General features: G+C 68.9%; 84 protein-coding genes and 2 tRNA genes (1 of these 86 only partly in view). 37 read left to right on the plus strand and 49 right to left on the minus strand.

Annotated elements, in window-relative coordinates; translation table 11 throughout:
- The 5 genes from Q8K84_RS05030 to sdhC all read right to left on the minus strand — a co-directional run.
- Positions 1 to 424, minus strand: the start of a protein-coding gene (locus Q8K84_RS05030; RefSeq protein ID WP_305281437.1) for an NAD(P)/FAD-dependent oxidoreductase. The gene continues 806 nt to the left of window position 1, outside the view; the window shows 424 of its 1,230 coding nt (coding positions 1–424); the start codon lies at positions 422 to 424; the stop codon falls past the left edge of the window.
- Between the two features lie 61 nt (positions 425 to 485).
- Entirely contained in the window at positions 486 to 1,268 is a 783-nt protein-coding gene (locus Q8K84_RS05035; protein ID WP_305281438.1) for a succinate dehydrogenase iron-sulfur subunit, read from the minus strand.
- 96 nt (positions 1,269 to 1,364) lie between these two features.
- Entirely contained in the window at positions 1,365 to 3,152 is a 1,788-nt protein-coding gene (gene sdhA / locus Q8K84_RS05040; protein WP_305281440.1) for a succinate dehydrogenase flavoprotein subunit, read from the minus strand.
- Between the two features lie 2 nt (positions 3,153 to 3,154).
- Positions 3,155 to 3,547: a succinate dehydrogenase, hydrophobic membrane anchor protein gene (gene sdhD, locus Q8K84_RS05045; protein WP_305281442.1), complete on the minus strand. Its 393-nt coding sequence runs from the start codon at positions 3,545 to 3,547 to the stop codon at positions 3,155 to 3,157.
- A 2-nt stretch (positions 3,548 to 3,549) separates the two neighbouring features.
- The gene (gene sdhC, locus Q8K84_RS05050; protein WP_305281444.1) at positions 3,550 to 3,957 is read right to left on the minus strand and encodes a succinate dehydrogenase, cytochrome b556 subunit; all 408 of its coding nucleotides are present in this window, start codon (positions 3,955 to 3,957) and stop codon (positions 3,550 to 3,552) included.
- A gap of 187 nt (positions 3,958 to 4,144) precedes the next feature.
- Here sdhC and Q8K84_RS05055 point away from each other — a divergent pair, with 187 nt between their 5' ends.
- A complete protein-coding gene (locus Q8K84_RS05055) occupies positions 4,145 to 5,032 on the plus strand; it encodes a LysR substrate-binding domain-containing protein (RefSeq protein ID WP_305281446.1) in 888 nt (295 codons plus the stop codon).
- Here the strand turns inward: Q8K84_RS05055 and zapE are convergent.
- From zapE to Q8K84_RS05070, 3 genes are all read right to left on the minus strand, one after another.
- Positions 5,029 to 6,144 carry a cell division protein ZapE gene (gene zapE, locus Q8K84_RS05060; RefSeq protein ID WP_305281448.1) on the minus strand — a complete coding sequence of 372 codons (1,116 nt, stop codon included), beginning with the start codon at positions 6,142 to 6,144 and terminating at the stop codon, positions 5,029 to 5,031. The two genes, Q8K84_RS05055 and zapE, sit on opposite strands and share 4 nt — an antisense overlap.
- A 69-nt stretch (positions 6,145 to 6,213) precedes the next feature.
- Entirely contained in the window at positions 6,214 to 6,942 is a 729-nt protein-coding gene (locus tag Q8K84_RS05065; protein ID WP_305281450.1) for a hypothetical protein, read from the minus strand.
- 57 nt (positions 6,943 to 6,999) lie between these two features.
- Positions 7,000 to 8,511 (minus strand): CoA-acylating methylmalonate-semialdehyde dehydrogenase, encoded by a 1,512-nt coding sequence (locus tag Q8K84_RS05070; RefSeq protein ID WP_305281452.1) that lies wholly within the window; start codon positions 8,509 to 8,511, stop codon positions 7,000 to 7,002.
- 78 nt (positions 8,512 to 8,589) lie between these two features.
- Between Q8K84_RS05070 and Q8K84_RS05075 the strand changes: the two genes are divergently transcribed.
- From Q8K84_RS05075 to Q8K84_RS05125, 12 genes are all read left to right on the plus strand, one after another.
- Positions 8,590 to 9,465: a GNAT family N-acetyltransferase gene (locus Q8K84_RS05075; protein WP_305281453.1), complete on the plus strand. Its 876-nt coding sequence runs from the start codon at positions 8,590 to 8,592 to the stop codon at positions 9,463 to 9,465.
- Complete coding sequence (gene tsaE / locus Q8K84_RS05080) at positions 9,462 to 9,923, plus strand: tRNA (adenosine(37)-N6)-threonylcarbamoyltransferase complex ATPase subunit type 1 TsaE (protein WP_305281456.1); 462 nt, start codon at positions 9,462 to 9,464, stop codon at positions 9,921 to 9,923. The genes Q8K84_RS05075 and tsaE overlap by 4 nt, the downstream gene beginning before the upstream one ends.
- On the plus strand, positions 9,889 to 11,001 hold the full coding sequence (gene amgK / locus Q8K84_RS05085; protein WP_305281457.1) for an N-acetylmuramate/N-acetylglucosamine kinase AmgK: 1,113 nt from the start codon (positions 9,889 to 9,891) through the stop codon (positions 10,999 to 11,001). Before tsaE ends, amgK begins: the two co-directional genes overlap by 35 nt.
- Complete coding sequence (locus Q8K84_RS05090; protein ID WP_370867834.1) at positions 10,998 to 11,732, plus strand: nucleotidyltransferase family protein; 735 nt, start codon at positions 10,998 to 11,000, stop codon at positions 11,730 to 11,732. Before amgK ends, Q8K84_RS05090 begins: the two co-directional genes overlap by 4 nt.
- Positions 11,729 to 14,758 carry a double-strand break repair protein AddB gene (addB, locus tag Q8K84_RS05095; RefSeq protein WP_305281458.1) on the plus strand — a complete coding sequence of 1,010 codons (3,030 nt, stop codon included), beginning with the start codon at positions 11,729 to 11,731 and terminating at the stop codon, positions 14,756 to 14,758. Before Q8K84_RS05090 ends, addB begins: the two co-directional genes overlap by 4 nt.
- Positions 14,755 to 18,252, plus strand: a complete 3,498-nt coding sequence (addA, locus tag Q8K84_RS05100; protein ID WP_305281459.1) for a double-strand break repair helicase AddA — start codon at positions 14,755 to 14,757, stop codon at positions 18,250 to 18,252. The genes addB and addA overlap by 4 nt, the downstream gene beginning before the upstream one ends.
- Before the next feature lie 80 nt (positions 18,253 to 18,332).
- Positions 18,333 to 18,668 (plus strand): thioredoxin, encoded by a 336-nt coding sequence (gene trxA, locus Q8K84_RS05105; RefSeq protein WP_305281460.1) that lies wholly within the window; start codon positions 18,333 to 18,335, stop codon positions 18,666 to 18,668.
- A gap of 686 nt (positions 18,669 to 19,354) precedes the next feature.
- Positions 19,355 to 19,564 carry a TauD/TfdA family dioxygenase gene (locus Q8K84_RS17380; RefSeq protein ID WP_370867835.1) on the plus strand — a complete coding sequence of 70 codons (210 nt, stop codon included), beginning with the start codon at positions 19,355 to 19,357 and terminating at the stop codon, positions 19,562 to 19,564.
- On the plus strand, positions 19,548 to 20,507 hold the full coding sequence (locus tag Q8K84_RS05110) for a hypothetical protein (protein ID WP_305281461.1): 960 nt from the start codon (positions 19,548 to 19,550) through the stop codon (positions 20,505 to 20,507). Before Q8K84_RS17380 ends, Q8K84_RS05110 begins: the two co-directional genes overlap by 17 nt.
- 129 nt (positions 20,508 to 20,636) lie before the next feature.
- Positions 20,637 to 21,614 (plus strand): nitronate monooxygenase family protein, encoded by a 978-nt coding sequence (locus tag Q8K84_RS05115; RefSeq protein WP_305281463.1) that lies wholly within the window; start codon positions 20,637 to 20,639, stop codon positions 21,612 to 21,614.
- Positions 21,615 to 21,690: 76 nt separating this feature from the next.
- Complete coding sequence (locus Q8K84_RS05120) at positions 21,691 to 21,933, plus strand: DUF5961 family protein (protein WP_305281465.1); 243 nt, start codon at positions 21,691 to 21,693, stop codon at positions 21,931 to 21,933.
- 164 nt (positions 21,934 to 22,097) lie between these two features.
- Positions 22,098 to 22,499 carry a GFA family protein gene (locus Q8K84_RS05125; protein ID WP_305281467.1) on the plus strand — a complete coding sequence of 134 codons (402 nt, stop codon included), beginning with the start codon at positions 22,098 to 22,100 and terminating at the stop codon, positions 22,497 to 22,499.
- Positions 22,500 to 22,521: 22 nt separating this feature from the next.
- On the opposite strand, the gene Q8K84_RS05130 is transcribed toward Q8K84_RS05125, so the two are convergent.
- From Q8K84_RS05130 to aroA, 11 genes are all read right to left on the minus strand, one after another.
- Positions 22,522 to 22,851, minus strand: a complete 330-nt coding sequence (locus Q8K84_RS05130; protein WP_305281468.1) for a hypothetical protein — start codon at positions 22,849 to 22,851, stop codon at positions 22,522 to 22,524.
- A 60-nt stretch (positions 22,852 to 22,911) separates the two neighbouring features.
- Positions 22,912 to 24,231, minus strand: a complete 1,320-nt coding sequence (locus Q8K84_RS05135) for a folylpolyglutamate synthase/dihydrofolate synthase family protein (protein WP_305281470.1) — start codon at positions 24,229 to 24,231, stop codon at positions 22,912 to 22,914.
- Positions 24,232 to 24,273: 42 nt separating this feature from the next.
- Positions 24,274 to 25,197: an acetyl-CoA carboxylase, carboxyltransferase subunit beta gene (gene accD / locus Q8K84_RS05140; RefSeq protein ID WP_305281472.1), complete on the minus strand. Its 924-nt coding sequence runs from the start codon at positions 25,195 to 25,197 to the stop codon at positions 24,274 to 24,276.
- Between the two features lie 10 nt (positions 25,198 to 25,207).
- Positions 25,208 to 26,041 (minus strand): tryptophan synthase subunit alpha, encoded by an 834-nt coding sequence (gene trpA / locus Q8K84_RS05145; RefSeq protein WP_305281564.1) that lies wholly within the window; start codon positions 26,039 to 26,041, stop codon positions 25,208 to 25,210.
- Positions 26,038 to 27,279 carry a tryptophan synthase subunit beta gene (trpB, locus tag Q8K84_RS05150; protein ID WP_305281474.1) on the minus strand — a complete coding sequence of 414 codons (1,242 nt, stop codon included), beginning with the start codon at positions 27,277 to 27,279 and terminating at the stop codon, positions 26,038 to 26,040. Before trpB ends, trpA begins: the two co-directional genes overlap by 4 nt.
- Positions 27,280 to 27,307: 28 nt before the next feature.
- On the minus strand, positions 27,308 to 27,958 hold the full coding sequence (locus Q8K84_RS05155; protein WP_305281475.1) for a phosphoribosylanthranilate isomerase: 651 nt from the start codon (positions 27,956 to 27,958) through the stop codon (positions 27,308 to 27,310).
- A 51-nt stretch (positions 27,959 to 28,009) separates the two neighbouring features.
- On the minus strand, positions 28,010 to 28,456 hold the full coding sequence (gene mscL, locus Q8K84_RS05160) for a large-conductance mechanosensitive channel protein MscL (RefSeq protein ID WP_305281476.1): 447 nt from the start codon (positions 28,454 to 28,456) through the stop codon (positions 28,010 to 28,012).
- A gap of 51 nt (positions 28,457 to 28,507) precedes the next feature.
- Positions 28,508 to 28,789, minus strand: a complete 282-nt coding sequence (locus tag Q8K84_RS05165) for an integration host factor subunit beta (protein ID WP_304753884.1) — start codon at positions 28,787 to 28,789, stop codon at positions 28,508 to 28,510.
- A gap of 163 nt (positions 28,790 to 28,952) precedes the next feature.
- Complete coding sequence (rpsA, locus tag Q8K84_RS05170) at positions 28,953 to 30,665, minus strand: 30S ribosomal protein S1 (RefSeq protein ID WP_305281478.1); 1,713 nt, start codon at positions 30,663 to 30,665, stop codon at positions 28,953 to 28,955.
- Between the two features lie 195 nt (positions 30,666 to 30,860).
- On the minus strand, positions 30,861 to 31,508 hold the full coding sequence (gene cmk / locus Q8K84_RS05175; protein ID WP_305281480.1) for a (d)CMP kinase: 648 nt from the start codon (positions 31,506 to 31,508) through the stop codon (positions 30,861 to 30,863).
- Positions 31,505 to 32,851 (minus strand): 3-phosphoshikimate 1-carboxyvinyltransferase, encoded by a 1,347-nt coding sequence (aroA, locus tag Q8K84_RS05180; protein ID WP_305281565.1) that lies wholly within the window; start codon positions 32,849 to 32,851, stop codon positions 31,505 to 31,507. Before aroA ends, cmk begins: the two co-directional genes overlap by 4 nt.
- Positions 32,852 to 32,970: 119 nt before the next feature.
- Between aroA and Q8K84_RS05185 the strand changes: the two genes are divergently transcribed.
- Positions 32,971 to 33,441 (plus strand): TIGR02300 family protein, encoded by a 471-nt coding sequence (locus tag Q8K84_RS05185; protein WP_305281481.1) that lies wholly within the window; start codon positions 32,971 to 32,973, stop codon positions 33,439 to 33,441.
- A gap of 105 nt (positions 33,442 to 33,546) precedes the next feature.
- Positions 33,547 to 33,622 (plus strand) — tRNA-Ala (locus Q8K84_RS05190).
- An 81-nt stretch (positions 33,623 to 33,703) separates the two neighbouring features.
- On the opposite strand, the gene Q8K84_RS05195 is transcribed toward Q8K84_RS05190, so the two are convergent.
- Entirely contained in the window at positions 33,704 to 34,864 is a 1,161-nt protein-coding gene (locus Q8K84_RS05195) for a hypothetical protein (RefSeq protein ID WP_305281482.1), read from the minus strand.
- A gap of 362 nt (positions 34,865 to 35,226) precedes the next feature.
- On the opposite strand from Q8K84_RS05195, the gene Q8K84_RS05200 reads away from it, so the two are divergent.
- Positions 35,227 to 35,649 (plus strand): Hsp20 family protein, encoded by a 423-nt coding sequence (locus Q8K84_RS05200; protein ID WP_305281483.1) that lies wholly within the window; start codon positions 35,227 to 35,229, stop codon positions 35,647 to 35,649.
- 123 nt (positions 35,650 to 35,772) lie between these two features.
- Positions 35,773 to 36,030 carry a DUF1150 family protein gene (locus Q8K84_RS05205; protein ID WP_305281484.1) on the plus strand — a complete coding sequence of 86 codons (258 nt, stop codon included), beginning with the start codon at positions 35,773 to 35,775 and terminating at the stop codon, positions 36,028 to 36,030.
- 59 nt (positions 36,031 to 36,089) lie between these two features.
- Here the strand turns inward: Q8K84_RS05205 and Q8K84_RS05210 are convergent, their stop codons facing one another.
- From Q8K84_RS05210 to Q8K84_RS05220, 3 genes are all read right to left on the minus strand, one after another.
- On the minus strand, positions 36,090 to 36,554 hold the full coding sequence (locus Q8K84_RS05210) for a PTS sugar transporter subunit IIA (RefSeq protein ID WP_305281485.1): 465 nt from the start codon (positions 36,552 to 36,554) through the stop codon (positions 36,090 to 36,092).
- A gap of 75 nt (positions 36,555 to 36,629) precedes the next feature.
- A complete protein-coding gene (gene hpf / locus Q8K84_RS05215; protein ID WP_305281486.1) occupies positions 36,630 to 37,265 on the minus strand; it encodes a ribosome hibernation-promoting factor, HPF/YfiA family in 636 nt (211 codons plus the stop codon).
- Between the two features lie 41 nt (positions 37,266 to 37,306).
- On the minus strand, positions 37,307 to 37,897 hold the full coding sequence (locus Q8K84_RS05220) for an exopolysaccharide biosynthesis protein (RefSeq protein ID WP_305281487.1): 591 nt from the start codon (positions 37,895 to 37,897) through the stop codon (positions 37,307 to 37,309).
- A gap of 331 nt (positions 37,898 to 38,228) precedes the next feature.
- On the opposite strand from Q8K84_RS05220, the gene Q8K84_RS05225 reads away from it, so the two are divergent.
- Entirely contained in the window at positions 38,229 to 39,311 is a 1,083-nt protein-coding gene (locus tag Q8K84_RS05225) for an aspartate-semialdehyde dehydrogenase (RefSeq protein WP_305281488.1), read from the plus strand.
- Here the strand turns inward: Q8K84_RS05225 and rpoN are convergent.
- Positions 39,308 to 40,810, minus strand: coding sequence for an RNA polymerase factor sigma-54 (gene rpoN / locus Q8K84_RS05230; RefSeq protein ID WP_305281489.1), 1,503 nt, complete (start codon positions 40,808 to 40,810; stop codon positions 39,308 to 39,310). The two genes, Q8K84_RS05225 and rpoN, sit on opposite strands and share 4 nt — an antisense overlap.
- 168 nt (positions 40,811 to 40,978) lie before the next feature.
- On the opposite strand from rpoN, the gene Q8K84_RS05235 reads away from it, so the two are divergent.
- The gene (locus Q8K84_RS05235) at positions 40,979 to 42,262 is read left to right on the plus strand and encodes an O-acetylhomoserine aminocarboxypropyltransferase (protein WP_305281490.1); all 1,284 of its coding nucleotides are present in this window, start codon (positions 40,979 to 40,981) and stop codon (positions 42,260 to 42,262) included.
- Positions 42,263 to 42,407: 145 nt separating this feature from the next.
- On the opposite strand, the gene lptB is transcribed toward Q8K84_RS05235, so the two are convergent.
- The 5 genes from lptB to Q8K84_RS05260 all read right to left on the minus strand — a co-directional run bounded on the left by lptB (position 42,408) and on the right by Q8K84_RS05260 (position 45,228).
- On the minus strand, positions 42,408 to 43,175 hold the full coding sequence (lptB, locus tag Q8K84_RS05240) for an LPS export ABC transporter ATP-binding protein (RefSeq protein WP_305281491.1): 768 nt from the start codon (positions 43,173 to 43,175) through the stop codon (positions 42,408 to 42,410).
- Between the two features lie 10 nt (positions 43,176 to 43,185).
- Positions 43,186 to 43,764, minus strand: a complete 579-nt coding sequence (locus tag Q8K84_RS05245; protein WP_305281492.1) for an LptA/OstA family protein — start codon at positions 43,762 to 43,764, stop codon at positions 43,186 to 43,188.
- A gap of 20 nt (positions 43,765 to 43,784) precedes the next feature.
- Positions 43,785 to 44,414, minus strand: a complete 630-nt coding sequence (gene lptC / locus Q8K84_RS05250) for an LPS export ABC transporter periplasmic protein LptC (RefSeq protein ID WP_305281494.1) — start codon at positions 44,412 to 44,414, stop codon at positions 43,785 to 43,787.
- 8 nt (positions 44,415 to 44,422) lie between these two features.
- Entirely contained in the window at positions 44,423 to 45,040 is a 618-nt protein-coding gene (locus Q8K84_RS05255; RefSeq protein WP_305281496.1) for a ribonuclease D, read from the minus strand.
- 101 nt (positions 45,041 to 45,141) lie between these two features.
- Positions 45,142 to 45,228, minus strand: a tRNA-Leu gene (locus Q8K84_RS05260).
- Positions 45,229 to 45,379: 151 nt separating this feature from the next.
- Here Q8K84_RS05260 and Q8K84_RS05265 point away from each other — a divergent pair.
- Positions 45,380 to 46,360, plus strand: a complete 981-nt coding sequence (locus tag Q8K84_RS05265; protein WP_305281498.1) for a complex I NDUFA9 subunit family protein — start codon at positions 45,380 to 45,382, stop codon at positions 46,358 to 46,360.
- On the opposite strand, the gene Q8K84_RS05270 is transcribed toward Q8K84_RS05265, so the two are convergent.
- Positions 46,312 to 47,487: a citrate synthase gene (locus tag Q8K84_RS05270; protein ID WP_305281499.1), complete on the minus strand. Its 1,176-nt coding sequence runs from the start codon at positions 47,485 to 47,487 to the stop codon at positions 46,312 to 46,314. The genes Q8K84_RS05265 and Q8K84_RS05270 overlap by 49 nt on opposite strands.
- 88 nt (positions 47,488 to 47,575) lie before the next feature.
- Here Q8K84_RS05270 and Q8K84_RS05275 point away from each other — a divergent pair, with 88 nt between their 5' ends.
- From Q8K84_RS05275 to queG, 4 genes are all read left to right on the plus strand, one after another.
- Positions 47,576 to 48,682 carry a citrate synthase/methylcitrate synthase gene (locus tag Q8K84_RS05275; protein WP_305281501.1) on the plus strand — a complete coding sequence of 369 codons (1,107 nt, stop codon included), beginning with the start codon at positions 47,576 to 47,578 and terminating at the stop codon, positions 48,680 to 48,682.
- A 70-nt stretch (positions 48,683 to 48,752) separates the two neighbouring features.
- The gene (locus tag Q8K84_RS05280; RefSeq protein WP_305281503.1) at positions 48,753 to 49,697 is read left to right on the plus strand and encodes a cation diffusion facilitator family transporter; all 945 of its coding nucleotides are present in this window, start codon (positions 48,753 to 48,755) and stop codon (positions 49,695 to 49,697) included.
- Positions 49,698 to 49,814: 117 nt separating this feature from the next.
- The gene (locus Q8K84_RS05285; RefSeq protein ID WP_305281505.1) at positions 49,815 to 50,501 is read left to right on the plus strand and encodes a glutathione S-transferase family protein; all 687 of its coding nucleotides are present in this window, start codon (positions 49,815 to 49,817) and stop codon (positions 50,499 to 50,501) included.
- Complete coding sequence (gene queG / locus Q8K84_RS05290) at positions 50,482 to 51,615, plus strand: tRNA epoxyqueuosine(34) reductase QueG (RefSeq protein ID WP_305281507.1); 1,134 nt, start codon at positions 50,482 to 50,484, stop codon at positions 51,613 to 51,615. Before Q8K84_RS05285 ends, queG begins: the two co-directional genes overlap by 20 nt.
- Before the next feature lie 7 nt (positions 51,616 to 51,622).
- Here queG and Q8K84_RS05295 read toward each other — a convergent pair whose 3' ends face one another.
- Genes Q8K84_RS05295 through rfbC form a run of 3 tightly spaced genes read right to left on the minus strand, consistent with a single transcriptional unit; the run spans position 51,623 to position 53,893 of the window.
- The gene (locus Q8K84_RS05295) at positions 51,623 to 52,441 is read right to left on the minus strand and encodes a crotonase/enoyl-CoA hydratase family protein (RefSeq protein ID WP_305281509.1); all 819 of its coding nucleotides are present in this window, start codon (positions 52,439 to 52,441) and stop codon (positions 51,623 to 51,625) included.
- A gap of 58 nt (positions 52,442 to 52,499) precedes the next feature.
- Positions 52,500 to 53,336 (minus strand): acyl-CoA thioesterase II, encoded by an 837-nt coding sequence (locus Q8K84_RS05300; protein WP_305281511.1) that lies wholly within the window; start codon positions 53,334 to 53,336, stop codon positions 52,500 to 52,502.
- On the minus strand, positions 53,336 to 53,893 hold the full coding sequence (gene rfbC / locus Q8K84_RS05305; RefSeq protein ID WP_305281513.1) for a dTDP-4-dehydrorhamnose 3,5-epimerase: 558 nt from the start codon (positions 53,891 to 53,893) through the stop codon (positions 53,336 to 53,338). The genes Q8K84_RS05300 and rfbC overlap by 1 nt, the downstream gene beginning before the upstream one ends.
- A 36-nt stretch (positions 53,894 to 53,929) precedes the next feature.
- Between rfbC and Q8K84_RS05310 the strand changes: the two genes are divergently transcribed.
- On the plus strand, positions 53,930 to 54,967 hold the full coding sequence (locus Q8K84_RS05310) for a glycosyltransferase family 2 protein (RefSeq protein ID WP_305281515.1): 1,038 nt from the start codon (positions 53,930 to 53,932) through the stop codon (positions 54,965 to 54,967).
- Here the strand turns inward: Q8K84_RS05310 and argE are convergent.
- The 5 genes from argE to Q8K84_RS05335 all read right to left on the minus strand — a co-directional run bounded on the left by argE (position 54,927) and on the right by Q8K84_RS05335 (position 61,139).
- A complete protein-coding gene (gene argE / locus Q8K84_RS05315; protein ID WP_305281517.1) occupies positions 54,927 to 56,105 on the minus strand; it encodes an acetylornithine deacetylase in 1,179 nt (392 codons plus the stop codon). The two genes, Q8K84_RS05310 and argE, sit on opposite strands and share 41 nt — an antisense overlap.
- Before the next feature lie 193 nt (positions 56,106 to 56,298).
- Positions 56,299 to 56,781 carry an FKBP-type peptidyl-prolyl cis-trans isomerase gene (locus Q8K84_RS05320; protein WP_305281518.1) on the minus strand — a complete coding sequence of 161 codons (483 nt, stop codon included), beginning with the start codon at positions 56,779 to 56,781 and terminating at the stop codon, positions 56,299 to 56,301.
- A gap of 39 nt (positions 56,782 to 56,820) precedes the next feature.
- On the minus strand, positions 56,821 to 58,029 hold the full coding sequence (locus tag Q8K84_RS05325; protein ID WP_305281519.1) for a threonine ammonia-lyase: 1,209 nt from the start codon (positions 58,027 to 58,029) through the stop codon (positions 56,821 to 56,823).
- 82 nt (positions 58,030 to 58,111) lie between these two features.
- Complete coding sequence (locus Q8K84_RS05330) at positions 58,112 to 59,221, minus strand: GNAT family N-acetyltransferase (RefSeq protein WP_305281521.1); 1,110 nt, start codon at positions 59,219 to 59,221, stop codon at positions 58,112 to 58,114.
- A gap of 82 nt (positions 59,222 to 59,303) precedes the next feature.
- Positions 59,304 to 61,139, minus strand: a complete 1,836-nt coding sequence (locus Q8K84_RS05335) for a dipeptide ABC transporter ATP-binding protein (RefSeq protein WP_305281523.1) — start codon at positions 61,137 to 61,139, stop codon at positions 59,304 to 59,306.
- 112 nt (positions 61,140 to 61,251) lie between these two features.
- On the opposite strand from Q8K84_RS05335, the gene Q8K84_RS05340 reads away from it, so the two are divergent.
- Positions 61,252 to 61,782 (plus strand): HAD family hydrolase, encoded by a 531-nt coding sequence (locus tag Q8K84_RS05340; RefSeq protein ID WP_305281524.1) that lies wholly within the window; start codon positions 61,252 to 61,254, stop codon positions 61,780 to 61,782.
- A gap of 7 nt (positions 61,783 to 61,789) precedes the next feature.
- Here the strand turns inward: Q8K84_RS05340 and Q8K84_RS05345 are convergent, their stop codons facing one another.
- Entirely contained in the window at positions 61,790 to 63,412 is a 1,623-nt protein-coding gene (locus tag Q8K84_RS05345; protein WP_305281525.1) for a cisplatin damage response ATP-dependent DNA ligase, read from the minus strand.
- A 92-nt stretch (positions 63,413 to 63,504) separates the two neighbouring features.
- Between Q8K84_RS05345 and Q8K84_RS05350 the strand changes: the two genes are divergently transcribed.
- Complete coding sequence (locus tag Q8K84_RS05350) at positions 63,505 to 63,771, plus strand: DUF3892 domain-containing protein (protein WP_305281526.1); 267 nt, start codon at positions 63,505 to 63,507, stop codon at positions 63,769 to 63,771.
- Between the two features lie 11 nt (positions 63,772 to 63,782).
- On the opposite strand, the gene Q8K84_RS05355 is transcribed toward Q8K84_RS05350, so the two are convergent.
- The gene (locus Q8K84_RS05355; RefSeq protein WP_305281527.1) at positions 63,783 to 64,793 is read right to left on the minus strand and encodes a ligase-associated DNA damage response exonuclease; all 1,011 of its coding nucleotides are present in this window, start codon (positions 64,791 to 64,793) and stop codon (positions 63,783 to 63,785) included.
- A 374-nt stretch (positions 64,794 to 65,167) separates the two neighbouring features.
- On the opposite strand from Q8K84_RS05355, the gene Q8K84_RS05360 reads away from it, so the two are divergent.
- The 3 genes from Q8K84_RS05360 to Q8K84_RS05370 all read left to right on the plus strand — a co-directional run bounded on the left by Q8K84_RS05360 (position 65,168) and on the right by Q8K84_RS05370 (position 67,804).
- Positions 65,168 to 65,623, plus strand: a complete 456-nt coding sequence (locus Q8K84_RS05360) for a PaaI family thioesterase (RefSeq protein ID WP_305281529.1) — start codon at positions 65,168 to 65,170, stop codon at positions 65,621 to 65,623.
- Positions 65,620 to 66,045, plus strand: coding sequence for a PaaI family thioesterase (locus Q8K84_RS05365; RefSeq protein WP_305281531.1), 426 nt, complete (start codon positions 65,620 to 65,622; stop codon positions 66,043 to 66,045). Before Q8K84_RS05360 ends, Q8K84_RS05365 begins: the two co-directional genes overlap by 4 nt.
- Before the next feature lie 76 nt (positions 66,046 to 66,121).
- The gene (locus Q8K84_RS05370) at positions 66,122 to 67,804 is read left to right on the plus strand and encodes a lysine--tRNA ligase (RefSeq protein ID WP_305281533.1); all 1,683 of its coding nucleotides are present in this window, start codon (positions 66,122 to 66,124) and stop codon (positions 67,802 to 67,804) included.
- A gap of 133 nt (positions 67,805 to 67,937) precedes the next feature.
- Here Q8K84_RS05370 and Q8K84_RS05375 read toward each other — a convergent pair whose 3' ends face one another.
- A complete protein-coding gene (locus Q8K84_RS05375; RefSeq protein WP_305281535.1) occupies positions 67,938 to 70,394 on the minus strand; it encodes a zinc-dependent metalloprotease in 2,457 nt (818 codons plus the stop codon).
- A 202-nt stretch (positions 70,395 to 70,596) separates the two neighbouring features.
- On the opposite strand from Q8K84_RS05375, the gene Q8K84_RS05380 reads away from it, so the two are divergent.
- The 3 genes from Q8K84_RS05380 (at position 70,597) to Q8K84_RS05390 (ending at position 73,387) form a co-directional block, all read left to right on the plus strand.
- A complete protein-coding gene (locus Q8K84_RS05380; protein ID WP_305281537.1) occupies positions 70,597 to 71,076 on the plus strand; it encodes a MerR family DNA-binding transcriptional regulator in 480 nt (159 codons plus the stop codon).
- A 68-nt stretch (positions 71,077 to 71,144) separates the two neighbouring features.
- Complete coding sequence (locus tag Q8K84_RS05385; RefSeq protein WP_305281539.1) at positions 71,145 to 72,932, plus strand: acyl-CoA dehydrogenase C-terminal domain-containing protein; 1,788 nt, start codon at positions 71,145 to 71,147, stop codon at positions 72,930 to 72,932.
- Positions 72,932 to 73,387, plus strand: a complete 456-nt coding sequence (locus tag Q8K84_RS05390) for an OsmC family protein (RefSeq protein ID WP_305281541.1) — start codon at positions 72,932 to 72,934, stop codon at positions 73,385 to 73,387. The genes Q8K84_RS05385 and Q8K84_RS05390 overlap by 1 nt, the downstream gene beginning before the upstream one ends.
- Here Q8K84_RS05390 and Q8K84_RS05395 read toward each other — a convergent pair.
- The 3 genes from Q8K84_RS05395 to Q8K84_RS05405 form a co-directional block, all read right to left on the minus strand.
- Positions 73,374 to 73,802 (minus strand): very short patch repair endonuclease, encoded by a 429-nt coding sequence (locus Q8K84_RS05395; protein WP_305281542.1) that lies wholly within the window; start codon positions 73,800 to 73,802, stop codon positions 73,374 to 73,376. The two genes, Q8K84_RS05390 and Q8K84_RS05395, sit on opposite strands and share 14 nt — an antisense overlap.
- 19 nt (positions 73,803 to 73,821) lie before the next feature.
- The gene (gene cysK / locus Q8K84_RS05400; RefSeq protein WP_305281543.1) at positions 73,822 to 74,811 is read right to left on the minus strand and encodes a cysteine synthase A; all 990 of its coding nucleotides are present in this window, start codon (positions 74,809 to 74,811) and stop codon (positions 73,822 to 73,824) included.
- 75 nt (positions 74,812 to 74,886) lie between these two features.
- On the minus strand, positions 74,887 to 76,029 hold the full coding sequence (locus tag Q8K84_RS05405; protein ID WP_305281544.1) for a DNA cytosine methyltransferase: 1,143 nt from the start codon (positions 76,027 to 76,029) through the stop codon (positions 74,887 to 74,889).
- 47 nt (positions 76,030 to 76,076) lie between these two features.
- Between Q8K84_RS05405 and Q8K84_RS05410 the strand changes: the two genes are divergently transcribed.
- Positions 76,077 to 76,604, plus strand: a complete 528-nt coding sequence (locus Q8K84_RS05410) for a COG3650 family protein (RefSeq protein ID WP_305281545.1) — start codon at positions 76,077 to 76,079, stop codon at positions 76,602 to 76,604.
- A 15-nt stretch (positions 76,605 to 76,619) separates the two neighbouring features.
- Here the strand turns inward: Q8K84_RS05410 and Q8K84_RS05415 are convergent, their stop codons facing one another.
- Positions 76,620 to 76,751: a hypothetical protein gene (locus Q8K84_RS05415; protein WP_305281546.1), complete on the minus strand. Its 132-nt coding sequence runs from the start codon at positions 76,749 to 76,751 to the stop codon at positions 76,620 to 76,622.
- 168 nt (positions 76,752 to 76,919) lie between these two features.
- On the opposite strand from Q8K84_RS05415, the gene Q8K84_RS05420 reads away from it, so the two are divergent.
- Entirely contained in the window at positions 76,920 to 77,267 is a 348-nt protein-coding gene (locus tag Q8K84_RS05420; RefSeq protein WP_305281548.1) for a winged helix-turn-helix domain-containing protein, read from the plus strand.
- Between the two features lie 3 nt (positions 77,268 to 77,270).
- Here the strand turns inward: Q8K84_RS05420 and Q8K84_RS05425 are convergent, their stop codons facing one another.
- The 3 genes from Q8K84_RS05425 to modA are packed head-to-tail and all read right to left on the minus strand — an operon-like array spanning position 77,271 to position 79,490.
- Positions 77,271 to 78,020, minus strand: a complete 750-nt coding sequence (locus tag Q8K84_RS05425) for an ABC transporter ATP-binding protein (protein ID WP_305281550.1) — start codon at positions 78,018 to 78,020, stop codon at positions 77,271 to 77,273.
- Complete coding sequence (gene modB / locus Q8K84_RS05430; RefSeq protein ID WP_305281551.1) at positions 78,013 to 78,681, minus strand: molybdate ABC transporter permease subunit; 669 nt, start codon at positions 78,679 to 78,681, stop codon at positions 78,013 to 78,015. Before modB ends, Q8K84_RS05425 begins: the two co-directional genes overlap by 8 nt.
- Positions 78,681 to 79,490, minus strand: coding sequence for a molybdate ABC transporter substrate-binding protein (gene modA, locus Q8K84_RS05435; RefSeq protein ID WP_305281552.1), 810 nt, complete (start codon positions 79,488 to 79,490; stop codon positions 78,681 to 78,683). Before modA ends, modB begins: the two co-directional genes overlap by 1 nt.
- A 150-nt stretch (positions 79,491 to 79,640) precedes the next feature.
- Between modA and Q8K84_RS05440 the strand changes: the two genes are divergently transcribed.
- Together Q8K84_RS05440 and recQ are read left to right on the plus strand one after the other, a co-directional pair.
- Positions 79,641 to 81,380, plus strand: a complete 1,740-nt coding sequence (locus tag Q8K84_RS05440) for an amidohydrolase family protein (protein ID WP_305281553.1) — start codon at positions 79,641 to 79,643, stop codon at positions 81,378 to 81,380.
- A gap of 76 nt (positions 81,381 to 81,456) precedes the next feature.
- On the plus strand, positions 81,457 to 83,283 hold the full coding sequence (recQ, locus tag Q8K84_RS05445; protein ID WP_305281554.1) for a DNA helicase RecQ: 1,827 nt from the start codon (positions 81,457 to 81,459) through the stop codon (positions 83,281 to 83,283).
- Positions 83,284 to 83,340: 57 nt separating this feature from the next.
- Here the strand turns inward: recQ and Q8K84_RS17385 are convergent, their stop codons facing one another.
- The gene (locus Q8K84_RS17385; RefSeq protein ID WP_370867836.1) at positions 83,341 to 83,565 is read right to left on the minus strand and encodes a glutathione S-transferase family protein; all 225 of its coding nucleotides are present in this window, start codon (positions 83,563 to 83,565) and stop codon (positions 83,341 to 83,343) included.
- Between the last annotated feature and the right edge of the window lie 153 nt (positions 83,566 to 83,718).

The raw sequence follows: 83,718 nt of genomic DNA on the forward strand, positions 1-83,718 counted from the left end.
CCTTGAGGGCCTCGGCGTCGGCGGCGGTGCGCAGTTCGAGCAGCCCGGCAAGGTCAGCCCCCGGGACCGGCAGCTTGATGGCCCGGGCGCCCGTGGCCAGGATCAGGATGTCGTAGGCAAGCGTCGAGCCGTCTGACAGCTCGACCAGCTTGTCGGCCCGCTTCAGCTTCAACGCGGTGAGGCCGGGGCGGAAGTCGATCTGGTGCTCGGCATAGAATTCCAGGGGCTTCAGCGCCAGGGAGTCGGCGTCGGCCTCACCCTTCAGCCAGGCCTTGGACAGGGGCGGGCGCTGATAAGGCGCCAAGGGCTCGTCGCCGATCAGGCTGATCGGTCCGGTATGCCCATACTGGCGCAACATCGCGGCGGCTGTGCCGCCCGCATGTCCCGCCCCCAGGATCACCACGTGTGCGCCTAATTCACTCATGCCGCTCCCCGATGCAGAAAAATGACGCCGGCGTCAACTTGGGAAAAGCAGAGTGACGACTTTAGATGACCCGGTCGACCAGCATCTTCTTCACCTCAGCGATCGCCTTGGCCGGATTCAGGCCCTTGGGGCAGACCTGGGCGCAATTCATGATCGTGTGGCAGCGATAGAGCTTGAACGGGTCTTCGAGATCGTCAAGCCGCTCGCCCGTGGCCTCGTCGCGGCTGTCGATCAGCCAGCGATAGGCGTGCAGCAGGGCGGCCGGGCCCAGATACTTGTCGCCGTTCCACCAGTAGCTCGGGCATGAGGTCGAGCAGCAGGCGCAGAGAATGCACTCATAGAGGCCGTCCAGCTTCTCCCGGTCAGCCGGGGTCTGCAGCCACTCGCCCTGGGGTTCCGGGGTCTTGGTGTGCAGCCAGGGCTCGATGGAGGCGTACTGGGCGTAGAACAGGGTCATGTCCGGCACCAGATCCTTGATCACCGGCATGTGCGGCAGCGGACTGATGGTGCAGGTCTGGCCGGGGACTTCTTCCCAACCATGGGTGCAGGCCAGCGTGTTGCGGCCGCCGATGTTCATGGCGCAGGAGCCGCACACACCCTCGCGGCACGACCGCCGGAAGGCCAGCGTCGGGTCAACGGTGTTCTTGATGTGGATGAGGGCGTCCAGGACCATGGGTCCGCAGGCCTCGACATCAACGTCATAGGTGTCCCAGCGGGGATTTTCGGCCCCCTCGGGATCATAGCGATAGACCTTGAAGGTCTTGACCTTCTTGGCTCCGGCCGGGGCCGGATGATGGCGGCCCTTCTGGACGCGGGAATTCTTTGGCAGGGCGAGTTCGACCATCGGAGGCGTTCCTTAGGCGAAGACTCCGGACCCCGCGCGGGCGGCGCGTTCGGTCCGAAGCCGGGAATGAGCGATATGAGGGGCCACAGACCCGCCCTAGTAGACCCGCGCCTTCGGCGGGATGTAGGCGATGTCGTTGCTAAGCGTGAACGAGTGCACCGGACGGTCGTCCAGCTTCACCTTGCCCGTGGCGTCATCGAACCAGGTCAGCGTGTGCTTCATCCAGTTCTCGTCGTCGCGGTCGGGATAGTCCTCCCGGGCGTGCGCCCCGCGGCTTTCGGTGCGGTTCAGCGCTCCGTTCACGGTGACGGCGGCCTGGCCGATCAGATTGTCGAATTCCAGGGTCTCGACGAGGTCGGTGTTCCAGATCATACCGCGATCGGTGACCTGGATGTCGCCGCGCTGACCGTGGATCTTGTCCAGGCGCGCCACGCCTGAGGCCAGGCTCTCCCCGGTGCGGAACACCGCGGCGTCCTCCTGCATGGCCTTCTGCATATCCAGGCGCAGATGGGAGGTCGGCGTGGCGCCCTTGGCGTTGCGCAGCCGGTCGAAACGGGCCAGGTGGGCCTCGGTCTGGGCGGGCTTGAGGTCAGGCTGCTTGGCGCCCGGCGTCAGGATGTCGGCGGCGCGCAGGGCGGCCGAACGGCCGAACACCACCAGATCGATCAGCGAGTTGGAGCCCAGGCGGTTGGCGCCGTGCACCGAGACGCAGGCCGCCTCGCCCACGGCCATCAGGCCGGGGATGACGCTGTCGGGGTTGTCGCCGTCGCGGGTGACGACCTCGGAATAGAAGTTCGTCGGGATGCCGCCCATATTGTAGTGAACCGTCGGCAAGACCGGGATCGGCGCCTTGGTCACGTCCACGCCGGAGAACACCCGGGCGCTTTCGGAAATGCCCGGCAGGCGCTGATGCAGCACCTTGGGGTCCAGGTGGTCCAGGTGCAGGAAGATGTGGTCCTTGCCAGGCCCCACGCCCCGGCCTTCGCGGATCTCGATGGTCATGGCCCGGCTGACCATATCCCGCGGCGCCAGATCCTTCACGGACGGCGCATAGCGCTCCATGAAGCGCTCACCCTCGGAATTGGTCAGATAGCCGCCCTCGCCCCGGGCGCCTTCGGTGATCAGGCAGCCGGCGCCATAGATGCCGGTGGGGTGGAACTGCACGAACTCCATGTCCTGCAGGGGCAGGCCCGCCCGCAGGACCATGGCGTTGCCGTCGCCGGTGCAGGTGTGGGCGCTGGTGCAGGAGAAGTAGGCCCGGCCATAGCCGCCGGTGGCCAGGATGACCATCTGGGCCTGGAACCGGTGCATCGTGCCGTCGTCCAGCTTCCAGGCGGTGACGCCCCGGCAGACGCCATCTTCCATGATCAGGTCGAGGGCGAAATACTCGATGAAGAACTCGGTGTTGTTGGCCAGGGACTGACCATACATGGTGTGCAGCATGGCGTGGCCGGTGCGGTCGGCCGCCGCACAGGTGCGCTGGATCGGGGCCTCGCCATAGTTGCTGGTCATGCCCCCAAAGGCGCGCTGATAGATCTTGCCGTCCTCGGTGCGCGAGAAGGGCACGCCCCAGTGCTCGAGCTCATAGACGGCGGCCGGCGCGTTGCGGCAGAGGTATTCGATGGCGTCCTGGTCGCCCAGCCAGTCCGACCCCTTGACGGTGTCGTACATGTGCCAGCGCCAGTCATCCTGGCTCATATTGCCGAGGCTGGCGGAGATACCGCCCTGGGCGGCCACGGTGTGCGAGCGGGTCGGAAAGACCTTGGAGACACAGGCGGTCTTCAGACCGGCCTGGGCGCAGCCGAGCGCCGCGCGGAGGCCCGAGCCCCCGGCGCCCACCACGACGACGTCGAACTTGTGGTCGATGAATTCGTATGAGGCCATGCTCAGTAAGCTCCGCCCGAGAGGGCGACCTTCAAGATTGAGAAGAGGGCGAGTGCGCCAAACAGCGCACAGACGAAGAGGTTGAGCAGCAGGAGGCCGGCCTTGGTGATCCGGCGGTGGATGTAGTCCTCGACCACGACCCGCATGCCCGAATGCATGTGCATCAGGCTGACGACGGCGAGCAGGGCCAGCAACACCGCATTGACCGGAGAGGCCAGCCAGGCGACGGCCATCTCGTAGTCGCTGCGCGCCAGGCGCAGAACGGCGAAGACGCCCCAGAGCACCAAGGGGATCAGCGCGACGGAGGAGACGCGTTCGAAAATCCAGTGGCTGACCCCATGGCCAGCGGCGCCCAGGCCCTGGGCCCGGGAACGGGGAGTGCGGAAATCGGTCATGCTCAGAGCGCTCCCGTCATGGCGGCGATGATCCAGACGACGAGGGTGGCCACCAGGGCGAAGGCCAGGGTCGCCACAGCGCCGGCGTTGGCGGCCGGCACCTTCAGCGCCACACCCGTGTCCCAGATCAGATGCTGCACGCCCTTGGCGAGGTGGAAGAAGACCGCAAAGCTGAGGACGAACATCACCAGCTTGCCGAGCGGCGAGCCCAGCAGGCCCATATAGGCGTCGTAAGACTCCGGCCCGAAGGCGAGCGCGATGGTCCAGCCGGCCAGGATCAGGGTTCCCCCATAGAGGGCCACGCCGGTGATCCGGTGCATGATCGAGGTGATGGCGGTGAGATGCCAGCGCCACACCTGAACGTGCGGCGAGGTGGGCCTGGCCCGGATGGTCTTCGAGACGTCCGACATCGGTTCTACAGCCGCTCCCTGTTGCCCTGCGAATGCCTGGCCGCTTTTACGCCGCCAACTGGGGGTGTCAACGAAGGCAGGGCGCACAGGCCGCAACCCCCGCCCTTCGCAGATCGGCGAACATCAGGGGTTTCCACCTCCCGGGCAATGCGTCTTTGCTGTAGGCTTCCTTCGCGGGAGACGAAGGATGCGGTTCGATCTGGTGGACTTGCGGCTGTTCTGCGACGTGGTCGAGGCGGGCTCGATCACCCGCGGGGCCGAGCGCGCGGCCTTGGCCCTGGCGGCGGCTTCCACCCGGATCCGGGCCATGGAGCAGTCCCTGGGGGCCGCCCTCCTGACCCGGTCCCGCCAGGGGGTGACGCCGACGCCGGCCGGCCTGCTGCTGCTGAAGCACGCCCGCACCCTGCTCGAACAGAGCGCCCGAATGCAGGACGAGCTGGGTGTCATGGCCGAGAGCGGAGCGGCGGAGGTCCGGGTCCTGGCCAACACCAACGCCCTGACCGAATTCCTGCCTGAAGCCCTGTCCTCCTTCCTGGCAGACCACCCCCAGGTCAGCGTCGATCTCGAAGAGCGCCTGTCGGACGAGATCGTCGGACTGGTGGCTGAGGGCGCGGCCGATGTGGGAATCGTGGCCGGCACCGTCGATGTGGGCGCCCTGGAGACCTTCGCCTTCCGCACAGACCGCTTCGTGGTGGTCACGGCGCTTGACCATCCTCTGGCGCAGAATGTCAGCGCGGCCTTCGCCCAGGTCCTCGACTACGACCTGGTGGGCCTCGACCGGGCCAGCTCCCTGCAACGCTTCCTCGCCGCCCGGGCTGGCCGTGAAGGACGACGCCTGCGCCTGCGGGTTCAGCTCCGCAGCTTTGATGCGGTCTGCCGGCTGGTGGAGTGCGGGGTGGGCGTCGGGGTGGTGCCGGAGACCACCGCGGCCCGGGCCGTCTGCACCATGAATCTGGCCATTGTCGCGCTGACCGATGACTGGGCGGTTCGGGAGCTGAAGATCTGCGTCCGCAGCCTGAATGAGCTGCGCCCCATAGCCCGTCAGCTGGTGGAGAGCCTGCGGGCCTCCCCCTAGGGCGCGTCGGTCAGCCAGTCGGCCGAACGCATCTCCTGCAGGCGCGAGGCGGTGCGCTCGAACTCGAAGGCGCCGTCGCCATCAGGATAGAGGGCGGCCGGCTCGGCGGCGGCCAGGACGATCAGCCGGGCTCGGGCCTCATAGAGGGCGTCGATCAGGGTCACGAAACGCCGCGCCTCCTCCCGCCGCGCCGGGGTGAGCTGTGGGACCTGATCGAGAAAGACCGTGTGGAACTGCTCGGCGAGCGCCAGATAATCATTGGGGCCAAGGGCCACCCCGCAAAGGCTGGCGAAACTGGCCCGCAAAAGCCCCCCGGTGGCGTGGGGCAGGTGGATCTTGCGACCCAGGACCTCCAGGGTCTCACCGGCCTCTTCGGCCCCGTCCAGCATGTCCTGCCACAGGCGATCGAACACCCGCTCGTGGTCCCGGTCGATGGGCGAGAACCAGACGCCGGCCGCCCGCAGCCGGTCCAGGCGGTAGTCGTGCTCGCCGGCCACGGAGACCACCTCGGTCTGGGTCTTCAAGAGGTCGATGAAGGGCAGAAAGAGCTGCCGGTTGATGCCGTTGCGATAGAGGGCGTCGGGCGCGCGGTTGGAGGTGGCCACCAGGGTCACGCCCCGGTCGAACAGGGCGGTGAACAGCCGGCCCAGGATCATGGCGTCGGCGATGTCGGTGACCTGAAACTCGTCGAAGCAGAGAAGTCGCGCCTGGCTGGCCACCACGTCGGCCGCCGGCGGGATCGGGTCATCGCCCCGGTGCTGGCCGAACTTCGCCTTGCGGGCCGCCGCGTCGCCCTTGCGCCAGGCGTCGATGAGCCGATGGACCTCGCCCATGAAGACATGGAAGTGAACCCGGCGCTTCTTCGCCACCGGCGCGGCCTCGTAGAACAGGTCCATCAGCATGGACTTGCCCCGCCCCACCGGCCCCCACAGATAGACGCCCCTCTGGCTTTCCGGCTTTCGGAACCGCCCCAGCAGGCCGACGGGCTCGCTTTCGACGAGGGCGGCCTCCAGCCGCGCCAGGGCCGGCAGGGCGGCGGCCTGGGACGGATCAGGACGAATTTCCCCGCGCTCCAGGCGGTCGCGGTAAGCGGTTTCGAGGGCGGTGGTCATGACCCCGCCCCTAGCCCGGCAAGGCCACGATCACAATCAGCCAATCGCCCTCGCCGCCCCTGGCGAAGCTCAGCTGGCCGCCGGCTCCGAGTCCGCCTGCGGCGTAGGCGCCAGGGCGCCGTCCTCTTCGCCGGCGGGAACCAGGGGGGTCTCGCTTCGCGCCGGCAGGCCCAGATCTTCGCGAAGGAAGCGATAGGTTTCCCGCCGCTCACAGGCGCAGGCCTTCATCTGGCCTTCCTGGTCCCACCAGACCAGCAGCGGATAGGCGAAGTCGACGCCATTGTCCTTGAGCAGGGGGATCAGCTCATCGACCATGGTCCGGCCCGCCTCCACCACCGCGGTGCGGGCTGTGTCGCCATCGGCTGGCGGAATGCCCGGGGCGGTCCAGGCGGAGACCGGGACGCTGACCCAACGCTCGAACAGGCTCCAGTCGCGGTTCAGCCACAGCTCGGCGACGGTGGCCCGCTCGGCCGGGGTGGAGCGCTCCAGCCCGTTGACCTCCCGCCGGGCGACCTCGATCACCCGGGTGTCGACGCCCGCGGCGTGCAGATCGGGGAACTGCTCGGCCTTGAAGCGCAGGCAATCAGGGCAGCTGCGGAATGAGACCATATAGACGGCGCGCCCCTGAACCCCTGGCGACACCCAACCGGAGCCCTCCAGAAGGCGGGCGATCTCAGCCTGGTGCTTGGTCATGGTGGTCGGCCTCCAGCGCAGTTCGTGGTTCCAATAGGCAAAGGCGCCGACACCGGCCACCACCACGACGAGGGCCAGAATCGCCCAGAGACGAATATTCTTCATGTGCGATCGCTCCAAATTCCTGCGGCCGCCGGGGCCGGATCGGGGAGGCCTGAGGACCTAGCCCATGGTCGGGATGATAAAGGCCTGGTCGCTGCCCTCGCCCTCGGGCCAGCGGGCGGTGACTGTCTTGACCTTGGTGTAGAAGCGAACGCCTTCCATCCCGTGCTGGTTGGCGTCGCCAAAGGCGCTGCGCTTCCAGCCGCCGAAGCTGTGATAGGCGACCGGCACCGGAATTGGCACATTGATCCCCACCATGCCCACATTCACCCGGGCGGCGAACTCCCGGGCCGCGCGGCCATTCCGCGTGAAGATGGCGACGCCGTTGCCGTAGGGGTGCTGGGACGGCAGGGCCAGGGCCTCGTCAAAGCTGTCGGCCCGGACGATCTGCAGCACCGGGCCGAAAATCTCGTCCTGATAAGACCTCATGCTCGGCTTCACATGGTCAAACAGGGTGGGGCCGATGAAGTACCCCTTCTCATGGCCCTGAAGGGTGAAGCCACGGCCGTCGGCCACCAGCTCGGCGCCCTCATCCACCCCCATCTGGATGTAGTCTGTTATCCGCTGGCGGTGGGCCGCACTGACCACGGGTCCATACTGGGCGGCGGAATCCGAGGAGACGCCGATCTTGAGGGTCTCGATCCGTTCCACCATCAGCTCACGAAAGGCCTCTGCCGTCCTGGCGCCGACCGGCACGGCCACCGGCAAGGCCATGCAGCGCTCGCCCGCCGAGCCGAAGGCGGCGCCCAGGATGTCATCGGCCGCGGCCTCCAGGTCGGCGTCCGGCAACAGGATGCCGTGGTTCTTGGCCCCGCCCATGGCCTGGACCCGTTTTCCGTGGGCCGAGGCGGTGGCGTAGACGTACTGGGCGATGTCGGAGGAGCCCACGAAGCTGACGGCGGCGATGTCGGGATGGGTCAGGATGGCGTCGACGCAGACCTTGTCCCCCTGGACCACGTTCAGCACGCCGGCCACATCGATCCCCACCTCGGCGCCGGCCTCCATGAACAGCTCGGCCAGCCGCACCGGCACGCTGGGGTCTTTTTCGGACGGCTTGAGAATGAAGGTGTTTCCCACCGCCACGGCCACCCCGAACATCCACATCGGGATCATGGCGGGGAAGTTGAACGGGGTGATGCCGGCCGCCACGCCCAGGGGCTGGCGCATGGAATAGACATCGATCCCTGGGCCTGCGCCCTGGGTGTACTCGCCCTTCAGCGCATGGGGGATGCCGCAGGCGAACTCGATCACCTCCAGCCCCCGCTGGATGTCGCCCTTTGAGTCGGCGATCACCTTGCCGTGCTCGGACGACAGCAGGGCGGCCAGCTCGTCCATCCGCGTCTCGACCAGGCGCTTGTAGGCGAACATCACCCGGGCCCGACGCTGGGGGTTGATCGCGGCCCAGGCGGGCTGGGCGGCCAGGGCGGCCTGCACGGCCATGTCCAGCTCGCCGGTTGAGGCCAGGGCGACGCGGCCCTGGACCTCGCCGAGGTTGGGATCGAAGACCTCGCCAAAGCGGCCCGAGGTTCCGGCGGCGGCGCGGCCGGCGATGAAGTGGCTGATCTCACGCATGGGACGAAGCTTAGGCCGCCGCAGCGCCCTCGCCTAGCGCTTGCCCAAATTGCAGGCTCAGGCGCATTCTTCGTCACAATGAGCGTCGCTTCGTCCACGGAAATCCTGCGCACCGCCAGGCGGCGTCACGACCACATCGTGGACGTGCTGATCGCCGAGCGCGCGCCGGCCTTGAGCCGCCACCCCAGCTGGCCGGTCCTGCGGCCGCTCCTCTATGGCCTGCTGGACTACGCCAAGGCCCGCCGAATGGCCGACGCCATCGCCCCCCTGCCCGGTCACGAGGCCCTGGAGCAGGTCTCAGATCTGCTGCGTGTTCAGTTGTCGGTGGCCAACCTGGATCGCCTGCCGCGCCAGGGGCGGGTGGTGGTGATCGCCAATCATCCCACTGGGATCGCCGATGGGGTGGCCGTCTTCGACGCCTTCAAGGCGCGGCGGCCAGACCTCTGCTTCTACGCCAATTCCGACGCCCATCGGGTGGCGGCCGGCTTTTCCGACGTGCTGATCCCGGTGGAGTGGGTCGAAGAGAAACGGACACGCGAGCGCACCCGCCTGACCCTCCAACGCACCCGCGAAGCCATGGAGGCCGAGCGCGCCCTGGTGATCTTCCCCTCCGGACGGCTGGCCCGGCGGCAGGCCGATGGCCTGCTGGCCGATCCCCCCTGGATGAGCAGCGCCGTCTCCATCGCCCGCAAGTATGAGGCGCCAGTCGTGCCGCTGCATGTGACCGGCCCCTGGTCGACCCTGTTCCACCTGTTCAATCGGGTATCGGCCGAGTTGCGGGACATCACCCTCTTCCACGAACTGCTGAACAAGCGCGGCGGCCAGTATGGGCTGACCCTTGGCCCTGCGATCGCGCCCGACGCCCTGGTTGGTGACGTCCAGACGGCGACGGAGGCGCTGAAAGCCTATGTGGAGCGCATTCTTCCCGGCGATCCGGACCGGCCCTTCGCATGAGGCTTCCCATCGACGGCGATCTGCCCCTGGAGGATGAGGCGGCCACCTCGCGCCTGGGCGCGGCCCTCGCCAGCGCGCTGGGCGTCGGCGAGGCCATCTGCCTGACGGGTCCGCTGGGCGCAGGCAAGTCGACCCTGGCCCGGGCGCTCATCCGGGCGCGCACGCGTCCCGATGAGGACGTGCCCAGCCCGACCTTCACCCTGGTGCAGTTCTATGAGGGCGCCGGCCTGGCGCTGGCCCACTTCGACCTCTACCGGCTGACCAGCCCCGACGAGGCCTATGAGATCGGCCTGGACGAAGCCCTGGAGGATGGGGCTGTGATCATCGAATGGCCCCAGCGCCTGGAGGGTCGCCTTCCCCCCCATCGCTTGGATATAGACATCGTTCTGGACGGGGCGGCGCGTCGGGCGCGGCTGACCCCCCATGGCGCCTGGGAAGGACGGACGGTTGAGTTCTGATCGTGAAGGCCTGAAGGCCGACTTCCTGCGCCGCCATGGCCTGGTCGACGCCCAGCGCACACCCCTGGCCGGAGACGCCTCGACGCGCCGCTATGAGCGGCTGTCGCGTCCGGGCCAGGCCAGCCTGATCTTCATGGACCAGCCGCCGGTGGAGACCGCGCCCTGCCCGCCCGAGGCCAGCCCCGATCAACGCCGTCTGGCCGGCTACAACGCCATGGCCCGTCTGGCGGCCGGCCGGGTGGACGCCTTCGTGGCCACCGCCGGCTGGCTGCGCAGCCAGGGTCTGTCAGCGCCAGAAATCATCGCCCACGAGGCCGGCGAGGGCCTGGCCGTGCTGGAGGATCTGGGAGACGATCTTTATGCCCGGCTCATCGAGTCCGGGACCGACGAAGCCCCGCTCTACGAGGCCGCCGTCGAGGTGCTCGCCCGCCTGCACGAGGCGACCCCGCCCCCGGTGCTGGAGGCGCAGGGCGCGGCCTGGCCCTTCCTCACCTATGACGACCTGGCGCTCCGCACCGGCGGCGACATGTTCCTGGAATGGTGGCCCAAGTTCTCGGGCCTCGCGCCCTTCGCGACCGACGCCGAAGCCGAGTGGGAGGCCCTGTGGGCGCCGATCAGGGCCCGGGCGGAGGCGGGCGCCAGCGTCTTCTGCCACCGGGACTATCACGCCGAGAACCTGATCTGGCTGCCCGGCCGCAATGGCGTGGCGAGGGTCGGCCTGCTGGACTTCCAGGACGCCGTTCGGGCCCATCCGGCCTGGGACTTCTCCATGCTGCTGCATGACGCCCGCCGCGATGTCTCGCCGGAACGGGAGGCTGCGGCCCTGGCCCGCTATCTGGAGATTCGCAGCGATGTCGACGAAGCCGCCTTCCGGGCCGATTACCACGCCCTGGGCGCCCTGAACTCGGCCCGCATCCTGTTCATCTTCGCCCGGCAGGTGGCGGGCTTCGGCAAGCCGCGCTACGAGGCCTTCATGCCCCGCACCTGGCGCTATCTCGAACGCTGCCTCGCCGACCCGGACCTTGCGCCGATCAAGGCCTGGTTCGACACCCATGTACCGCCTGAGGCTCGCCGGTGAGCGGCGGCTTTCCCCAGACAGCCTTCCCCAAGACCGCGATGGTGATGGCGGCTGGCCTGGGCACGCGCCTGCGCCCCCTCACCGACCACAGGCCCAAACCCCTGGTCGAGGTGGCAGGCCGCGCCCTGGTCGATCATGTGCTGGACCGGCTGGTGGAGGCCGGCGTCGAGACCGCCGTGGTCAATGTCCATCACTTCGCCGACCAGATGGTCGCCCACCTGGCGCGCCGGGACGACATCCGCATCAAGATCAGCGACGAGCGCGCCACCCTGCTGGATTCCGGCGGCGGCATCGCCCACGCCCGGAACCTGCTGGGGGACGACCCGATCCTGGTGGCCAATATCGATTCCCTCTGGACCGGCGGCGAGGTCCCGCCCCTTCAGACCCTGGGCCAGGCCTGGGACCCACAGATCATGGACGTCCTGCTGCTGCTGGTCCCCCGGGGCCAGGGCCTCGGCTTCGAGGGGCCTCAGGGCTTCTTTCGCGACGAGGCGGGGCGACTGACCCATTCGGCTGAGCCGGAGCCGCCCACGCCCTACGCCAATGTCGGCTTTCAGATCCTCAAGCCGCAGATCGTGGATGGCGTGCGCGAAGACGCCTTCTCCATCGTGCCGATCTGGCAGAGGCTCGCCGCGCAGGGCCGGCTGCATGGGGCCGTGATGGACGCCTTCTGGATGCATGTGGGAGATCCTTCCGCCCGGGAGGCCGCCGAAGCCAAGCTGGCGACGTGAGCCGGCCACAGCTCTTTGCTGGGCCCCGCCCCCGCTGGTTCAACATTCCGGCCCACCGGCCCTTCGTGCACGATCTCGCCCGCGGCCTGCACGACGCCCTGGCGCCCCTGGGCCCCGAAGCCCTGTCCCAGGCCACCGTGCTGACGCCCACCCGCCGGGGGGCTCGGGCCCTGGCAGACGCCTTCCTGGCGGCCGGTGGCGGCCGGGCCCTGCTGCCGCCGCAGATCAGGCCACTCGGCGACCTGGACGCCGGCGAGTCCCCGTTCGAACCGGGAGACCTGGCCGCGCGCCTGCCCGCCGCCATCGCGCCTCTGCGGCGGCGGCTGGAGCTGACCCGGCTGGTCAAGACCCATGAGCATCTGCTGTCGCGCCATCTCGACGCCTCGGCGGCCCTGGAACTGGCCGACGCCCTGGGCGGCTTCCTCGACAGCCTGCAGATCGAGGAGGTCGACGCCTCTGGCGCGCTAGCCGGCCTGGTGGACGTGGAGCTGGCCGAGCACTGGCAGGTATCCCGCGCCTTCCTGGAGACCGCCCTGGCGGCCTGGCCCGAGCGGCTCGAGGCCCTCGGCGTGGTCGACACCAGCCAGCGTCGGGTCGCCCTGCTGCGGGCCCTGGCCGAACAATGGAGCATCCGGCCGCCGGAAGGTGTTCTGGTCGCCGCCGGCTCCACCGGCACGGCCCCGGCCACCGCGGCCCTGCTGGCGGTGATCGCCGAGGCGCCCCAGGGCTGCGTCGTCCTCCCGGGCCTCGACGAGAGCCTGGCCCAGAAGGCCTGGGACAAGGTGGATGAACAGCACCCGCAAGGGGCGCTAAGCCGGTTGCTGGAGCGCGCCGGCCTCACCCGCGACGATGTGACAACCTGGCCAGCCTCAGCCCCCTACCAGAGCCAGGGCCGCTGGCGCCGCCGGGTGATCAACGAGGCCCTTCGCCCCGCCGAAACCACCGCCGACTGGCTGGACGTCATCGGAAACCTGCGGGCTGAAGGGGCCAAGGAGGGCGTAGACCCCATCGCCGAGGGTCTGGCCGGCCTCTCTGTGGTCACAGCGCGCAGTGAGGAAGAGGCCGCGACGGTCGCAGCCCTGTTGCTGCGGGAAACCCTGGAGACCCCCGGCGCCACGGGCGCCCTGGTGGCGCCCGACCAGAATCTGGCCCGTCGCGTAGCCCTGAAGCTCGCCCGTTGGGGGGTGATCCCGGATTCTTCGGTGGGCGCGCCGTTGATGGCCTGCCCGGCAGGCGTGCTCGCGGGACTGGTCGCCAAGCTGGCGGCCGAGCCCCTCAATCCGGTGTTGCTGCTGGGCGTGCTCAAGCACCCCCTGACCCGGATGGGGGAGAGCCGCGAGACCCTCGAGCCGCGACTGATCGAGCTTGAACGTCATGGCCTTCGCGGGCCGCGACCCGCCGACTGGGCGGCCCTGACCCGGCGGCTGGAAAGGAACCTGACCGATGACGCGCGGCGGGTCGGCGCGGCGGGCCTGATCGCGACCCTGCGCGCAGGCCTCACGCCCCTGACCGATATGAGCGAGCCTGCGCCAGCAGCCGAACGGGCCAGGGCGCTGGCCATGGCGCTGGAATCCCTGGCTGCGGACGGCGACGGCGCCTCGGGCCGCCTGTGGGGCGGAGCGGGCGGCGAGGCGCTGTCCCAACTTCTGGCCGGGCTGATGGCCGAAGCCGGCGCCCTGCCGCCAGTGACGCCCAAGGGCTTCGCCGACCTGCTGGTCCGCCTGATGGGGGACGAGACGGTCCGGATCGGCGGCGCCACCCATCCACGGCTGCGCATCCTGGGCGCCATCGAGGCGCGCCTCGTGCGGGCTGACCGGCTGGTGGTGGCGGGCCTGGAAGAAGGCGTCTGGCCCCAGGGGGCGCCGCTCGATCCCTTCCTGTCGCGCCCCATGCGCGAGCGGCTGGGCCTGCCGCCGCCGGAGCGCCGGGTGGGCCTAGCCGCCCACGACTTCGCCCAGGCCGCCTGCGCCCCCAATGTCGTCCTGCTGCATTCCGAACGTCGAGATGGTCAGCCGACGGTGAAGTCCCGTTGGCTCTGGCGGCTGGAGACCCTGGCCCGGGGCGCAGACCTGACCCTGCCTGGCCGACCCGACCTGCTGGACTGGGCCAGAGCCCTGGACGCGGCGCCGGACTATGAGCCGATCGCAAGGCCCGCGCCGCGCCCGCCTGTGGCTGACCGTCCGAACAAGTTCGCCGTCACCCGGATCGAGTCCCTGACCCGGGACCCCTATGCCGTCTGGGCCCGCGACATCCTGCGCCTCTACCGCCTGGAGCGCCCGGACGAGCCGGTGGAGGCCCGGGCCCGGGGCACGGCCATTCACGAGGCCTTCGAGACCTTCGCCAAACGCCACCCCAAGGCCCTGCCGCCGGAGCCGGCCCAGGAATTCGCCGCCCTCTATCTGGAAGCTCTGGTCGCCGCCGGCGCCCCGCCGGAATCGCTGGCCCGCGAACAGGCGCTCGCCCAGGAGGCGGCCGCCTGGGTGGTCGCCCTGGAGGCCGAGCGAAGGGCCGATGGCCGCGACATTCATGTGGAGGCCAAGGGGCAGATCACGCTCCGCGCCGGCCTGCGGGACTTCACCCTGACCGCCAAGGCCGACCGCATCGAGACCGGCCCGGACGGCTATGCCCACATCCTCGACTACAAGACCGGCCAGGCGCCGTCGAAGAAGATGGTCGAGACCGGCTTCTCCCCGCAGCTGACCCTGACGGCGGCCATCGTCGCCCGGGGCGGCTTCGAGGGCGTGCCGGCGCGGCCGCCTGGCGACCTGGTCTATCTGCAGGTCACCGGCCGCAAGCCGGCGGGAAAAGTCGAGTTGCGCGGCGCGGCCGGCGAGGAAAGCCACGACGCCGCCGAGCAGGCCCTGGCCGGCGCCCTGCGCCTGCTGGTCCAGTTCGATGATCCCGAGCGGGCCTATCTGTCGCGCACCGCCCCGCAGTTCGTCCACGACTATGCCGGCGACTACGCCCACCTGGCCCGGGTGTTCGAATGGTCCACCAGCGGCGAAGACGGCGAGGGCGAGGCATGAGCCCAGTCATCGGCATCGACATCGATCCCCAGCGCACGGCGGCCGATCCGGATCTGTCGGCCTTCGTCACCGCCAATGCCGGCTCGGGCAAGACCAAGACCCTGATCGACCGGGTGGCCCGGCTGCTGCTGTCGGGCGCGGCGCCCGCCGCCATCCTGTGCGTGACCTACACCAAGGCCGCCGCCGCCGAGATGCAGCGCCGGCTGTTTGACCTGCTGGGCCAGTGGTCGGTGTGCGACGACGCCGCCCTGCGCCAGGCGCTCGCCAGGTTGGAGGGCCGCACGCCCGCAGACTATGACGGGCCGCGCCTGTCGGCCGCGCGGGCCCTGTTCGCCCAGGCTCTGGAGACGCCCGGCGGCCTGAAGATCCAGACCATCCACGCCTTCTGCGAAAAGCTGCTGCGGCGCTTCCCCCTGGAGGCGGGGATTTCCCCAGGCTTCCGGGTGATGGACGATCCGGCCGCGGCCCTGATCGCCCGGGCCGCCCGCCAGGACGTGGCGCGCCATGCCCTGACCGGCGAAGGCGCTGTGGCCCAGGCCTATGCGCGGCTGTCGGTCAGTCTGGACTTCCGCGCCTTCGAGCAGATGTTCGCCACCTTCGAGGCCCGCCGCGGCGCGCTCGACGCCTTTGTGGCTCGCGAAGGCGGACTGGAAGGCGCGCTGGCCTGGATCTGGGAGACCTGTGGCTTCGACGGCGAGGCCGATCCTGAGGCGGTGGCAGCCGCCGCCATGGCCGAGCTCGACCGGGCGCTCTGGCGCGAGGCCGCCGAGGTCCTGGCCCTGGGCGGCAAGACCGACCAAGCGTGTTCGCAGTCCCTCGCGACGGTGGCCGCCGACAGCCAAGCCGCTCTGTCAGACGCCCTGAAGGCCCTGTTCACCCAGGGGGGCGAGGGCACGCCCGTGACCTTGGTCGCCAAGACCAAGGCTCTGGCCAACGCCGAGCCCCTGCGCCAGGCCCTGCTGGACGAACAGGACCGCCTGGCCATCGCCCGCGATCAGGTGCGCGCCGCCAACATCGCCTGGGACAGCGCCTATGTCCTGGTCCTGGCCCAGGCCTATCTGACCGCCTACGCGGCGGAGAAGGCCGCGGCCGGGGCGCTGGATTTCGGCGACCTGATCGAGAAGACGCGAGCCCTGGTGGCGGAGAGCCCCATGGCCGCCTGGGTGCTCTACAAGCTGGACGGCGGCATCGACCATATCCTGCTGGACGAAGCCCAGGACACCGCGCCGGAGCAGTGGGAGATCCTCAGCGCGCTGACCGCCGAGTTCTTTGCGGGCGAGGGCCGCGAGCGCCAGGCCCTGCGCAGCCTGTTCGTGGTCGGCGACGAGAAACAGTCGATCTATTCCTTCCAGGGCGCGGCGCCTGAGCGCCTGCGCCTGGAGACCGAGACCTATCTGGCCCGCATCCAGGACGCCGGGGCGCGGGCCCAAAGCGTGCCGCTCGCCACCTCCTGGCGCTCCACCGTCGATGTCCTGGCCTATGTGGATGCGGTCTTCGCAGCGCCGGAAACCCAAGGCGGCGTGCCGCCGGCCCGGGGCGAGGAGGCCGTGCGCCACATCCCCATGCGCGCCGATCATCGCGGCTGCGTCGATGTCTGGCCCCTGGAGCGCGAGCCCGAGGGCGAGGCGCGCGAGGCCTGGGACGCGCCCTTGGACGTCGAGGGCGCGACCAGCGCCAACCGCCGGCTGGCGGAAAACATCGCCTGTGAGATCGAGGACCTGGTGGCCCGGGGCGACGGAGTATTCGACAAGGACCTGGATGGCCAGGGCGGGACCCGCGGCGCCTGGCGGCCGGCGCGGTTCGGCGACGTCCTGATCCTGGTGCGGCGGCGTAAGGCCCTGTTCGAGGACATCCTGCGCGCCCTGAAGCGCCGGGGCGTGCCGGTGGCCGGCGCCGACCGGCTGGCCCTGTCGGAACACATCATCTTCGATGATCTGCTGGCCGTCGCCCGCTTCGTGCTCTTCCCGCAGGACGAGCTGAACCTGGCGGCCCTGCTGAAGAGCCCGTTCTGCGGCCTGGACGATGAGGCGCTCTACGCGCTCGCCAAGCCCCGCAAGCCCGGCGAATTGTGGGCCGCCCTGCAGGACAGGGCTCTTGAGCGCGCTGACTGGACCCAGGCCCTGACCTTTCTCACCGCCGCCAGGGACGAGGCCCGGACGCGGCGGCCGTTCGAATTCTATGGCCGACTGCTCTCCTTACGTGACGGCGACGGCGCCTCCATGCGCCAGAGGATCGTGCGCCGGCTGGGGACCGAGGCCGAAGACGCCCTGGACGAGTTCCTGGCCCAGGCCCAGGCCGCCGAACAGCGGGGCGTGTGTGATCTGGAGGGCCTGGCCGACGCGCTCGCCGGCCTCAACATCACCGTCAAGCGCGAGATGGAGGCGGCCCGCAATGAGGTCCGCGTGATGACCGCCCATGGCGCCAAGGGGCTGGAGGCGCCCATCGTCTTCCTGCCCGAGACCACCCTGTCGGGCCTGGGCCGTGGCTCGCCCCTGCTGGAGACCGAAGGTGGCGGCTTCCTCTGGTGCCCGTCCAAGACCCAGGACTGCGCGGCCTCGACCACGGCCCGCGAGCTGCGCGCCCGCAAGGACGAGGAAGAGGCCTATCGCCTGCTCTATGTGGCCCTGACCCGGGCCCGCGACCGGCTGGTGATCTGCGGCCGGGTCGCGGCCAAGACCAAGGAAGAGAACCTGAAAGGCTGGTGGGCCGCCATCCAGGCCGGCTTCGCCCACGCGCTCATCGGCCCCCATATGCGGCCGGCCGCCTGCGGCCAGGTGGAGGCCCGCAGGTTCGGCGAGGACCCGCAGGTCCTGGGCCGCGGCGCCGATGACGCCCCGACCACCGCCGCTCTGCCCGATTGGGCGCGGGCCGACGCCGCCCTCGATCCCCTGGCCCGCTTCGCCTCGCCCTCGGACCTGGGCGAAGCCGAGGAGATCCTGGCGCCCTCGCCCCTGGCCCGGGTGGGCGGGCTGGGCCGGTTCCGCCGGGGCGAGCTGATCCACTGGCTGTTGCAGATCCTGCCTGACCTGGCCCTCGCCGAGCGCGCGGCTGCGGCCGCCGCCATCCTGGCCCGCGAGCCGGACCTGACCGACGACCAGCTGGCGGAGATGGCGGGCGCGGCGCTGTCAGTCCTGACCGATCCCCGTTTCGCCGACGTCTTCTCCGCCGACGGCCGGGCCGAGGTGGCCATCGCCGGGACCGCCGCGGCCCTGCCGCAAGGCCTGCAGATCTCCGGCCGCATCGACCGGCTGGTGGTGCGCCCCGACAGGGTTCTGGTGGCCGACTTCAAGACCAACCGCCCCTCGCCCGCCCGCATCGAGGACGCCGATCCCGCCTATATCCGCCAGATGGCGGTCTATGCCGCCGTCCTGGCCGAGGTCTTCCCCGGCCGGGCCATTGAGGCGGCCCTGGTCTGGACCGACGGCCCGAAGCTGATGGCGGTTCCAGAATTCCTGATGGCCCAGGCCCTGGCTGATCTCCGGTCCAGGAGTTGATCGTCAGGCCTCAGGGTCTTACATCGCTGGATCAAGAGGCGGTCGGCGCGCGTTGCGCCCAAGTCGCATAAGGAGCTTCCATGAGCACCGTCACCGTCACCGATGACTCCTTCGAAAAAGACGTGCTGCAGGCAAAAGGCCCGGTCCTGGTGGACTTCTGGGCCGAGTGGTGCGGCCCCTGCAAGCAGATCGCCCCGGCCCTGGAGCAGATCTCAGAAGACCTGGCCGGCCAGGTCACCATCGCCAAGCTGAACATCGAAGACAGCCCCACCACCCCCTCGCGCTACGGCGTCCGCGGCATCCCGACCATGATGCTGTTCAAGGACGGCCAGATGTCGTCCATGAAGGTCGGCGCCATGCCCAAGCAGAAGATCCTGGAATGGCTCTCCGAAGCAGGCGTCCAGCCGGCGGCGTAGGGCTGTCGGGCTGAGGCCTGAGAGATTGCAGGAAGGGGTCGGCGAGAGCCGGCCCTTTTTCGTTGGCGCAGGGGACGGCTGTGCGCCAGAGGCGCCCATTAACCTGAATGCGAAAAGCGGGCGTCCGCGGAGCAGAGCGCACCGACTGCCCTGCGCCAGTTAGCTCCGGCGCCAAGATGTGGGGCGCGTCTCCACTGGCGCGACAGCACCATTTAACGCAACATCGCGCTATGACGGGCGAGAAAATTCTGGAAGAGGTCGCCGCCAGGGGCTGGTTGCTCCTAGATCAGTCGTATCACCCAGCGTTGACCCAACTGATCGGGGCTACCGCCCCGCAAAGAACAGCCGGCGTCCCACCGACCGACCTCCGCCCTGCCGATCAGGCGGAAGCAAGACCTAATTCCATGTCTGCGCAGGTTGGCCTGTCAGAACAACCCATGCACACTGATGGCGCGTTCAACGCTGTTCCACCGCGCTTGCTAATCTTCGAGTGCCTGAATCCAGGAGAAGGCCCATGTCCCACGCGTTTGTGGGCGCTTGACTGGAAGCGCCTCACGAGTGAGCGCCCCGTTGCAATTTCCGGTGCCACCTGGCTCGTTCGACCGGGCCTACAACAGGCCTTCTACTCGCAGGTCCTCTCATGCCGTTCCGATGGCGGTGGATGGGTCCGCTTTGATCCGTGCTGTATGACGCCAAAGACGAACGGGGTGAACGCCGACCAGACTTTGGCCGCGCTACGGCGGTATGCGACGGCTACCGAAGTCAATTGGTCGACAGGCGACATCTTGCTGATCGACAATTGGCGTTGCCTGCACGGCAGAGCAGAGGCGGCGTGCGCACCCTCGCGGGTGCTCCGCAGGTGGCAGTTGGGGGAAGACGTTGGACTGGGCGGCTGACACTCTCTACGCGAAGGCGCGTCTCTACGTGGGTAGGGCTCAAGATGAGCCGATTGCATCGCCCCTGTTCGGCTTTTGGACCAGCTTGGCTCTCGAGCTGCTTTGCAGAGCGGCACTCGCCCGCATCCACCCGGTGCTCCTGGCGGACCCCACATCTGAGGGGAATATCCAGTACGCCTTCGGATTCAACCCAAAGAGTAATCCGCGCTCAGTTCACGCAAAGACAGTGTTTGCGCGATGCTCGGTCTTTGTGGATGGATTCACGGATCAGATGTCGGCGCATTGCTTGATCATGGCGGATCGGCGCAATGCTGAGCTGCACTCAGGAGCGGCGGCCTTCGAGGTCGTCGATAACTCGCTTTGGCTTCCTCTAACCTACGAAGTTGCCGAGGTGCTGCTCAAGCACCTCGGCAGAGATTTCGATGATTTCTTAGGCGGTCATGCGCCCACCGCGGAAGCCATGCTTGCGGATCGGCAGAGCACTAGGAAGAAGGAAGTTAACGACCGAATCGCTGCTGCCAGAAAACTGTTCGGGGATCAGACTTCGGAAGAGCAAGAGGCCCTAGTTGATTCGGCGCGGACACGGCTAGAGCTATGGGCAAGGACGAAGGCCCTCCGGCGTATCTGCACCTGTCCGGCGTGCGGCTCTCCCGCCGCGATGGCGGGGGAAAGCCTCACCCGAGGTCCGGTACGAGTTGACGAAGATGCAGGAGCAATCCTCCAAGAGGTGCGTGTTCTTCCAAACCGCATGTTGTGCACGGTCTGCCGTCTTGATTTGAAGGGCTTCCAAGAACTGCACGAAGCAGGGTTAGGTGCGATTTACACCGCCGAGGAGGAGCAGGACCCTATCGAGTTTTTTGGAATCGTTCCGGAAGAACATGTCGACGTGGACGAACTCATCCGTGAACGGCAAGAAGAAGAGTGGGGCTACCAGAACGAATAGCGGCGTTCAGCATAGATCGCCGACTTCACCAACCTCCTATCGCCTCGCCACCCCGCCCCCACTTGCACACGCCCCCCATTCCGCGCACGACTCCGCCCAACAACACACGCCCCCCGGGAGGAGCCGACCATGAAGACCCGCATCACTGAACTGCTCGGCGTGGAGCATCCGATCGTGCAGGGGGGCATGCACTATGTGGGCTTCGCCGAGATGGCTGCGGCGGTGTCCAATGCGGGCGGGCTTGGCATCATCACCGGTCTGACCCAGGGGACGCCGGAGAAGCTGACCGCCGAGATCGCCCGGTGCCGGGGGATGACCGACAAGCCGTTCGGGGTGAACCTGACCTTCCTGCCCTCGGTCACGCCGCCGGACTATCCGGGCTTTGTCGAGGCCATCGTCAAGTCGGGCGTCAAGGTCGTCGAGACGGCGGGCAACAATCCGCAGAAGTACCTGCCGGCCCTGAAAGAGGCGGGCATCAAGGTGATCCACAAGTGCACCGCCGTGCGCCACGCGGTGAAGGCCCAGGCCATCGGCTGCGACGCGGTCAGCGTCGACGGCTTTGAATGCGGCGGCCATCCGGGCGAGGACGACGTGCCGAACTTCATCCTGCTGCCCCGGGCGGCCGAAGAGCTGGAGATCCCCTTCCTGGCCTCGGGCGGCATGGCCGATGGGCGATCGCTGGCCGCCGCGCTCTGCCTGGGCGCCGACGGGATCAATATGGGCACCCGCTTCATCGCCACCCAGGAAGCGCCGGTGCACCCCAATGTGAAGCAGGCCCTGGTGGAGGCCAGCGAGCTCGACACCCGGCTGATCATGCGGCCCCTGCGCAATACCGAGCGGGTGCTGGTGAACGCCGGGGTGGAGCGCCTGCTGGCCAAGGAGAAGGAGATGGGGGCCGCCATCACCTTCGCCGATATCGCCCCGGAAGTGGCGGGCGTCTATCCGGCCATCATGCGCGACGGGCAGATGGACGCCGGCGGCTGGTCCTGCGGCATGGTCGCAGGGCTCATCCACGACATCCCGACGGTGAAGGACCTGATCGACAAGATCATGGTCGACGCCGAGGCCATCCTGCGCCGGCGCGTGGGGCAGTTCGAGCTGGCCTGAGGGCGGCGCGGGCGCGGGTCCTTTTCGATGAATCCTTTCCGCGCCCGGCACGTTCTTGAGGGTCAGGAGATGACCCATGGCTGAGACCCTAGAGATTTCGCGCCGCTACAGCGTTCACGCCCATCAGGATGAGCGCCATCCGGTGCGGATCGTCGAGGAGGCCTCGTTTGAGGCCGCCGCCATCGCCTATGTGGAGGACTTCCATCCGCCGGCCGACGCGGACGGCGAGATCCAGGTGTTGGTCTGCGACCTGGCCAGCGGGCATGAGCACTGTTTCCGCATCGACCTCGACAGCGGCGAGGCGGAGCCCTGCGGCTAGGGTGATGGGGGTCTTGAGAGCGGCCGCCGCGCCGCCGCAACATGCCAGGCCTTATCTTCGGCCAGCATATGGGCGACGGTGGCGTGGCGTGGCGTGGCGTGCCGTGATCCTGGCCGCGACCCGCCGTTATCGCTTTCAGAGACGAAGCTGTTCAGGAGCCGGATATGCTCAAGGGAACTTGTCATTGCGGACAGTCGCACTGGACGCTGGAGGGCGATCCAGGCTCGGCGACCGCCTGCAACTGCACCCTGTGCCGACGCTACGGCGCCCTGTGGGCCTATGACTATGAGGACGAACGGATCTCGCTCGACGGTCCGACCTCTTCCTACAGGCGGCCGGACGAGGAGGATCCTGGGCTGGAAATTCTCTTCTGCGCCTCATGCGGCTGCATGCTCAGCTGGCGTGGCCTTCGCCTCAGGCCCGACGGCCGGCGCCGGATGGCCGTCAATCTGCGGCTAGCGCCGCCCGAGGCGGTGGCTCACGTGCCGATCAGAAGTTTCGATGGCCTCGATACCTTTGAAGACCTTCCGCCGACCGGCCGCTGCGTTCGCGATCTCTGGGCCTAGTCCGCCGCCCGCGTTTAACCGCCTAGCCGCCGTCCGCGTCGACGACGATGGCCACGGTCTTGCCCCGGGACAGGGGCTCCCAGCCGGCGTCGATGGCCGAGGCGATGGCCCGGGCGACGAGGTCTGTGGGAATGTGCGCGGGCTGCAGCTGCGGGGCGCCGAACTTGCGCTGGGGACCGGGGGGAAACTCGACCACGGCCTCACGCTGGCCCTCCTGGTGACGCACGGCGATGGCCATGCCCCGCCACTCGGCCGCGTCGCTGGACCACTGGGGCTGGCGTTGCAGCCGCCAGACATAGGGGTCGCCGTCCACGGTGATCGGGAATTCAGGGTTTTGCTTGGTGCGCGCCATGGCAAGGCCTTAGCCCGATCAGGGGACGCAGACCACCCCGTGGCGTTTGGGGGCCGGCCCCTACCGGGGCCAGGTCTCCGGATCCATGGCCAGGACCTCGCCAGCGAAGTGCAGGCCCCCGCAGATCAGGATGTGCGGCGCCGGACCCTCCAGGGCCAGGGCGGCAGCCAGGGCCGAGGTCACATCGACGGCGGTCTGCGCCTCCAAGCCCGCGGCCCGGGCCGCCGCGGCGATCTCCTCGGCCGGGGCGGCGTTGGCCGAATCGAAACTGGTGGCCACGACCCGGGGCGCAAGCTCGGCGAAGGGCGCGAAGAAGCCCTGGGCGTCCTTGCGAGCGAACATGGCGGCGATCAGCACCACGGGCCGGGGGTCGCGGGCGCTCAGCCTGGCCAGCGCCTGGGCGAGGGCTGCGCCGGCATGGGGATTGTGGCCGCCGTCGAGCCACAGCACCGCCCCGCGCTCAGCGGCCATCTGTCCGAGCGCGCCATCGCGCAGCCGCTGGAAGCGGGCCGGCCATTGCGCCGTCGCCACGCCGCGTGCCATGGCGTCTTCGTCGATCCGTGGGTCGCCGAGGGTCAGAAGGGCGCAGACGGCCAGGCCGGCATTGTCGAACTGGTGGGCCCCGAACAAGGACGGCGGCGGCAGGTCGAGGAGCTGTTCCCCCCACTGCACCAGCAGGCGGCCATCGGCCTCCCAGGCGTCAGCGTCGGCCCCGATCAGGGTCATGGGGGCGGCAAGGGTCTGGGCCTCCGCCTCTATGACGGCCAGGGCCTCGTCCATCTGGCGGGCGACCACCACCGGGCGGCCGGCCTTGATGATTCCGGCCTTCTCCCAGGCGATCTTGGACAGCTCCGGTCCCAGCATCTCCAGATGATCATAGTCCACCGGGGTGATGACGCTGAGCGCCGGCGCCTCAAAGATGTTGGTGGCGTCGAACCGGCCGCCGAGGCCCACCTCGATCAGGCAGAGGTCGGCGGGCGTCTGGGCGAAGGCCTGCAGGGCCAGCACCGTGGTGATCTCGAAGAAACTGATCGGCTCCCCGGCGTTGGCGGCCTCAACCTCAGCGATCAACGCCTCCAGCCGTTCATCGGTGACCAGTTCCCCGGCCACCCGGATCCGCTCGGCGAAGCGGACCAGATGCGGCGAGGTCAGGACATGGACCCGCAGGCCGGCCGCCTCGGCCATGGCGCGCATATAGGCCACGGTCGAGCCCTTGCCATTGGTGCCGGCCACATGGATCACCGGCGGCAGACGGCGCTCGGGATGACCCAGCACCGCCAGCAGGCGCTCCACCCGTCCGGTGGTCAGGTCGATCAGGCTGGGGTGGTTGGCGCGCAGCCGCGCGATCACCGCGTCTGAGGCCCGGATCGGATCATACATGGCGGGGGCTCGGGCGGCGGGGCCGTTGAAGGAGGGGTGGCGTCAGGCGGCGCGGGAACGGGCGCGTCCCAGCATCAGGGTCTTGAGGATGGAGCCCAGCATGGCCGGCAGGTCCGGTCGGCTGACCACCCGGTCGACCATGCCCCGCTCGGCCAGAAACTCCGAGCGCTGGAAGCCGGGGGGCAGGATCTCGCGGATGGTCTGCTCGATCACCCGACGACCCGAAAACGCGATCATGGCGTTGGGCTCGGCCAAGTGGACATCGCCCAGCATGGCGTAGGAGGCGGTCACCCCCCCAGACGTCGGGTCAGTCAGCACGACGACATAGGGCAGGCCCGCGGCCCGAAGTTCGTTCACCGCCAGCGTGGTGCGGGTCATCTGCATCAAGGACAGCGTCCCCTCCTGCATCCGCGCTCCGCCCGAGGCGGTGAAGATGACGAAGGGGCATTGCCGGGCGATGGCCTCATGGGCGGCCTTGATGAAGGTCTCGCCCGCCGCCATGCCCAGGGAGCCGCCCATGAAGGCGAAGTCCTGCACCACGACGACCGCTTCCTGGCCCTGGATCTTGCCGACGCCGATGGCCATGGCGTCGTGCTCGCCGGTGCTCTTGCGGGCGGCCTTCAGCCGCTCCCCATAGGGCCGGTCATCGGGGAATTTCAGCGGGTCTTCGGTCACATGGGGGGTGGCGATCCGCTCGACCTCGCCGTCGTCAAAGGTGATCTTCAGCCGGTCCTTGGCGCCGATGCGCATGTGGTGGCCCGAGGGCGTCACCCACAGGGCGGCCTCCAGATCGGGCCGATAGATCATCTCGCCGGTGTCGGGGCACTTGACCCAGAGGTTCTCCGGCGTCTCGCGCTTGACGAAGGCGTTACGAATGCCCGGCGCGATCCGGGACAGCCAGCCGCCCTGAGACCCCTGAGGACGGGCGGGGGGACGGGCGGGCTTTTCGTTCTTCTGATCTGCCATCGCTGTGGGTCTAGGCCGGAAGGGAAGGGGTGCGGGCCAGGCGGACAGCCTTAGCCAGGGATTGAACTTTGGAAAGCACCTTGGCGGTCACGTCTTCGTTGCGCTCCAGGGCATGGGCCACCTCATCCACCAGGACCGAACCGACCACGGCGGCGTCGGCCACCATGGCGATGGCGCCTGCGCGCTCAGGGGTGCGGATGCCGAAACCGACCGCCACGGGCAGGCCGGAAGCGGCGCGGATGCGGGCGACGGCCGGGCGCACAGCCTCGGCGTCGGCCTCCTTGGCGCCGGTCACCCCGGTCACCGAGACGTAGTAGACAAAGCCCGAGGTCCGCCGCAGCACCACCGGCAGGCGCTTGTCGTCCGTGGTCGGGGTAGCCAGCCGGATCAGGGAGATGTCGGCGGCGTCCAGGGCGTCGGCCAGGGGATCGGCCTCTTCCGGCGGGCAGTCGACGACGATCAGGCCATCGATCCCGGCTGCGGATGCGGCCTGGGCGAAGGCCTCGAACCCCCAGGTCACCAGCGGGTTCAGATAGCCCATCAGGATCAGGGGCGTGGTGTCGTCGCCCTGGCGGAATTCCGCCGCCAGATCCAGCACGCCCTTCAGGGTCATGCCGTCCTTCAGAGCCCGCTGGGCGGCCTTCTGGATCGGCGGGCCCTCGGCCATGGGATCGGAGAAGGGAAAGCCCAGCTCGATCAGGTCGGCGCCTGCGCCGGGCAGGCCCTTGAGAATCTCCAGCGCCGTGGCGCGGTTCGGATCGCCGGCCATCACATAGGCGATGAAGGCGGCGCGGTCCTGCGCCTTCAGGGCCGCAAACCGCGCATCGATACGGGATTTCATCAGATGGTGCGTCCCAGATGGTCGGCCACGGTGGCCACGTCCTTATCGCCTCGGCCCGACAGGTTCATCACCACCACGCCGCCCTTGCCCACGTCGCGGGCGATATCAGGCAGACGGGCGATGGCGTGGGCGGACTCCAACGCCGGAATAATGCCTTCCAGCTCGGCGCAGAGCTTGAAGGCGTCCAAGGCCTCGAGGTCCGTGGCGGTCAGATACTGGGCCCGGCCGACATCGTGCAGCCAGGAGTGCTCTGGGCCGATGCCGGGGTAGTCCAGGCCGGCCGAAATCGAGTGAGCCTCGGTGATCTGGCCTTCGGCGTCCTGCAGCAGATAGGTCTTATTGCCGTGCAGAACGCCGGGGCGGCCCCCATTGATGGCCGCGGCGTGGCGATCGGTGCCCATGCCGTCGCCCGCCGCCTCGACCCCGATGATCCGCACCGACTCATCGTTCAGGAACGGATGGAAGGTGCCAATCGCGTTGGAGCCGCCGCCGACACAGGCGACCACGGCGTCCGGCAGGCGACCCTCGGCCTCCAGGATCTGCTCGCGGATCTCCCGACCCATGATCGCCTGGAAGTCGCGGACCATCATCGGATAGGGATGCGGACCGGCCGCCGAACCGATCAGGTAATAGGTGTCCTCCACATTCGTGACCCAGTCGCGGAGGGCCTCGTTCATGGCGTCCTTCAGCGTCGAGGCGCCGCTGGTCACCGGGGTGACCTCGGCGCCGAGCAGATTCATGCGGAAAACGTTGGGCCGCTGCCGGGCCACGTCGACCGCGCCCATATAGACCACACACGGCAGGCCAAAGCGGGCGCAGACCGTGGCTGTGGCCACCCCGTGCTGACCGGCGCCCGTCTCGGCGATGATGCGGGTCTTGCCCATCTTCCGGGCCAGCAGAATCTGGCCGATGCAGTTGTTGATCTTGTGCGCGCCGGTGTGATTCAGGTCCTCGCGCTTGAAATAGATCTTGGCCCCGCCGAAGTGGTCGGTCAGGCGTTCGGCGAAATAGAGCGGCGAGGGCCGGCCCACATAGTGGGTCAACAGGCCATTGAGCTCGGCCTGGAAGGCGACGTCCTCGCGGCTCGCCAGATAGGCGGCCTCAAGGTCCAGCACCAGCGGCATCAGGGTCTCGGCCACGTAGCGGCCGCCGAACTGGCCGAACCGCCCGTTGGCGTCGGGATAGGCGGCGAAATCGTTGGGCGTCGCGGGCGGCGCCGGGGGGTGCGTCGGGGCGTTCATCGTCTTGCGCGTCCTTGCAAATTGCTCGTCATGCGCGGCGCACGGCGTCCAGAAAGGCCGTGATCAAGGCCGGGTCCTTTAGTCCGGGACCGCGCTCCACGCCAGAGGAAACGTCCACCGCGGGGGCACCGGACAGGCTGACCGCCTCGGCCACATTCCACGGATCAAGACCACCGGCCAGGAACCAGGGGCGGGAAAACCGGCGACCAGACAGCAGGGTCCAGTCGAAGCGCGCGCCGACGCCCCCAGGCAGGGCGGCATCCTTGGGCGGACGCCCCTCGAACATCAGATGATCGGCGGCGCCCTCATAGGCGCCGACGCCGGTGAGGTCGCCAGCTTCCGATACGGGGATCACCTTGATGGTCCGCGCCCCTGTCCGCTGGCCGATGGCGGCCACCCGGGCGGGGGGCTCTGCGCCGTGCAGCTGGATCAGGTCCGGGCGCAGGTGGGTCATGATCTGATCGATCAGCGCGTCGGAGGGATCGACGCTGACCGCCACCACCTGGGCCTGTCCCCGCACGGGCGCGGTCAAGGCGCCGGCCGCCTCAGGGGTGATGTCGCGGGGGCTGGCCGGGAAGAAGATGAACCCCAGATAGGCCGCTTTGCCGTCCAGGGCGGCGGTGACCGCCTGCGGCGTGGACAGACCACAGATCTTGGAGGCGATGCGAGGGGCGCTCATGTCCCGTCGATTAGGGGATGGAAGCCCTTGTCCGCAAGGCGCCGCGGGAATTCAGGGCGCCGGGGGCGCGGCGGCCCGAGCCTCGTTTTGCGCCCGGAGCTGATCGCGGATTTCCATCAGCAGCACCTCGGTCGGCGAAGGCGCCGGCTGGGCCTCCGGGGGCTTTTCAGCCTCCTTGCGGCGCATGGCGTTGACCAGCTTGACCAGCATGAACACGGCCCAGGCCACGATGACGAACTGGATCACCGTATTGATGAAGGCGCCGTACTGGATGGCCACCAGTTCGACCGCCTCGGTGGCGGGGTCGTCGGGGCGCAAGACCCATCGCAGGCGGGAGAAGTCTACGCCGCCCGTCAGCAGTCCGATCGGCGGCATGATGATCTGATCGACCAGGCTCTTCACGATGGCGTTGAAAGAGGCGCCGATGATGACGCCGACAGCCAGGTCGATGACATTGCCGCGGGAAATGAACTCGCGGAATTCCGAGACGATGCTCACGCCAGAGATCCTCAGGTGTGGGGGAAGGCCAAGGGCTGCGGCGCCCGCCGATCAGTCGGCGTTCAGGCGCTCGCGCAGTTCCTTGCCGCTCTTGAAGAAAGGGACGTGCTTGGCGCGGACGTCCACAGGCTCGCCGGTGCGGGGATTGCGGCCGGAACGGGCGTCTCTCGCCCTGACCGACAGGGCGCCAAAGCCCCTCAGCTCGACGCGGCCGCCCTCTTCCAGGGCCACAATCATCTGCTCCAGGACCACGCCCACCACCCGCTCGATATCGCGTTGGGTCAGGTGGGGGTTTTCCTCAGCCAGACGGGCGATCAGTTCGGATTTGATCATCGCACTTTCCGCAGGTTCGGCGCGGACCATGGGCGAGTCCCTGAGGATGATCAAGGCTGTATGCGGAGCGCGCCTAAGACTTCACGCGTCGCCGCCACGAAAAAGCCCCGTCCGGATATCCGGACGGGGCTTTCCCTAGACTACAGTCTCAAGGCCGGGACGATCAGTCCTTGGGCTGGCCTTTTTCCCGCAGGGCCGCGCCCAGGATGTCGCCGAGGGACGCGCCGGAGTCCGACGAGCCGAACTGCTCGATGGCCACCTTTTCCTCGGCCATTTCCAGGGCCTTGATCGACAGCGAGAGGCGACGGGCGCCCTTGTCGACATTGGCCACCTGCGCATCGACGCGGTCGCCGACGGCGAAACGCTCGGGGCGCTGGTCGGCCCGGTCCCGGGACAGGTCGGACTTGCGGATGAAGGCCGTCATCGGGGCTTCATCATCGCCCAGACGCACTTCGATACCGCCCGTGGTGACCTCGGTGACCGTGACGGTCACGGTCTGGCCCTTGCGGTAGGCGTCGCCAGCCATCGGGTCGCCGCCCAGCTGCTTGATGCCAAGCGAGATACGCTCCTTCTCGACATCGACGTCCAGGACCTGAGCCTTGACCATCTCGCCCTTCTGATAGCGCGTGATGACTTCCTCGCCCGGCGCGGTCCAGTCCAGGTCGGACAGGTGCACCATGCCGTCGATGTCGTTGTCCAGGCCGATGAACAGGCCGAACTCGGTGGCGTTCTTGACTTCGCCCTCGACGGTGGAGCCGACTGGATGGGTTTCCAGGAAGGCGTCCCAGGGATTGGCCATGGCCTGCTTCAGGCCCAGCGAAACGCGACGCTTGGACGGATCGACGTCCAGGACGACCACTTCCACTTCCTGAGAGGTGGAGACGATCTTGCCCGGATGGACGTTCTTCTTGGTCCAGGACATCTCGGACACGTGGACCAGGCCCTCGACGCCAGCTTCCAGCTCCACGAAGGCGCCGTAGTCGGTGATGTTGGTGATCCGGCCGGTGAACTTCGCGCCGACGGGGTACTTGGCTTCCACGCCGTCCCAGGGGTCGGACTGGAGCTGCTTCATGCCGAGCGAGATGCGCTGGGTGTCGGGGTTGATCTTGACGATCTGCACCTTGACCGTGTCGCCCACCGCCAGCACCTGGCTCGGATGGTTGACGCGCTTCCAGCTCATGTCGGTGACGTGCAGCAGGCCATCGATGCCGCCCAGGTCCACGAACGCGCCGTAATCGGTGATGTTCTTGACCACGCCTTCGCGGACTTCGCCTTCCTGCAGCTGGGCCACCAGCTCGGTGCGCTGCTCGGCGCGGGCTTCTTCCAGGATGGCGCGACGCGACACGACGATGTTGCCGCGGGGACGGTCCATCTTGAGGATGGCGAAGGGCTGGTCCTTGCCCATGAGCGGGCCGACGTCGCGCACGGGGCGGATGTCGACCTGGCTGCCCGGCAGGAAGGCCGAGGCGCCGCCGAGATCGACGGTGAAGCCGCCCTTCACGCGGCCGACGATGGAGCCCATGACCGGCTCATTGAGGGCGTAGACGCCTTCCAGACGGGTCCAGGCCTCTTCGCGACGGGCCTTGTCGCGGCTGATGACCGCTTCGCCCATGGCGTTCTCGACCCGCTCGAGGAAGACCTCGACGGTGTCGCCCACGGCGATGGTCGCCTTGGAGTCGTCTTCGCCGCCGAATTCCTTCAGCAGGACGCGGCCCTCGGTCTTGAGGCCCACATCGATGATGGCGAAGTCTTTCTCGATGCCCACCACCAGGCCCTTGACCACGGTGCCTTCCATGAAGTCACGGCCGCCAAGCGACTCGTCGAGGAGGGCGGCGAAGTCGTCGCGGGAGGGGGAGAGGCTCATATCGTCAGCCATAGTGCTCTTTCGTTCGAATTGACGTCGGGGCCCTGGCCGCGCGCGGTCTCAGGGACGGAGTCCTGACGTCAGGTTAGGGGTTGCAACCGAAACGTGAGGCGAGCCTCACGGGATGAAATCGCCCGCAGCCGTGCGAGGGAAAGGCGCGGTTGGATTTGCTCGGCCAGTCTTCCAGATCAGGGAGTCTCTTCCGGATCAGGGAGTCTGGCGGGCGCGCGCCGCCTCGACGATACGGCGGGCCGCATCGGTGGCTTGGTCTATAGTCATTTCCGAGGTGTCCAGCAAGACGGCGTCGTCCGCCGGCGCCATGGGGGCAGTGGCGCGGCCAGAGTCCCGTTCGTCGCGCACATGGATATCAGCCAGGATTTCCTCCAGGCTGACCGTCTCCCCCTGTCCCGTCAGCTGGCGCCAGCGCCGTTCGGCCCGAACCTCCGGTCTGGCGGTCACGTAGAGCTTGGCCCCCGCTCCTGGGCAGATCACCGTGCCCATGTCGCGGCCATCCAGCACCGCCCCGCCCGGCTGGCCGGCGAAGTCCCGCTGCAGGGCCAGCAGCACCTGGCGGACCTGGGGATGGACGGCCACGCGGCTGGCGGCCTCCCCCGCGGCGCGGGTGCGGAAGGCGTCATTGTCCAGGGCGTCGGGACGCAGGGCCTGGGCCACGGCGGCGGCGGCGGCTTCGTCGCCAAGGTCGCCTCCGTCCTGTTGCAGAAGCACGCCCACGGCCCGGTAGAGCAGGCCTGAATCCAGCACCGGCAAGCCATAGACCCGACCAAGGCCCGCCGCGATCGTCCCCTTGCCGGAGGCGGCGGGTCCATCGACGGTGATCACCGCAGATCCGCTCATGCGGCTTCGTGTTCCACGGCCTGGATCTGGCCGCCCAGACCGCTCATCATCTCGACGAAGCCTGGAAAGCTGGTGGCGATCATGCCCGGCTCGTCGACCATGACCGGCGCCTCAGCGGCGAGCCCGAGCACCAGGTGCGACATGGCGATGCGGTGGTCCCCATGGGTGGTGACCCGAGCGCCGCCGGCCACTGGATGGTTGGCCCGCACGGTCCCGTTGACGATCAGCCCCTCGGGCTCTTCTTCCACGCTGACCCCGCAGGCGGCGAGGCCTGTGGCGGTGAGCGCGATGCGGTCGCTTTCCTTGACCCGCATCTCACCAATGCCGCGCATGATCGTCTGGCCCTCGGCGAAGGCCGCCGCGATGGCGAGGATCGGATATTCGTCGATCATGGCCGGCGCGCGCTCCGGCGGCACCACGACGCCACGCAGGGCCGAGTGACGGGCCGTGACGTCGCCCACCTGATCGCCGCCCTCTTCGCGGACATTGGCGATCGTCAGGTCCGCTCCCATTTCCTGAAGAGTCAGGAACAGGGCCGCCCGAAGGGGGTTGAGCAGCACCCCGTCGACCGTCACCTCCGAGCCAGGCGTGATCAGGGCCGCCACCAGGGGGAAGGCCGCCGAGGACGGATCTCCCGGCACCGCCACGCTCGCGCCACTCAGGGCCTGGCCGCCGGGCACGGTGATCCGCCGCGCGCCATCGGCCATCAGCTCGACCTCGACCTGGGCGCCAAAGGCCCGCAGCATCCGCTCGGTATGATCCCGCGTCGCCTCAGGCTCGATCACCTGGGCGCCGCCGGCGCCGTGCAGACCGGCCAGCAGCACCGCCGACTTCACCTGGGCCGAGGGCTCGGGCAGGCGGTAGGCGATGGTCTTCAGATTTCCGCCCTGCAGGGTGAGCGGAAGGCGGCCCCCCGACCGGGCGATCCAGGTCGCGCCCATCTCCCCCAGGGGCTTGAGCACCCGGTTCATAGGCCGGCCCCGCAGGGAGGCGTCGCCGGTGAAGGTGGCGCAAAGATCAAACCCCGCCGCGGCGCCCATGATCAGGCGCACCCCGGTGCCGGCGTTGCCGCAGTCGATCACGTCGAGGGGTTCGGAAAAGCCGCCTCGCCCTTCGACACGCCAACGGCCGTCGCCCAGCCGCTCGACGCCGGCGCCGAAGGCGGCCATGGCCTGGGCCGTCCGTTTGACGTCCTCGCCCTCCAGAAGGCCCGTAATGTCAGTGGTCCCGCTGGCCATCGCGCCGAGGATCAGGGCGCGATGGGAAATGGACTTGTCGCCGGGGGCGCGCACACGGCCCCGCAACGGGCCGCCGCGGGTCGCGGTCAGTCCAGCCGCCGTGATGGAAATGGACGCCTCCTCAAGGCCTTGGGTTTGTCCGAGGGGCTTTGCTTTTGACAGCCGCCCTGGCCCGTGGCAAGGGAGCCGGCTTCCTACAAACCGCTCTTTAGGGGATCGCCCACGTGGCAAATCCAGAGTTGGGCGCCAAGCAGGTTTGCCCAAACTGCCAGGCCAAGTTCTACGACCTGACCAAGCGTCCGGCTGTGTGCCCCAAGTGCCAGACCGAGTTTGATCCTGACGAGGCGGTCAAGAACCGCCGCGTCCGGGGCCGCGCGCCGGCGCCCGAGCCCGAGGCCGAGGCCGAAGATCAGGTCAAGGCCCGCAGCGAGGACGACGAGGACGAGGACGACGAAGTCAGCGCGCCCGAGATCGACGAGATCGAAGATCCCGCCGTCGAGGATGACGAGGATGAGGACGCCGAACCCGTCGAACGCGTCGCCAAGAAGAAGTCCCCCGACGCTGATCTGGCCGGCTTCAGCGACGAAGACGACCTGGAGGATGACGACGACGAGGCCGTGCCCTTCCTCGAGGAAGAGGACGAGGACTTCGACGACGGCGACATCGAGGGAATCCCCGAACCCGACGAAGATTGAGGTCCCGGCGACAAGCCCTGAAAATGGTGCTTGATCGCCGTCAGACCTTTGACTAGGTTCCGCGCCTCTTCGGGAGGGCAAGCCCGCCCGAAGAACCCAGGACCTGGGGCTATAGCTCAGCTGGTAGAGCGCTTGAATGGCATTCAAGAGGTCAGCGGTTCGACTCCGCTTAGCTCCACCATGGAGGCCCGCAGTTAACGCTGCGGGCCTTCGCCTTTTTCCGGGGCGCCCGGGCCTCGTAGGTGCGGGGAAAGAGCCGACTTCAGGACGCGTTGCCGGAGACCGCCTCAGTTCCGCGGAGGTATCCGCGAGTCAGGTAAGCGATCCCCACAATCGAGGCGGCGAACAACAGGAGGAGCGAGGCTCCAGCGTTGGCGACCAAGGCTGCTGGCTCTTTGTAATGATCAGCCAGGACGCTCAGCGCCCACGAGGCGGCCGCGTATGGGGTCACGATCAGGATGACGCCCAGGTAGAACCTGCCTCCCACCACGCGGAAGCCCCGCATCGAGGCCGCCATCCCCTTCTCCGCAGCGCCGAGGGCGACCGCGGGGAGGATCGGCGCGAGCGAGCTGATCAGAACGAAGACCGTAAGTCCGGCGACTCCCTCAAGGCCATAGAGCTGCCACGGCGCCGCAGCGGGAAGCTGCGCCTGTAACCAGGGTCCCAGTTGACCGAAGGATTGAAAGATCACGCCGGCGACAACCAAGCGCCAAGCCCAGCCCCAGAGCGCCCTGCCAGGGAAGGCCGTGAATCTCGGCTCGTGCTTCGAGGCGGTGAAACGCGCCCACTGAATCATCGCGACAAGCAGAATGATGAAGGACACCCAGTCCAACAAAACGAGCAGGATTATCAGCGCCAAGCCTTGGTTGAGATCCGCAGGATCGTTCCAGATGTCCATGATGGGAAGCATCGCCACCGCGCAGAACAGGATGAACCACGGGCCGACTACGCGAAGGAGCGCCGCCCGGTGGTCGCCTATTTCCGCCAACACGGCCTTGACCTCGCCGTCAGGGCTGAAGGTTGGTGGCTCCCGTTTCGCCATTGCGCGCCCACCACCTGCCGCTAAGGCGGCGACGTTCCGCTCCACGAGATCGATGATGAACGGAACGCTGATCACGAAAGCCCCGGCGAGGGTCAGGAAACCAGTCGCCATCCCACCGAGCTTCGGATCAAGCAGAGGAGATGACAGGCTGACCAAGAGAACAATCAGGCCGATAGCGATCGTAGCGATCCCGATGGCGATGACGCTGCGCCGGTGGCGTAGAAGAAGCTGGCGTACCGCTGGCGCATAAATAGCGGCGGCGACCGCCATCGACCCAGCGACCGCCCAGACCTGAGTGCGGTCGCCGGGCGGCGCGAAGGCGAGCATAGCCACCAACGCCCCTGCCATCACGACGGCGAGCCGAGCGTATTTCTTGTCCAAGTTGCGCCCCCGACCCTTGCACGCGAAGCTGCACCATAGCTAGCCCGGCTGCAATCGTGCCGGGACTCGCCGGCATGAGGGGCCCGGCTCCGCGTTGAGGGCCTTCCGGTGGCGCCGGCAGGCCTTCGCCTTCGCAGCCACCCCTGGTCTTCCTCGGTGGTCGGCAGCACCACCACAGCCATGGTGCGGGCCGGCAAGGTCCCGGTGCTGCTGTTCCGCTGATCCCTGGTGCGAGCGACGGACGCCGTCGGATATTGAAACCTCGCTCCTGCATCGCCAGATAATCGTCAACCGGAAGACTCGCGCCGACATCACGGGCGGGGCTTTCGGGGAGTCGCTTTCTGATGAGGACTCGAGGACAGATGACCCGGACGATCGTATTCGACAGCCCGTTTCTGCTCGGCTTTGAGCACACCCGCGCCCGCATCGAGCGGGCCGCCAAGGCCGCCGCCGAAGCCTATCCGCCTTACAATGTGGAAGACTGCGGCGATGGGCGCCTCCGCATCACCCTGGCCGTCGCCGGCTTCACGCCGGACCAGCTGCATGTGAATGTGGAAGACCGCCAGCTGGTCATCGCCGGGGCGCGCAAGGACGAGGCCGGCAAGGACGAGGACGCCTATCTGCACCGGGGCATCGCCGCCCGGGGCTTTCTGCGCACCTTCGTCCTGGCCGACGGCATGGTGGTTGAGGGCGCGACCCTTGAGCACGGCCTGTTGCACATTGATCTCGCCCGGCCCGAGCCCGAGACCATCATCAAGCGCATCCCCATCCGGACAGCGGGCTGACCTGAAAACGCCCGCTCCGGCCCTTAAATCATCGACCGGCCTGATGGGCGGTCGAGCAGACGTCTGGCCTTCGGCTGAACCGGCGGACGCCCGGCGCGTTGCGAACCTGTGGAGGTGGTCATCATGACACCGATCTTGTCGATTGAAGCTTTCGCCGCTCTGGGCGCCCCGGACCTTGTCTATGTTCGCCCGGTCAAGGCGGCCGAAATCCTGGCCGCCGTACCGATCCAGGGCGAATCCATGCATCTGGACCTGGACCCGGAGCACACTTTTTACGCGGTCCACCGGGCCGACGGCGAACGCCTTGCCGTCCTCACGGACCGCAATGCGGCCATGGCCGCAGCGCTGGCGCACGAACTGGCGCCCGTGTCGGTCCACTGACGTCTGACTTCAAACCCTGGCCATCGATCCCAGCAGCGAGACGGCAGGCGCCCGCCGGTTCAGGCCGCGGAGGGCGCTGACTCCTGCACCAGAAGCGCGTGCAGGGCGTCGGGGGTGCGGGCTTGGCGCAGATGCTCGCGCAGATCGGGGCTGCGCAACATGCGGGATACACGGGCCAGGGCCCGCAGGTGCTCGGTCCCCGCCTCGGGCGGGGCCAGAAGGGCGAAGACGAGGTCGGCCGGCTGATCGTCGATGGAGTCGAACGCGACCGGCTGCTCGATTCTCAGGAAGAGGCCCCGAATGCGGTCCAGGCCCTCGATACGCGCGTGCGGCACGGCCACCCCATGGCCAATCCCTGTTGAGCCGGCCTGCTCTCGCTCACTGAGCGCGTCCAGGACGACGCTCGCCTCCAGATCGAAGTTGCGCGCCGCCAATTCGGCAAGGTGAGCCAGAATCTGGCGCTTGTCGGTGGCGCTTACGCGCAACGCAATGGCGCCGCGATCAAGGATGTCGCCGATCTGCATGCTTGCTTCGGAAGGCCTGTTCTACGGGTCCGAACCTGCACGGTTCGCGGCGACGGAAGCCCCTCAAGGCCGCCCTCAGGCGGCCCCGTTGGAGCCCTTACCGCTCACCGGCTTGGTGCGCTCGGGATCAATCCAGCCGATATTCCCATCGGGCCGGCGATATACCACGGACAAACCGCCATGCGCGGCGTTCCTGAACACGATTGTTTGAGCGCCGGTCATATCCAGCTCAAGCACCGCCATGGAAACCGTCATTTCGCCGATAGGGCGCTCGGTCTCGGCGATGACCATGGCCGCCGGAGCGCCTTCCACGCCGGGGCTGGCGTCTTCGTCCCAATCGGGTTCGTCCTCGCCCTCGGGGGTGCGGAGCACGAAATAGGCGGCGGTCTCAGCCTGTTTGGCCAGGGCCTGCTGGTGATGATCCTTCAGCCTGCGCTTGTAGCGCCGGACCCGGGTCTCGATTTTCTGCAGGGCGGAGTCAAAGGCCGTGTGCGCGTCGGCCCCCGTACCATGGCTCTGGAGCTGCTGCCCCGTGGCCAGGGTCAGGGCGCAATCCACCTTGAAGGTGTAGCCCTCGCGACTGACGACAACATCAGCGCCGCCGCCTGCGCGGTCGATATATTTGCCAATGCTGTTGGTGAGTTCGTCGGTGACCCGCAACCGCAGGGCCTCTCCGACATCGACGTGTTTGCCGGTGACTTGAACTTGCATAAGCCCATCAACGCCCCTGTCGGGGGTTGGTGTCAAGTGCGTCAGAATCCGCTCACCGCCGCCACGAAAAGCCTGTGGATAACGCCTGCGGCCAAGGCCAGCACCCCAAGGCTGATCGCCGTCACCACATAGCCCGCGAGGGCGAGGACCCCGTCTCGCTGGACCAGGGCCAGGGCGAACAGACTGATCGCCACGGCCGGCAGCAGGTTGCCCAGGGGCAGGGGCAGCATCAGCACGAAGGCGAGGATCGTACACGCCAGGCCGATCAGCCGGTCGCCAACCGGGCCAAACAGGAAGGTCAGCCGCGCGCTGGAGATAAGCTCGACCTGCTCCACCCAGGGGACGAGCTTCAGGAACGCTCCACGCAGCGGCCCCATGTCCAGGCGCTGGCGGCGCAGGCGGGCCGGCATCCAGGGACTGGCCACCCCCAGGGCCAGCTGCGGCGCAAACAGCAGCAGGGGCGCCCCAAGGAAGGTCGAGGATCCCGGCGGCAGCGGCAGCAGATTGGGGGCGGCGAACAGAAACAGCAGCGCGCCGAAAGCCCGCGGGCCGAACCGGGCGATCAGGGCGCCGAAGTCTTCAGCCTCATGGGTCTGGTCGCAGAGATCCCGCAGGATCTCCGAGAGGCTCATCCGACGTTCCTGCCCAGCGGCGCCTGCGGTCATGGGCGGCAGGGTATGGCCGTCCCGGCCCAGCTTCGCAATGCGCCCACTTCGCAATCCGCCCAAGTCGCGGCGCATTCGGGCCAACCGGCGCTTTACAGCCGTGCGTCGAGGGCTTATCGGGGCCGAATGCTGCACTACGCCGCCATGACCATGATTATGAAAACCACTGCGCTCGCGGGCGCAGGGGTCTGGTCCTGGCTGCCCGCAGCCGACTGACGATCCCTGCTTGACCCCGCCGGAAGGATGGGGTCGGCCAAGGAAAAGCCAGCCTCCCTCCGGCCAGACTCCGGAGGCTCCCATGCCGCAATCCCTCGCAACGTCCCTGGCCCGTCCGGCGCCAGCCCCCAGCGCTGCACACCGCCCCCTGACCGTGGCTATTGTCGGCGCCACCGGGGCTGTGGGCGCCGAGCTGATCGGCTGCCTGGAGCGCCGCGCCTTTCCCGTGGGCGAACTCCGGCTGCTGGCCTCCGCCCGCTCCGCGGGCAAGACCCTGACCTTCCGCGGCGCGCCCGTCACGGTCCAGGCCCTGGACGAGGCGAGCTTCGCAGGCGTCGACATCGCCTTCTTCTCGGCCGGCGCCAGCCTGTCGCGGCGCTATGGCCCGGTGGCCGTCGCCGCCGGGGCCTGGGTGGTGGACAATTCCTCAGCCTTTCGGATGGACGCCGACACGCCCCTGGTGGTTCCTGAGGTCAATGCCTGGCGACTGGACGAGGCCGCCGGCCGCCTGGTGGCCAATCCCAACTGCGTGGCCGCGATCGCCGCAGTCGCGCTGGCGCCCCTGCACGCCCGGCGGCTGATCGTACGGCTGGTGGGCTCCACCTATCAGGCCGCCTCTGGCGCGGGGGCGGCCGCCATGGCCGAGCTCCGCGACTCCACGGCGGCGGCCCTGGCGGGCGAAGCCTATCCGCCCCAGGTCCTGGCCCATCCCTACGCCTTCAACCTGTTCAGCCACGACGCGGCGATCGATCCGGAGACCGGCTACAATGGGGAAGAGCTCAAGGTCATGGCCGAACTGCGACGTCTGCTGGGGGCCTCCGATCTGCCGGCCAGCTTCACCTGCATCCGCGTACCCGTGCTCCGGGCCCACGCCATGGCCCTGACCGTCCGCTTCGCCGAACCGGTCAGCGTCGAGGAGGCGCGCAGCTGGTTGAGCGAGGCGCCCGGCGTGCGCCTGGTGGACGACCGGGGGGCCAATCACTTCCCCATGCCCGGCGAGGCCTCTGGTCGGGACGATGTGTTGGTGGGCCGGATCCGCACAGACCTGTCAGACCCGTCGGGTCGAAGCCTGTCCCTGTTCATCGCCGGTGATCAACTGCTGAAGGGCGCGGCGCTCAACGCCGTCCAGATCGCGGAGTCGCTCGTGGAGGCCGGCCGGCTCTAGACAGCTTCCTTCATCGCCCGCCGACGTTCGACCGACGAGGGAATCCGCATGGCTTCCCGGTACTTGGCCACCGTCCGGCGGGCGATATCGACCCCGCCCGTCTTGAGGATTTCGACGATCTGGTCGTCGGAGTGGACGCCAGCGCCCTGAGCCTCGGCGTCGATCATCTGCTTGATCTTGTGGCGGACGCTCTCAGCCGAATGGGCTTCGCCCCCAGACGACGAGGCGATCGAGGAGGTGAAGAAGAACTTCAGCTCAAACAGCCCCCGGGGCGTGGCGATGTACTTGTTGGAGGTCACCCGGCTGACCGTGGATTCATGCATGCCGATGGCCTCGGCCACGGTCTTCAGATTCAGGGGACGCAGGTGCTCGACCCCATAGGCCAGGAAGCCGTCCTGCTGGCGCACGATCTCGCTGGAGACCTTGAGGATGGTCTTGGCCCGCTGATCCAGGCTGCGCACCAGCCAGTTGGCCGTGGCCAGGCAGTCAGCGACAAAGGTCTTTTCCTGATCTGAGCGCGCGCCACCCGACACCCGGGCGTGATAGCGCTGGTCCACCAGCAGGCGCGGCAGGGTGTCGCTGTTGAGTTCCACCAGCCACAGGCCCCCCGGACCTTCGCGAACGAACACGTCGGGAGAAACGGGCTGGCTTGGCTCGCCGCCGAAGGCTGCGCCGGGGCGAGGCGTAAGCGCGCGGAGCTCGGCGAGCATCTCGCGCAGATCCTCGTCGTCAACACCACAGACCCGCTTCAGGCTCGCCATGTCCCGGCGGGCCAGAAGGTCGAGATTGTCCAGCAGGGCCGACATGGCCGGATCGCAGCGATCGCGTTCGATCAGCTGCAGCCTCAGGCACTCGGCCACGTCCCGGGCGAAGACGCCGGTGGGCTCAAGTCCCTGCAAGCGGCCGAGCACGGCGTCCACAAGGGCCAGATCACACCCCAGGCGCTCGGCGGTTTCAGACAGCTCCAGGCGCAGGTATCCGCCCTCGTCCACCCCGTCGATGAGCACGGCGGCCACGGCGGCCTCCGGGGGGGTGAACCCCAGCAAGGCGGCCTGGTCGGTCAGGAATTCTGCGAGGCTCTTTTCATGGGCGGCCAGGCCATCGAGGCCATCTCCGTCGCCCTCGAAGGTTCCGCCCTTGCCGGCCTTCGACCAGTCGATGGCGCCGCCAGCCTCGCCAGCTTCGCCACCGTCCCCCATGGCTCGCTCGCCGGGGGAGACGTCGTCGTGAACCGCGTCCATGTCGCTATGGGCCGATCCGGCCGCCACCTCGTCCAGGGCGGCCTCGGCTCGGGCCTCGCCGGCGGTCTCGGCGACCTCGGGGGCCGGCTCAGCCTCCCCCTCGTCCCGCGCCAGCAGGGGATTGCGCTCCAGCTCACCCTCGACATAGGCCTCCAGCTCAAGGTTCGACAGCTGCAGCAGCTTGATGGCCTGCTGCAGCTGGGGCGTGATGACCAGCCCCTGTCCCTGACGGATCTCGAGTCGCGCGCTGAGCGCCAAGGTTCAGCCCTCCTGGCCTGCTTCTTGCTGGCAAGGCTAGACGGCCATCCCACACCGATTGGTTAACTCCAGGACCACCGCGACGATTCAGGTCGGCGGTTTCGGCCGATGGTCCACTCGTGCTAGGCGAAACCCCTCAGAACACGCCATCCATAAGGGAAGACGCCCATGTCAGATTCTGCGCCCCTGCGCCCCGAAACCCTGGTCATCCACGCCGGCGCGACGCCTGATCCAGTGACAAAGGCCCGGGTCACGCCGATTTATCAGACCACCTCCTACGTGTTCGACGATTCCGACCACGCCGCGGCCCTGTTCAACCTGGAAGCCGCCGGCAACATCTATTCCCGGCTGGGCAACCCCACCTCTGCCGTTCTGGAGGCCCGACTGGCGACCCTGGAGGGCGGCGTCGCGGCCCTGGCCGTAGCCAGCGGCCATGCCGCCCAGCTTCTCGTCTTCCACACCCTGATGGAGCCGGGCTGCAACATCGTCGCCTCCCGCAAGCTCTATGGCGGCTCGATCACCCAGCTAAGCCAGAGCTTCAAGCGGATGGGTTGGGGCGTCACCTTCGTCGAGGAACTGGAGCCGGAGGCCTTCGCCCGGGCGATCAACGACAAGACCCGGGCCGTCTTCATCGAATCCATCGCCAATCCCGGCGGGGTGGTGATGGACATCGCCGGCATCGCGCAGGTCGCCCATGCCGCCGGCGTGCCCCTGGTGGTCGATAACACGCTCGCCACCCCCTATCTCTGCCGGCCGCTGGACCACGGCGCCGACATCATCGTCCATTCCCTGACCAAGTTCCTCGGCGGGCACGGCAACTCCATCGGCGGCGCCATCATCGACGGCGGCAAGTTCGACTGGACCAGCGGCCGGTGGCCGAACCTGAGCGCCCCCAATCCCAGCTATCATGGCAAGGTGTTCACTGAGGCCTTTGGTCCGGCCGCCTTCGTCGTCGCCTGCCGGGCGCTTGGCCTGCGGGACTTAGGACCCGCTATCTCGCCGTTCAACGCCTTCATGATCCTGACCGGCATCGAGACCCTGGCGCTGCGGATGGAGCGTCACTGCGCCAACGCCCAGGTGGTCGCCGAGTGGCTGAAGGCCCACCCCAAGGTCGCCTGGGTCTCCTATGCGGGCCTCGCCGGCGATCCCAGCCACGAGCGGGCCAAACGCTATGCCCCCAAGGGCGCCGGCGCAGTGTTCACCTTCGGCCTCAAGGACGGCTACGCCGCGGGGGTCAAGCTGGTCGGGGCGGTGAAGCTGTTCTCCCACCTGGCCAATATCGGCGACACCCGCAGCCTGATCATCCATCCGGCCTCGACCACCCACCGCCAGCTGGAAGAGGCCGACCAGATTGCTGCGGGCGCAGGCCCAGACGTGGTGCGGCTCTCGGTGGGGCTGGAGCACGTGGACGACATCATCGCCGACCTGAACCAGGCCCTGGCCGGGCTTTGAGTTAAAAGGGACTTCACCCACGCCGTCACCCTCGGGCTTGGCCCGAGGGTCCATGCGCACAGGCCGTCGCCGGTGTTCATGGATGGTCGGATCAAGTCCGACCGTGACGGAGGAGGGGGATGGTCGTGGGGGTGAGCGGCTGCCCTTATGCCCCGAAGCTGTCGCCCAGATAGACCCGCCGGACTTCCGGGTTCTCGATGATCTCGGCTGGCGAGCCCTCGAACAGCAGCTCACCGGCATGGATGATCGAGGCCCGGTCGATGATGTCCAAGGTCTCGCGGACATTGTGATCGGTGATCAGAATGCCGATCCCCCGGGCCTTCAGATAGGTGATGACCTCGCGGATATCGGCGATGGCCAGGGGGTCGATGCCGGCGAACGGCTCGTCCAGCAGCATGAAGGACGGCTCGCTGGCCAGGGCGCGGGCGATCTCGACCCGGCGACGCTCGCCGCCGGAGAGCGAGATGGCCGGGGCGTCGCGCAGATGCTCGATGTGCAGCTCTTCCAGCAGCTGGTTGACGGTGGCCCGCGCCCGGGCGCCGTCGCGCTCGCGCAGCTCGACCACCGCCATCACATTCTGGGCCACGGTCATGCCGCGGAAAATCGAGGTCTCCTGGGGCAGATAGCCCAGACCCATCCGGGCGCGCTGATACATGGGCTGGGCGGTGATGTTCTCGCCATCCAGATAGATGGCCCCGTAGTCGGCGGCGATCAGGCCGGTGATCATGTAGAAACAGGTGGTCTTGCCCGCGCCGTTGGGGCCCAGCAGTCCCGCCACCTCGCCCCGGGCCAGGCGGAGGGAGACGCCCTTCACCACCGGTCGGCCGCGATAGGACTTGCCAATATTGTCGACCACCAGGCCTTCACCGGGAAGGACGCCCTGCGCAACCGCCGCCTGGGGTTTGTCGAGCACGACGCGGCCCCTAACGCTTGGCCGCAGGCTGGCCCTGCGTCTGGTTGGGATAGAAGACCCCGCGGACGCGACCCGGCGTACCCGCGCCGCGAGCACTGGTCTCCATGCGGGCCTGTCCGGTGGACACCTGGATCACCAGCCGCTCGCCTCGGAGCACGTTCTGGCCCTGGGCGGCGACCACGTCGCCGGTCATGGTGATGGTGTCGCTGGCTGCGTCATAGACCGCCGCATTGGCGCGCACCCTCTGGCCGGGCGTCACGTAGTAGACCGACCCCTGGGCGTCGAGACCCTGAAGGTCCCCGCAGGTGGACTCCGCCCCCGTACGGGCCGGACGAGCGGCGGCGTAGCGGATCGTCAGGACGTCGGCGCGCAACCGGGAATTGTCCTGCAGCGCCTCGGCCGAGCCGCGCCAGATAGCCAGGCAGCGGGCGTTGATCACCTCGAGCTCATCGGCGGTGATGTCCACAGGCCCGTTGGAGCCCGCCGCCAGCTGCGCCTGGGCCGGGGTGATAGGCGCAGCCAGAAGCGCGACCGTCAGCATCAGAGCCGACAGGGGCGTCCGATGGCCGGCTGCAGGGAGAATCTTCATCTCAAGACGCCTCTTTCGCATCATCGCGGCGAGTTCGGAGTAATGGTGCCGCTCACGCCGCCCTTGAAGACCATGCGCTCGCCGTTGTCGTACACGCCATAGGACTTTGCACGGATTTCTCCAAGGGGGCCGGCGCCGGTGATCAGCCCCTCGCCTTCCAGGACGCCGGTGGCGGTGTCGAACACCGCGCTGCCCGTGTCGAAGGCCGCATCCTGGTCGTTCAGACTGACATCCCCCTGCAACCGCAAGACGCCGTCGCCCTCATGGAAGACGCCCGACTGGGCCGACAGCCGCATGGGGCTCAGCCCCTCCCCGTCGATGACCATGGCCGGTCGATCGAGCACCACCCGCTGGTAGTCGTCCTCGTCGCGGACGGCGCTGTTGGCGGTGATGACGAAGGAGCGGCCCTGCTCATCGCGCCCCATGAACCGGGGATTGACCAGCCGGATCGGCGCGTCGGCCTCTTCCGGCTCGGCCGGCGCGCCGGCCAGGCTGTTATAGGTGACCACCCCGGCCAGCCCGATGACGATCACGGCGATAATCGCCGGCAGCACCACCCGCAGTCGCCGGATCAGCCGCGAACGGCGCCGCCAGCGGTCCATGGCCAGGGCCGATGCGGGCCCTCGGGCCTCGTATGCCAGGGCGCTCACCTATGACCTCATGTGTGGGCGAAGATGTCAGACTCCTCCCATCCGGCCACATCCAACAGAGCCCGATGCGGCAGGAAGTCGAAGCAGGCCCGCGCCAGACCATCGCGGCCTTCCCGGGCGAGCATGCCGTCCAGGCGCGTGCGAACGGCGTGCAGATGCAGAACGTCGGAGGCGGCGTAGGCCACCTGATCGTCCGAGAGCACCGCGGCGCCCCAGTCGGAGCTTTGCTGCGCCTTGGAAAGGTCTACGCCCACCATTTCTCGGGTCACATCCTTCAGCCCATGCCGATCCGTATAGGTCCGGGCGAGCTTGGAGGCGATCTTGGTGCAGTAAACAGGCGCGGTCATCACCCCCAGATGGAGATGGAACATGGCGATGTCGAATCGGCCGAAGTGAAAAATCTTGGTGATCGCGGGATCGGTCAGCAGGGCCTTGAGATTGGGGGCGTCATAGGTCGCCCGGTCCAGCTGCACCAGATGGGCGTCTCCGTCGCCGGCCGAGATCTGCACCACGCAGAGCGGATCACGCCCCAGGCGCAGACCCATGGTCTCGGAATCAACCGCCACCGCCTCGACGCCGTCGAACAGGCCGGCGGGCAGGTCGCCCTTATGAAGATGGTTCGCCAAGACCGCTTGCTCCGCAGATGGCGCGGGCCTCGCCGCGCGGCTTTGGGAGGTCCTGCGGGGAAGCAGAGGACGGCCACCCCCGCGGAGACCTTAGAAAGGGGTGGTGCCCAGGAGAGGACTCGAACCTCCACGGCCGTTAAGCCACTGGCACCTGAAGCCAGCGCGTCTACCAATTCCGCCACCTGGGCCCGGTCCGTCGGATCGGGAGGCGGGACTACTAGGGAAAAGCCAGACGGGCGTCAACGGACCTTTTGATGCGAAGTTGAAGTCGCATTGCCGCGCCGGTCCGCATCGTCTATCCGGGCGGCTCAGGAAGTTTGGACATCAACAGGCTGGACCATGCAGGATCTCGTCACCGTCTTCGGCGGATCGGGCTTTGTGGGAAGTCAGGTGGTGCGGGCGCTGGCCCGGGCCGGGCATCGGGTTCGGGTGGCCGTCCGCCAACCCGCCCGGGCGCATGACCTTCTGCTGCTCGGCGATGTGGGCCAGATCCAGGTCGTCCAGGCCAATCTTCGTGATGCCGATTCTGTGGCCCGCGCCCTGACCGGCGCCCAGGCCTGCGTCAACCTGGTGGGCGTCCTCTATGAGAGCGGGCGCCAGAAGTTCGCCAGCCTCCATGCTGAGGGCGCGCGCAATGTGGCGGAGGCGGCCAAGGCGGCCGGCGTCACCCGCATGGTGCAGGTTTCGGCCATAGGCGCCGACGCCAACAGCCCTTCGATCTATGCCCGCACCAAGGCGCAAGGGGAGGCCGCCGTGCGCGAGGTCCTGCCCCAGGCGGTGATCCTGCGGCCCTCCATCGTGTTCGGACCCGAGGACGACTTCTTCAACCGCTTCGCCGCCATGGCCGTGCTCTCTCCGGCCCTGCCCCTGATCGGCGGCGGCAAGACGAGGTTCCAGCCTGTGTTCGTCGGCGACGTGGCCCGGGCCGTGGCCGCCGCCCTCAGCGACCCGGCCGCGGCGGGCAAGACCTATGAGCTCGGCGGGCCGGCCATCCTGACCTTCCGACAGCTCCTCGAACTGGTGCTCAGCGAGACCCAGCGGCGGCGGATGTTGCTACCCCTGCCCTTCGCCATCGCCAATCTGATCGGCCGCGTGGGGAACCTGGTGGCGCTGACGCCCCTGGCCCCGCCGCTGACCACCGACCAGGTGGCGCAGCTTCGGGCCGACAATGTGGCCAATCCGGCGCTGCCGGGCCTGGCCGAACTGGGGGTCGAGGCCACGGCGGTGGAATCTGTGGTCGGCGCCTATCTCTACCGGTTCCGCAAGGGCGGTCAGTTCGCCGAGCCGCCGGAGCTCGACATCGGCGCCACCCCGGCATAGCGCGCCCGCGGCCGGATCAGGCCGCCAGTCTGCACCTGTTCGATGGCGTGGGCGATCCAGCCGGCGCAGCGCGCGACGGCGAACAGGGCGAAGGGCGCGTCCTTCGGAAGGTTCAGCGCCTCCGACAGCGCCACCAGGGCGAAGTCCACATTCGGGGCCTGCCCCGTCGCCCCTTCCACAGCAGCGCGCAGGGCCGCCAGCTCGACCGGCGGCTCGAAGTGCGCCAGCAGGGCCCGCGCCCGGGGATCGCCCTCTGGATAGAGGGTGTGGCCAAAGCCCGGCAGGCTTCGGTCCTGGGCCAGTCGCGCAGCGATGGCGGCCTGCGGCCCCAGCGCAATCGCCTCCGCCAGCAGGCCCCGCATCGCCGCACCGGCGCCTCCGTGTCTGGGACCCGACAGGGCCGCAAGCCCCGCCAGCGCCGAAGCCGCCAGGGACGCGCCGGTCGAGGCGGCCACCCGGGCGGCGAAGGTCGAGGCGTTGAGTTCGTGGTCGGCCAGCAACACCAGGGCGCGGCGGATCAGGTCGGCCCCGCCGTCGCCCCGGGCGCAGCCCCAGGCCAGCGCCAGCCTTTCATGGATCGCCCCGCTCCCCGGCGCGCCCGCCACGGCGTCGGCGAGCACGTCGAGCAAGGTGGCGGCCTCCACCGCCAGGGCCAGGGGATGGCGGCCCAGGGCCGGCGGATCGCCCCCCGCCCGCGCCGCAAGGGCGGCGAAGGCCCGGGCGCGCATGTCATCGCCATCGGGCGCCGCGCCGCGCGCGCTCCGCTTCAGGGCCGCGCCATCCCCGCCGCGCAGAAGACGCGCCGTGGATTCAAGCGTCTGGGTCTCGGCCAGCCCAACGACCTCGCGCCCCCGATAATAGAGCCGCCCCTCGACCACCGTGGTGATGGCCGAATCCAGCACCGGCTCCCCCCAGGCGATGGCGCCCGCCGCCACGGCGGCGGCCTTGCGGCCCCGGGACTTACGTTCCGCCAGGCCCGCCACATCGGCCGCGCGATAGAGGCTGCGCCGGGGGTCAGCGGGATCAGGGCGGGCGGCCACACGCCCCCGGCTCGCATAGGCATAGAGGGTCTGGCTGCGGACATTCAGCCGGGCGCAGGCCTCCTCGGCGCCGATCCAGTCGGTCATGGGCCTTACATTGATTATATTGATCAAGATTGACGACAAAGCTTGGCGGCGGACATTCAGCGGCGCAAGTCGAAACTGGAGCCTCCCCATGAACGCCCATGCTTCTGCGCCCCCTGAGGGCCTCGAAGGCGTCGTCGCCGCCCGCACCGTGCTGTCCGAAGTCGATGGCCAGGCCGGCCGTCTCATCATCCGCGGCCGCTCCCTGGACGACCTGGCCGGAACCACGCGGTTCGAAGACCTTGTCAGCCTGCTCTTCGAGGGCTTCTTCGAGGACCTGCCGACAGACCTCACCGCCGCCCTGGGAGCGGCGCGGGCTGAGGTGTTCGCAGAAGTGACGCATCTGGACGCGGATCTCGCGGCGCACGAGCCCGTCGAGGCGGTGCGCGCCCTGATGGCCCGGCTGGCCGACGGCGATGACCTGGCCACGGCCCTGCGCCTGATCGCCGCCCCGGCGGTCTTCACCCCGGCGGTGATCCGGATCCAGGCGGGCCAGAGGCCGGTCGCGCCAGGCCCCGCCCTGCCCCACGCCGCCGACATCCTGCGGATGCTGACCGGGGTCGCGCCCGGCGCAGCCCAGATCGCCGGGCTGGACGCCTATCTGGTCACGGTCTCCGACCATGGCCTGAACGCCTCGACCTTCGCCGCCCGGGTGGTGGCCTCGACCCGGGCGGGCCTGACCTCGGCGGTGCTGGCCGGGATCAGCGCCCTGAAGGGTCCCCTGCATGGCGGCGCGCCCGGTCCCGTGATCGAGATGCTGGACGGGATTGGCTCACCGGACAACGCCCGGGCCTGGATCGAGGCGGCCCTGGCCCGGGGCGAGCGGCTGATGGGGTTTGGCCATCGCATCTACCGGGTCCGCGACCCCCGGGCCGATGCGCTCAAGGGTCCGGTGCGCGCCCTGGCGGCGAGCGGCGGCGGCGGAGCTGGTCGGGTGGCCTTCGCCGAGGCCGTCGAGGCAGCCGCCCTGGATATCCTGAAGACGCACAAGCCGGACCGGCCGCTGGACACCAATGTGGAATTCTACACCGCCCTGCTGCTTGAGGCCCTGGACTTCCCGCCCTCGGCCTTCACCTGCGTCTTCGCCATGGGACGGGTGGCCGGGTGGCTGGCCCACGCCCGTGAACAACTGGCCGGCGGCCGGCTGGTGCGGCCCCAGTCGGTCTATGTCGGGCCAGAGCCCCGCAAGGCGGCCTGATCGCGACACGGCGCCTTGCCGGGCGAATTCTCCGGCTGGCGCCGCCTCAGCCAGGGTCTAGGATCAGGGAATGACCGCGTCTGCTCCTGATCAAGTCCTGCTCCCGGCCCAGACGGCCGCCCTCACCCGCAGGATCACCCTCCTGTCGGTGGCGGTCGCCCTGGTGCTGGTGGGGCTGAAGACCGCCGCCTGGCTGGCCAGCGGGTCGGTAGCGGTGCTGGCCTCCCTGGCTGATTCCGGCCTCGACCTGATCGCCTCCCTGATCACCTTCTTTGCCGTGCGCTACGCCGTGGCGCCGCCGGACGCCGAACACCGCTTTGGCCATGGCAAGGCCGAGGCCTTCGCCAGCCTGATGCAGGCGGGGCTGGTCTTCGCCTCAGCCGCTCTGGTGGGCCGCGAGGCGATCGCCAGCCTGCTCGATCCCCAGCCGATCACCCACAGCGGCTGGGCCATGGCGGTGATGGCGATCTCCATCGCCCTGACCGGCGCGCTGGTGGCCGCCCAGACGCAGGTTCTGCGCCAGACGCAGTCGGTGGCCGTCTCCGGAGACCGGGCGCACTACTTCTCCGATCTGGCCTCCAACCTCGCCGCCCTGCTGGGCGTCGCCGGCGCGGCCCTGCTGGGTTTTATGAGCCTGGACGGCGCGGCGGGCCTGGTGGTCGCCGCCATCCTGATCTGGGCCGCCATCGGGGTGTTCCGGGAGGCCGCCCACCAGCTGATGGATCACGAACTGCCCGAGGATCAGCGGGCGCTCATCGTGCGCCTGATGATCCAGGACCCCCGCTTGACCGACATCCACCAGCTGCGCACCCGGGCCTCGGGCCCCTATGTCCATATCCAGATGCACGCCGACCTCGATCCGGACCTCACCCTGGACGCCGCCCATCAGGTGATCGTCGAGGCCGAGAACCGGCTTCTGAAGCACTTCCCGGCCGCCGACATCCTGATCCACGCCGATCCCCGGGGCCGCGCCGAACCCCACGGCGGGGCCTTCGCCGAGCCCGCCGCGACCTGAGGCCGCACGGGCCCCCAATTGGGGCCGAGGCCTCGGCCTTCGTAAACGCGCCCTTAAGGCCCGGCGGCCTTTATCGAGTCCTGATCAAACTGGCCGCATTCGCGGCGAAATGCCGGCATGAGCGTCCAACGCACCCTTTACCACTTCCCGCTCGACCCGGCCTCGCGGCAGGTCCGCCTGGCGCTGGGCGAAAAGCGCCTGGCCTTCGAGGATGTGGTCGTCCGCTACTGGGAGCAGCCCGACGACCTCTCGGCGCTCAATCCCTCGGGCCTGACCCCTGTCCTGGTGGAGGACGGGCCTGAGGGCAGGCTGGTGCTGTGCGAGAGCCGCGCCATCCTCGACTATCTGGAAGAACGACACCCCGAGCCCGCCCTATTGGGCCGGGAGGCCGTCGACCGGGCCGAGGCGCGGCGGCTGCTGCAATGGTTTGATCGAAAGTTCGACTATGAGGTCGGCTCCTTCCTGCTGCACGAGAAGATGGAGAAGCGCCTGCTGCGGATGGGCGCGCCCGATCTCGCCGCCCTGCGGCGGGGCCGCGAGGCCCTGCGGATCCACCTGACCTATCTGGCCAGCCTGCTGGCCGAGCGCGACTGGCTGGCGGGACGCCGGTTAAGCCTGGCGGATTTCGCCGGCGCATCACACCTGTCGGTGATCGACTATTTCGGTGATGTGCCCTGGCGCGACTTCCCGGCGGTCAAGACGTGGTACATGACGGTGAAGTCCCGGCCCTGCTTTAGGCCGCTGCTCGCTGATCGCTGGCCGGGGCTCGCGCCCGCGGCCCATTATGACGATCTCGATTTCTGAAACCCCTGAAGACCTGATCCGCAGCCAGGCCCTGAAACTGGGCTTTGATGACTGCCGCCTGGCCCGGGCCGACCAGCCCTGGACGGCCGGCGAGCGGCTGGCCGAGTTTGTGGACGAAGGCCGCCACGGCGAGATGGCCTGGCTGGAGACCACGCTGGAGCGCCGGTCTCACCCCCAGGCCATGTGGGCCGGCGCGCGCTCAGCGGTCTTGCTGGGGGTCAATTATGGACCAGACCATGACCCCCGCGCCGTCCTGGACCATCACGACCGGGGCGCCATTTCGGTCTACGCCCAGGGTTCGGACTATCACGACCTGATCAAGAAGCGGCTGAAGCAGCTGGCGACCTGGATGGCCCAGACCTTCGGGTCAGAGGTGAAGGTGTTCGTCGACACCGCCCCCCTGCTGGAAAAGCCACTGGCCGAAGCCTCAGGCCTGGGCTGGCAAGGCAAGCACACCAATCTTGTCTCGCGCCAGTTTGGGTCCTGGCTGTTCATCGGCTCGGTGCTCACCTCGCTGGAGCTTCAGCCCGACCCGCCCGGCGAGGACGCCTGCGGCTCCTGCCGCGCCTGCCAGGATGTCTGCCCGACGGACGCCTTCCCGGCCCCCTATCAACTCGATGCGCGGCGCTGCATCTCCTATCTGACCATCGAGCTTTCCGGACCCATCCCCGCCGAATTCCGCCAGGCGCTCGGCAACCGCATCTATGGCTGCGATGACTGCCTGGCGGTTTGCCCCTGGAACAAGTTCGCGCAGACCGCCCGCGAGCAGCAGCTTCAGGCCCGCGACACACTCAAGGCGCCACGCCTGGAAGACCTGGCCGCGCTGGATGACGCCGCCTTCCGCGCCCTGTTCACCAAGAGCGCGGTCAAGCGCCTGGGCCGCGACCGATTTGTGCGCAACGTCCTCTACGCCATGGGCAACAGCGCAGACCCGGGCCTTGTCCCGCCTGTCCGCGCCCGACTGACCGATGCCGCCCCCGTGGTCCGCGGGGCGGCGGTCTGGGCGCTGTCGCAGCTCCTGGCCCCCGACGCCTTCGCGGCCGAGCGGGCCCGGGCCCTCCCCGGCGAGCGCGACGATGCTGTAGGGGCCGAGTGGAGCCTCAAGCCCGCCTAGGGCCCTTTCAGTCGGCGAAGACCGGCGCGCGTTTTTCCATATTGGCCATGACGCTCTCCTTCTGGTTCGGCGTGCCGATCACAGCCCCCTGTTCGGCGCTTTCGGCCAACAGGATGTCGTGCTGGCTGGCGGGCGTCTCGGACAGCTCGATCAGACGCTTGGCGCCGCGGATGGCGGTCGGGCTCTTGCCGGCGATCTCCGCGGCGAAGGCCAGGGCCTCAGCCAGGGGATCGGCGCAGACCCGGGTGGCGAAGCCCAGCCGCTGCGCCTCCTCGCCATCGAAGATACGGCCGGAATAGGTCAGCTCGCGGATCACGTCGCCCCGGGCCAGGTGACGCATCAGGATGAGGCCGCCCATGTCGGGCACCAGGCCCCACTTGATCTCCATCACCGCCATGCGGGCGTCTGGCGTCACGAAGCGCATGTCGGGCGCCAGGGCCAGCTGGAAGCCGCCGCCGAAAGCCACCCCATGGATGGCGGCGATCACCGGAACCGGCTGCTCGCGCCAGACCATGACCGCGTGCTGGGCGCGGTTGGAGCCGCCGGGCGTGCGGGTGGGCGTCAGCAGGGACTGGCCATCGGCGGTGTTTGGCCGGCGCTCCCCCGAGGCCATGGCGGCGAAGGAGCCCATGTCTAGGCCGGCGCAGAAGGCGCGGCCTTCGCCGGACAGAACCACCGCGCGCACCCCTGGTGTGGTCTTCAACGCCTCGCCCGTCTCGATCAGGGCCGAGAACATGGCGTCGTCCAGGGCGTTCATCTTGTCGGTGCGGACCATGCGCACGTCGGCGACGCCGTTCTTGATCTCCACCTTCACCCGGTCGTTCATGAGCATCCTCCCGCTTCCTCTCGGCTGGCCGCCGATGTCGGGGAAAGACTGTCATGGATCAGGCGGGCGGGCGATGGCGGATGAGCGCCTCCTGGGTCGCCGAGGCCACCAGCCGGCCCTGGCGGTCGAAGATGGAGCCCCGGTTGAAGCCCCGTCCGCCCGAGGCCGAGGGGCTGTCCTGGACATAGAGATGCCAGTCGGAGAAGTCGCTCGCCCGATGGAACCACAGGGTGTGATCGAGGCTGGCCACCTGCAGGTGGCCATGCGGGACGGGATGGGGCCGCAGGCTCGCATCCAGCAGGCTCATATCCGAGCCATAGGCGAGCGCGCACTGGTTGACCGCCACGTCGGGGCCCACGGACTGCCGGGCCTTAAACCAGACATTGTAAAGCGGCGCCATGGGCTCGGTCTGGTTATGCCGCTGCGGATCGATGGGGCGGACCTCCACGGGCCAGTCCCGGTCCCGGGGCGCAATCCCGTCGGCCTCGCGCAGCTGCTCCTCGTTCAGCAGGTCTTCCGGCGGGGGCACGGCCGGGGGCTGGTCCTGGTGTTCGAAGCCCTCCTCGGGAACCTGGAAAGAGGCGGCCAGGTTGAAGATCTGCTTGCCGTTCTGGATCGCCGTCACCCGGCGCACCGAGAACGAGCCCCCGTCGCGGGCCCGGTCCACCTGGAACAGGATCGGGATGCGCGGGTCACCAGGGCGGATGAAATAGGCGTGCATCGAGTGGCAGAGCCGGCCTTCGATGGTGCCATAGGCCGCGGTGAGCGCCTGGGCCACAACCTGGCCCCCATAGATGCGCCGACCTTCCCGGGCCGGCGTCAGGCCGCGATAGAGATCAAGCTCGATCTGTTCGAGATCGAGGATTTCCACCAGTTCGTTCTGGGGCTCGCGCATCAGAAATGGGCCTCCGGCATGTCCTTCAGACGGGGCAGGATCTTGTCCTTGTCCGAGGTGATGGCGTCAGCCTCCGTGACCGGCCAGTCGATGGCCAGATCCGGGTCGTTCCAGATCAAGCCGCCTTCGCAGTCGGGCGCGTAAAGGCCATCCACCTTGTAGAACAGCTCACAGTCGTCGGTGAGCGTGCAATAGCCGTGGGCGAACCCCCGGGGCACCAGCAGTTGCTCGCCCCCCTCGGCGGTCAGTTCGGCCCCGACCCACTGGCCGAAGGTGGACGAGCCCGGGCGGATATCGACGGCGACATCATAGATCGCGCCGCGAAGCGCCCGGATCAGCTTGGCCTGCGCGTGTGGCGCCGTCTGGAAGTGCAGTCCGCGCACCGTGCCCTTGCGGGCGCTATAGGCCTGGTTGTCCTGCACGAAGTCGCAGCTCACACCGGCCTCATCCAGGGTCCTGCGGCTCCAGGTCTCGGCGAACCAGCCGCGCGCATCGCCATGCCGCTTGGGCGTGATAAGCAGAACCTCGGGCAGGGCGAGCGGGGTGATGGTCGTCATGGCTCTCTGTGAGTCGTTGTTGGAGCGGTCCATCGCATGAACGAGCCTTCCGGCGAAGACAAGGCGCCCCCTGCGCTGAGCGTGGTCATCGTCGCCTATAATAGCGGGGCGACCCTGGGGCGCTGCGTGGCCGCCCTGGCCGCGCAGACCTTCGGTGACTTCGAGCTGCTGATCATCGACAACGCCTCGCCTCAGCAGGAGGCCGTTCCCGCCGCGGCGGGTCTTCCAGGGACTCGGGTTCTTGAGGCCGGCGGCAATCTCGGCTTCGCCGCCGGGGTCAATCTGGGGGCGCGCGAGGCCCGGGGCCGATGGCTCGTGCTACTCAACCCCGACGCCTATCCCGACCCCGACTGGCTGGCGGAGCTGGCGGCGGCCAGCGGGCGTCACCCGAAGGTCAAGTCCTTCACCTCCCGCCAGGTCATGGCCCAGGACCGCGGCGTGCTGGACGGCCTGGGGGATGTGATGTCGGCGCCGGCCATTCCCTATCGCGGCGGCTATCAGACCCCCGATCCCGGCGATACGCCTGAGGGCGAGGTCTTCTCCCCCTGCGGGGCGGCGATGATGGTCGATCGCGATCTGTTCCTTCGCCTGGGCGGGCTGGACGAGAGCTTCTTCTGCTATTGCGAGGATGTGGACTTCGGCTACCGGCTCCAGCTCGTGGACGAACCCACGCTGTTGGTCCCCTCGGCCGTGATCGCCCATGAGGGTTCGGCCTCGTCCGGCGGGCCAAGATCGGAATTCGCGGTCTTCCACGGCACGCGCAACCGCTTCTGGGTGCTGGTCAAGAACACGCCAGCCCTGCTGCTGCCGCTGGTCCTGCCCCTGCATCTGCTCGCCTTCGCCGTGGTCAGCCTGCGACCGCAGAACCGCCCGCTGCTCGGGATCACCTGGCGGGGCTTCACAGCCGCCCTGGCCGGACTCGGCCCCGTCTGGACCAGCCGTCGCCGGACACAGGCGCAGCGGCGGGCCCCGGCCCTTCAGATCGCCCGGGCGATGACCTGGAATCCGAAGGATCTTTCAGGCCGCCGGGCGGTCATTCGCCCGCTGCGGCCCAGTCGACGAGGCGCGCCATGAAGGCCCCGCCCCGCTCCATCTGAGAGATCTCCACGAACTCGTCGGGCTGGTGGGCCTGATCGATGGAGCCTGGCCCGCAGATGACTGTGGAGAAGCCCGCCTCCTGGAACTGGCCGGCCTCGGCGGCGAAGGCCACCACCCGGGCCGGGCCATTGTCCCCGGCCAGCCGACGGGCGAAGGCCTCGGCCGCCCCATCGGTTTCGGGGGCCAGCGGCGGGGTGTGCGAGCGCTGGACGACCTCAACCCCGGCGTCGGGGAACCTGGCCTTCAGCGCGGCGTCGGCGGCCGCGCAGGCGGCGAAGAAGGGCGCCAGCACCGCCTGGGGGTCGAGACCCGGAGGGCTGCGCAGGTCGAACAGAAAGACGCACTCCCGCGCCAGGATGTTCACCGCCGTGCCGCCGTTCACCTGACCGACCGTCAGGGTCGCGTGTTTGGGCGTGAAGGGTGAGGCCGGATCGGCGTCACGCTCCAGCTGTTCGGCCAGATCGCACAACATCCCCATCAGCCGGATGGCCGCCATATTGGCTGAGGCGCCCAGCTGGGTCTGGCTGGAATGGGCCTCGTGGCCGTGGACGGTCACGCGGAAGGTGTTGATCCCCTTGTGCCCGCTGACCGCCTCCATGTTGGTAGGCTCGCCGACGACCACGAGGGCAGGCCTCGGCAGTTCGCTGGCGATGATGCGGATCATGTCCGGGGCGCCGATACAGCCCACCTCCTCGTCATAGGAGAAGGCCAGATGGACCGGCTTCTTCGGCTGGGCCGCGAGAATGTCGGGGATGGCCGCCAGGGACAGCGCCAGGAAGCCCTTCATGTCACAGGTGCCCCGTCCATAGAGCCGGCCATGGCGCGGAGTCACCTGGAAGGGGTCCGAGGTCCAGGGCTGGCCGTCCACCGGCACCACATCGGTATGGCCCGACAGCACCACCCCGCCTGGAATGTCGGGGCCGATGGTGGCGATCAGGTTCGACTTGGTCCCGTCGGCGTTAGGCACCCGGCGATGGCCCACCCCATGGCCGTCGAGATAGGCCTCGACCCATTCGATCAGGGCCAGGTTGGAGAGGCGCGACGTGGTGTCGAAGGCCACCAGGCGCTCGAGGATCTCAAGGGCGCGGGGCGTGAGGGTCTGGGAGGATGACATGGGGTGAGCCTAGACCCGCGGCCCCGCCGGCTCCAGTCGTCATCGGTCATGCGCGATTGACCCAGATCGGGCGCCGGATCGGTGGGCTATCTGTCCACCATTCCGCCTTGAACGCCCCAGCCGCCGGCATGAACCACCATGTGAGCGAGCCGATCGAGATCAACCGCCTCTATGGCGCTCTGGAGGCTAACCGCTAGCCCCGCTGGACGCGGCCGGGCCCTGGCAGGACGTCGATCAGCTCGATGCGGAAGATCAACACGCTGTTGGGCGGGATCGGGCCCTGGCCGGATTCGCCATAGCCCATCTCCGGCGGCACGGTGATCACCCACTCGTCGCCGGGCCGCATCAGCGGCAGGACCTCGAGCCAGGCCGGAATCAGACCGGCCAGCGGCATGGCGGCCGGCACGCCGCGCTCATAGGAGGAGTCGAACACCTCACCATCGGCCAGCTTGCCCTCGTAGTGGACCTTGACCTCGTCAGTGGGGGTCGGCTTCAGGCCATCGACTGGGCCAGAGCGCACGACCTCATACTGGACGCCGGACGGCAGGGTCTCGACCCCGTCCCGCTCGGCGTTCTGTTCCATGTAGATCTTGGCCTCGGACGCCGCCTCGCCCCCTTGCGGAGAGCAGGCGACCAGGGCCAGGGCCGCGGCCAGGGCGAACAGGGGAGCAAGCATCAAGGGCATCCTTGGGTGGGGAAACTTGGCGGGTTCAGGTCAGACGGCGCGGGGCGGATAGCCCCGCTCGCGCAGGGCTTCCATGATTTCCTGGGTGTGATTGGCGTCGCGGGTCTCGATCATGATGTCGAACTCCGCGCCCTTGGCCGGGACATCGAGCGCCAGGCGGTTGTGGGCCACCTCGACGATATTGGCGCCCATCTGGCCGATGATGGCCGAGACATTGGCCAGCAGGCCGGGGCGGTCGTCGCCGATGATCCGCAGGGAGACCAGACGCTGCTCGCGCACCAGCTCCCGGGTCAGGACCGAGGCCAGGAGGCGGGTGTCGATATTGCCCCCGGTGATGATCAGGCCGGCCTTCTTGCCCCGGAACCGTTCGGGATAGGCCAGCAGGCCAGCCAGGGCGGCGGCGCCTGCACCCTCGGAGACCGTCTTCTCGACATTGCAGTAGAGGGCCACGGCCCGCTCGAAGAAGGGCTCTTCGACCAGCAGCACCTCGTCGATCAGCGGGCGAGCCACGCTGTAGCTGACATCGCCCACCTGCTTGACGGCGATGCCCTCGGCGATCGTCGCCCCGCCGGTCCCGCTGGCGCCGTTCACCCCGCGCATGCGGGCGGTGAAGGAGGGATACATGGCCGGCTCCAGCCCGATCACGGCGATGCCTGGCTTCATATGCTTGGCCGCCGTGGCGCAGCCGGCGATCAGCCCGCCGCCGCCGATCGGGATCGGCAGGACGTCCAGGTCCGGCACGTCCTCGAGCATCTCCAGAGCGACGGTTCCCTGGCCGGCCATGACATCGAGGTCGTTGAACGGGTGAACGAAGACCAGGTCGCGGTCTTCGCATATCTGCTTGGCGCGGCCTGAGGCGTCATCATAGCCCTCGCCATCCAGGACGACCTCAGCCCCGAAGGCGCGGGTCTGCTGCACCTTCACGAAGGGCGTGGAGCGGGGCATGACGATGGTCACGGGAATACCCAGGCGCGCGGCGTGATAGGCCAGGCCCTGGCTGTGATTGCCGGCTGAGGCGGCGATCACGCCGCGCTTCTTCTCGGCGTCCGTCAGCTGCAGCAGCTTATTGAGCGCCCCGCGCTCCTTGTAGGCGGCGGTGAACTGCTGGTTCTCGAACTTCACCCAGACCTCGGCCCCGGTAATCTCCGACAGCGTCTTCGACAGGCGGCACGGGGTGCGCTCAATATGGCCGTTCAGCCGGTCGGCTGCGGCGCGGATATCGTCGATGGAAAGCGTCATTGGGATAGGAGGTCCGGGGAGGCCGCCCGAGACGGGGGCGGAAAGGCCGGCAACCTATCGGGCGGCGGGCCCCTTCGCAATGTCAGGCCGAACGCAGTCCCCGCAGCCGGTCGACCCGGCGCATGGCCTTGCCCGGCAATTCCGACACCCCGCCTAGCGGCAGGGACTCCGCGGCCCGCCGCAGACTGTAGGCCGCCTGGCGCAACAGGGTGGCGGGGGACAGGACACCAACAAAGCCATGACCGACACTGACCTGGGCGTTGGCCAGTTCTCGCTTGAACCGGTAGTCGCCGGCCCCGAGGTCAAGGCGGTGATAGGGGGTGGTCTCCATCCAGCGAAGGATGTTCTGGAACAGCAACAGGCCGGGGGAAAAGCGATCGAAGGCCGGGTCGTGGGCGATCAGCCAGCCATGGATGGTCCGCGCGCCGCGCAGGTGCAGGTGAACCGCCGCCAGCTTGCCGCCAATGTGCAGAGAAAACAGCGCGCCGCCGAACTCCGGATCGCGGCTCTCGAACAGGTCGGAGATCAGCCGCCGGGTCCAGCCCGGCTGGAAGATGTCGAACTGCCCGGTGGCCTTCAACTGCGCCCGCTTCCAGGCGATCAGCTGGTCAAAGTCGCTGGAGGCGCGGCTGAAGGGAGTGAAGACCACCTCGCCCAGGTCACGCTCGGCCTTGCGGCGCTTCTTGTCGCAATCCTTGAGCAGCCCCACGCCCGCCGCGCGGCGGTCGGCGGCGTAGGCCTCGTAGCCTGGCCCGATATCGGCCACCTGGGAGAGGGACTCGCCGTGGGAGAAGCCCTGAAAGGGACCTGTGGCGTCCAGCATGTGACAGAAGTCGAGCCGCTGGACCCCCAGCGCCGCGACGATCTCCCGCGCGCTGACCTCAAGGCCAGGCGCCGCCACCAGCCCCTGATAGTCGCAGAGCGGCGCGCCCACCGGCAGGGCGGTGGCCCCGCCCACATGGACGGCCATGAAGCCCACATCCTGAGCGCCGTCGCGGACCACAGCCACGCGCACGCCGCGGGTCGCGCTGGCGCCGCGGGCCTGCGCCCGTTCCACCGCCCGCGCCCAGTGGGGAGACAGGAAGGGGCTGTCATAGGTGATGTCCTGCTGGCCCTGAAGCTGCGCCCAACGGTCCAGCCGCGCCGGCGTCAAATCCTGGGGACGGACGACCTCGATCTGCAAGGCGGACATGGACGGGGGTTACTCGACAAGGTTGCGGTCAAGCCACCCTAAGCGCCGAAGGGTTTCCGGCCCGTTGCCGAAAACCGCTCGTTCAGGCCGCGCCCCGATTTTCCCAGTCGACGTCAAATTCCGACACCAGATGGCCCGGCGCCACCTCGCTCAGGCGGGGGATATAGATCGGCGCCAGGGGATCGACGCTGACCCGGGAGGGCAGGAAGCGCAGGGCCGCGCCCGGGTCCATCGGGCTCGGCGGCTCGCCGGTGAGCTTCAACCGCTTACGGTTGCGCTCGCGCTCGGGGTCAGGGATCGGCGCGGCTGACAGCAGGGCGCGGGTATAGGGGTGCTGGGGATCGGCATAGAGCTTGTCCCGGTCGGCCATCTCCATCACCCGGCCCAGGAACAGCACCATCACCCGGTGGCTGATCTCGCGGACCACCGCCAGGTCGTGGCTGATGAAGATCATGGCCAGGCCCATCTCCTTCTGCAGGTCGATGAGCAGGTCGATGATCTGGGCGCGGATCGAGACGTCCAGGGCTGAGACCGCCTCGTCGCAGATCACCAGCTTGGGCTTCAGGATCATGGCCCGGGCGATGCCCACCCGCTGGTTCTGACCGCCGGACAGCTCGTGAGGATAGCGATTGATCAGCTCGGGCGACAGGCCAGCGCGAGCCATCATGCCGGCGACCTCGGCGTCGCGGGCGTCGCGATTCAGCTGAGGGGCGAAGATCTTCAGGGGTTCGGCGATGGAATCGCCGATGGTCATGCGGGGATCGAGGCTGGCGAGCGGGTCCTGGAAGACGATCTGCAGATCCTTGCGGGCCGCCCGCATCTCGGCCTTCTGAGCATGGGTGATGTCGCGGCCCATCAGGGTGACCACCCCGTCGGTGGGCTTGATCAGGTTCAGCACGGCCCGCGACAGGGTCGACTTGCCGCAGCCGCTTTCACCCACCACGCCGAGGGTCTCGCCCTGGCGCACATCGAAGGAGACGCCGTCCACGGCGCGCAGCTGTCGTGTTCCCCCCATCAGGCCCTGACGGATCGGGAACCAGACCTTGACGTCCCGGGCCTCGACGATCACCGGGGCGTCGGGCGCCACCGGCGCGACGGTGGGACGTCCCCCACGATCGGCGCGGTCCAGGCGCGGAATCGCATCGAGCAGGTCGCGGGTGTACTGCACCTTGGGCGTGGCGAAGAGTTCGCGCACCGGACCTTCTTCCACATAGGCCCCGTCCTTCATCACACAGACCCGGTCGGCGAGACGGGCGATGACCCCCATGTCGTGGGTGATCAGCACCATGGCCGTGCCGGTCTCACGGCCCAGCTCGGCCATCAGGTCGAGGATTTCGGCCTGGACAGTGACGTCCAGCGCCGTGGTCGGTTCATCGGCGATCAGCAGCTCGGGGCCGCCGGCCATGGCGGCGGCCACCATCACCCGCTGGCGCATGCCGCCGGACAGTTCGTGCGGATACTGGCGGAGGCGCCGCGCGGCGTCGGGGATGCGCACATGATCCAGCCACTGGCGGGCCCGGGCCATGGCGTCGCTCGCCGACAGGCCCAGATGCAGCCTCAGGGGCTCGGCGATCTGCTCGCCGATCCGCACATGGGGTGTCAGCGCCGTCAGCGGGTCCTGGAAGATCATGGTCATCTTCGAGCCGCGCAGGCGGTTCAGGGCCCGCGGCTTCAGGCCCAGGATTTCCTGGCCCTGGAACCGCACCGAGCCGGTGGCCCGGCCGTTCTGGGCCAACAGGCCCATGACCGTCATGAAGGTCTGACTTTTGCCTGAGCCGCTTTCGCCCACCACGCCGAGGGTCTCGCCCCGGGCCACCTGCAGGCTGACCCCGCGCACGGCCTGGACGGCGCCGTCATGGGTGTCGAAGGTGACCTTCAGATCATCGATGGCCAAAACGGGCGCGGCGGATTCAGTCACGGACAAGGGCGAACTCCAGATCGTCTGGCCCCGACCATAGACCGGGCGTGCGCCCTTGTGAAACAACCGCAGCCTCCATCCCCATTCCGCCGCCCAGAGGCCCCGCAGAACCATGTCCCCGCCCGACGCCTCACAGCCCAGGCCCGCCCTGTTTCTCGACCGCGACGGGGTGCTGAACCTCGACCGGGGCTATGTGTCACGCTGGGAGGACTTCACCTGGGTCGATGGCGCGCGCGCCGTGGTGCGCGCCTTCAACCAGGCCGGCTGGTGGGTCTTCGTGGTCACCAACCAGTCGGGGGTCGGGCGGGGCTATTATACCGAGGCTGACATGCACGCCCTGCATGCGGCCATGGCTGAGGACCTCGCGGCTGACGGCCTGCGGATCGACGCCTTCTATCACTGCCCCCATCACCCCGAGGCGGTGATCGAGGCCTATCGCCACCCCGATCCGCCGGACCGCAAGCCCAATCCCGGCATGCTGCTGCGGGCCATGGCCGACTGGCCGGTGGACCGGGCGGCCTCCTTCATGGTCGGCGACAAGGCCGGCGACATGGTGGCCGCCGCCCGGGCTGGCGTCGAGGGCCTGCTCTTCGAAGGGGGCGACCTGCGCGCCTTCCTGAAGGCGCAGGGTCGCCTGCCCTGACCTCGGCCTACCGCCGCTCCATCTGGTCCAGCATCCGCTCCAGGGTGGATAGCTCATCGGCCTCGCCGGGCGGCTTGTCCCAGCGCAGGCGGCTGATGCGGGGAAACCGCATGGCGACACCGGACTTGTGGCGGGTGGAGCGCTGCAAGCCCTCAAAGGCCACCTCGAAGACCAGGCCCGCCTGCGGCTCGGCGCGGACCGAACGCACCGGGCCAAAGCGCTCAAGCGTGTTGTCGCGGACGAACTTGTCGATCTGCTTCAGCTCGGCGTCGGTGAAGCCGAAATAGGCCTTGCCCACCGGGGTCAGGATCCGCTCGCCCTCCGCCCCGGTCGTCCAGACCCCGAAGGTGTAGTCGGAATAGAAGCTGGAGCGCTTGCCGTGCCCCCGCTGGGCGTACATCAGCACCGCATCGATCAGGAACGGGTCGCGCTTCCACTTGAACCACGGCCCCTTTGGGCGGCCAGCCTCATAGATCGAGGTCAGATGCTTGAGCATCAGCCCCTCGGCGATCTGCGGATCCCCGGCCGGCGGGTCGGCCCGCAGGGCGGTCAGATCGGCCCAGGTCTCGAAGGGCTGCAGGGGCGAGAGGTCGATGCGCGGATCATCCAGGGTCGCCACCAGCGCCTCCAGCTGCGCCCGGCGCTCGGTGAAGGCCAGGGGGCGCAGGTCCTCGCCCTCCAGGGCCAGGATGTCATAGGCGCGGATGGCGGCGGGATAGGCGCGCAGCATCTTGGCGTCGACGCTCTTGCGGTTCAGCCGCTGCTGCAGGTCCCCGAAAGGCGCGACCAAGCCCTCCCGCCGAACCAGCAGTTCGCCGTCCAGGGCGCCCTCAAAGTTCAGCGCCTCGACGACGTCGGGAAAGACGCCCGAGATGTCGTCGCCGGTGCGGCTGTAGAGCCGCTTCACGCCGGCCTCGCTCACGGCCTGGATGCGAATGCCGTCCCACTTCCACTCCGCGACGTAGGTCGCCGGATCGAGCCTGGCGAAATCGGCGACCTCATCAATCGCCTGGGCCAGCATCACCGGCCGAAAGCGCCCCGGCGCATTGGGGGAAGGTCGCGCCCCATGGCCCTCCAGCCAGGCGAACAGGTCCTCATACGGCGCGTGCAGGGCGTGCCAGACCTCCTCCACCTCAGCAATCGCCACCCCGCCCAGGTCGGCGCAGGCCTGCTTGGCCAGGCGGGACGACACGCCGACCCGAAGCCCCCCGGTCATCAGCTTCAAGAGCGCCCAGCGCGCGGTGGGATCGGTGAGCGCGTCCAGCCAGCCCTCGATCAGCCGCTGGACCTCAGGCCTCGTCGCGCCGGCCAGGGCGTCCACCACCTCCGAGAGCTCGGGCTCGCGATTGGCGCCGGGACGGGTCGGCCAGACGAGCGCCACGGTCTCGGCCAGGTCGCCGACATAGTCGTAGGACCAGCGAAACAGCACCGCATCCATCCGCTCTTCCACCGCCTTGCGGATGAAGGCCGGCTTGGCGGCGGAGAAGGTCAGGTCGCCGGTCAGGGCCGCCAGGGCCCAGCCCCGGTCAGGGTCTGGCGTCGTGGCCAGATAATCCCGCACCAGGGTCAGCTTGGCGTTGCGCGAGGCGGTCAGGGACAGACGGTCGAGGAGGTCGGCGAAGGCGCGCATCAGAGGCGCCTCCCCGGCTGGCGCGATGCGCCCTTTGGGCTATAGCGGAGGCGACCGCGCCAATCGGCGCGAAAGCCCGGGAGCCCCTGACCATGGCCGACGCCCGCGTGACCTGCATCACCAAGCAGCCCCGCAAGAGCCCGCACGAGGGGATCACCCATCTGGGCGGTCACGGCTGGAAGCGCACCAAGGCCGAGGTGATCGCCGCCATCGAAGCGCGGCGCGACACCTTCTACCTCCAGGTGGGCGGCGAGCGGGCCGAGATCAGCGTGCTGAACGGGCCGAACGGCAAGTATCTGCGGGCCTACGCCCAGGGCCAGTGGAACGACAGCCTGCTGACCCTGCCGACCTGCATCTGAGCGCGGGGCCCTCACGCCTCGTCCTCTTCCTCATAGCCCACCAGGGCCAGGGCCCGGGCCGGAATGCCTTGCAGCTCGGCCCAACGGGCCAGCGCCTCCTCCCGGCCGTGGGTGATCCACAGCTCGCCCGGACGGATCTCGTCCACCGTGGCGGTCAGTTCGTCCCAGTCGGCATGGTCGGAGATGATCAGCGGCAGCTCCACGCCGCGCTGGCGGGCCCGGGCGCGGACGCGCATCCAGCCTGAGGCGAAGGCCAGGACCGGATCATTGAACCGGCGGCCCCAGCGGTCGACCAGGGCCGAGGGCGGGCCAATGACGATGGCGCCGGCGAAGTCCTGTTTCTGGTCCGTGGTGGCCGGCAGCAGGGGCCCCAGGTCCACCCCGTGCGCCTCATAGAGGCCGTTCAGGCGCTCCAGGGCGCCGTGCACATGGACCGGCTTGTCCCATCCGCCCTCCCGCAACAGGCGGATGACCCGCTGGGCCTTGCCGAGCGCATAGGCGCCGACCATGTGGGTCCGCTCCGGAAACTGGGCGACAGAGCGCAGCAGGCGGGCGATCTCGCCGGCGTCGTCGGGGTGGCGGAAAACCGGCAGGCCGAAGGTGGCCTCGCTGATGAAGACGTCGCAGGGCACGGGCTCAAAGGCCGCGCAGGTGGGATCGCGCCTGCGCTTGTAGTCGCCAGACACCACCATGGTCAGGCCCTTCCAGCGGACCACCGCCTGGGCCGAGCCCAGCACATGGCCGGCCGGAACAAGCGTCACCTCCACGTCGTCCCGGGCCACGGCCTCGCCATAGGCGGCGGGCTGGCGGGCGGCGGCGAAGTCCGCGCCATAGCGCTCGCCCATGATGGCCAGAGTTTCGGGCGTGGCCAGCACCGCCCCATGGCCGGCGCGGGCATGGTCGGCATGGCCGTGGGTGATCACGGCGCGCGCCACCGGCCGCACCGGGTCGATATAGAAGTCACCGGGCGCACAATAGAGGCCCTCGGGGCGGGGACAGAGCAGGTCCTGCGGCTTGATCATCGCCTGTCCAGATGGTGAGGCGGCCGCCCCGCCGCCAGATTACGAAACGTCCACTTCATTACACAGTATTCATATTGTGAAATCGAGCTCATGACCAAGACTTAACGAGTATTCCGAAGAGCGGAAAACTATAAGGGGGTCATCGGAACGCGGCCGACGCGCTCCACCCACACAAGCCCTACGAGACCCGCCATGTTCCGCACCAACCTCCTCGCCTTCGCCAACATCGCCCTGGCCGCCACGCCGGTCATCGCCATCGCCGCCTACAGCAACACCCTGCCGCTGTTCTAAGGCGACGCGGGCCGGGCTCTCCCCAGACCCGGCCCAAACCGTTTTCGTTGACCACCCCGAGGTCAAGCCGCTAGGCCCTCGGGATGGTCAAGCCGCCCAACTTCATCGCCGCCATGACCGGGCCCCTCAATGAGGAGGCGGCCCGGCACATGGTCACCCGGACGCCTCAAACTGAGGCCCTGGGCTTTCAGTTCGTCTCCATCAGTGAAGCCCGCGGCGCGATCCGGGTTCCCTGGCGCGCCGACCTGGTGGGCGACCCCGAGACCGGGGTCATCGCCTCAGGCGTCGTCACCACCCTTCTCGATCATGTCTGCGGCCTGTCGATCCGCGCCGCCGACGCCGTGCCGCAGGGCACCCTGGACCTGCGCATCGACTATATGCGGCCAGCCAAGCCCCAGGCCGACCTGATCGCCGATGGCCACTGCTACAAGCTGACCCGCACGATCGCCTTTGTCCGGGCGCTGGCCCACGACGGCGATCCTGACGATCCGGTGGCCACCGCCCAGGCGGCCTTCGCCCTGATCGGCGGTGGCGCATGAGCGTGGAGACCACACCGGCCGAGCGGCTGGCCGCCTTCCTGGCCCGCACCCCCTATATCGCCTTCCTCGGCATGCGGGCCGAGCTGGCCGGCGACGAGATGACCGCCATCCTGCCGTATTCCCCGCACCTGATCGGCAACACCCTGCTGCCGGCTCTGCACGGGGGCGTGCTGGGCGCCTTCATGGAGATGACGGCGCTGGCTCAGCTGGCGGTGATCACCGGCGGCCCGAGGCCGGCCAAGACCATCGACGTCACCATCGACTACCTGCGCCCCGGCCGGGCCATGGACACCTATGCGCGGGCGGAGATCAAAAAGGCCGGCCGCCGGATCTCCAGCGTTCATGTGGAAGCCTGGCAGGAGGCCCGCGCCAAGCCCGTCGCCGCCATCCGCGGCCACTTCCAGATGCCCGTCGAGAGCTGAAGGCCGCGCGCCCCGACGGAAGAGGTCGGACAAATGCCGCTTGAGGCAGGCGGGCATGCGCGCTACCGCCTGACCCATGCTTCAGGGACTTTCACATTCGGCCCAAGGGGCCAAGAGCTGGCCATTCGAACAGGCGCGCGCCCTGCTGGCGCGGATTCTGCGCCTGCGGCTGTCCGACGCCGAGCGGGATCTGGCCGCCACCCTCATCGCCGCCGGCAAGGCCGACGAGGCGGTGGCCACCCTCGAACCCCTGCAGCGGTCGGTCATCTTCGAGACCGGCTATGGCCCGTCGGGCCTGCCCCATGTGGGCACCTTCGGCGAGGTGGCGCGGACCACCATGGTGCGCACGGCCTTCCGGGCGCTGACCGACGACGCCATCCCCACCCGGCTGATCTCGTTCTCCGACGACATGGACGGCATGCGCAAGGTGCCCCCGGGCCTGCCCAACCAGGAGATGCTGCACGAAGACCTGGACAAGCCGGTCAGCGTGGTCCGCGATCCCTTCGGGACCCATGAGAGCTTTGCGGCGCATAATAACGCCCGCCTGCGCGCCTTCCTGGATGGCTTCGGCTTCGACTACGAGTTCATGTCGTCGACGCAGGCCTATCGTTCGGGGCGGTTCGACGCGACCCTGCTGGTCGCCCTGGAGCGGTTCGACGCCATCCAGAAGATCATGTTGCCGACCTTGGGCGAGGAACGGCGGGCCACCTATTCCCCCTTCCTGCCGGTGAGCCCCAAGACGGGCAAGGTGCTGCAGGTCCCGACCCTGGAGCGCCATGTGGACCGCGGGACCATCGTCTTCGCCGACGAGGATGGCGAGCGGATCGAGGTCCCGGTCACCGGCGGCCATGTGAAGATGCAGTGGAAGCCCGACTGGGCCCTGCGCTGGGTCGCGCTCGGCGTCGACTACGAGATGGCCGGCAAGGACCTGATCGACTCGGTCAAGGTCTCCAGCCAGGTCTGCAAGGTGCTGGGCGGCGCCCCGCCCGAGGGCTTCAACTACGAGCTTTTCCTCGACGAGGGCGGCCAGAAGATCTCCAAGACCAAGGGCAATGGCTTCTCGATGGAGGAGTGGCTGCGCTACGCCACCCCCGAAAGCCTGGCCTATTACATGTTCCAGTCGCCCAAGTCGGCCAAGCGGCTGCACTTCGACGTGGCTCCCAAGGCGACCGACGAGTACCTGCAGCAGCTGGAATCCTTCAATCGCAAGAAGGCCGAGGGCGCCAACGAGCCGCAGATCGACAACCCCGTGTGGCACGTGCACCGGGGCGATCCCCCGGCCGAGGGGGCGGCGATCTCGTTCGCCCTGATGCTGAACCTGGTCTCGGCGGCCAACGCCTCCACCAAGGAGATCCTGTGGGGTTTCATCAGCCGCTACATCCCCGGCGCGACCCCGGCCGACCATCCGCTGCTGGACCGTCTGGCCGGCTATGCGATCAACTATTACGAGGACTTCGTGAAGCCCTCGAAGACCTTCCGCGTCCCCACTGATCAGGAGCGCGCGGCGATCGAGGACCTGGCGACCCGCCTGCGGGCCCTGCCCACAGGCGCCGACGCCGAGGCGATCCAGAACGAGGTGTTCGAGGCCGGCAAGGCCGGCGGTTTCGAGCCCCTGCGCGCCTGGTTCACGGCGCTGTATGAAGTATTGCTCGGCCAGAGCCAGGGACCGCGCTTCGGCTCCTTCGTGGCCATCTTCGGGGTCGAGCGCACCCTGGACCTGATCGACAAGGCTCTCGCCGGCGACCTGGTCGCGGGCTGAGGAAAGCGCGAAACCTCCAAGCGGCCGCCGCCCTCGGGGCTTGACCCCAGGGCCCATGCACACGGTCCTTCGCCGGCGTTCATGGATGGCCCGGTCAAGCCGGGCCACGACGGTTGAACGGTGGGCTGCGCCGTCAGTCCATGTCCAGCCAGCCCGCCGAGCCGATCGGCATGCCGGGCGGGGTTTCAGGGCGGACCTCCTTGGCGGCGGCCAGCCGACGCAGCTCGGCCGGATCCTTTATCAGGGCGACCAGCCGCGCCCGATGGGCCTGGGCCGCGGCGTCGCCGCCCCGGGCCGCGGTCAGGCGCGTGGCGATGGACGCCAGGGCCGCGCTGGCCTGAGCCGTCACCCCCGGCGCCGCGCCCGGGTCCTGGGCCAGCCGGCCCAGATCAAGCACCGCGCGGGCCTGGGTCCGCTGGGCGATGGGGACCAGGGCGGGATCGCCTGGATCAGCGAAGATCTTGCCCACCACGGCCCCCATCACCTCATCAGCCCCCGGCAGGGACGGGTCGCGGCGGTGCTGCTCGATCAGTCGGGCGAGGCGTTGGTCATTGAGCAGCACGTCCAGGACCAGGCCCGCGGCGACCTCGGCGGCGGCCAGGGGATCGAAGATCGGCCCGGCCAATGTGGGGAACAGCTCGATCTCGGTCTGGCGGTCATTGCGTCCGGTCACGCCGGCCGACATCAGGGGCATGAGGCCTCGGGGCGTCTCCAGAGCCGCAGGGTCCAGGGCCGCCAGCAGGGCGGTAAGGGCGCCGCGCTGGGCGGGGCCGGCCACCGGCGCTGAGGCCTCCTTGCCGTCGCCGATCACCGAATAGGCGAAGTCCACCCCGCCCAGCAGCTTCCCCGCCGCCTCCACCTGGTAGCGATGCATCAGATAGATCGGCACATACTTGCGGCGCAGCGCCGCCACCGGCTCGCCGGGATAGAGGGCGCCGAGGCCGAAGCTGGCCAGGGCGGCCTTGCGGACCTCCATCATCCGCGCCAGTTCGGCCGCCGGATCGGGGCCATCGTCCCAGAGGCTGCCCCAGGGCTGGCCGACGCCCAGGCCGCGGGAGTCGGCGTCGGTGATGTAGCGCAGGCCCTCCGCGGCCGTGGCGTTCTGGTGCAGCAGGGCCTGGGCCTCGCCCTCAGGTCCGTAAACCGCCGCGACGCTGAACTTGTCCCAGTCGCCGATGCCCACCGCATAGGCGTCCGACAGGTCGGGGCGGCCGGCGGTCAGCAGGATCCGCGGCGCCGGATAGTCCATCACCGAGGTCCGGCCCTGGGTCGAACCGGCGAAATTGTGCGCAAAACCGATGGAGTGGCCGACCTCGTGGGCGCCCAGCTGGCGCAGGCGGGCCAACGCCACCTCGGCGGGGTCATTGGGACCGCCCTTGCCGGTCCTGTCTGCGCCGACAAGGCCTTCAAAGATCAGCATGTCCTGGCGCACCCGCAGGGCGCCCAGGACCACCGAACCTTTCAGGATCTCGCCCGTGCGCGGATCGATGATGGTCTGGCCATAGGACCAGCCCCGGGTCGCACGGTCGGCCCAGTTGATCACGCTGTAGCGCACGTCCAGCGGGTCGGCGTCCGGCGGCAGGAGCTCCACCCGATAGGCGTCCTTGAAGCCGGCGGCCTCGAAGGCGTCGGCCCACCAGGCGGCCCCCTCGATCAGGGCGTTGCGAATCAGCTCCGGCGCGGCGGGGTCCATATAGAAGATGATCGGCTTCTTCACCGGCGAGACCGCCGCGGTGGGATCGGTCTTTTCCAGGCGGAAGCGCAGGGCGTACTGCTCGACGATCGGCTGGCCCAGGGGCGCGGCGAAGTCCAGAAACTGCAGGGCGTTGCCGCCGCTGCGGGGATCAAAGACCCGGGGCTCATAGCCCGGCTCCGGCAGCTTGACGAAGGAATGACGGACCTTGAGGGTCATCCGCTTGGCGTCGGGGGTGATATTGGCCACCTCACGCCCGGGGGTCTCCGACACGAAGGTCTGGAGCGCCTCAAGCTCGACATTCTCCGGGAAGGCCTTGGCGGCGGCGGGGTCGGCGAGGCTGAGATCCTTCGACAGGCTCCAGCCGGTTTCGCCCGAGCTCTTCAGGGCGTCGACCACCCCCAGGGAGTCCTGGGTCAGGAAACTCGACACATCGATCAGGATGCGGCCCTGGGCGTCAATTGACAGCACCTCGCCGGCCCAGACCATGGACGGGGCGAAGGCGTCCCGGGCCGAGGCCTGCTCGGCTTCCGGGGCGCCGACGGCGCGGAAGCGGGGGTTTTCGTACTCCGCCACAACCTTGGCCCCGACCCTGCGGAAGGTCAGCAGCCGCGAGGGCCCAAGCCTCGCCTTGTCCAGGCCGATGGGCGCAGAGCCCAGTCCGGTACGCAGGCTGGCCACATGAATGTAGCGGCCGCTGATCCCCTGGGCGTCCGGGGGCGGCAGCAGCATCAGGACCCGGCCCCGCTCGGCGTCGGCATAGATCGGGATCAACCCGTCCGTGCGCGACAGCCCGGCGGTGGCCTCGCCCATGGGCCGCGGCGCGGCCTGAACGGCTAGCGGACAGGACAACAGCGCGGCCACGGCGGCGGCCGCCAGCAAGGTGTTGCGGATCATGATGACGCCCCCGGTTTGACTGGGCGGCAGCCTAGGGCGGCCTTGCGCGGGCCGTCCACGAAAGAGGGTGAAACCTCAGGCTGAAATCGTCTGGCGCCTCGTCTTCGCGCAGGGGGCTTGCCTTGACGTTGACGTAAGATGCCACTTACGCTGTCAGCCAGAAACAAGCCGCCAAAAACCAGGCTCAACCGGAGACGCCACAATGCCCACCGACCTGCGCCGCCCCCAACGCACCTATACGATCCGCCAGCTCTGCCTTGAGTTCAAATGCACCCCGCGCGCCCTGCGCTTCTATGAGGACAAGGGCCTGCTGACCCCGGCCCGCGACGGGATGAACCGGGTCTATTCCTACAAGGACCGCGCCCGCCTGAAGCTGATCCTGCAGGGCAAGCGGGTCGGCCTGTCCCTGGCGGAAATCGGGGAAATCCTCGACCTCTACGACCTGGACGACGGCGGCGCGGCCCAGATGGCCAAGTCCCTGCGCAAGTTCAAGGAGCGCATCGTCGCCCTGGAAAGCCAGCGCGAAGACATCGACCGGGCGATCAACGAGCTCAAGAACGGCTGCAACAACCTTGAGCAGAAGCTGATCGCCACCCGTCCCGACCTGCTGCCCCGGGCGGCCGACTATGACCAGATGCTGCGCCAGCGCCTCGATGGCCTGGAGCATGTGGGCGCCAAGTAGAGCCCCGCACCTCGACCGCAACACCTTGACCGGGCCGGGCGACCGGCCCGGCCGACACCGGAGTCCCCATGCCCTACCAGCCCCCCGTCCGCGACCACCTCTTCCTGCTGCGCGACGTTCTGCAGATCGAGCGCTACGGAGATCTGCCAGGCTTTTCCGAGGCCTCCATGGACCTGGTGGCCCAGATCGTCGAAGAGGCCGGCCGCTTTACCGGGGAGGTCCTGGCCCCGCTGAACGCCATTGGCGACAAGCAGGGCTGCACCTGGCATCCGGACAATACGGTCACCACGCCCGAGGGATTCAAGGCGGCCTATAAGGGCCTGGTGGAGGGCGGCTGGCCGGCCATCGGGGCTGACAAGGCCTATGGGGGCCAGGGCCTGGCCCATGTGGTCAACCTTTCATTCTCGGAGATGTCGTCCTCGGCCAACATGGCTTTTTCCATGTATCCGGGCCTGACGCACGGCGCCTATTCGGCCATTCACACCGGCGGCTCGCCCGAGCAGAAAGACCTCTATCTGCCCAAGCTGGCGTCGGGCGAGTGGTGCGGCACCATGAACCTCACCGAGCCCCACTGCGGCACCGATCTTGGCCTGCTGCGCACCAAGGCCGTTCCGCAAGGTGACGGCTCCTATCGCATCACCGGTCAGAAGATCTGGATCTCCGGCGGCGAGCACGACATGGCCGACAACATCATCCACCTGGTCCTGGCCAGGATCGAGGGCGCGCCGGCCGGCACCCGCGGGATCAGCCTGTTCATCGTGCCCAAGTTCATTCCGGACGCCGAAGGCAAGCCCGGCGCGCGCAACACCGTCTTCTGCGCCGGCCTGGAAGAGAAGATGGGCATCCACGGCAACGCCACCTGCGTGATCCAGCACGAGGAGTCCGTCGGCTGGCTGGTCGGCGAGGAAAACCAGGGCCTGCGCCTGATGTTCGTGATGATGAACGAGGCCCGCATCGGGGTGGGCCTGCAGGGCGTCGCCCAGGCCGAGGCCGCCTATCAGGCCGCCGCGGCCTTCGCCAAGGACCGCCTGCAGGGCCGCTCGCTCACTGGACCGAAGAACCCTGAGGGCCCCGCCGATCCGATCATCGTCCATCCCGATGTGCGCCGGATGCTGTTGGACTCCAAGTCCGTCATCGAGGCCGGCCGCGCCTTCCTGTTCTGGACAGCCCTGCACGGGGACCTGGCCCATGGCAGCCCCGACGAGGCGGTGCGCCAGAAGGGCTCGGACTACATGGCGCTGATGACGCCGGTGGTGAAGGGCTTCCTCACCGACCGGGGCTTCAAGGTCTGTTCGGACGCCATGCAGGTGCACGGCGGCTCGGGCTTCACCGAGCATTTCCCCGCCAGCCAGTACATGCGCGATTGCCGCATCGCGCTCATCTATGAAGGCACCAATGGCGTCCAGGCCCTGGACCTGGTGGGCCGCAAGCTGGCCGCCGAGGGGGGGCGCGGGGTCATGGGCTTCTTCGCCGAGATCGACGCCTATGTGGGCGCCCACGAGAATGACCCGGCCCTGGCCCCGATAATCGAGGGCCTGTCCCAGGCCAAGGAAGAGCTGCAGGACGCCACCATGTGGCTGATGGCCAACGGCCTGGCCAATCCCGACCATGCCGGCGCGGCGTCCACCGACTACATGCATCTCTTCGGCCTGACGGCGCTCGCCTATATGTGGGCCATGATGGCCAGAGCCGCCCAGGACAGGATCGCGGCCGGCGACACCGACCCCTACTATGCCACCCGCCTGACGCTGGCCCGCTACTATGTGGAACGCATCCTGCCGGAAACCTCGTCCCACCTGGCCAAGCTGAAGACTGGCGCCGACACCCTGATGAGCCTGCCGGCCGAGGCCTTCTGATGGCCACCTACCGCGCGAGCGTGACCTGGCGGCTCTCGGCGGGGGAGGACTTCCCCGCCGGGCGCTACAGCCGGGGCCACGAGCTGGGGTTTGACCGCGGCACGACGGTGGCCGGCACCGCTTCGCCCCACGTGGTGGGCAACAAGTGGTCGGTGGAAGGCGCGGTCGATCCCGAGCAGATGCTGGTCGCAGCCCTGTCCTCCTGCCACATGCTGGTCTTCCTGCACCGGGCGCGGCTGGCGGGCTTCTCCGTCGCCGCCTATGCCGATGCGGCCGAGGGCGTGATGAGCGAGATCGCGCCGGGCCGCCAGGCGGTGACCCGCGTCACCCTGCATCCCACCATCGAATGGGCCGGGCCTGAACCGGACGCCGAGACCCTGGCGCGCCTGCATCACGAGGCCCACGAGGAATGCTACATCGCCAACTCGGTGAAGACCGAGGTCACCGTCGCCTGAGGGGCGCGGCCTCCAGCAGCGTGGCGAGCCGGGCGGTCAGAGCCGCCTCGTTCTTCATCTCGCACTCCCAGACCAGCTCGACCCGCCAGCCGGCCTCCCCCAACGCCGCCTCGACCGTGGCGTCGCGGGTCCGGTTGCGGGCGACCTTGCCCAGCCAGTAGTCGCGGTTGGTCTTGGGGACCCGGGCGCCCCTGGCGCAATCATGCCCATGCCAGAAGCAGCCATGGGCGAAGATGGCGAGGCGCCGGCCGGGCAGGATAATGTCGGGCGAGCCGGGGAGGTCCCTGCGGTTCAGCCGATAGCGGGCGCCGAGCCCGGTGAGCAGGCGGCGCAGGGTTCGTTCGGGCGTGGTGCCCGAGCCCCTGACCTGCCGCATGACGGCCGAGCGCTTGGCCGCGTCATAGACGTCGCCCACGCCCGGCCGCCCTTTATCCCTAAAGGCCCTCGAACAGGGCGGTGGACAGGTAGCGTTCGGCGAAGCTCGGGATGATGACGACAATGGTCTTGCCGGCCATGTCATCCCGGGCCGCTACGTGGAAGGCCGCCGTCAGGGCCGCGCCAGACGAGATCCCGACCGGAATCCCCTCTTCCCGCGCCACACGCCGCGCCATGGCGAGGCTGTCGTCGTTGGACACCTGGACCACTTCATCAATGACGCTACGGTCGAGGATCGAGGGGACGAAGCCCGCCCCGATGCCCTGAATCTTGTGCGGCCCCGGCTGGCCCCCGGACAGGACCGGCGAGGCCTCTGGCTCCACGGCGATCATCTTCACCGAGGCCTTGCGGGCCTTCAGCACCTGGCCGACGCCGGTGATGGTTCCGCCGGTGCCGACGCCGGAAATCACCACATCCACCTTGCCGTCCGTATCGTTCCAGATTTCCTCGGCCGTCGAGACCCGGTGGACCAGGGGGTTGGCCCCATTATCGAACTGCTGGGGCATGACTGCGCCCGGCGTCGCCTCGACAATCTCCCGGGCCCTCGCCACCGCCCCGGCCATGCCGCGCTCAGCCGGGGTCAGTTCCAGCTTTGCGCCCATCAGGGCCAGCATCTTGCGTCGCTCGATGGACATGCTCTCGGGCATGACGAGCGTCAGGGGATAGCCCTTGGCCGCGGCCACAAAGGCGAGCGCGATGCCGGTGTTGCCGCTGGTCGGTTCGACGATGGTGGAGCCAGGCTTGAGAATCCCTTGCGCCTCCAGGGCCTCGATCATGGAGACCCCGATCCGGTCCTTCACCGAGGCGATGGGATTGAAGAATTCCAGCTTGGCCAGCACCTCGCCCTTGGGCTTCAGCGCCGCGGTCAGCCGCGGCAGGCGCACCAGGGGGGTGTCGCCCATGGTGTCGATGATCGAGTTGTACACCCGGCCCCGGCCTGCGCGGCGGAGGCCTTCGGCGTCGTAGGTCTTGTCGGAATTGGCGTCCATGGACCTGCCTTCAAAATTCGCGTGTCGTGCCCTTTGAACGCGAACTTAGGGGTTCAGGTCGCAATTGTAAGCCGGTCATTCGGCGGCGATGGCGCGGGAATCGACCCCAATCAGCGGCTGGAGAAGGTTTTCCGCCAGCCAGGCCACCGCCGGAACCGCCACCCCGTCGCCGGTCACATGCAGGGCGGCGTTGGCCGAGGCGGGCAGGATATAGGTCTCGGGCAGGCCCATCAGCCGGGCGGACTCCCGCGGCGACACCAGGCGCGAACGCAGGCCCCCCTCGTCGGCGATCATCAACATCTGGCGCGAGGAGCCGCCGGTGGGCGTGCGCAGGCAGCCGGCCAAGCCGTCCAGACGGACCTCTGCCCGCTGGACACGGACGCCGTTCTCGGTGCGGATACGGCGATAAGCCGCCCCCACCGCCTGGCCCTTGGCGGCCCGTTCGGCGTCAAACCGCCGCCGGTGCAGGGGCGACATCTGGTCGAGCAGCAGTTGCGTCTGGGCCGCCGTGCGCCAGGCGACCGCGCCATCATCCTCAAGCAGGCTGGAGAGCTCGGTGTTGCGTGTCGGCGGCGCGGGCAGGCGCCACCAGACCCAGCGGGCCGCCAGCTCAGCGGGCAGGCGGCCCTGCGCCTCGATCAGGGCGCGGCTGTGGAACGGGCTTTCCCCGACCAGCGACGCAGGCGGCGCAGCCTTGGCCGCCACCACAAAGATCCGAGGCCGGGACTGGGGCAAGAAGCAGGCGGCGTCGATCTCCAGGGCGCCAAAGTGATAGCCCTCGTCGGCCAGGGCCTGACACAGGGCCTGGAAGTCGGCGCCGCCGTGAGAGGTCAGCAGGCCGACCACATTCTCGATGACGATGGTCCGGGGCGCGCGCCCTTCGGCGTTCAAGCCCTGAACCAGCTTCCAGAAGCCGAAAAAGGCCGAGGAGCGGCCCCCGGCCAGGCCCGCCCGGGCGCCGGCCAGACTGAAATCCTGGCAAGGCGAGGAGGCCCAGGCCAGGTCAGCCTGGCCGGGCAGGTCGGACGCCTCCAGCTTCCAGACGTCGCCCTCGCGGAAATGGGCCTCGGCGTCGGAGAAGTTGGCGCGATAGGCGCCGGCCTTGACCGGGTCGAAGTCATTGGCGAAGGCGCAGTCCCAGGCCTCGCCGAGGCCGAGCCTGGCCATGCCGCCGCCGGCGAAGAATTCATAGAACGTGGGGCGATGGTTTCGACTCATGGCACGGGAGTCTAACCTGTCCCGGCCCACGAGAAAGGACCCCCGTCATGCGCGCCGTCTTCAACGCCAAATCTGCGCCGGCCCGCCTGCGGGACGCCCTGATCGTTCCGGCCCTCATTCTAGGTCTCACCGCCTGCCAGCCCCAAGCGCCAGACGGGGATCAGGCGGAGGCTCCGGCCGACGCGCCAACCCCCGCGCCTACCCCGCCGCAAGCTGTCGCGCCCGAGCCCCCCGCCCCCACCGGTCCGTTCGCGGGCGAAATGCGCGCTGTGGGAACCGAGCCCTTCTGGGGCCTGCGGATCGCAACGACGGAGATCACCCTGGAACGTCCCGACGCGCCCCCGAGCAAGGCGCCCAATCCCGGTCCGAGCCTGGACGGCGAACAGGCGATCTGGCGCACTCGGACCGCCGACGGCGGCGACATGATGATCACCCTGTGGCAGGCGCCCTGCTCAGACGGGATGTCGGACCTGACCTACGCCTATCAGGCCCGGGTCCAGAGCGGGGATGAGACCCTGTCAGGGTGCGCAGGAAAGGCCGACGCCATGCCCCGGGAGGGCGCCGCAGCTCCATGAGACCGGCGCCAGAGGTCAGCCGATGTCGAGGGTCGCGATCTGCGGGGTCGGTTCCGGAGCCTTGGCGGGCGTCCCAGGGGTTGGCAGGGCGAAGCCCACCAGCACGGCGGCCAAGGCCAGCAAAACGAAAAAGGCTTTCAAAGCCATGGGTAAGGATTCCTGACGCCGGGGCGTTTTCTTAAACGTCGCCCGGAGTTCGAGCGCCCCAGAGAACGGGCCAGGAACACTGGGGGTTCCGCCCTTGCCGCCGCCCTGCGCCTGGGGGAGGCTCCCGCCGCGCGGCCAGATCGGCGCGCCCAGCTCTTGAGCCCGGTCGTGACAAAAATCAGCCTGAAGTTCGACTTCGCCAATGGTGAGCGTCTTGGTCCCGGCAAGGTCGACCTGCTGGAGCAGGTCCGGGACCATGGCTCCATCGCTGCGGCGGGTCGGGCCATGGGTATGAGCTATCGGCGAGCCTGGCTGCTGATCGACCGACTGAACCACATGTTTCTGGAGCCTGTGGTGGTCACCCAGCTCGGCGGCCGAGGCGGCGGGGCGGCGGGGCTAACCCCCTTTGGCGAAGATGTGGTCGCCTGCTATCGCGCCTTGCAGGCCAAGACCGCCGCAGCTGTGGCCGACGACCTGGCCGTCCTGGAGGCGGCGCTGCGGCCGAAGGCCGACTGAGCCTCAGCCCCCCGGCGACAGGTCGAGGATCTCGGCCACCAGGTCGCTAGCCGGGCGGCTCATCACCGCCTCCGGCGTCCCCGTCTGCAGGATCTGGCCCTGGTGCAGCACGCTCATCTGGTCGGCCAGGACGCGGGCCTCGTCCAGGTCATGGGTGACCAGTAGAATGGGAATATTGAGGCTCGTCCTCAGGTCCGCCAGGTCCTGTTGCAGACGCCGCCGGGTGCGCCGGTCCACCGCGGCGAAGGGCTCGTCCAGCAGCAGGACGTCCGGCGAGCGGGCCAGAGCCCTCGCCACCGCCACCCGCTGCTGCTCGCCGCCGGAGAGATCAGCGGGGCGGCGATGGGCCTTGTCGCCCAGCCCCACCTGGGCCAGCAAGGCGAGCGCTCGTTCAGCGCGCTCTGGCCCTGGACGGGCGGCCAGGCTGGTTTCCACATTGCCCTGGGCGCTCATGTGGGGAAACAGCGCGTAGCTCTGAAACACCATCCCCACCCGTCGATCCTGGGGGGACAACCAGGTTCCGGACTCTGCATCGAACCACACCACAGAGCCACAGGTGACGACGCCGCCCCGGGGGCGATAGAGCCCGGCGATCGCCTTGAGCACGGTGGTCTTGCCGGCGCCGGAAGGGCCCACGAGGGCGTGCAGCTCGCCCGGCGCACAGCTGAACTCGGCCGCCAGCCGGATCGGTCCGGCCTGATGGAGCCGCACCTGCAACCCGCCCGGCGCTGGCGCTTCCAAGACCTCAACCACGGAGCCGCACCGCCCGCGCGCCCACCCCATAGACCACCGCAATGGCGATGAAGGCGCTGAACAGCAGGAAGGCCGACATGATCCCGGCCGCCGCCGTATCGAAGGCCTGGACCCGGTCATAGATGCTGACCGCAATGGTGCGGGTCTCACCCGGGATGGCCCCGCCGACCATCAAGACCACCCCGAATTCCCCCAGGGTGTGGGTGAAGGTCAGGACCCCGGCGCTGAGCAGCCCTGGCCAGGCCAGCGGCAGCTCGACCTTGCGGAAGGTGGCGAAGGTGGACAGGCCGCCAACCCAGGCCGCATGGCGCAGATCCTGGCCCACGCCCTCAAAGGCCCGCTGCAGGGGTTGGATGGCGAACGGCAGGTTGAACACCACCGAGGCGATCAGCAGGCCCGAGAAGCTGAACACCAGGGTGTCGCCGGTCAGGGCCTGCCACGCCTGGCCCACCGGACTGGCCACGCCCATGGCGATAAGCAGGTAGTAGCCGAGCACCGTCGGCGGCAGGACCAGGGGCAGCGTGATGGCCGCCTCCAGCCAGCGCTTGCCGCGAAAGTCGTGAAAGGCCAGCACCCGGCCCAGGATAATCCCGACGGGCAGCAGAACCAGGGTGGTCGCGCCCGCCAGCTTCAGGGACAGGACAAGGGCCGGCCAGTCCATCACCGCGCCGCCTTCGCCTGTGGCAGGACAAAGCCGTAGCGCTCCAGAATGCGACGGGCCGCGGGTCCCTGGAGGAATTCGTAGAAGGCCCGGGCCGTGTCGCCGGCGCCGCGCAGAAGCGCCATCTGCTGGTTCAAGGGACGGTGAAAAGACTCCGGGATCAGCACAAAGGTCCCCCGTCGGGCGAACTCTGGCGAAAGCGCCAGCGAATAGGCGATCAATCCGCCCTGGGCCGAGCCGCTGGCGGCGAACTGCGCAGCCTGGGCCGCGTTCTCGCCCAACACCAGCCGGGGCCGGGCGGCTTCCCACAGGCCAGTGTGGATCAGGGCCTCACGGGCGGCGCGGCCATAGGGAGCGTGGTCGGGATTGGCGATGGCGAACCTGCGCAGGCGGCCATCGGACAGGGCCGCAGTCAGATCGGCCATCTGGGGGTCGACCTTTAGGGTGGAGCCCTCAGGCGCAAACAGGACGATCCGCCCTTGGCCGTAGGGATGGCCATCGCCGTCGGTCAGGCCGCCCTGCGCCAGACGCCGAACATAGGCCTCGTCGGCGGACAGAAACATCTCGAACGGCGCCCCCTGCTCGATCTGGGCGGTGAAGGCGCCGGACGAGCCGAACACCAGGCGCAGGGGAGCTCCGCCCTGGGCTTGAAACGCCTCCACGACCTGGGGCAGGGCGAACTGCAGGTCCGCCGCCGCCGCGACGGTGGGGCCGGCCCGGTCCTGAGCCGGGGCGCAACTGGTCGCGGTGGTCGCCCCGAACGCGGCTATGCCGCGCAGCACCTCCAGTCGGGTCACGCCATGGGGCAAGGTTGGGCTCCAGTCGAAATATACCGCCAGATATAGCGCGCCCGCTGCCGCTGTCACGGGTTCACAGCGCGCTTGACGTCGGGGCCTCGTCGGGGAGCTAATCGTCGCAAGGACGGGCGCAAGACCTGTCCACGCCAGGGAGGCGGCGAATTGGAACGGGCATATGACCTCGTCGTGCGCGGCGGGACCGTGGCTGACGGCGCCGGCGCGCCGGTCTATGAGGCCGATATCGCGATCAAGGACGGGCGGATCGCCGCCGTCGGCGAGGTCCGCGGCGCAGGCGCCGAGGAGATCGACGCCCGCGGCCTGCTGGTCACCCCGGGTTTCGTCGACATCCACACCCACTATGACGGCCAGGCGACCTGGGACACCCATATGCAGCCGTCCTCCTGGCATGGGGTGACGACCGTGGTCATGGGCAATTGCGGCGTCGGATTCGCCCCCTGCCGGCCCCAGGACCACGACCGGTTAATCCGCCTGATGGAAGGGGTGGAGGACATTCCCTTCCCGGTCCTGACCAAGGGTCTGGCCTGGGATTGGGAGAGCTTCCCTGACTATCTCGACGCCCTGTCACAGCGCCGGTTCGATGTCGATATCGGGGCCCAGCTGCCCCATGCGGCGCTGCGGGTCTATGTGATGGGCGAACGCGGCGCGGCCCGCGAGCCGGCGACCCCCGCCGACATCGCCGCCATGGCTTCCCTGGCCGAACAGGCCATGGCCGCCGGCGCCCTGGGCTTCTCCACCTCCCGCACCCTCAACCACCGCACCAGCGATGGCCAGCCGACCCCGACCCTGACGGCCGGCGAGGACGAGCTGACCGGCATCGCCCTGGGCCTGGCCCGGGCCGGCAAGGGCGTGCTGCAGGTGGTGTCCGACTTCGCCGACCCTGAGGCCGAGTTCGCCATGCTGCGGCGGATCGTCGAGGCCTCTGGCCGCCCGCTGTCCTTTTCGCTGACCCAGCACGCCAAGGCGCCCCAGGCTTGGCGGCTGCTGTTGGACGCCCTGTCGGACGCCACCGGGGCTGGCCTGCCCATGAAGGCCCAGGTCTGTGGCCGACCGGTGGGAATCCTGTTCGGCTTCGAGCTGACCCTCAATCCGTTCAGCCACCACGCCACCTACAAGGCCCTGGCCCATCTGCCTCTGGCCGAGCGGGCCGCGCGCCTGCGCGATCCTGCGATCCGCAACGCCCTGCTGGCCGAGGCCGCCGCCATCGAACCGGGTTTCGCCGCCTCCGCCACCCGAAACTGGGGCAATATGTACCTGATGGGCGAGGTCCCGGACTATGAGCCGCGGCCCAACCAGACCCTCGCCGCCCTGGCCCAGAAGCGCGGGGTGAGCCCCGAGGCCCTGGCCCTGGATCACCTGTTGTCCAACGACGGGCGCGGCATGCTTTACCTGCCCTTCCTCAACTATGCCGAGGGCTCGCTCGCCCCCAGCTATGAGATGCTGGGCCATCCCGACGCGGTGCCCGGCCTGTCGGACGGCGGCGCGCATGTGGGCATGATCTGCGACGGCTCCTTCCCGACCTCGAACCTGACCCATTGGACCCGGGACCGTACCCGGGGACCGATGTTCGACCTGGAGGCCATGGTGCGGATGCAGACCCGCGACACCGCCCGCGCGGTCGGTCTCTACGACCGCGGCATGATCGCCCCGGGCTACCGGGCCGACCTCAACATCATCGACTATGACCACCTGACCCTGGAGGCGCCGGGGGTGGCCTATGATCTGCCGGCCGGTGGGCGGCGGCTGATCCAGCGGGCCCGGGGCTATGTGGCCACCCTCGTCGCCGGCGAGGTCACCCAGCGCAATGGCGAGCCCACGGGCGCCCTGCCCGGCCGGCTGCTGCGCGGCGCACAAGGCGCTCCCGTGGCCCTGGCGGCCGAGTAGGGGCGACAGCCGAATTCGGCCAGCGACGGCGCCGTTTCCCTTCGACCGGTCCGCCGACGCACGCCATAAGGCGCCCATGACCGCTTCGCTCGACGAGGCGCGGGAGGTCCTGCGCCGCACCTTCGGACACACCGATTTCCGGGGCCTTCAGGGCGAGGTGATCACCGAGGCCCTGGCCGGGCGCAGCGCGCTCGCCGTCCTGCCCACCGGCGGCGGCAAGAGCCTCTGCTACCAGATCCCCAGCCTGCTGCGGCCGGGCCTTGGCCTGGTGGTGTCGCCCCTCATCGCCCTGATGACCGACCAGGTCGCCGCCCTGCAGCAGTCTGGTGTGGCGGCCGCCCGCCTGGATTCGGCCATCGAGCCTGCCGAGCGGGCCGAGACCTGGCGGCGTGTGGAGGCCGGCGAACTCAAGCTGCTCTATGTGTCGCCCGAAGGCCTGATGGCCCCGCATATGATGGAGCGGCTGCGGCGCACGCCGCTGGCCCTGATCGCCATCGACGAGGCCCACTGCGTCAGCCAGTGGGGCCACGATTTCCGCCCCGACTACCGCACGCTCGGGCGCCTCGCCGACCTGTTCCCTGACGTGCCGCGCCTGGCGGTCACCGCCACCGCCGACGCCCGGACCCGGGACGACATCCGCGCCGAGCTGCGCCTGGGGGACGCGCTGGAGTTCGTGGCCAGCTTCGCCCGGCCCGAGCTCGCCCTGTTCGCCGAGCGCAAGGCAGGCCCCGCCCAGAAACGGGTGCTGGAGCTGGTGGCCGAGCGGCGGGGGCGATCAGGTGTGGTCTATGCCGGCTCCCGCGACGGGACCGAGCGGTTGGCCGAGGCCCTGCGCCAGGCCGGCGTCGACGCCCAGGCCTATCATGCGGGCCTGGACAAGCATGTCCGCGCCCACCGCCTCGAAGCCTTCCTGGAGGCCGAGGACGCGGTGATGGTGGCGACCATCGCCTTTGGCATGGGGGTCGACAAGCCCGACGTCCGCTTCGTCATTCACGCCGATCCCCCAGGCTCCATCGAGGCCTATTGGCAGGAAATCGGCCGGGCCGGCCGCGACGGCGACCCCGCCGAGGGCATCACCCTCTACGGCGCCTCAGACCTCGCCTGGGCCCTGCGGCGCATCGACGGCCGGGAGATGGACGAGGCGGTCAAGCAGGTGCAGGTGCGCAAGGTGCGCCAGCTCTACGCCATGCTGGAGGGCGCCGGCTGCCGGGCCGCCGCCGTCCGCCGCTATTTCGGCGAGGAAGGGGTGGAGCCCTGCGGCCAGTGCGATGTCTGCCTCAGCCCGCCGGAGACCACCGACGCCACCCAGGCCGCCCAGAAGGCGCTGTCGGCCGTCCACCGGATGGGCGGGCGGTTTGGCCGCGGCCGTCTGGTGGATCATCTGCTGGGCAAGACCAAGGACCCGTCCGAGTTCGAGGCGGGCCTATCCACCTTCGGGGTCGGCCAGGAGCTCACCGCCACCGGCTGGCGCGACCTGATCGACCAGCTTTTGTTCGAGGGCCTGCTGCGGGAGGACCCCAACGACAACCGCCCCCTGATCGCGCTCGGCGAGGCCGACGGCGTGCGGGCGGTCTATCGCGGCGAGCGGCCGGTGCGCACCCGCAAAGCCGCCCCGGGCGCCGAGCGGAAAACGGCCGGCCGCCGTCGCGCCAGCGCCAGCGACCTTTCCCTGCCGCCCGCCGACCAGGGCCTGTTCGAAGCCCTGCGCGCCTGGCGCCGCGAAGAGGCCGCCCGCCAGCACGTGCCGCCCTATGTGATCTTCCACGACCGCACCCTGGCCGAGATCGCCCAGGCCCGGCCCGCCGCCCAGCGCGCGCTCGGCGCCATCTCCGGCGTCGGCGAAGGCAAACTCGCCCGCTACGGCGAGGCGGTGCTGGCGGTCGTGCGGGGGCTTGAGGGGTGAGGTTGGGGGCGAGAAGCTGTGCGCCTTCCGGAGCCGATAGCCTGCAGCGCCAGCAGCTCAGGCAAAACGCTCGCGAACGGCCCTAGCGGCTGGTCGGCCATAGCAGCGCTGCAGCCAACCATATGTTCGAGCATGCTGATCTAGCTGCAGCGGAGCCCAACGTGACGGGGAGAGGACGCACGCCACATTGAGGTCAGCGATCGTAAACCGTGATCCGCCGAGCCAATCCTGATGGGCAAGGGCCGTGTCCAGTTGATTGAGCGCCGACTGAGCCTCCGCCATCGCAACTTCCAGCGTGAGCCTCCGGTGGGGGCCGCCTTGTCGGGGTGAGGTGGATGGCGATGCTGTGCTCGTAAGGACGTCCTTAAGAGCGCTCGTAGCTGCACAGCATGGCCCATGTCAGTTTGATCACCGGTCCGGAGCGCCGCCGCAGGT

It is taken from the genome of Phenylobacterium sp., assembly GCF_030679875.1.
Taxonomy (GTDB): domain Bacteria; phylum Pseudomonadota; class Alphaproteobacteria; order Caulobacterales; family Caulobacteraceae; genus Phenylobacterium.

Bases quoted from the DNA above. Each gene is read 5' to 3' on its own strand.
- Q8K84_RS05035 (WP_305281438.1), bottom strand. From the start codon at position 1,268: ATGGTCGAACTCGCCCTGCCAAAGAATTCCCGCGTCCAGAAGGGCCGC.
- sdhA (WP_305281440.1), bottom strand. From the start codon at position 3,152: ATGGCCTCATACGAATTCATCGACCACAAGTTCGACGTCGTCGTGGTG.
- sdhD (WP_305281442.1), bottom strand. From the start codon at position 3,547: ATGACCGATTTCCGCACTCCCCGTTCCCGGGCCCAGGGCCTGGGCGCC.
- sdhC (WP_305281444.1), bottom strand. From the start codon at position 3,957: ATGTCGGACGTCTCGAAGACCATCCGGGCCAGGCCCACCTCGCCGCAC.
- Q8K84_RS05055 (WP_305281446.1), top strand. From the start codon at position 4,145: ATGCGGTTCGATCTGGTGGACTTGCGGCTGTTCTGCGACGTGGTCGAG.
- zapE (WP_305281448.1), bottom strand. From the start codon at position 6,144: ATGACCACCGCCCTCGAAACCGCTTACCGCGACCGCCTGGAGCGCGGG.
- Q8K84_RS05065 (WP_305281450.1), bottom strand. From the start codon at position 6,942: ATGAAGAATATTCGTCTCTGGGCGATTCTGGCCCTCGTCGTGGTGGTG.
- Q8K84_RS05070 (WP_305281452.1), bottom strand. From the start codon at position 8,511: ATGCGTGAGATCAGCCACTTCATCGCCGGCCGCGCCGCCGCCGGAACC.
- Q8K84_RS05075 (WP_305281453.1), top strand. From the start codon at position 8,590: ATGAGCGTCGCTTCGTCCACGGAAATCCTGCGCACCGCCAGGCGGCGT.
- tsaE (WP_305281456.1), top strand. From the start codon at position 9,462: ATGAGGCTTCCCATCGACGGCGATCTGCCCCTGGAGGATGAGGCGGCC.
- amgK (WP_305281457.1), top strand. From the start codon at position 9,889: ATGGCGCCTGGGAAGGACGGACGGTTGAGTTCTGATCGTGAAGGCCTG.
- addA (WP_305281459.1), top strand. From the start codon at position 14,755: ATGAGCCCAGTCATCGGCATCGACATCGATCCCCAGCGCACGGCGGCC.
- trxA (WP_305281460.1), top strand. From the start codon at position 18,333: ATGAGCACCGTCACCGTCACCGATGACTCCTTCGAAAAAGACGTGCTG.
- Q8K84_RS17380 (WP_370867835.1), top strand. From the start codon at position 19,355: ATGACGCCAAAGACGAACGGGGTGAACGCCGACCAGACTTTGGCCGCG.
- Q8K84_RS05115 (WP_305281463.1), top strand. From the start codon at position 20,637: ATGAAGACCCGCATCACTGAACTGCTCGGCGTGGAGCATCCGATCGTG.
- Q8K84_RS05120 (WP_305281465.1), top strand. From the start codon at position 21,691: ATGGCTGAGACCCTAGAGATTTCGCGCCGCTACAGCGTTCACGCCCAT.
- Q8K84_RS05125 (WP_305281467.1), top strand. From the start codon at position 22,098: ATGCTCAAGGGAACTTGTCATTGCGGACAGTCGCACTGGACGCTGGAG.
- Q8K84_RS05130 (WP_305281468.1), bottom strand. From the start codon at position 22,851: ATGGCGCGCACCAAGCAAAACCCTGAATTCCCGATCACCGTGGACGGC.
- Q8K84_RS05135 (WP_305281470.1), bottom strand. From the start codon at position 24,231: ATGTATGATCCGATCCGGGCCTCAGACGCGGTGATCGCGCGGCTGCGC.
- accD (WP_305281472.1), bottom strand. From the start codon at position 25,197: ATGGCAGATCAGAAGAACGAAAAGCCCGCCCGTCCCCCCGCCCGTCCT.
- trpB (WP_305281474.1), bottom strand. From the start codon at position 27,279: ATGAACGCCCCGACGCACCCCCCGGCGCCGCCCGCGACGCCCAACGAT.
- Q8K84_RS05155 (WP_305281475.1), bottom strand. From the start codon at position 27,958: ATGAGCGCCCCTCGCATCGCCTCCAAGATCTGTGGTCTGTCCACGCCG.
- Q8K84_RS05165 (WP_304753884.1), bottom strand. From the start codon at position 28,789: ATGATCAAATCCGAACTGATCGCCCGTCTGGCTGAGGAAAACCCCCAC.
- rpsA (WP_305281478.1), bottom strand. From the start codon at position 30,665: ATGGCTGACGATATGAGCCTCTCCCCCTCCCGCGACGACTTCGCCGCC.
- cmk (WP_305281480.1), bottom strand. From the start codon at position 31,508: ATGAGCGGATCTGCGGTGATCACCGTCGATGGACCCGCCGCCTCCGGC.
- Q8K84_RS05200 (WP_305281483.1), top strand. From the start codon at position 35,227: ATGACCCGGACGATCGTATTCGACAGCCCGTTTCTGCTCGGCTTTGAG.
- Q8K84_RS05205 (WP_305281484.1), top strand. From the start codon at position 35,773: ATGACACCGATCTTGTCGATTGAAGCTTTCGCCGCTCTGGGCGCCCCG.
- Q8K84_RS05210 (WP_305281485.1), bottom strand. From the start codon at position 36,554: ATGCAGATCGGCGACATCCTTGATCGCGGCGCCATTGCGTTGCGCGTA.
- hpf (WP_305281486.1), bottom strand. From the start codon at position 37,265: ATGCAAGTTCAAGTCACCGGCAAACACGTCGATGTCGGAGAGGCCCTG.
- Q8K84_RS05220 (WP_305281487.1), bottom strand. From the start codon at position 37,897: ATGAGCCTCTCGGAGATCCTGCGGGATCTCTGCGACCAGACCCATGAG.
- Q8K84_RS05225 (WP_305281488.1), top strand. From the start codon at position 38,229: ATGCCGCAATCCCTCGCAACGTCCCTGGCCCGTCCGGCGCCAGCCCCC.
- Q8K84_RS05235 (WP_305281490.1), top strand. From the start codon at position 40,979: ATGTCAGATTCTGCGCCCCTGCGCCCCGAAACCCTGGTCATCCACGCC.
- Q8K84_RS05245 (WP_305281492.1), bottom strand. From the start codon at position 43,764: ATGAAGATTCTCCCTGCAGCCGGCCATCGGACGCCCCTGTCGGCTCTG.
- Q8K84_RS05265 (WP_305281498.1), top strand. From the start codon at position 45,380: ATGCAGGATCTCGTCACCGTCTTCGGCGGATCGGGCTTTGTGGGAAGT.
- Q8K84_RS05270 (WP_305281499.1), bottom strand. From the start codon at position 47,487: ATGACCGACTGGATCGGCGCCGAGGAGGCCTGCGCCCGGCTGAATGTC.
- Q8K84_RS05275 (WP_305281501.1), top strand. From the start codon at position 47,576: ATGAACGCCCATGCTTCTGCGCCCCCTGAGGGCCTCGAAGGCGTCGTC.
- Q8K84_RS05280 (WP_305281503.1), top strand. From the start codon at position 48,753: ATGACCGCGTCTGCTCCTGATCAAGTCCTGCTCCCGGCCCAGACGGCC.
- Q8K84_RS05285 (WP_305281505.1), top strand. From the start codon at position 49,815: ATGAGCGTCCAACGCACCCTTTACCACTTCCCGCTCGACCCGGCCTCG.
- queG (WP_305281507.1), top strand. From the start codon at position 50,482: ATGACGATCTCGATTTCTGAAACCCCTGAAGACCTGATCCGCAGCCAG.
- Q8K84_RS05295 (WP_305281509.1), bottom strand. From the start codon at position 52,441: ATGAACGACCGGGTGAAGGTGGAGATCAAGAACGGCGTCGCCGACGTG.
- Q8K84_RS05300 (WP_305281511.1), bottom strand. From the start codon at position 53,336: ATGCGCGAGCCCCAGAACGAACTGGTGGAAATCCTCGATCTCGAACAG.
- rfbC (WP_305281513.1), bottom strand. From the start codon at position 53,893: ATGACGACCATCACCCCGCTCGCCCTGCCCGAGGTTCTGCTTATCACG.
- Q8K84_RS05310 (WP_305281515.1), top strand. From the start codon at position 53,930: ATGAACGAGCCTTCCGGCGAAGACAAGGCGCCCCCTGCGCTGAGCGTG.
- argE (WP_305281517.1), bottom strand. From the start codon at position 56,105: ATGTCATCCTCCCAGACCCTCACGCCCCGCGCCCTTGAGATCCTCGAG.
- Q8K84_RS05320 (WP_305281518.1), bottom strand. From the start codon at position 56,781: ATGCTTGCTCCCCTGTTCGCCCTGGCCGCGGCCCTGGCCCTGGTCGCC.
- Q8K84_RS05325 (WP_305281519.1), bottom strand. From the start codon at position 58,029: ATGACGCTTTCCATCGACGATATCCGCGCCGCAGCCGACCGGCTGAAC.
- Q8K84_RS05330 (WP_305281521.1), bottom strand. From the start codon at position 59,221: ATGTCCGCCTTGCAGATCGAGGTCGTCCGTCCCCAGGATTTGACGCCG.
- Q8K84_RS05340 (WP_305281524.1), top strand. From the start codon at position 61,252: ATGTCCCCGCCCGACGCCTCACAGCCCAGGCCCGCCCTGTTTCTCGAC.
- Q8K84_RS05345 (WP_305281525.1), bottom strand. From the start codon at position 63,412: ATGCGCGCCTTCGCCGACCTCCTCGACCGTCTGTCCCTGACCGCCTCG.
- Q8K84_RS05350 (WP_305281526.1), top strand. From the start codon at position 63,505: ATGGCCGACGCCCGCGTGACCTGCATCACCAAGCAGCCCCGCAAGAGC.
- Q8K84_RS05355 (WP_305281527.1), bottom strand. From the start codon at position 64,793: ATGATCAAGCCGCAGGACCTGCTCTGTCCCCGCCCCGAGGGCCTCTAT.
- Q8K84_RS05360 (WP_305281529.1), top strand. From the start codon at position 65,168: ATGGTCAAGCCGCCCAACTTCATCGCCGCCATGACCGGGCCCCTCAAT.
- Q8K84_RS05365 (WP_305281531.1), top strand. From the start codon at position 65,620: ATGAGCGTGGAGACCACACCGGCCGAGCGGCTGGCCGCCTTCCTGGCC.
- Q8K84_RS05370 (WP_305281533.1), top strand. From the start codon at position 66,122: ATGCTTCAGGGACTTTCACATTCGGCCCAAGGGGCCAAGAGCTGGCCA.
- Q8K84_RS05375 (WP_305281535.1), bottom strand. From the start codon at position 70,394: ATGATCCGCAACACCTTGCTGGCGGCCGCCGCCGTGGCCGCGCTGTTG.
- Q8K84_RS05380 (WP_305281537.1), top strand. From the start codon at position 70,597: ATGCCCACCGACCTGCGCCGCCCCCAACGCACCTATACGATCCGCCAG.
- Q8K84_RS05385 (WP_305281539.1), top strand. From the start codon at position 71,145: ATGCCCTACCAGCCCCCCGTCCGCGACCACCTCTTCCTGCTGCGCGAC.
- Q8K84_RS05390 (WP_305281541.1), top strand. From the start codon at position 72,932: ATGGCCACCTACCGCGCGAGCGTGACCTGGCGGCTCTCGGCGGGGGAG.
- cysK (WP_305281543.1), bottom strand. From the start codon at position 74,811: ATGGACGCCAATTCCGACAAGACCTACGACGCCGAAGGCCTCCGCCGC.
- Q8K84_RS05405 (WP_305281544.1), bottom strand. From the start codon at position 76,029: ATGAGTCGAAACCATCGCCCCACGTTCTATGAATTCTTCGCCGGCGGC.
- Q8K84_RS05410 (WP_305281545.1), top strand. From the start codon at position 76,077: ATGCGCGCCGTCTTCAACGCCAAATCTGCGCCGGCCCGCCTGCGGGAC.
- Q8K84_RS05415 (WP_305281546.1), bottom strand. From the start codon at position 76,751: ATGGCTTTGAAAGCCTTTTTCGTTTTGCTGGCCTTGGCCGCCGTGCTG.
- modB (WP_305281551.1), bottom strand. From the start codon at position 78,681: ATGGACTGGCCGGCCCTTGTCCTGTCCCTGAAGCTGGCGGGCGCGACC.
- recQ (WP_305281554.1), top strand. From the start codon at position 81,457: ATGACCGCTTCGCTCGACGAGGCGCGGGAGGTCCTGCGCCGCACCTTC.
- Q8K84_RS17385 (WP_370867836.1), bottom strand. From the start codon at position 83,565: ATGGCGGAGGCTCAGTCGGCGCTCAATCAACTGGACACGGCCCTTGCC.